Here is a 91,438-nt window from a genome sequence, read left to right on the forward strand (position 1 = left end):
CCAGATCCAACGCCAGATCCAGATCCAACGCCAGATCCAGATCCAACACCAGATCTAGACCAGACTACTCCTAAGGGTGAAGAAGTAACTGTCAATAAGTCAGGGATTTTACTGCCTAATACTGGTTCTGATGAAGGAGAATATGTAGCAATGGGTCTTACTTTGCTGGCAATGGGCTTAGGAATTTCTGTAGCAGAATTAAAAAAACGCCTAAGTGAGAATCAATAAACTGTAGGCTAAGACGCTAGTGTAAGATCTTTAAATAGGACTCTCTTCATTCTTAAATGGATGAAGAGAGTTTTTAAATGGGCGAGTTGTTTTTAAAGACAGAAAGATATATGATTATTTATATAAAAATGATTGAGCTTAATAGCTTTATAGTTTCTTGAGGAGGATAGAAGTTATGGAAAACATACTTTATGGAGAATCACCGATTATTCATAAAAAGCCAATCAAAGATGGAGAGGGCAATGATATAGGTAAGACCATTATTATTGAAGATAATGAAGGAAATATCATTTTAAGTCAGAACATTTTGAATGATAGCAATGGGAAATCAGTAAAAGTTAATGTGAATCAATCAGAAAGAGGGGGTGTGTATGGATACACGGTCAATATTTTAAAGCCGACCGGGGAAGAAGAGAAGATATTTTTAGAAAACAAGTCAAGTAATCTTGAAAATGAGCAACCAGTTGTTGAAACTAAAGATTTGAAGGATTTTCAAGAACAAATTATTGGCAAAACATTTGTCATCAAAGATAGCCAAGAAAAGTTGATCGCCACTCACCATATTTTAAATGATCCCGATGGCAAAGAACCTGAGCTTAAAATTATTGCTGAGGGAACGGGTCATAAAGTGATTATTTATAAACCAGATGGTGACTTTGAAGAAGTTTTTGTGGAAAACAAAAAAGTTCCAACCATCGAAAAAATCCCTTTTAAGGATAATCAAGGAAGTATTATAGGATACACTGTTTTAGTTAAAGATGATGCAGAGCGAGTTTTATTGAACGAACATATTTTGATTGGCAAACAAGAAATAGCCCCAGATGTTAAAATCACTTATGATAAAGACGAAAACGGGGATCGAGGTTATTTAATTATAATTACGAATGCAGAGGGGTTGAAAAAAGAAACCTTTATAAAAAATGAAAAAGTCCCTACTATTGAACAGTCAGCATTTAAAGATAAAGAAGGAAACACCATAGGAACAACTATGACTTTAAAAAATGGAGATGGAGAATTGGTTTCGATTGAATATATTTTACATGACAAAACCATTGAGAAAGTTGAATATTCTATTCAACCTAGCCAAAATGATAAGGGAGAAATAGGTCATTTAGTTATCATAGAAAATCCTGATGGTACAATTAGCAAAACTTTTGTAAAAAGTTAAAGAAAATATAAATACCATCGGATAAAGAGAGTTAAGGTATGATAAAGAGTCTTTGAATGGTGTTAATGAAAAAGAGACAAATTCTAAAGGTGGGAACAACTGAAGAAAAATATATTCTAACTATTGTTCAGAACACTTTTATATGGACCATCAGCCAGTGAAAAAGCCACCCAGCCTGTATGTAAAATGACGGAAAATTTAAGGTATAATTATGCTATTTAGCGGGTAACAAAGTCGAAAAATGGGTGTTGATGAGTAATTGTTGTGATGGGCAAGTTGAGACCTTGATTATATGAGTTTTAATCTTAATAAAACTCATCACTTTGACCCTCAAGCACAATAAAGTATTGGCTATCCTAAAAATAGTCAGAGCATGATAGGGATCAATAGAAAGCGCCAAAAAAGTTTTTTAATTCATTAATTCTTTATTATTATCAGTAAGTTAATAATTATTAAACTTTCGAAGGACAGAGCAAACTTTATTAAAAACTTCACAAAATTTTGAATCAGTATTTACGGTGTAAGGATAAACATGATATACTAGACCTATATGAACTAACAAAGAAATGGGGAAATTGTAAATGTCTAAAACAATGGCGATTAATGCGGGTTCTTCAAGTTTGAAATTCCAAATCATAGAGATGCCTGAAGAAACAGTGGTTTCTAAAGGATTAGTTGAACGTATTGGATTAAGCGATTCAAAATTAGAAATTAAATATACGGACGCTAATGGTGAAGATCAAAAGTTTCAAATAGTCGAAGATATTGCAGATCATGCTCGTGCAGTGGATTTATTACTAACTAAACTTCTAGACTTAGGAATTATCACAAACTTTGAAGAAATTACCGGTGTCGGACACCGTGTAGTAGCTGGTGGAGAACTCTTCAAGGAGTCTACTCTAGTAGATGAGCAAGTTATCAAAAACATTGAAGAATTGGGAGATTTCGCCCCCTTACATAACCCTGCGGAAGCAGTCGTAATTCGTGTATTCCAAGAAAAATTACCACATGCTACCATGGCAGCAGTCTTTGATACTTCTTTCCATACTTCAATGTCGGCTGAAAATTATTTATACAGCATTCCGTACGAATACTATGAAAATTACTCCGTTCGTAAATATGGAGCTCATGGGACAAGTCACCAATTTGTGGCCCACCGTGCAGCTGAAATCGTAGGTAAGCCCATTGAAGATCTTAAAATTATCACTTGTCATTTAGGGAACGGAGCTTCAATTACTGCTGTGGAGAAAGGGAAATCTGTTGATACTTCAATGGGCTTCACTCCACTAGCTGGCTTAACAATGGGAACACGTGTCGGTGATATCGATGCATCTGCAATTCCATTCATCATGCAAAAGGAAGGTATTGAAAGCATTGAAGAGATGGTAACTATCTTCAATAAAAAATCTGGTTTACTCGGTATTTCAGGTGTCTCATCCGATATGCGTGATGTGGAAGAAGCTGCAGAAGCAGGAAACGAACGTGCACAACTAGCTCTAGATATTTTCTTCAATCGTATTATTAAATACATTGGACAATATGTAGCAGTGATGAATGGTGTAGATGTGATTGTCTTTACTGCCGGTATCGGTGAAAACTCTAAAGAAACACGTGAAATCACTATGAGAAACTTTGGTTATATGGGTGTTAAGATTGACGAAGAGCGTAATAACACACGCCAAGAAGCCATCGTTTCTACAGATGATTCTACGGTAACAGTTATCAACATTCCTACTAACGAAGAAATTGCGATTGCTCGTGACGTTGAGCGTCTTAAAAATCAAAAATAATCATTAAGATAAGTTGGTTTGAACGTTATTCTCATTTGAGAATGACGTTCTTTTGGTATATTATTAAGGGAAGAAAATAAAGAAGTCTAGAGATACCAAACTGAAGGAGACACATGAATGGCTGAAAATATTATTATAGATGAGCAAGCGATCAATAGAACTCTAAAGAGAATGGCCCACGAAATTGTCGAACGGAATCCGAACGTCCAAGAATTAGTATTAGTAGGAATTAAAACAAGAGGCATATATTTAGCCCATCGTTTAGCTGAAAAAATTTCGCAAATTGAAGCTATTCAAGTAGAGCTAGAAGAGTTAGATATTTCTTTTTACCGTGATGATTTGACCCACAAGTTTAAAAATGAAGCACCTGTTGTTCAACCCCCTCACTTTTCTCACTCAATGCGTGATAAAGTTGTGATTATGGTGGATGATGTTTTATATACAGGTCGAACCATTCGAGCAGGACTGGATGCGATTCTATCGTCAGATCGTCCAGCCAAAATTCAATTGGCAATACTGGTGGATAGAGGTCACCGTGAACTCCCAATTCGCGCTGATTTCGTCGGTAAAAATATCCCGACATCCAGCGAAGAAAAAGTGGCAGTCAAATTAAATGAAGTAGACCAAGCAGAAGAAGTCGTTATCTTACGTAAATAAACGAAGCCCTTCAAAGTTATTAGCTTTGAAGGGCTTTTAATTTGAATGAGTTAATGCGACCTAAGAGTAAAGTAGATGAGCACAGAGACCATGGTAATCAAAATCAAAACAAGGACTAGCCAGACAAGACTCCAAATTTTTAATTGTAAATAGATTAAGATAAAGCCTAAAATAGCTAATAAAAAAAAGGTTAGTGCGATTAAATTGAAAATCCTAAGGTCTTGTAGCTTGAGCAATTTTAGTAAGGAATGTCGGAAGTAAAAAATATAGAGGGCCAAAATCACTAATATCGATGGGAAGGCATAGAGCAAAGCTTGTAGCATTATTAACCTCAATTCTATCTAAAGATTCATTAAAAAAGAGCTGGCAATTGCCAGCTCTCAAAATATATCCGAATCGTGCCGATTCAATAAAGCTAGGTTGAACCCGCTAGCAATCAGGTGGGGTTCTCACGAAATGCTTCTGACTTCCACATGCGATGGCTTGTCATAGGTATTCGATTGAAGAATCCCTAATGTAAAATGTTCGGTCAACACATTGACTATCTCTCGAACACATCAGATATATTTCCTATGTACCTAGTATAACACGATGAGATTGAATTGCAATAGTTTTGTTTGAAAAAATGAAAGCATTTACAATATTAGTCGTTAGTAGCTTATTGTATTGAGAAAGAAAAATCGAAACTCATAACTAAACCTTCATGTAAAGCTAATTCTGCTGTTTTTTTATTTCTTGATAGTATTGGTTAATAGCAGCTTCGTATTTTCCTGTTGGTTCGGCTTTGAAGTATTGCTTATTTTTAAGGGGATCGGGAAGATATTGTTGACGGATAAAATGATTGGGATAATCGTGAGGGTTTTGATAGCCGATGGAGCGACCTAATTTTTTTGCTCCCGCATAATGTCCATCTTTTAAGCTGTCTGGTACTGGGCCTGTGTGTCCAGCTTCAATATCCGCCAGGGCCGCATTAATGGCACGGTAGGAGGTGTTGGATTTAGGACTTAAGGCTAAATCTGCCACAGCGAAAGCCAAAGGTATGCGTGCTTCTGGTAGGCCCAACTTTTCAGCAGCTTCAACAGCCGCTACTGTTCGTTGAGTAGCTTGCGGATTGCCAAAACCAATATCTTCATAGGCAATAACTAACAAACGTCGGCAAGCGATGACTAATTCGCCAGCTTCTAAAAGAATAGCTAAGTAATACATAGCCGCATCCACATCTGATCCTCGGATTGACTTTTGAAAAGCAGAGATGACATCATAGTGATTGTCACCATCTTTGTCATGGCTTAATCGTTTACGCTGTAAACATTCTTCAGCAATTTCTGGCGTGATTACAATCTTACCCTGATCGTTTTCAGCTGTAGAAAGAACGGCCAACTCTAATGCGTTGAGGGCTGAACGAATGTCGCCATTTGTTACAGATGAAAAATGTTCAAGGGTGTCTTTGGTAATTTCAACTGGATACTTGCCCAAGCCATGATCAACATCCTTAATCGCTCTTTGTAACCCCTCTTGAATCTCTTGACTGGATAGAGGTTTGACTTCAAAAATTTGAGTACGTGAGCGAATGGCAGGATTAATCGAAATGTAAGGATTCTCAGTAGTCGCACCTATTAAAATAATTCGTCCGTTTTCTAAATGAGGCAACAAGTAGTCTTGCTTAAGCTTGTTCAAACGGTGAATTTCATCTAATAGTAATATCAAGGTACCTGACATTTTGGCTTCAGTGACGACAACTTCTAAATCTTTTTTTGCATCAGTTGCTGCATTTAAATGACGAAAAGCATATTCCGTAGTACCAGCAATAGCAGCAGCAATCGAAGTTTTTCCGGTACCTGGTGGACCATATAGAATCATAGAAGAAAGACGTTTGGCCTCAACCATTCGACGGATAATTTTGCCAGATCCTACAAGGTGAGTTTGTCCCAAGATTTGATCAATGTGCTGCGGCCGCATGCGATAAGCTAAAGGTTGTTGCATTAGGAAACCTCCTTATAATGTGTATAGTTTACCACAAAAGGCTCTTTTTGATTAATATACGCCTTTTATTTCTATAAGTAAACACTTTCAAAATCATTAAAATACGTTATAATAGTTGTATTAGGAATGAAAAGGTGAGGCAATGATATATTTTGATTATGCAGCGACAACCCCAGTCGACCTCCGTGTTCAAGCACGAATTTCTCATGCTTTAGCAGAATCTTTTGGAAACCCTTCTGCTACATATAAGCTAGGAAAGGCAAGTAAAAATAAGTTGACCTTAGCGCGTCGACGCTTAAAAGAGTTGTTAAAATTAGATGAAAACGCTGATTTGTACTTCACTTCCGGTGCAACAGAGGCCATCAATTGGGCACTGCGATCACAAGCTGTTCGAGCACGTGATTTAGGTCTAGGTAATCATATTGTTACCACAGCAATTGAACATTCAGCAGTGGATAAGGTTCTTCTTGATTTAGAAAACAGAGGGTTTGAAGTGAGCCGAATTCAGCCGGACTCTAACCATCAATTCACACTACAGCAATTTATTGAAGCCAGTAAAGAAACGACCATCGGTTGGACAGCTATGGCAGTAAATAATGAAGTGGGTTCTCAACTTCCTATCCAAGACCTAGGTCAATATGCTAAGCAAAAGGGCTATTGGTTCCATGTTGATGCCACTCAAGCTGTTGGTTATCAACCGATTAACCCACAAAATTTCCCTTGTAGCTCTTTCAACGGGTCAGGTCATAAATTTTATGCACCAAAAGGAATTGGTTTTCTGGTCTATCAGGCTTGGAACAAAGAAATGACCTTAGATCCTTTATTATTAGGTGGTGATCAAGAATATACTAAGCGTTCAGGAACTGAAAACCTTCCTTATATTTTAGGTATGGTGGAGGCCTTGGAGTTGATGTATCAGGGGTATGAAGAACTACAAGGAAATTTTAAAGAACTAACAGCATATTTTTTTCAACGATTAGATGAAGCGAGCATTAACTATCAAAGAAATGGTGATCTTAATCATCATAATAACCGCATACACAGTATTTGGTTTAAAGGAAAATTAGCTAGCCAGTTGATTATTCAAATGGACATGCAAGACATTTATCTTTCAGCAGGATCCGCTTGTTCAGCCGGTTCAGTAAAACCCAGTCGCATTCTAACTGCTTATTACCCAGATAACCCAGCGCGTTGGCAAGAGAGTGTTCGAATTTCATTTGGTCGTTATACGACTAAAAATGAGATTGATCAATTAATTGAAGCAATTATAAAAATAAATAAATAGTAAGGAGTAGAACAATGGCATTTACACCAGAAGCAAAATTATTAGGATTCAATCGAACTTTTGAAGTCAGTCCAGAATGTAGACCTTATACTTTAAGAGATAATGGCTTCAATGAAACACGTGGAGGTAACTACTTATACAAACGAGAATTAGATTCGACACATCGTACAGGTTTAGTTTTAAAGGTAACTGTTAATGCTGATTTAAATGGGTTAAAAATTTCAACCGTAAATTCTAACGGTTTGCAGGCGGTTAATGTGTTCAGCCTGGCCAACAACGAGATGGTAATTGAAAAAATAAATTTCATTTTCGACGGATTTGTTGACCGAAACGTTCTAGTTGAAGTAAAATAGAAAATAGTTTTGAATGTATCTAAACGGACTTTCCATTCAAGGTGAGTTCGTTTTTAATCTTTATATAAATATTATAAGAAAGGAAGACCCAATGACTCCAACAAAAGATAAAGCACAAACGCGAGTAGTGATAGGTATGTCAGGAGGTGTCGATTCTTCGGTAGCCGCCTTATTACTAAAGGAAGAAGGCTATGACGTGGTCGGTCTGTTCATGAAGAACTGGGATGATACGGATGAAAATGGTGTTTGTACGGCTACCAAAGATTATGAAGATGTTGCCTTAGTCGCTGAACAAATTGGTATTCCCTATTATTCAGTTAATTTTGAAAAAGAATATTGGGATCGCGTTTTTGAATATTTTTTAAGTGAATATCGCAAGGGACGAACACCCAATCCGGATGTTATGTGTAATAAAGAAGTCAAATTCAAGGCCTTCTTAGATTATGCCACCGAATTAGGGGCGGATTATATTGCCATGGGTCATTATGCCCAAGCAGCAAGAGATGACAAAGGACAGGTTCATTTGTTGCGTGCATCGGATCAAAGGAAAGACCAGACTTATTTCCTTAATCAATTATCTCAACAGCAATTACAAAAAGCTTTATTCCCACTTGGACACTTGGAAAAAACACAAGTGCGTGAAATTGCTGCCCAAGCAGGCTTAGCAACCGCTAAGAAGAAAGATTCTACTGGGGTATGTTTTATTGGAGAGAGAGATTTTAACCAATTTCTATCTAATTATTTACCCAACCAACCGGGTAAAATGAAAACTTTAGATGGTGAAGTGAAAGGCGACCATATGGGATTGATGTACTATACAATTGGGCAAAGACATGGTTTAGGTATAGGCGGATCTACTGGATCGAATGGCTCCAATGAGCCTTGGTTTGTGATTGGCAAGGACATGGCTACTCAAACACTTTATGTAGGCCAAGGCTTCCACCATCCGCATTTATATGCTGATTACTTAGAAGCTTCGGATCTTTCTTTTACAGATGGTGATAAGAGTGATCGGACTTTTAGATGCACTATTAAATTTCGTTACCGTCAAGAAGATGTTCCAGCAGAAGTGACGATTTATGACCAAGGGAAAAAAGCACGAGTGGTTTTTGATGAACCAGCACGAGCCATTACGCCTGGACAAGCGGTAGTTTTCTACCAAGACCAAGAGTGTCTAGGAGGTGGCATTATTGATGCGGCCTATAAAGATAATCAAATGCGGCAATATATTTAACTGTCAGTCACCCTGAGCATTTAGGGTGATTTTTTTATGGACATATTAAGAGTCTTAGGCAAGCTTTGAATGGCAAGCTCTAGTTCTTAATAAAAAAGATTGATATAATAAGACATACAAGTGAGGTGAGAGTGGATGGAAGAATTAATAGTAGGTAGCGTGGAAAGTACCATCTTCGAAAATGACCAAAATTTTTATAAGGTCTTGCGCATTAGTGTAGATTTAGATCAAACGAGTCTCTTGGTAGACGAAGAATTGGTTATTACGGGTCAATTTACTACGATCCATTACGATACGCCCTATCAATTTTTTGGAAAATTAGTCCACCACCCACGTTTTGGACAGCAATTTTCAGTCACTCGCTACCAGCAATTGATGCCGACTTCACGCAGGGGCTTAATTGATTATTTGTCCAGCAATCGTTTCAAAGGAGTAGGTCCTAAAACAGCCACAAAAATCGTAGAGTCATTAGGGGAAACGGCAATTGATCAAATCCTTGATGATCCCAATGCTTTAGACAAAGTGAGTGGTTTAACAGCTAAAGTTGCCAATCAATTAAGGGCCAGTCTTTTAAAATTTCAAGGAACAGAACGTATTTTTATGCAGTTAAGCGAATGGGGCTTTGGTCCTAATTTAGCAGATAGAATCTATAAGAAATTCCAATCGAATACACTGGAACAAATAAAAGAAAATCCCTATCAATTAGTAATAGAGATTGAAGGAATCGGATTCACTAAGGCCGATAAGTTAGCAGAACAATTAGGCATTCAACCCGACGCCGCTGAACGAATTGCTTCAGCTATTACCATGGCGGTGGCACAAATTTCTACCGATCAAGGAGATACCTATGTACCGATACCGGATTCGTTGAGAACTGCACGCGACCTCCTAGAAAAAAGTCGCCCCTTTTTGATTGAGGATGATTTATTGACCAAGGGGTTGGATCTTGCAATTATTCAAGACCAGCTGTTAGTGCTAGGAGAAGATCTTGTCATTCCCTCAATTTTCTACGCAGAGTACGGAAGTAGTAAAAAGATTCACGACTATCTGATGGCTGAACAAGTTAAGCGATTTGAAGCAGAAGAGATTGATCAAGCCATTGAGGATGTTATGGCCTTAATTAAAATTGACTATGATCAAGAGCAACAGCAGGCATTAAAATTAGCCATTCAATCCCCTCTCTCTATTATTACAGGAGGTCCAGGAACCGGAAAAACAACCTTGGTACAAGGACTCATTTATTTACATGCTATCTTACATGGCTATGATCTGGCCGATCTAAATGAGGATAATTTTGATTCTCCAATCCGTTTGGCGGCTCCGACAGGCAGGGCGGCTAAACGGATGCAAGAAACTTCTCATTTGCCAGCTTCTACCATTCACCGCTTAATTGGTTATAATCGTGAGTCGACGCTAAGAGACTTTGAACCGATGATAATTGATGGCAGCCTTTTAATTATCGACGAAATGTCAATGGTTGATGTGTGGTTAATGAATTGGTTGCTACAAGCCATTCCCTATGAAATGCAAGTAGTCTTTGTCGGGGATAAGGACCAACTGCCCTCAGTAGGACCAGGTAAAGTTTTTTCAGATATGATTGATTCGGGTCTGATTCCAACTGTTTCGCTATCCAAAATTTATCGTCAGTCCGATGATTCATCCATCGTTCATTTAGCTCACCATATACGTCAAGGCTATCTGCCAGAGGATTTTTTAGCCAAGCATAATGACCGTTCATTTATCCCTTGCTCTGCTCAGCAAGTCAGTGATGTGGTTGGACAGATTGTAGCAGCAGCAATTAAAAAAGGCTTTAATAGCCAAACGCTACAAGTCCTAGCCCCTATGTATAAGGGACCAGGCGGCATCAATCAGATCAATGACTTGATGCAAGAAATGTTGAATCCTGCTAGTTCAAAAAAACGTGAGATAAAACATTTTGACCAAGTCTACCGTATAGGAGACAAGGTTCTTCAACTGGTAAATAATACAGAAGAGGGTGTTTACAATGGGGATATTGGCAAGATAACTGCTATCTTAACGGCAAAAGAAAGTTCAAATAATGTGGAAGAAGTGATTGTTGATTTTGATGACAATGAAATCCATTATCGAAAAAATGAACTGGATCAGCTGACTCTGGCTTATTGTTGTTCCATTCATAAGGCACAAGGATCAGAATATGACTTAGTCATCTTACCATTGGTTGATCGCTATTCACGCATGTTAAGAAGGGACATCATCTATACTGCTGTGACAAGGGCGGTCAAATCCTTAGTCATGGTAGGGAACCCTCAAAGTTTTAATAAGGCGGTTTCACAAGTTCAAATAGAACGCAAAACCAAATTAGCTGAATACTTACAATTAAACTTGACTGAGCAAGCAAAGAAGCGAGAGCTGACAAAAAGCAAAAAGCAAGAGGATGATACAGCAAGTGTTACTCAAGTAGCAGAAAGCAAAATGTCAAAAGCAAGCTTTGTCTTAAATGACCAAACCATTTGGCAAGTCGATCCCATGATTGGCATGGAAGGACTCAAGCCGGAAGATTTTGTATAGTAATAAAGCTTTCTTTGTGTGATTTTAATAGTAACTAGCAAAACCTCCTAAAGAATGTTTCTTTAGGGGGTTTTGATAATTAAAACTTCAATCGCATTATCTATTGATTATAATTTCAAATAAAACAGAAAGGATGCCGACGATTATCAAGATGGCCATCAGAGAATATTGTTTTCTACTATAAGCTAAATTTATTTCCATCAGCCATGTGGCAATATACACTACTGTTGAAATAAAAAGTAAAGCTAACCCTAAGGACAATCCAATCGAAAAAAGTGGATTAGACTTAGGCAAGCCTGATAGCAAGACGGATATAATTATGATTACGCCAATCATGCCTATAATTGGAAAGATTTTCAAAATGTTTTCAATTTTTAAATCTTTCTTGTGATTATCTTTATTCATAAGTTTCACCACCTTTTATAAATATTATTTAGCTAATTTTAATTTAATAACTGGTCCTCAAGATTAATTATATAACTTGTTACAACTTCTATCTTTCTTCAATTCCTTGATTTTCTAAAGGTGTTATGGATGCCTAGGCTTTTACTAAAGAATTTATCGTACGATCACCTACTTTTCAATGAAAAACTTTCTATTAATGATTATATACTAACTGGCAAGATTTTTTTATTCAGGATTGACCTTTTTTATAAAAATTGCTATATTACTAAAGGTAGAGGACATGTCAGGTCATTCTAGAGAGATTACATTTGGTGCAAGTAATCAAGACATTGATGCTCCCTCATACGGACCATTCGAAAGATTGGCGTTTTGCTGGCGTTAACAGTCACTTAAGAAGATAACCAAGAGTTATTATAAGCAAGGTGGTACCGTGGTTAAGCGCCCTTGCATATAATGACTCTTTATTTTTATTGAAGGAGAATGCGGCATGAAACCATTAAAGAGTAAAGAAATACGTCAGATGTTTTTAGATTTTTTTGCAGAGAAAAATCATCAAATCGTTCCCTCAGCTAACCTCATTCCAATTAACGATCCAACGCTGTTATGGATTAACTCAGGGGTTGCTGCTTTGAAGAAATACATGGATGGAACTGAAGTTCCTGACAATCCCAAGATTGCCAATGTTCAAAAGTGTATTCGTACCAACGATATTGAAAACGTTGGTGTGACTGCACGACACCATACTTTATTTGAAATGCTAGGTAACTGGTCCATAGGGGATTACTTTAAAGAAGAAGCCATTCAATGGGCGTGGGAATTTTTAACTTCAGAAAAATGGTTGAATTTTGATCCCAACCGCCTATATGTTACCTATTATCCCGAAGATGAAGAAACTAAGCAGATTTGGATAGAAAAATGTGGTTTAGATGAAGATCATATTGTGGCTGTGGCTGATAATTTTTGGGATATTGGTGCCGGACCATGTGGTCCCGATTCAGAGATCTTCTACGACCGAGGGGAAAATTATCAAAACCTTTCAGCTGATGACCCTGAAATGTACCCAGGAGGAGAAAATGAACGTTACTTAGAAATTTGGAATCTAGTATTCTCACAATACAATCATATGCCAGATGGAAGCTACCAACCCTTGCCTAACAAGAACGTTGATACAGGTATGGGCTTAGAACGGATGGCCTCGGTCATGCAAGATGTTCCGACAAATTTCGAAACAGATTTATTTATGCCGATCATTGAAGCAATTGGTAGATTGACAACTGTCAATTATGGTGATGATGTAAAAACAGATACCTCTTTTAAAGTTATTGCTGATCATATCCGTGCGGTATCCTTTGCTATTGCTGATGGAGCTTTACCTTCTAATGAAGGACGCGGCTATATCTTAAGACGCTTAATCCGTCGTGCAGTTATGCATGGTCGTAAATTAGGAATTAATCATCTGTTTATTTCAGATTTAGTGCCAATTATTGTGGCTATGATGGGTGATCCTTATAAAGAGCTCATCGAAAAAGAAAACTTTGTTAAAGAAGTACTTTTAAAAGAAGAACAACGTTTCCATGAAACGATTGAAGAAGGCGAAGTCCAACTTCATCAAGTGATCAATGCGGTTCGTCAAGCAGGCCAAACGGTTATTAATGGAGACAGGGCTTTTCATTTATATGACACCTTCGGTTTCCCACTTGAATTGACGCAAGAAATGGCTGATGAAGAAGGGCTAACAGTAGACATTGAAGGTTTTGAGACAGCCATGGAAGAACAAAGAGAAAGAGCCCGTGCCGCACGTACAGATGAAGGATCGATGGCGATCCAATCGACAACTCTACAAGCTATTGACTATGAGTTTGATTTTGTGGGTTATGAACAATTAAGTTCAGATGCGACATTGAAATATATTGTCGTCGATGACCAAGAAGTGGACCAATTACCAGCTAATAGTGAAGGGATTGTATTCTTTAACCGCTCACCTTTTTATGCCGAAATGGGGGGACAAGTAGCCGATTTAGGAGGGATTTTTGATGGCGATCAAATGCTGGCAGAGGTCCTAGATGTTCAAAAGAGTCCTCATGGTCAATTTATGCATAAGGTGAAAACATTGGAAATGCCGTTAAATCGCGAACAGTCTTATACTTTGACAGTTGACCGTCAAGCCAGAATGAGGACCAATCAAAACCATACAGCTACTCACTTATTACATAAGGCCTTAAAAGAAGTTTTAGGGGACCACGCTAATCAAAAAGGATCGTATGTGGGGCCAGATCGCTTACGTTTTGACTTTTCACATTTTGGTAAAATGTCAGCCGAAGAACTTAAACAAGTGGAATCCTATGTAAACTTTATGGTTGAAAACGCTATTAATGTTGACATAAGTGAAATGCCAATTGATGAAGCAAAAGCAATGGGAGCCATGGCACTCTTTGGTGAAAAATATGGGTCAATTGTTCGCGTAGTTAATGTAGGCAATGAATCCATCGAATTGTGTGGAGGAACTCACGTTAACAATACTAATGAGATTGGAACCTTTAAATTAATGGCTGAAAGTGGTATAGGAGCAGGATTGCGTCGCATTGAAGCCTTAACAGGTCAAGCAGCTATCGCCAACTATCAAAAGAACGAATCGCTACTAAAAGAAGTTCAAAATCAATTGAAAGTTAGCCAAAGTGATCAACTGCTAAGCAAGATTGAACAGTTACAACAGGATCTTAAAGTACAGCAATCTGAAATCGACTCCTTGACTGCACGCTTAATGCAGGAAGCTTCAGATGAAATCTTTGATGATGTTCAAACAGTTAAAGACATTAGCTTTATTGCAGCCAGCGTAGACAATCAAAATATGGATTCTTTAAGATCTTTAGGCGATACATGGCGAGAAAAAGCTGCTTCTAATATCCTTGTTTTAGCCACTTCTCATGAGGGAAAAGCTAATCTGTTAGTTTTAGTCGATCAAGAAACAGTGGCTAAGGGCATTAATGCGGGAGATTTAATAAAACCATTAGCAAAACATATTAAAGGTGGTGGAGGAGGTCGTTTGACTATGGCGCAAGCAGGGGGTAAAAATCCAGCGGCTATTCCTCAGTTGTTAGAAGCAGTGCCGCAAGAGATTGAGAATAGACTGATCTAGCCTGAAACACAATTTTAATAGTGAAAAAGCTATAAATAAAGCACAATAAGAGCCTTTTTATAGGCATTTATGGTAAACTGGAGATAATAGCTAACAAATCAACTAGGGATGTATTAAGTTGATGAGATTAAGAAAGGTTCGGTGAATACATCTATGCAATCATTAGATGAAACAATACTCTTTAAGTTAGATGATTTAAACCAACATACAGTTCGCGAGAGCTTAGAGATTGTCTATCGCGCATTGGAGGAGAAGGGGTATGATCCAGTCAATCAAATTGTGGGCTATCTCTTATCAGGTGACCCGGCTTATATTCCACGTCACAATGATGCGCGTAACCTCATTCGTCGTCATGAACGCGATGAAATTGTCGAAAAATTAGTCAAGTATTATCTAACTAAGAAGGAGTCTTAGTTCATGCCAATTGGAAATCGCAGCATGGGCTTAGATGTGGGTTCTAAAACGGTAGGGGTTGCTATTAGTGACTTAATGGGTTGGACAGCCCAAGGAATCGAAACTATACCGATTGATGAAGAATCGGATAACTTTGGTTATCAACGTCTTCAAGAACTCATCGAAGAGTATAAAGTAGATAAAGTCATTATTGGCTTACCAAAAAATATGAACAATACATTAGGACCAAGAGCAGAGGCTTCCCAAAAATTTGGTGAAAAACTGCATAAAATTGTCCCAGACTGTCAAATTATTTATCAAGATGAGCGATTGACTACTTCTCAAGCAGAACGGATGCTGATTGAAGAAGGGAATGTCTCACGTAAAAAACGCAAAAAAGTAATTGATAAATTAGCGGCAGTGATGATTTTACAAAATTACTTAGATTATAAGAAATAGGGGTGTTAAGATGGTAGAAGAACATAATCATGAACACGCAGAAAAAGAAATTGACTACATTACTGTTGTCGATGAAGAAGGCAACGAATCGTTATATGAAATTCTATTCACCTTTGATTCACAAGACTATAATAAATCCTATGTCCTTATTTATCCAGCTGGAGCAAATGAAGAAGAAGAAGTAGAAATTCAAGCTTACTCCTATAAAGAAAATCCAGATGGGACTTCTGGTGATTTACAAGCGATCGAAACTGAAGAAGAATGGAACATGATTGACGAAGTATTAAATACATTTTTGGCAGATGAAGAAGAATAGTTAAGAAAGCTAAGCTCTTTCCGATTGATGAAATCGGCAAGAGCTTTTTCTCTTATAAAATCATGAAGCTTGAAACATTAATTTAATCATTCATTAATTAGGTCAGGATAGTTATTTACTGTGTTATTTGCTATAATGCTTACAACATTAGGCTATTAGGAGGAAGTATGAAGATAGATTGGAATAGAATACAAGAAGATGCAAAAGTAAATGAAACCATGCATGTTAAAGAATTACTTTGGACCAATCGAGTAATTAAAATCATTCTTTGGATATTTTTGATTATTATCGTAGTAGGCACCTTATTCATTTATTGGAAACTGGATAAAGATTTAGGGCCGGTGGATGCCAATAGTTCTGAGGCAATCGAAGTGACGATTCCCATCGGGTCGACTTCTAGTGATATTGCACAAATTTTAGAAGATGAAAAACTGGTTAACAATAGTCAAATTTTTAATTTGTTTATGAAATTTAAAGGAGCTAGTGACTTTCAAGCAGGCTATTATCAATTAAAGCCTAATATGAATGCAGAAGAGTTGATTGCAACTTTAAAGGAAGGTGGCGAACCAATCCAAGAAGATATTGATACCACACTGACTGTTGTGGAAGGCATGCAAATAACTGATATTGCACAAGTAGTGGCTGAACAAACACCAATTGAAGCTGATACTTTTATTGATCGCGTTCAAAGTGAAGAGCTGTTTGAAGACTTGTTAAGGCGTTTTCCAAGCTTGATTCAACCACTATCTGAGATTGAAGGATTAAAATATCGTTTAGAAGGTTATCTTTTCCCAGCTACTTATGATTATATTGCTGGCATGACGGTTGATGATTTAATCATTAATATGGTTGGAAAAGCTAATATTGAATTTCAGAAATTGCAAGAAGACCTTAGCAATACTTGGTTAAACTATCACCAGTTGTTGAGTCTGGCTTCGGTTGTTGAACGAGAAGCATCGACTGATGAAGATCGCGCCTTAGTTGCAGGAGTTTTCTTCAACCGTCTAAACATTGAAATGGCTCTACAAAGTGATATTACGGTTATTTATGCACTTGGCAAGCATAAAGAGCTGGTTACTTATGAAGATTTAGAAGTAGATTCGCCTTATAATACGTATCAACATAGCGGGTTGCCAGTAGGACCGATTAATAGTCCTTCTCTATCATCGATTATGGCGACTATATATCCAACTTATTCAGATAACTATTACTTTGTCGCAGATATGAATACAGGCAAAATCTATTATTCTGCAACAGAAGCTGAGCATAGTGCCTTAGTAGAACAATACGTTCAACCATTCTTTGATGAAGCAAAAAAAGAAGCGAGTCAAGAAAATGCAGAATTAGAAGAAGAATAGCAAGAACAACAAATGAAACTTTTAACAAGCATTTGAATACTAAAAAAGAAATAATATGAAATGGCTTGCATTCAGCTAATTTATATGTTATTTTCTTAAGTATAGTTTTGAGCAAGTTCAATAGAAAGCAAGTAATCACCTCTTATTGGGTGGTTGCTTTCTTTATGTATTTGTCAATTAAGGGAGTGAAGTAATGGGGGATAGACCCATCATCATCGGTGTCACTGGTGGATCAGGTTCTGGTAAATCAAGTGTTAGCAAGCGAATATTAGAACAGTTTACTGAGATGTCCGTTTTGGTCTTAGCACAAGATAATTATTATAAAGACCAAAGCCATCTGACATTTGAGGAAAGATTAAAGACGAATTACGACCATCCCTTTGCTTTTGACAATGATTTATTTTTTGAACATATCCAAGCTTTTATAAGAGGTGAAACAATTGAAGTCCCTATTTATGATTTTGTGAACTACACGCGTTCACTTGAAACACGTAGAGAAGCTTCACGTGACGTGCTAATCTTAGAAGGGATTTTAATTTTTGAAGATAAAATGATTCGTGACTTATGTGATATTAAAATATATGTCGATACGGAAGATGATATTCGCCTTTCTAGAAGAATTAAACGCGATGTCATTAAAAGAGGACGTTCTGTAGAATCTGTTCTTGAACAGTACGAAACAGTTGTCAAGCCGATGCATCATCAATTTACTGAGCCAACTAAACGCTATGCAGATATTATTGTCCCGGAAGGCGGCCATAATCATGTGGCCATAGATTTATTAGTTACTAAAATTAACACAATTATTAATTAATTTGAAGGAGTATTAACAGATGGCAGATAAAACATATCCAATGACCCTAGAAGGTAAGAAAAAAATTGAAGCTGAATTAGAAGATTTAAAAGTAAATAAACGAGCTGAAATTATTGAACGCATTAAAGTAGCCCGATCTTTTGGTGATCTTTCTGAAAACTCAGAATATGAATCAGCAAAAGATGAACAAGCTTTCGTTGAAGGACGTATTTCAACATTAGAAAATATGATGCGCTTTGCTGAAATTATTGATGATAAAAATGTTGCGGCTAATGAAGTAACATTGGGTCGTACCGTGACTTTTAACGAATTGCCTGATGGTCCTGAAGAAGCATATACCATTGTTGGCTCTGCTGAAGCAGACCCAATGGAATATAAGATTTCTAACGATTCGCCAATGGCCAAAGCTCTATTAGGCCATAAAGTGGGTGATAAAGTAACTATTGAAACACCGGGCGGCTCATTTGATGTGGAAATTACTAAGGTGGCTAAGGCATAATTTATCCAACAGTTAGACTCCTTTTGGGGGTCTTTTTTTATGCCTTTTTCTAGGATTTGTTTGCTATAATAGATGGAAGATAAGCAAAGTATTATCTTTTTTCAGTTTATCTTTTATGCAATAATAGCAATGACTTAACAGAAGGGAGGTATTCCAATGAAAGACTTCTTTCGCAAACGTATTTTTCTCACGATGATTCTTTGTATCTTTTTAATTATATTAGAATTACTTACAGATTGGCATTTTCTTGGAATGTTTGCAGGAGGATTTTTGCTCATCAGTTTGAGCCTTTATATAGAGCGCTATTGGTTGAACCGATTGATTTTAGGATTGGGTTTGATTTTGGTTATTATGACGATTGTTTTAACCAAATCATTCTGGCTATTTCTTTTAACCATCTTTTTCGCTTTAATTGTCTTTAAAAAAGAGCATATCCATGAAATGGGTAATCTTTCGGAGAGTGTTTTACATCCAGCCCCTAAAGAGTCTGAGAGTTATTACGGGATTAAACTGCTTCAACCACAAGACCAGCAGCGAACAATCTTAGAATATCGCTCTCTTTTTGATATGCGAGAAGAAGGAACCAAGACTTCATATGAGTGGGATGATATTAATCTTGTATATTTTGGTGGAAATTCTATTATTGATTTAGGGAATACCCTCATTCCAGCAGGTGAGCATACGGTAGTCATTCGAAAAATGTTTGGCCGTGTTCGTTTAATCATTCCGAGGGATATTGGCTTGAAAATGAATATATCTTTAATTAGTGGCAATGTTTTATTTGAATCTCAAGACTATGTATTAACATTGGAAAACTTTAAATGGCGTAGTCCCGATTATCAACAGGCTAACCGCAAATTAAATGTTATTATTTCAAGCTTTATAGGAGATGTTGAGGTGATTATTTTATGAATTTACGGTTATGGATTCGTATCTTACTCAATCAATTAATTATTACATTGCTGATCTGTTTTTTTGTGGTTGGTCTTTGTGCATGGCAACTACCAGCTTTTAATATTGAAGACCTTTTTATAATTAAGATCTGGGACGTTCGATTATTTATCTGGGTAGTAGCCATTATTATTGCCTTCTCAGTCATCTATAGTTTATATCTTACCTTTTCACTAAATGATTCTTATGAACTGATTCGAGCAAAAATCAATTGGTTATTGTTAGGCAAATATCACCATCCGATCTTCAATAAAACCAACCGTAAATCTAGTCTCTATACACAAGATTATAGCTTGGCCCAAGATATTAACCGCCTGCGCAATCGCTTGGTTGATTTGACTGAAGACTTACAAGAATTTACAGCTGCTCCGGTCTTTGTCGGTGAAGAGACTAAGGAAGAAATTATCGAACATGAGCGTAGTCGCATAGCACGTGAACTTCATGATTCGGTATCCCAACAATTATTTGCTGCTATGATGATGTTGTCAGCTATTACTGAATCCTATCCTGAAGAGGAAAACCCTAAATTAAGTGCTAAGCTTGAAAAAATTGAATCGGTCATTGGAAATGCTCAAACTGAAATGCGAGCCTTGCTCTTGCATTTACGACCGGTTGACTTACAAGGAAAATCACTGCAACAAGGAATTAATAATTTGCTATTAGAACTACAAGCCAAAATACCTCTAGAACTGACTTGGGAATTAGATGATCCTAGACTAGAAACGGGAATCGAAGACCATCTCTTTCGGATTATTCAAGAAGCGGTGTCGAATACTATGCGGCATGCTCGAGCAAATAAATTAGATGTTTATCTAAGAGAAACAATGGATATGATAAATATTCGCATTGTTGATGATGGACGTGGCTTTGATCCTGTTCAATCGAAAAAGTCAGGCTCTTATGGTTTAACCAATATCCAAGAAAGAGTGAAGGGGATGGGAGGGGCGGTTTCGATAATTTCTTCTCCAGGGCAGGGAACGGTTGTCGATATTAAGTTGCCTTATAAACTTAAAAAATAAAATTATAAAACAAAGGAGTCAGTGTATGATAAAAGTATTATTAGTTGATGACCACGAAATGGTCAGGCTAGGTGTTTCGTCTTATCTAAGTATTCAAGAAGATATGGAAGTGGTGGGAGAAGCTAATAATGGCTTAGTAGGTTATCATCGTGCCCTGGATTTACGACCGGATGTTATTTTGATGGACTTAGTCATGGATACCATGGACGGAATTGAAGCTACGCAAAAAATTATGCAAGAGTGGCCCGAAGCTAAAATTATTATCGTGACATCTTTCTTAGATGACGAAAAAGTATATCCAGCTATTGAAGCAGGAGCTCAATCATATATCCTAAAAACTTCATCAGCTAAAGAAATCGCTGAGGCTATTCGCTCAACCTACCAAGGTAAGAGTGTGATGCAGGATGAAGTTACGCAAAAGATGCTAAATCGCGAAACCGAAGAAAGGCAAGTCCATCTGCATGATGATTTGACCAATCGTGAGCGTGAAGTCTTAGGATTGATTGCTAGAGGGTATTCCAATCAAGCGATTGCAGAAGAGTTGTTTATCACTTTAAAGACGGTAAAAACCCACGTCTCTAATATCCTATCAAAATTAGAAGTGGATGATCGCACACAAGCGACGATATATGCTTTCCAACATAATTTGGTGGATTAAGCAAAAAACTCGCTCAGATAAAAAAATTGCTATATGATAGATTCAGTTTATAGAGGAGGGAGTTGTTGCATTTGATTGCAACAAAGCATATGAAACTAACAGTAACAAATAAAGCAGCAGATTGGTTTAAGGAAGAAATAGGATTTAGCCAAGGTGCTGGTGTTCGCTTTAAAACAAAAATTTATGGATCGAGCCCTTTTGACAATGGTTTTGGGATTGCCATTGATTCTGTTCAGCCAGAAGACCCTTTAGTCACTTATCAAGCGCCCAATGGGGTCCTCTTCTTTATTGAACAAGATGACGAATGGTTTTTTGATGAATATGATTTAGAGGTAACTCTTGATGAAAGACTCTGTGAACCCACTTACAATTACATTAAGAATGGTCATTCCATTCATTAAATGAGGAGGATGTTTGTGTCAGCATTACAAAATCAAAACGCTATGAAAACTAAACGCTTAGTTATTTTAAGTATCTTCATGGCTATTATCCTATTACAAACTTGGGTACCTTTTCTAGGCTATATAGCCATACCCCCATTAAATATTACTATTATTCATGTAACGGTAATTGTAGCGACCTTATGGTTAGGCACTAAAGATGGTTTTATTATCGGAGCATTTTGGGGCTTGAACTCCTTGATTCGTGCTTATGTTATGCCAACATCGCCCATGTATGTTTATGTCTTTTCTTCACCATTAGTCTCACTTTTACCACGGATGATTATGCCTTTGATTGTTGGATGGTTTGCCCACCAAGCTCAAGATAAAATTCAAGATCGCTTGCGCTATATGATAGCAGGGGCCTTAGGTTCAATCTTAAATACAGTTTTCGTCTTAGGGGCAATTGGCCTCTTTAAACAGGCAGAGTATTCACAAATTAGTGGAGCCAATCTCGATAGCTTATGGCAGGTGCTCGGAGGTATTGTGTTAGTGAATGGTGTACCTGAGATGATCTTTTCAATTTTAGTGACGCCAATTTTACTGAATGCCGTCAAAAAATTACCTCAAACTCTTTAAGTAGGAAGTCCAAGATAATTCGTCTAAAAGCTGACTAACCTTCTTTGACATTTCCTCATGGAGATGCTAGTATGTATTTATACCTTTAATTGGGGGTGTCATGGTTTCGACAGGTGTTGTTCGAACCTTGGATGCGTCAGGTAGGCAGCGACTACCTCACCAACGCTACAGTTAAATATAACTGCAAACAATAATAACAATTTAGCTTTAGCTGCCTAAAAACAGCTGGCTAAGATCAGCCTAGCATCGCCCATGTGTTAGTTCCTGGTCTCAAATTAGTGGGATACGCTAAGTCTTTCCGTCTGTAAGCCTTAGAAGAGATAAGCAGACTCGCAAACACAAATGCCTGTTGGTCGGCTATGTGGGAGCTAAATAATAATAGACGCAACTATTGACGTAGATTCTTTGGTGGCGAGACATTTGGACAGGGGTTCGACTCCCCTCATCTCCATTGTTTTTTAATAAGAATATAGATTTATCAGTATTTTAAGACATAAGTAGTTGAACTTAAATAAAGTTATGGTTCGAAATGCTTAATAGGTCTTATATTGAGATAAAATAAATCTATATTCTTTTTTGTATGGTAGTAAATATAGGGCAGTGTCAAATAAATTTTGTAAGCTAATGTAAGATTAAGTAAAAATCTTCTAACTAGATAATATTATAGGCATTATACGTCATCCCCTATAGGGGATGAATTTTTTTGCTTTGACCTTTTCCTTGTATTTCATCTAGCATTTTACTTAGTTCCTACTGTGCTTGACCAAATCCCTTATGGATTCTAGAAGAAAACTTCGTATTGAATTTTGAAACATAGGTATATAGATACTTTTCTAAAGATCTCTCATGGAGATTGTTCCTCAACCATTGCAGCCTTTGACTTCCGATTTTTCGTAATTAAGAAAGACTGTCCTTTCGCATACAGGTAATAAGTTAATCGCTTCTTCTAAGTTTTGACGAAATAGGTCCTGAACAGATTTATCTTCTGCTAGTGCTGTGAATAATTTTGTGCTAACGACTTCCATAAGGGACCTCCTGTGTGATTGCTTATTTGATTTTACAATCTTACATAAGAGAGGTCTCTTTTCTACAAAGATTCGGAGCTTACACAAAATATTTTACGCTCTGAAGAAAAGCGTAATTATCTATATTAGAAGGTTATTATATTGTGGGATCTCTCCCTTTTAATAACTTCTTTTTTCTTAATCATAGTAGCTTTAAAATAAGCATATTTGACACTAAAAGCTGGTTGAATTAAACTTAAACTAATTAATCGGTCAGTCGACCGAACGGGAAATGGGTGGATAAATGACAAAAATATCTATTAGTGATGGGAACTCTAATCAAGATATGCGATCTTATATACTTGAGATTGCATCAGTTTTAATTAGTGAATTAGGCATTGAAGAAACAACTTTGCGTAAAATTGCTGAAGCAGCGGGTATTAGTAAAGGAACGCTTTATTATTATTATCCTGCCAAACAAGCGATCATTTATGAATTGGCAGAAAAAAATTTAGAAATGATGACAGAAGACTTACTTTTATTCATTGAAGAGTCTGATGAGGAGATTGATGCAGAAGAAATATTGAAGACTTTATTTAATAAAATTATCTATGCGGATACTAGAGGCTCCTTACATCTTTATCTTTTAAGCGATGCGATTACTAATAATCAATCCTTGGCTAAAAAGTTTGAAACACGCTATCAGTCCTGGCGAGAGACCATTCGAAAAAGTTTAATAAAAGGATTAAAGCGACAGGGAAGAGATTATCACGCCCTCTCTTATCTTATTTTAGCTTTGTTAGATGGCTTAATTATTCAACAGAAATTTGCTACGGAAGAAATACCTGTGAATCAGATTGTTAAATTGCTTATTTAATTAAGTAAAATTTATAAAAGGCGGTTGCATGTTATGAAAAAATTAATGGTAGAAATTGGTTTAAAATTTTTAGTAAGAGGATTAATAGCTGCTGCTAAAGTAGAGCCTGCAATTCAGAAAGAGTTAGGACACTATGCGGATGGTTTCTTGTTTGAATTGACAGTTTTAAACACTAGTACAAAAGTATTCTTTGAAAAAAGAAATGATGGCTTTAATTATTTAGGAAAGCATGTGGATGCCCCAGCTGATCTGTCGATTATTTTTAAAAGTTATCGGACTGCACAAATGTTAATTCTTGGTCAAATAGGTCTGCACCAAGGCTATGCTCAACATCGTTTTATTGTTAAAGGTGATTTCCTAAAAGCTATGCCTCTCGTTCGAATTTTATATTATGTAGAAGCTTATCTTTTCCCAAATTATATTAGCAAAAATATTTTAAAAGAACAACCAGTGCTTTCAGCCAGCAAAGGCAAAGCCTACTTTCATTTAGTGTTTTAAGGAGGATTAGTATGAAAATACCAGAATATTATGAATTTATGAATTCAGTCAAGATTTTATCTGGCAAAGGCGCTTTAGAAAACATCCCATTTGAATTATTGAATTTAGAGGCCCAGAGGCCTTTGATTTTAACAGATGAGTCATTGATAAAGCATGGACAAGTGCAAATTATTACAGAGGCTTTAGAAGATGCCAACATTGAAATCGCTGCCATCTTCAAAGAGATTCCACAAGACTCATCATTAAATGTGGTCCACGAAATCAGTGACGTCTATCAAACACATCAATGTGATAGTATCATCGCTATTGGCGGTGGATCAGTCATTGATACTGCTAAAGGAGTAAATGTTTTAGTTTCTAAAAAAGTCAAAGACTTAAATGAACTCATGGGGTTAGAGCTAGTCGGTGGTAAGTTAAATCCTTTGATAGTCGTGCCAAGTACTGCAGGCACAGGCTCGGAGGCAACCTTAGTCTCAGTGATTGCGGACACGAGCCGTAAGGTAAAGTTGGAGTTTATTTCATACAGTCTTTTACCAGATGTGGCTGTTTTAGATTATCGAATGACAGCGTCACTTCCAGCGAAAATAACTGCATCAACTGGAATCGATGCCTTAACACACAGTATTGAGGCCTTAACGGGTTGTCAAAAAAATCCACTTAGCTCTGCTTATGCCTTAGCTGCCATAGAATTAATTGGGAAGCACCTTAAAGAAGCAGTCCAAAATGGTAAAAATAAAGAAGCTCGCATAGCCATGGCGAATGCGTCCTTAATGGCAGGTATATCTTTTTCTAACTCAATGGTAGGCATTGTTCATGCGATAGGTCACGCTTGTGGATCAATCAGTAAAATTGCCCATGGAGATGCGATGGCGATTTTGCTTCCATATGCTATGGAAATGAATTTAAAGCATTCACAATCTTGTAAAGAGGAGTATGCTAGAATTTTATTGGCTTTCTCTGGACCAGAAGTATACAGCCAGACACCCAAAGATCAAAGAGCCGCTCGTACAATAAATGCTATCAGAGATTTACTTAATGAATTGCATAAAATAGCGGGTTTACCGACCCGTTTGCGAGATGTCGATGTTAAAAAAGAGGATTTTAAACAGATTGCCAAGACAGCCATGAATGATGGGGCTACAATTGTGAACCCAGTGCAAGTTACTACTGAACGGATTATGGATATTTTAGAAGCAGCTTATTAAGAAGGAGCATGATAAAAATGGAAGAGACAAGTGGTGTATTAGAAAAACAAAAAGAATATTTTGCAAGTGGAGAGACCAAAGCAATTGATTTTCGAATTGCTAAGCTGAAAAAATTGTATCAAGCGATTGAAGACTATGAGCTTGAAATATTAGAAGCCTTAAGAAGTGATTTAAATAAAGCAGGATTTGAAGGCTATGTTAGTGAGATTGGATTGGTTTTAGAAGAGATCACTTATATGTTAAAAAACATGAAGAGATTACTCAAACCTAAGCGTGTACGAACACCAATCTCTCAGTTTCCATCAGTCAGTCGTGTCTATAAAGAGCCTTATGGGCAGGTGTTGATTATTGCCCCTTGGAATTATCCATTTTTGCTGACTTTATCGCCACTTGTTGGTGCCTTAGCGGCCGGAAATACTGCTGTTATCAAACCCTCTGAATTTGCACCGGCTACGTCTGCTATTATTAAAAAAATGATCGCAGATACCTTTGATCCGGCTTATGTGACGGTGGTGGAAGGGGCTGTTGAAGTTAATCAGTCTTTGTTAAGTAAAGATTTTGACTTAATTTTTTTCACAGGAAGCAAACAGGTGGGGAAAATTGTAATGGAAAAAGCAGCTCAGCATTTGACACCAGTCGTCTTAGAATTAGGTGGGAAAAGTCCAGCCATTGTTGACAAATCAGCCGATATAAAAATAGCTGCTAAGCGAATTGCTTGGGGCAAAGCTTTAAATGCAGGACAAACCTGTGTGGCTCCAGATTATTTACTTGTTCAAGAAGATGTGAAAGAAAAACTAACAGAGGAATTAATGAAGACTCTGGAAGGTTTTTTTGGCAAGCACGCAGAAACCAATCCTGAATATCCCAAAATAATCAGTGATAGGCATTATCAGCGATTACTTAATCTGCTAGAGACAGGCAAAGTGATTTACGGGGGTCAAAAAAATGATGAAACACACCAAATAAATATCACATTAATGGAGGATGTTTCTTGGAAAGATCCAATTATGCAAGAAGAGATATTTGGTCCGATATTACCCATAATCACCTATAAGACTATAGATGAAGCGATGGATCATATTAAGGCACGTCCAAAGCCTTTAGCTTTGTATTTATTTACAAAAGAGAAAGATATTGAGCGAAAGGTTTTAACGGAGGTTTCCTTCGGAGGGGGAGCAATAAATGAGACAGTAACCCACCTAGCGACTCCTTATATGGGCTTTGGTGGAGTGGGAGAAAGCGGAATGGGCAGCTATAATGGCAAAAACAGCATTGACACCTTTTCTCATAGTAAAAGCATCTTGAAAAAAAGTAATTGGCTTGATCTTCCTTTCCGTTATCCACCTTATAAGACAAGTATAAAATGGATCAAAAAGATTATGAAATGAGATGTTTTTTAGCTAGCAATAAGCAGTTGACTAGCAAGTAAATGTTCAGCATACTTTAAGTTTTATTTAAAGAGAAACTAGTATAAGAAATCGATAAAATTAATAATATAAAGATCTTTATAGGAGAGATGCCCCCAAAGTTAGAGCTATCAAACTCACTTTTGGGGGGTTATATTAGAGTAGCTGATTATTTTAATAGCAATAAATTAAATGCAAGTAGCCTTTTAAGGAAGTATAAAGACCTAGCATTGAATGGGCTCACTAAAAAAACTATAGCTCTTCATGAGTGGAACCTAAGACTAAAACAGCTCGATCAGGACAGTGTTTTTATTTGCTAACTTAAAATAGATGTTGACTAAGTAAAGTATAAACTAATAGCTATGACAAAGTTTTTTAACTTCTAGAAGATTGCCTAAAGATTTAGCTTATGGAAATCACTATTTTTATTTAAGGAAGAATTTGTTTTATGGTTTGATAGCCTATGAAAAGTTTTGTAAACTTTGCTATGCTTGTAATAATACGAAAAAAATAGTTACGAAATTGACGGAGGATTTATAGTGGAAAATTTTACTGCAATCTGGAATATCTATGAAAGCTCTTTTCCTGAAGATGAAAAAAGAAGTTTAAACTTACAATTAGAAATATTGAAAAATCCTAATTATCAAATGAAAGCCTTAAAAGATGACGGTAGAGTAGTAGGTTTTATATCTTTTTGGGACATTGGAGAATATGTATTTATTGAACATTTTGCCATAGATGACAGTTTCCGAGGTAGAAATTATGGCAGTAAATTTTTGAATACTTTCTTAAATGAAGCTGATAAAAAAATAGTCTTAGAGGTAGAAAAGCCTGAAGACAATATCACTAAACGAAGAATAAATTTTTATCAGCGTTTAGATTTTAAGTTGAATGCTTATGACTACACGCAACCTCCATTAGAAGAAGGGAAAAATGCGATTCCGCTTTTATTGATGACTTATCCAGAAGCAATGGATCAAGAGCAATTCAATAAGGTTAAAGAAGCTTTGTATCGGGTCGTTTATTCGAATGAGATTAAGTAATCCGGTAAGATGCTAGCAAAATCGAGAAAGTTTACTAATTACAAGGCTGCTTAAAGTGGATAAGAATTTTAGACCCTTACACTCCCTATGCTAAAATAGTATAAAATGTTAGGAGATTATTATGAATCAATCAATGGAAGAATGGATAAAAGCTTTGGATATGGAAGCTCATCCGGAAGGTGGCTATTATTGCGAAGTTGAAAGATCACAAGACAAACTAAAAATAAATGGGAAAGAACGTTCTCTGTTCACTAGTATCTATTTTCTATTGGAAAAAGAAAACCCCTCACATTTTCATCGTTTAACTGCTGATGAAATATGGTACTATCATTACGGACAGCCATTGACCGTGCATATGATTTCTCCAGACGGCGATTATACAAATGTTACTTTAGGATTAGATGTTGCGCAAGGTCAAGTACTACAATATCGTGTTCCTAAAGGAACAATCTTTGGCTCAACCGTTGAAGATGGGTTTTCGCTCGTATCGTGTATGGTTTCACCAGGATTTGAGTTTGAGGATTTTGAGTTGTTTCGTTACCATGAACTCATCGAACAGTACCCAGAGTATGAAGAAATGATCCAATTATTGAGTAAATAATGAAAGGGGGAGAAACTTAGCGTTTCTTCCCCTTTTTTAATACCATTCTTTTTTATTTGAATTAGCTTTTTGAAATAAAAATTAGGCTTTCTATCTTTTGAGTACTTTCAAAAATTAGAGTTACATGACGGATTCTTGGTATCATTTCACGGGTGGTAGTTTTATGTATAGAATAATTTTCGTATAATTATTTTTAAGAAAAGAGGAAAGGAGTTCGTATTTTATCACAGGCTCCTTCTTAGCTAAAAACAACTTCCAAGAAATGCTGATATACTGAAGAGTTATACTATATCTTAATAAGTATAAGGACTTGTTACTCAAAGTAACACTAAAGTTCTTGATAGTATATTTGATAATGCGAGTTTTTATGATTGACTATAACTATAAAAGATCAATAGGAGTGATAAGATGCAACTAGGCGATAAAATAAAGGAATTACGAAGAAAAAAAGAATACAGTCAGGAGGAATTGGCTGAAAAAATAAATGTTTCACGTTCAGCAGTAGCTAAGTGGGAAAGTAATAATGGCATACCGGATATTACAAATCTTAAAAAGCTTTCTGAACTTTTTGCAATGAGTGTGGATACATTAATAGACTATACAAACGAATTAGAAGATATTTCCCTTGATCAAAATAAACCAGAGCTTGATTCTTCTTATATAGGTGGTTTTTATGATATTGATTTAGTGGGTTGGAATGATGGTGTATTTAACGCTTATATTTTAAATGAAGATGAAAACTTTATTTTTTATTTGCTTAAAGACAAAACATTAAAACACACGGTCTAATAGGCAAGAAACATATAGTGGATATTAGCCAAACTTCAAAACAGTTTGAGCTAGAAAAGGAAGATCTCATTCAAAAGAGATTAGGAGATTTTTATAGAAAGCCCGTTTCAATTAAAGTCACCATGAAACGTAGTTTACTAGGTTTTGTTGATTTTAGAAATGAGGATTTTCTTAAAACCTCTATTGAGTCATCTGATCAAAAGAAGATCGTTCTAGAATTTGGAAGAGAAATATTGTTATCTGATATTTGTAAGATTGAAGAACGATTGAATCAAGAAGTACGTCGTAGAAAGAAAGTGGTACGAATCTTTCCAAATGTCGACTCAGCTAATCGATTAATTGGCTCTGTATTAATGCACATCCACGAAGAATGGATTACTTCTTCAAGGGCTTATATGAGGCTTTAATGGTGATGAACATTGTACTAAGTTATTTTACACAATATTATGGACTTGACTTTTGAAAAAAATTTATTAATTCCATTAAATCAAAAAAACCAAACGAATAAAGTTAAATTACTAAGAGAACGATGTTTTGATAGCTCTAACTTTTTAAGAGAAAACCTAAAAATTATATTTTTTTCTTAAAGTAAGGTGAAATCTATACTCAACTGGGCTTAATAAATTATATATAATGTTAGTAATGTTCTTAGTTTAAAGAGTTTGGCTAATAGAGGGGTATGATTAATTTATTGTCTCGCAATACCATGAGTATCTCCTTTCTTATCTACCCTATACGAAAGAGGTGGAGATTGGTATAGTAGAGACATTAAATAGGAGAGGAGATGAAAGAGTGAAAAATAGAAAAATTGAACTCTTTTTCAATCATGGTTCTAGTTTAACAGTCATGATGGAACTCGAATCAAGATCTGATGATGAACGTGCTCTTCGAAAAATAATGAAACTTATTATTTCTAAACAACCAGATATTATAAAAGATATCAATGGTAATCAAATTGTTGTTGATTTTTCAAAAGTTAATTATGCAAGATTCGTAAAGCAAACCCATAGGTAAACAATATTGAAATTTGAAGGCCTCATAACGGGGGCCTTTTAATTATTTAAAGAATCAAAGATATATCCACATGAATTAAACACTATTTATCTAAAAAAATTGCATAGGACAATTTTTTAATATCTTATCACTCTATACAGAGGCTTTGAGCTGCAGCTATGCGATTGAAGAAAATAACAATGAGTCTGAAGTGTCTAAGTCAGAGGGTAAGTATACGTCTGAAGGATGGTCCTTCATATCATCCAAGAGAGAGTTAATTCGATACTTGCATAATCTTTAGAGAACTTACTTAGTTTAAGTAATCCATGTATAACAAAGAAAATCCGAAATAATAATGTCGAATAAAATAGTATATAAATTACGATTATTAGTAGAACATCGGATTGATTTCAAATAAAATTAATTCGAAAAATTAGAAAGTGGAAAGGGGAATCATACTTCGAAAGAATACGAGAGTAAGAATGAGTATCCCCTAAAAAATTCAATTCTTATTACAGAATTTACTATTTTAAAAGTTTGTTAATTAGAGTAAAAATTATCAAATTCATTATTTTTAATTTTTCCTTAGTAAGACTACATTGGACAAAGAGATTTATTGTTTAAATTCAACTTAATTGCTTTAAAAGATATTATCTAAATAGTAAATCAGTCAAGCTACTGACTCAGCTCTTGATTGAATTAAATTTATAAATAACATTCATAGTTGATCTTTCACAATAAGTTGCAATCCAAATAGTGGGCGTCGCTCAAATAATACTTAAACGAACCTTCTCTTATAACAGTATTGAAATGATGATTACTATTCTGTAAGTGATTAAAGATTAATTATTCTTTAATTAATCATTCATGCTTATAGTTAGCTTTCTCAATTTTTTTTCTGATATTTTAATAAAAATAATTAAAATTAATCCAGAAAAGATAAATATTGTATATATATTAAAGTTGTCGAATAATAGTCCATATATACCCGCCCCTAAAGGAATACTCGACTCTATCATGACATCTAGCAAACTAAATAAGCGCCCCTGAATTTTTTGAGGAACTGTTTTTTGAAAATATCCTAATAAGGGTATTTTTCCTATTGATATACTGAAACCAGCGATAGTAATAAGAATGAAGGATATAATTGATAATGCCCAAAAATGGTTTGAAAAAATAAGTATGGTAAATCCTAGTAGAATAACAGATAGAGCTAATAGGAACCACGATTTTATAATTGGGTTATAGAAGGGTTTTTTAAAATTTAATTTAGGATAAATGATAGCTCCCAGCATCATTCCAACTGGTAATGTTATTTGAAAGATACCGATAAATATTGTTTTACTCTCAAAGTAAGACAATATTAAGTAGGGTAGGCCTATTGAAAGTGATCCTAAAAGTAAATTGATGCTTAACATACTTAAACTTAGTATTAGAATAAGTTTATTTTTCCAAGCATACTTTAGTACGTAGTTTAAACTATAATCGCTATCACGATCATCATAGTTTTCTTCAATTAAGGAATCATGCAGCGGTAAATTAAGTATTAGTAATACGGCAAATAGCTCAAAAAATATTTCTAAAAATATGAAGCTATCTATTTTTAGGAAAATAAAGATAGAGGATGCAATAAACGGTGCTATTAAGGCACAGATCCCATTTATTGATTCAACAATTGAATTGAATTCATCTAACTCTTCTTCCTTATTTACAATATTGACAGCACTTGTCATTAAAGTAGTGGTAAAAATTGAATCACTCACTTGAAGGATTATTGAAAGAGCGATCACCCAATATAAATTAATTTTGTCGCTAAATCCTGTTCCGAAAATAAAAAGGATTAATCCTACTATACTCAGAAATTGAGCAACGATCATCATGTTTTTTTTAGGGAAGCGATCAATATATTTACCAGATATTAAAGATGTTAAAATACTAAATATAGCACTAACCATAACTACTATTCCAAAGTCAGTTGCGCTTTTATTTTGCTGCAGTATCTTTAAGGATAGTATAAAAGATAAAGTTCCACTACCTAATTGGGTTAGTGTGAGTAGTATCGTTAGTTTAAATCTATTTTTTTTCAATATAGTACCTTCCGATCATTTATTAATATATACATTATTAAAAACTAATTTTCATTAAATCTATAATACTTTCAATTGAAAAAACATTTTCTATCCAATCATTGCTAATGATTACCCCATTAACTATATCTTTAAAAATTTTTTCTCCATACTTAATGGATACAATGGATACAATTAAATCACTGATTATAAATTCTATTGGTAAATACAAACTGTAATTAGCTAAATAGTTATAAACAAAATATTCTCTATTTTTCATTTCTACATACTCTGGATCCAAATTATCCAAAGAATCAAATACTTGTTTATATATATCAGTTGTTAGAGGTTTTTTTGAATTAGTTTCACAATCTAATCTTTCTTTAAATATGGCTAAATCTAAAATGTATAGTAAATCCCTTTCAAATTTATATCTAATTACTTCTTGCAATTTATTTAATTCAGTTGGGAATTTATCAATATTTTTAATTTTTAAAATATTAATAAATATAGATTCTGCTAAAATTTCATTTTTAATTATAGAAAGTTCTTCATAAAAATAAGATGTTTTCATTTCATCATTAGAAAAAAAATGTCCAATTTCATGAAGTAGTCTTATAACTGATTCATATGTCCCGTCAAATGTAGAATAAACTAGAGTTTTCTTTGTGTTTGTTAAATAAATACATTTTCCAACACTACCATCAGCATAATTATCAACTATAATGTCATTATTTTTATACGCATTAAGAAATTTGTCACCCAAATCATTTCTAATAGAATTTAATAAGAGATAAATAAAATCGATAGCCTTGTTCTTGCTACCAAAGTAATAACTATCTTGTCTCCTGAAATCAAAAAAATCTTTTTCTTTAATATTATTTTTATTTACTCTCTTATTATTTAATACTTGTGATTTTAGTAAAAAATACTCATCTTTAGATATATTTTTTATTTCTTTCTTCAGTTTGATAAATATTTTTTCGGATATACCTTGTATAAGATAGAAATCATTAGAAATTTTACTATCTCTTGTGTTATACACTTGAAAAAACTTATCTTTATTTTCTGAGATAAAGTTATGAATATTATGCTGAATTTTTTTTATTGAATATACACTTACTAAATCAATATCACTAAGTAAATTGTCGGAAATAGAACAATCAGATAATTGATACATATGATTTGTTATTGATTGGAAAACATCCATTTTTTTCATAAAATTCTTTGATGTATTTGAAACATTTAAAGTGTTTGAAATATTCTTATTAATATCAAATTCAAATTTTTGAGTATATTGAATTAATTCAACAAATTTAAGAAATTGAATCACATCATATTTCTTATATCCAATATTTTCATTTAGTTTAATTTTTTTTAGAGACAATTCTATTTCATTTTGAGATATTAAGTCATTTATTTTTTTTTCTAATAGTTCTAAAAAATTTTGATACTCTGACTTTATATATCTTCCATAATCTGTTAAAACATTATTTTTTTTATCAAAGCACAAAAATTTATTATCATTATCGTTATATATAATTCTGTTTAATATTTGATTAGTAATTAATCCAGAAATAATCTGTGAATCTACAATTACCCCTTTATTTAAAGAAAAAACTTTTCTTTTTTCAGATTCATAAGAATTTTCTAAAAAATAATTTTTAACTTTATTGAATTCACTTGCTATGTCCCAAACAAATAATAAATTTTGATAATAACCTGTTGTTATATAATTAATATTCATATTTTTAGAAAAATCTATCAAGTCCAATTGAAGATTTGTGCTTTTTTCATCAAAGCAATCTATAATAATATCAAACTTTTCTTCCATAAATAAATTTGATAAATTTCTAATATTTTCTATTTTACAATTCATATATTTAATTTTGGCTGTTTGTGAAATTTTTTCAAGATGATTTTTTAAAACTACACCTTTTAATTTTCCTTTATCTAATCCAGTATAAACAATTTGGGAGTCTAGGGAATGGAGCGTTATTACGTCGTCATCAATTAATATAATATTCTTAAAACCCATTTTAACTAAAGAAACTGCAACATTAGTTCCAATAGTTCCGCATCCTATAATAAGTATTCTTTTTCGGTTTACAAGATGTTTGATATCTAAGGTACTTGAATATGTTTCATAAAAGAACTCATTCCGTTTAGTCAGATTTTTTTTATCATTTATAATGATATTAGATTTAATTAACTCTTTTAAATAGTTTTCTATTCTTTCATTAGGTATATTTTTAATTATTGGAAGATCATTTTTATCACGTGGAAATTCAAACCATTTTAATATTTGAATTATTATGTCATTATTTTGAGAGTTAATAGATTTTTCAAAACCATCAAAATCTATATTTCTAACATTTTTTATAACAGATGCACCATGATGGTGTACTAGAATTTTGTTCAATCTTTTCAATCAAAATTTGTTCTTTTTCTGAATCTAATTGAATTTGTTCTTTTGAATTACTTTCATTCATCACAATTCTCCTTCCTTTTTTTGATTGTATGCTTAACTTATAAAATAACATAACAAGAAACTAACAAAATAAGAAAACGCATACAATCTATACGTTCATAATGATGTTCCCAAAGTCATTTGTCAAGTTTTTATTTAATTTTTATTTATTATGTGATTTACTCACTTAATAATATAGAATTCGCTGTCTTTACGTATTAGAACATATAGTCAAACTTGCGAATACATCTGGTCTTAAGGTTGGTTATGTGATAGCTAAACAATAATATACACAACTATCTCCGCAGATTCTGAAAACTTGTTTAAATTCTCTTGATGAAAGGTGTATTCTTAAAAATATGGTCTGAATTAAATGCTATTATAATTTCTATTGGGATGTATTCTTTAATAAAGGTATTTAAAGAAGCTGAAAAGCTCCCCTATTACCACTGAGATATATTTTCATAATTTTTTTTCAGCTATTTATTAAAGAATTTAGCATTTACTAAAGGAGCTCCGCAAGGGTAAAGATATTAAAATCTTTAGTTTATCAATATTTGAACTATTAATTGACCATAACGCTTCCTGTATTTCTGTTTCTATAACTCTAATTTAATACTTTTATTTTAATTAACATTAATTATAACTCAAATTCATTAAAGACATATTTAAAAGGGTTTCTAATTGAAAATGATATCAAGGTTCGTGCTTTTAAGTGCATTAAATCTTTTAAAATTTTTAAAAGAAAAAAATGTCATTTTTCTTCCTACGATAGAATACTTCAAGAAATAAAACTACCTAGAACTTTACATGACTAATTACATTTTCACCTAAGATATCACTTGGATAAAAAATACTCATTTGACTTTCTATCAAGCCTATTAGATAATTAGTTAAATAAAAAAAGAGAAAGGAAATCACACAAATGAAATTCAACATTCATTCATGGCAGGCTTGGCATAGTTGAGTGGTCTAACTTCTGAAGTAAGGAGGCTAGGCTCACTTTATTTTTCATGTATAAATGGAGCCTATGCCAGTGTGATTTTTAATAGATAGTTGTTTAAAAGACACTGCATAGATCAATTTAAAATTGATGACGCAGTGTCTTTTTGTGTCTTTATATTGATATGAGCTCCATTTCCGCTGAAAAATAGGGTTAAAGGATTAGCTAGTGGCATTTCTAATCAAAGGAAACGAGGAGTGAAAAAATTGAAAGACAAAAAAATAATAGGAGAAAGAGATGGTTTTCAAAGTAGGCTAGGTTTTATTCTAGCATCAGTGGGTTCAGCGGTAGGGATGGGAAATATATGGTTATTCCCTTATCGTGTCGGTCAATTTGGAGGAGCGGCTTTTTTAATCCCCTATATTCTTTTTGTGATTGTCATTGGTTTTACGGGAGTAATTGGTGAGATCGCGTTGGGAAGAGCGATGAAAGCAGGTCCTCTGGCTGCCTTTAAGAAGGCAATGGCTAAAAGAGGCAAGCCGTATGGCGAATGGCTTGGCTTAATTCCCACCATCGGGTCTTTAGGGATCGCGATTGGCTACTCGGTTGTCATTGGCTGGATTTTAAGGTTCACCTTTGGGGCAATCTCAGGTTCGATGATTCAAGCGGCAGATAGTTCCGCTTATTTTGAAAAGATTGCTGGGAATTTTGGAAGTATTGGCTGGCATCTAGCTGCACTCATCCTAACTTTTGGGATTATGCGAGTGGGCATTTCAAAGGGGATTGAAAGAATAAATAAAGTGCTCATGCCCGGATTTTTTATAATGTTCCTGCTTTTAAGTATTCGCGTGATCTTCTTACCGGGAGCAAGTCTAGGGTATGCCTATTTGTTTCAACCTGAATGGGAAGCGCTAAAAAATCCACAAACATGGGTCTATGCATTAGGCCAAGCCTTCTTCTCCTTGTCCTTAGCTGGTTCGGGAACATTGGTGTATGGGAGTTATTTAAGTGAAAAGGAAGATGTGGTTACTTCTGCGACCTATATTGCAGTAAGTGATTTAATAGCAGCTATATTGGCTGCTCTCGTTGTTATTCCATCTGTGTTTGCTTTTAATATGGACCCAACCGCGGGCCCTCCTTTGATCTTTATCACCATGCCAGCGATTTTTAAACAAATGCCAGCCGGTAACTTATTTGCCATTCTTTTCTTTATTGCAGTACTGTTTGCAGGGATTAGCTCCTTGATCAATTTATTTGAAGCTCCAATCGAAGCGCTTCAAGAAAAGTTCCATTTTTCAAGAGCAAAAGCGGTAGGAATCGTAGCGAGTATAGCGATAGCCATCGGAATATTTGTTGAAAATGGCGCTATTTTAGCAAGTTGGATGGATATTGTGAGTATCTATGTGATTCCATTAGGCGCTTTGTTGGCTGGAATTATGTTTTATTGGGTATGTGGACCGGACTTTGCTAGAAAGCAAGTACAATTGGGCTACAATAAGACTCTGGGGCCATGGTTTGAGCCAATGGGCAGATATGTCTTTGTAGGGTTGACGATTTTGATATATATTATGGGAATATTTTATGGTGGGATCGGTTAAATCGTTTAGTGCATTCAGATGGTTGCTAATATGGATAATCCTATAAATTTAAAAAAGACATAGAAGCATTAAATTTAAGCTAAACGACTATCCTTAGTCTAAGATTATTAATGTTGAGCTAACAAATTTGAGTCAATCTCTTAGTCATTTTAAGTTCAAACAAATAATCACTGTCAAAGTTTTGGGTAGCATTAAATTGTTTTGTATAAAGAAATATCAATGGATTATTTGGTATTTTGTTGAAGTAGAATAGGTAAAATAATTGCAGAATAATCAAATAGTGTTCTATTTATGAGCTGATGGCTAGGAGTCTTGTTATAATGATGATAATAGCCAATAATTAGGAGAGTGACCGGTTTTCAAGCATTCTATTTTAAAATTAAACGATTGGTTGGTGGGCTGTTAGAGTGAATATTGAATAAAATTGCTCTAATAAAGTAAAGAAGTAAAAAAATGTGAATTTGTGAAGGAGTTGGAAATGGAAAAAGTTAGAAAAATGCTGGTATATTTGATCGTAATAGCTTTTGCCTTTTATCTATTGCCATTTTTCATTAAAAATACAGGAAGTGGGATGTTGGTTTTACTATTGGCTGTCCCAATGACATGTTTTATATCATCGCTAATCTATGGAATGAAGCACTCATTTAACTGGATTTTTCCAATGCTTGTTGTCTTGCTATTTATTCCTACCCTATTTATTTTTTATAATGAGAGTGCAAGTATTTATTCTTTAATCTATGGCGTTATTTCAGTGCTTGGAAGTTTTTTGGGAAGTTTACTTTATAAGAAAAAGAAGTTTTAAAAGGAAATTCCAGTCTGTAGTTGTTAACACCCTTTTAAATCAAGTGTTCCTACACAAGTGGTAAACTCTCGCTCATAATTGCCGTTTCTTTGACTTTGACGACTTTTTAAACGTTCATACTCATCGGCTTGAATATATTCTGTTCGTTGGTTTTCCATTAACTGATTAAATACTGTCGTCAAACTATTTTTAGATACCTCCTCTTTTACCGAATAATCAATAATAATTTGAACCACTTTGCTGTGCAGTTTAAAATGTACTTGGGTCATGTAAGTCCTCGGTATGTTTTGGAGTAAAAACATTGTACCGTAAAAGGAGCTTTATATGGCTCTTTATCTTTTACACAATTATATGGACTTTATCCGAATAACTCTAATATCGATATAGGTTCTTTAAAACTCTTTGAGAATATAGCCTATGTCATGGCAAGACATGGGGATAAGACGGTAGAAGACAGTCCAGAGGAATGGTTAGATAATTTTTCTACTTTTTCTATTTATCAAATCCTACCCCAGCTAATAAAATTGTGGGGATTAAATATTAAGACGGAAAAAATACCTAAAAAAGTAAGACCAATGACCACCCCCTTATTTTTATTAAGAGCAGTGGAACGTGGTCTTTCTGTTTTTGATTTAGATTTACTCACCATTGGACTTATAACTGATATGGACACAGAAAAAACTAACGATGAGTGGAAAGATAAGCAAGTAGTTACACAGGAGGACTTTGATAAACTTTAAATGTATAGACATAGTGTTGACGTATTTGATATAATTAAGCAAAAGGAGGAGTCAATTATGGCTAAGTCAGCAAACCTAAATATAAGGATGAAACCGGAAATTAAAGAAAGGGCGGAGGAGATACTGAAATCCTTGGGCATACCTCCATCAAATGCAGTGGATATGTTTTATAGGCAGATTATTCTTAATAAAGGCTTACCTTTTGATGTAAAATTACCGGATGCAAAACTTGTTGATATTTTTGACATCTCAAGGGATGAATTAAACAAGATGCTAATGGAAGGGATAAATGATTTAAAAGATGGGAAATATGAAAATGTGGATGAGGCTTTTAAATCAATTTATGATCAATTATGAGCAAATATACTATTGTAGTATCATCTAGAGCCAAAAAAGACATCATTAAAATATATGAGTATATTTCTGCAAACTTGAATTCTGATTTATCCGCATTAAAGTTAATAAAGAAAATAGAAGAGTCTATAAGAGGGCTTGATGAAATGCCTGAAAGATTTAGAAGGTATAGAGATGAAGACTTAGATAAAGAGAATATAAGCATTTGTCCCGTAAAAAACTATCTTATTTTCTACCGAGTAAATAATGGAGAAAAGTTAGTAGAAATAATCCGTGTTCTGTATTCAAGAAGAAATTACGAAGATATTTTATAAAGCACCTATCAAAAAGGGAGGTGCTTTTTTGATGCCTAAAATTAAGGAGATGATATATTGGCAAATAGAATAAAGAAAATAACGGTAGAAATCGGTGGCGATACGACCAAATTACAGGCTGCATTAAAATAAGTAAATATCTTTAACGATATGAATCCATCAACGTTGGTAAGTGTTTAAATTAATAATAAATACTTGAATCAGCTTTTGAAAGGAGAGTAACTTTGTCACAACAATTGACTTTAATAGAGTGGGTTGGTAATCTTAGTTTGAAAAAAATAATGAGGGGCTTAATCAATGAATAAAAAATTTTTAATAGCATCAATGGCCGTTTTATCTGCATCCGTTTTTACTAGCACTGGACTTGCTAAAGGAATGGCACAAGACGAAAAGCGTACAGTAACGATTTATTCCAATACTTATTATGACGATGCGCGTACGGCTCGGCTTGTCGAATTAGCTGAAGCTGAAGGCTTTTACTTGGAAATGGTAACCGCTCCGGGGGGAGATACTTACAATCGGCTGCTGGCTGAGGCAAACGATCCACAAGCGGATGTGATTATTGGGATGGATGAAGCCAACTGGTTAAATGTACAAGAGCAAGTTGATTTACATGCTTTTGAACCAGTTTGGGCCGAAAACGTACCCGAAGAAATTATCATCGGCAAGGGTGAATTTTATCCTTTTGCTGAAGCGTATATTTTTGGGATGTACAATCCTGAATTTATAAACCAAGAAGATGCTGTAAAAACATTGGAAGCGTTAGGCCAAGAAGAGGCGTTGAAGAATAAGTACCGTATTCCGTCGGATTTAGCAGGTTCAACCAACCAAAAAATTATTCTTTCCATGCTAATGCAATACCGCGACGATGAAGGAGAACTTGGAATTTCTGAAGAAGGGTGGCAAAAAGTTGCGACTTATATCAATAATGGCTACCAAGCACGTGAAGGGGAAGACCAATGGGTGCTTTTCCAAGAAGGCACAACCCCTTATAACTACTATCATATTTCAGGGACTGCGCTTGCCTTAGAAGAGTACGATGGCTTAGCATTAGAGCCAATCGTTCCAACATACGGTATTTTTTCCATGACTGAACAAATCGGGATTTTAGATAAGGGAGAAGAGTATGATTATTCAGCGGCTGAAGATTTCGTAAACTGGTACGGCTCTGATGAAGTGCAAAAAGTTTTTGCTGAAGAATTTGGCTTCTTACCGGTGACGGAAGGTGGCCAAGAAGTGCTTTCCGAACCCCTAAAAGCATTATTAGATAAAATGGTCCGTATGGATGTTGACTGGGATTTCTACCGTCAGAATGTAGATAGTTGGGTAGAAAAATTAGAACTGGAATATATGCCATAAGATCATTCACGCCAAGTCCTCATCCTCATTTCGAGGCTGAGGCTTTTTGTTTTCTTATTCAATAAAGGAGTGGGCTTATGCTTAAATTAGAATCAATCGAAATTCGTTATGGAGACTTTGTCGCGGTCAAGGGTGTTAATTTATCAATAAATAAAGGAGAATTTTTTACTTTATTGGGTCCTTCCGGTTGTGGAAAAACAACCACCCTTCGCGCCATTGCAGGCTTAACATTACCGAGTCATGGTAAAATTTTATTAAATGAACAAGACATAAGCTATCAACCAGCTGAAAAAAGAAATATCGGCATGGTGTTTCAATCCTACGCTTTATTTCCGACGATGACTGTCTTTGATAACATTGCTTATGGTTTAAAAGTAGCGAAGGTGAATCGTGAAGAAATTAAACAAAGAGTAGCCGAACAAGCGCAATTAGTCGACCTCGACACCACCCTTTTAACTAAAAATGTTTCCCAGTTATCAGGTGGACAGCAACAGCGTGTGGCGATAGCAAGAACGTTAGTTACTGAACCGGATTTAATTTTATTTGATGAACCCTTATCCAATTTGGATGCAAAATTACGCGAACAGTTGAGAGGGGAGCTGAAAGCTATCCAAGCGCGTACAAATCTTACAGCTGTTTATGTTACGCACGATCAACGCGAAGCTTTAGAATTATCAGACCGAATAGCTGTTTTTAATAAGGGGGAAATTCAGCAAGTGGGAACGCCAAGTGAAATTTATAATCGGTCAGAAACAGAATTTGTCTGTAATTTTGTCGGAGATGTCAATTTTCTTTCAGAAAATTTAGTAGAATGGCTGAACCGTCAAAGCGATTTCAAATTCGATCGATCGAAGCGTCATTATATTCGTCCAGAGAACTTGCATGTGCACAGATATCCTTCTGATAGTTTAAGTTTTACGACGACCCTTACGAATAAAATCTTTCAAGGAGATGTTATTCTATACGAAGTTGAAGCGGGACCGTCAACACTTCGTTTTATGACGCTCAACCAAACATTGAACACCTTTCAGCCTGGCAATTCTGTGACCCTATCTTTAGATACAGCAAGCATTTTATCCTATGAAAAAGGTGAGAGCTAATGCCAAAAATATCTAATAAAAAGGTGACTCATTTATTCTTCTATACTTTTATCATTTGGCTAGTTATTACCTTTATTATCTATCCGATTAGTGTTGTTTTCACCAATAGTTTACTAGTGGGTGGCAACCTTGATTTTTCTTCAATTGAGAAAGTGTTAACGTCCAAACGCGCCATGCAATCGATAAAAAATTCCTTTGTTTTAGCTGTTTCTTTGGCTGTATCAGTGAATTTCTTAGGCGTGTTTTTAGTTCTAGTCACGGATTATTTTGAGATAAGCGGGGCAAGATTCTTGAAGATGGGCTACATGACCACCCTGTTAATGGGTGGAATTGTCATGAACTTTGGCTATCTACTTGTTTATGGAAAGAATGGGTTTTTGACCAAGTTATTAATGGAGGTCTTGCCCAATTTAGATCCTTATTGGTTTGAAGGATTTGGAGCTGTTTTCTTTGTAATGACTTTCGGCACCACTCATATTTATATGCTTTTCTTATCGTCCGCTATCCGATCGGTTGATTTTAACTTGATTGAAGCAGCCAAGTTGATGGGATCAAGCCCTAGTTATATTTTGAAAACGGTTGTTTTACCAACACTTAAGCCGGTAATTATAACGCTGACTATTATGACCTTCCAAACAGGCTTGGCAGCTTTTTCGGCGCCAGTTATGGTAGGAGGGAAGACGTTTCAGACGATTAGTCCATTAATTTTAACCTTTGCTAATCGGCCTGCTTCTAGGGACTTAGCGTCCATTCTATCGATCTTTCTAGGCTTCACCCAAATTTTTTTACTATATAGTATGACTCGTAACGAACACCGCCTGCGTTACTTATCTCTGTCAAAGACGCAAGCTCGTTTGCAAAAGCAAAAAATTCAGTCGTCTATCTGGAATGCAGTAATTCATGTGCTAGCTTATCTTATATTGATAATTTATTCCTTACCGCTCGTGGCTTTAATCATCGCTTCTTTTTCAAAGTCTCAAGCCCTACGATCTGCTAATCTTTCATTCAGTCAGTTAACTTTAGATAATTATGTCAAGGTTTTTTCACTGAGTGACAACCTTCAACCCATTGTGACCTCCATTTTTTATTCATTAATTGCTGCACTGGCAGCCGTTTTTCTAATGGCTATTGTTGCTCGCAAAGTTCACCGTGGGCAGCTAAAATTTTTCACGCCTCTTTTAGAATACGTCTTTTATATTCCTTGGTTGATTCCAGGGTTACTGTTGGTAGTGGGGTATCTGATGGCTTATGATCGGCCTTCCTTTTTATTAGGAGGACACTCAGTAATCGGATCTTGGTGGATTTTACCCATAACTTATATGGTAGTTTCCCTTCCTAATTCCTTGAGGTATTTGAAGGCAGCTTATTATGGATTGGATAATCAGTTAGAAGATGCTTCGGTCCTATTAGGAGCTTCATCAGGGTACACCTTTAGAAAGATTGTGTTACCAGTTATCCTACCGACTATCCTAGCACTTATAGCCATTCATTTTAATCGGCTAGTCGATGATTTTGATCTCTCAGTTTTTTTATATCAACCCTCCCAGCCTACTTTAGGTATTGTGATCCGTCGGAATGCGAACGCAGATACTAACAGTGACGCTCAAGCAATTAATGCGGTATATTCCGTCTTTTTAATGGGGATAAAGGGTCTCGCGCTGTATTTCATATATGGTCGGGGAAATCGCTTAGCTGAGGAAAGAAGAGGGAAATGAACCCTAAGGAATCGTCTGTTATTAAAATAAAAAAAATAAGTAAAATAAAAACGCCACCTTCAAAAGAAAGCCCCTTTACAAATAAAAATAACCATTCTTTCTTTGTGAAGAGAGTGGAGAAATAAACGCAGTACAACTTATTCCATAGTGGTATAAACTGCATCACTTGAACCGTTAAAAGTAAAACGGTTATAATTTCTCTAACCGATAAGTTTGTGATAGTCGGTGCATTAAATTTTAAAGGAGATGATTGTATGAATTGTCCTCAATGTGGTAACGAAATGTTAAAAGGGAGTTTATTAGGAGATCGCTATGCGATTAAGTGGCAGCCCGACGATAAAAAATTAGTCGGTGGTATATTTGCTAGCGGAGGATTCGCTTTAAAGAGTAATGGTTCTTTCTTAAGTCGCCCTAAAGCAGAGGCTTTTGTTTGTGAAAACTGTGAATTATTAACCGTCGATCTAAAAACGCAACGTAAAAAATAATAAGCTCTTAAAATAGCTGGAAAGGCTTGAATTTTCAAGTCTTTTTTTTTAATCAGGGGAAAAATGTTTTAAGACCTCTTGTTAAATTCGCTTGCTTTCTTATTAGTTATTTTATTCGTGTACTTTCGTGAATCGATTCTTATTCATCGCTGACAGGGTTCGCGAGTGAGCAATTGTTCAATGGAACGTTTCAAGAGGTGTTTTCTTTTACTAATTCATGTGGTAGATAGTTCTTGTTGCTGGCTAATCAGTGTCGGATAATAGCTGTTTTAATTAAAAGGATGAAGGGAAACCGAAGTGATTAATTTTTAAGTATGGTTGAAGATAAGCATAATAATTAACTATTGAGGAGGAACATGCTATGCTAAAGATATAAAGCAATGGTGAGAAAAACCTTGCTTTAAAAGCAAAAAATAGGAGGAAATCGTATGGAGAAAAAGGTGTTTGATCTATTAAATAAAGTGGTTGCTACACAAGGTGTTTTCTATACTCGGCTGCATCAATTTCATTGGTATGTAAGCGGAACACGTTTTTTCACACTGCATGAAAAGTTTGAAGAATTGTATGATCAGGTGACAGCTGATATGGATGAGGTTGCTGAACGTTTATTAGCTATTGGTGGTCAGCCATATGCCACTTTAACAGAATTTATTGAACATTCTGTTATTAAAGAAAGTACTAGTGATCAAGCATTATCACAAGATCAAATGGTAGAAGCGATTGTCAACGATTATAGAACATTAATTGCTTTGTATGATGAAGGTATTCACTTAACCGATGAAGCAGAAGACTTTCCATCAAATGATATGCTCATTGCTTTAAAATCCGAGGCTGAAAAAACAATTTGGATGTTAAATGCTTACTTAGATAAAAGTGCTAATGAAAAATAGTCATAACATCTCCCTCCGTTATAAGAGGGAGTTTTTTTGTTCAGTGAATTCTTTTTAAGAAGATTGTTTAAGTTTATTGGCGTATTTTTCTATTTAAAGCTTAATAAAAGATTTAAAAAAGAAGTATTATCCATTTGGACAATACTTCTTTTCAAATGTTAATGAAAGTGTTTTACTTATTTTTTAACGATGAATCGCTCTTCTACTGGTTGGAACTCTTTAGGGCCAGCTGGTGAACCGATTTCGCCAAATGGCATTTGAGCGACTAATTCCCAGTCTCTAGAAATGCCATAAGTTTCATAAACTTTTTCATCAATCACACCATTATAGTGTTGTAAGGAAGCACCTAAATGTTTCTCAGCAAAAGCAGTCCATACATTAAATTGATGCATAGCATTAGTATGTTGAGCCCAAGTAGGGAATCCATCAGCAAAGATAGGGAATTGTTCTTGCAAACCTTTAACGACTGTCTTATCTTCGAAGAAGAGAACGGTTCCGTATGCATTTTTGAACATATCCATTTTTTGTTGTGTTCCTGTGAAATCAGCATCTCCCATAATCTCTTTTAAAGATTCTGTAGTTAAATCCCAAAGTTGTTTGTGGTTATCGTTTAATAGTAAAACGATACGTGTACTTTGTGAGTTGAAAGCTGAAGGTGTAAATTTAATTACATCTGCAATGATACTTTCAATCTCTGAGTCACTGATTGGTGATGCAGCCTTCAAATCGTAAATTGAGCGTCTTTTCTCAATCATGTCTAAAAAGTTTTCTTTTGGTTCTTTACTAAATAATCCCATTTATTTCACTCCTAAATCTAATTTGTAATTGCTCTAATCAGATACACTCAAAGCTTAGTTTTCGTATATCTCTATTTTTAAGTATACACTATTCTTAACAAATAGCAAGTATAAGTTTCAAATTTTTTCTAAAGTTACTAAAAGTTTTGATCGATTGGAGTTATTTGTTGCTATCTAATTAAGAGATGGCAGACATCTGTCTCTTAGTTGCTTTTTAATCCTTTGCAACAAACATCTAGTTGTGACTCTTGTAAAACTGAATTAGTATGAAAGAATATAATCCTTTATAATGAAAGGGTATACATACTCAATAAGTATGCATTTAGACCACTTATAACTTGATGAGATACAAAAAAGGAGCTCATAAATCTATGTACCAAGTAATCAACCAACTGCAAGAGAGGAATTTTGCTAAGAAAATAAGTCAAAGTGAAAAAGTTGTACTGGATTATTTAGAGAATCATTTTGCATCAATTCCCAATCAAACCGTGTTAAAAATTGCCCAAGAGACTTATACCTCACAAGCGACAATAAACCGAACGTGTAAGTTGTTAGGCTTTAAAGGGTTCAGTGAACTTAAATATGCGGTAAAAGCAGACATCAATTTACAAAAACGTAAAGCACATTCAGGATTGACCACTACTGAAAGTGCTGTGGATCTGATTGACTTTGCAAGTTTGGCTGATTTAGCAGGGGCTATCTATACCCATCGCCACCACTTAATGCTCTTTGGTCTAGGGGCTTCCGGGGTCACCGCACGCTACATGGCAAGGCAGTTGATTTATTTAGGCATTCCGGTGGTGATTATTTCTGAAATCAAAATGTTGGAGCATTTTCACAATTATAGCCTATTAGTACTTTCATCTTCAGGTGAAACACAGCGCTGCTTGCAAGTTATTGAGAAAGCCAAAGCAAAAAAAATGACGGTCTTTGCGATAACCAAAAAGGATTCTTCAGTCATGAAGGCCAGTAAATTAAGCTTTTATCATGACGTTCAAGTGAATTTATTAGACGGTTTGTCAAGGGAACAGCAAGTGCATATGATTTTAATGGTCAATGAAACAATTAACTACCTCAAATCAAACTATTTGAAGTTAGTTAAATAAGCTTTTTAACAAAGTGGCCATTTGTGGATAATTATCCGTCCACTTGGAGCCATCCGTCTTATGTAAGCGCTATAATACAAAAGAAGTAAATTAAGAATATAAGAGAGGAGGAAGAATGAATCATTAGGTAGAAAAGAGACAGGGTTTCTACTGCAAGACACGACCGGTAACACTAGAAACTATAAAAGAGAGGATGTTGTCAATTGAAAAATTTTAGAAAGAATTTTCAAAGTTTTGGCAAATCTCTGTTATTCCCAATTAGTTTGCTTTCATTCATGGCAATCTTTCTGGGGCTATCAGCTGCTTTACAAAACGAAAATATAATCCGCTATGTGCCTTTTTTAGGGAACGAGATTTTACAAAACATTTTTGGCATGATTCGTAAGTTATCCGCGTTACCATTTGGGTACTTACCTATTTTATTTGCTATGTCGATTCCATTAGGAATGGTTAGAAGAGATAAGGAAGTAGCCGTTTATTCAGGGGCAGTAGGATATATTGCCATGCTGATTGGGATGACGTATGTATTACAACTTCAAGGCTTAACTCCGGACACAACGTCAATTAATTATTTAATGGAAACAGAGGGCTTGTCTCAAGTCGATGCCACTTTACAGAATTCCTTATTTACTCGTACGCTAGGCCTCTTTGTATATAATACCAATGTTATCGGTGGTATTATTGCCGGTTTGATGGGTGTCTTCTTACATAATAAATACCGTAACACTGAATTACATCAATCCCTTACTTTCTATAGTGGGAAACGTTTTGTACCAATTGTCGTAGCCATCGTGATGGCGATAGTCGGTGCCTTGTTAACCATCGTATGGCCTTTGGTAAATCAACTTATTATTGCTTTAGGTGGACTTATCAGCGAAACGGGCTCTTTGGGAATCTTTTTATATGGAATGATCGAAAAACTGATGATTCCAACGGGGTTGCACCATGTACTCAACCAGACTTTCCGTTTCACCGCCTTGGGTGGGATTGAAAATATCAATGGTGAATCACTGGTCGGAGCCCTTCAAATTTATCTCTATCAATTAGACAACGGTCTTCCTTTTTCAACGGATGCAACAGCCTTCCTCGCTCAAGGTAAGATCTTGCAGATGGTATTCGGTATGCCGGCAGCTGTTTTAGCGATGTATCATATGGCTCTACCAGAAAAAAGAGACCGTTTATTGAAATTCTTTATTCCAGGTGTCACTGCGGTGATTTTAACTGGGATTACCGAACCGATTGAATTCTCATTTATCTTTATTTCACCAATCTTGTGGGTAGTGAATTCAATATTTGCAGGAATTGCCTTCTTAATTCCAGCCTTATTAGATGTGGCTATCGGAAATGTTCAAGGGGGAATCATCGATTGGTTCGTCTTTGGGGTACTGCAAGGTGCTGAAACGAAATGGTATATTTATCTCATTGCCGGACCCATCTTCTTCGCCGTTTATTATTTCACTTTCAAATATATTATCACCCGACTTAATATCATGACCTTAGGTCGTCAAGCCAGTGATTTTGTTGAAGAAGAAGTTGACGGTAATGCGGAGGTAGATATTACGGAAGCGAATCGTTTAACCGCGCAAAATATTGTCAATGGCTTAGGAGGCGTTGATAATATTACTGATGTTGATAATTGCATCAGTCGTTTACGTGTGGAAGTCAAAGACAGTTCGTTAATTGATGAAAGTTTACTTAACCGGACCCAACCCAATGGTATTATCAAACCAGATGACCATACCATCCATGTGGTTTACGGCGGAAGAATTACACAAATGCGTAACATCGTTGACGATTACATTTATAATCGTAAAGATCAAAAAATACAAAAGGAGACCGCAGAAAATGAAAAAAAATAATATAGTGGTTGTCGGTGGCGGATCTACTTGGACACCGGGTATTTTAAAAGCAATGACTAAACATCTGGATAAGTTTCCGATTAACAAATTGGTGCTTTATGATATTGATGAGAAACGGCAAGCAGTGATTGGGGAATTTGGCAAAATACTCTTTAGAGAAGAAGCACCAGAGGTAGACTTTAGCTATACGACAGATAAAAAAGAAGCGTATTCAAATGTGGATTTTGTCTTCTGTCAAATGCGGACAGGTGGCTACGATATGCGTGATCGCGATGAAAAAATTCCACTTCAACTCGGTGTCATTGGTCAAGAAACGTGTGGGCCGGGTGGATTTGCCTATGGTATGCGATCAATTAGAGATATGGAAGAAATGGTAAATGATGTGCGCCATTACAGTCCGAATGCATGGATCCTTAACTATACAAACCCAGCGGCAATTGTAGCTCTAGCACTAGATAAAATCTTCCCAGAAGAGGATAAAATTCTAAATATTTGTGATCAACCCGTCAACCTCTTACGTTCTTTCGGTAAGCTCTTAGACTACGATGCAGATAAATTTGAACCGGTTTATTTTGGTCTTAATCACTTTGGTTGGTTTACCCATCTTTACGATGAATTTGGTAAGGATCGCGCACCAGAACTAAAAGAAATGATTCTTAATGGGGGCTTTCGACCAGTGGATGCTGAACAGCGTGACCAATCATGGTTGGATACCTATGCAATGGTGGAAGATATGTTGCGAGACTTCCCAGATTATCTACCCAACACCTATTTACAATATTACCTCTATCCAGATGCTAAATTAGCTAAACTAGATCCAAATTGGACTCGTAGTGATGAGGTGCGAAATGGGCGCGAGAAAAAAGTCTTTACTGAATGTCGTCGTATTATTAAGAATGGCACAGCAAAAGATTCAGATATCGTGCATAATGATGCGCACGGAGACATGATTGTTGAAGTCGCTGCTTCGATTGCCAACAATTTAAGGAAGACTTTTGTAGTTATAGTCCGTAACGAAGGAATTGTTGCGAACTTACCGAATGATTGCATGATTGAGGTCGCTGCTTCACTAGGAGTCAATGGTCCACGACCTTACGCGGTAGGAAAAGTAGGAACATTCTATAAAGGCATGATCGAAGGGCAACACGCCTTTGAACAATTAACGGTCGAAGCCTACCTTGAAGAATCTTATGATAAGGCCTTACAAGCACTTACTTTAAATCGTACGGTTGTCGATGCCAAAAAGGCGCGTCAAGTCTTGGATGCTTTGATTGAAGCCAACAAAGAATATTGGCCGACTTTAAAATAAAGAGGGATACGACGTAAGAGTTATGCTTACGTCGTTTTTCTAAATAAGGAGAAGGTGTTTAATGAAGATATTAGCAGCAATCGATTCCTTTAAAGGATCAATGACTAGTGAACAAGCCAATTTATGCGTTAAAGATGCTTTACCTAATCATTCAGTCACCTGCTTTCCAATCGCAGACGGCGGTGAGGGAACAGTGGATGCCTTTGTATCGGTATTAAAAGGGGAATATATTACACAAACCATCAAGGGTGTTGATGGTAAGGCATTTAATGGAAAATGGGGATGGATTGAGCAGGAAAAATTAGCCATTATAGAAGTAGCACAAGGAGCAGGTATTATTCATGCCGACCCTAAAAACTTAGACCCTAGGCGCCATACTAGCTATGGGGTAGGACAACAACTGATACAAGCTCTTGATTTTGGTGCTGAAAGGATTATTCTTGGTTTAGGTGGTAGTGCGACCGTTGACGGAGGAATGGGCTTACTTCAAGCGCTAGGCTTAAAATTTTTTGATAGCCACCAGCAAGAGTTGCCCATTTTACCTGTAGAGTTGAATCGAGTAGCAAGTATGGATCCGTCAGGTATCGATCGACGGATGAAGCAGGTTGATTTAATACTTGCCTCTGATGTAAATAATCCCTTAATAGGTCCTAAAGGAGCAAGCTATGTCTTTGGGCCACAAAAAGGCTTAGCTACTAAAGACCTTCCTACTTATGATGCTTCGATGAAAAATTACGCCGACCTATTGTTAGAGGCCACAAAAAAAGACTATCGACATTTAGAAGGGGCCGGAGCAGCAGGAGGGATCGGTTTTGCCTTATCGACCTTTTTTGGAGCCAAATATAGAAATGGGCTTTTCTTATTAGCTGAAAAAGGGAACCTTGACGCATTGATTAAAGAAGCCGATCTGATTATAACTGGTGAAGGTAGATTCGATGATCAGTCCCTCAGTGGCAAAGTACCTATTGGTATCAGTCGCTTGGCTAAAAAGTATCAGGTACCCGTCTTGTTATTTGCTGGACAGATTGATAGTCAACAAGTTGCCCTTCCTGAAGAAAACTTATTCGCCTTAATACCTATTGTTGATCGCCCCATGGAATTGGAGCGAGCAATGGAATTGAGTCAACAACTGTTAACTAAAGCTGTGGAGAGGACGATCAACCTGATTGAGTTCGCTCAAAAAAAATAAGCCAGTTTGCTCAAAAAAGCTGGTTTGCTTATAAAATGAAATGCTTTAATAGAAAAAAGACTGTCAAAAAGGATGTTCCTTTAAGGTTATTTTAAAAAAGTTGAAAGCGTTCTTACAATTTTATATAGTTAATTAGCGTTAGAAATTTAGTATGATTGTGTATTGCATGCGAATAATTCAGTTGAAAATATTTTCTGGGGGAATGGGATGCTTTCTACAAAATTGTTTGTTGTTTTCTTAATATTTCTTTTAGTTTTAATGATGGTTGCGATTTATCAATGGTATAAAGAAAAAGATCCTTACAAGAGAACAATTAATAAGCGTATCAGTATTATTTTAATAATAATTAATTTACTCGCTTTTCTTCCTTTTATTGCATATTTGTTTCATTAATTCTAAAAGGAGACCTTATTAAAAAAATAAAGGTCGTCTTATTAGGGCAATTGAATGTTAAATAATCTTAAAACAGATTTTTAATCTATGTTTGACCGTTGGGGGGCTCAAGAATTTGAGTCTTCTTAATAGGACGCAGGTATTGTCTAATATAAAGATTTCAACTCAAATCATAAGTAATAGGTTAACCAACTCCATTGTTAGTGTTCGGTCAATAATAAAGAGTGTCATTCAATATCAAGGATCAGTTAGGGCACAAAATAATTAAAATTTAAACCATTAACTATACGTTTTGTTTGCACTCTGTGATATACTATCTTAAAAAGGAGGTTGTTCAAATGATTCATTATACGTCAACAGATTTAGGGACCAATGTTTCAGAAGAAGAAGTGATTAATCAAATCAAACAAGCCACTAAACCTATTCGTTTCACCCATTGGGAAGGGATGGGTACTCCCATACATAATCAAGAAATTTCGAAAGAAGAAGCCATTGAAATTATAAGAAATGAACACACAACATTGATTACTGAAAATGATAAAATCATTAATGTGCAGACCTTTGAGGCATATAATAGACCCTAATTCTTCAAATCAATGCAGTCGTTAATTGGAACGATTGATGCGACGGTTTAAACAATAAAAGTCTGGTGGTTTAAAAGTTAAATAAATAGGGCTGAGGATAAGACAACTTTATCTTCAGCCCTATTTATTTATCTTACATTAAGTTTTATATAATTCTAAGATTGTTTTCATTATTTTACACAAAATTCTGGACTGGATTAAACGCTAGATGCTCAATTTTTATGGTCTGTAAGCATCCCTTTAGGGGGTTCAAACAGTCCTGTGCTAAACTATTACTAAAGAGAGATGGAATCTTTCCAGTACTAGAAAATAGAAGGAGTGTTTGATATGAAAGCCATTGTTATCAATCAATACGGCGATACCGATCAATTTGTAGAAGCCAATCTACCTCAACCGCAGCTTAAAGACAATCAAGTTTTGATTGAATTGCATGCCACATCCATCAACCGCTTTGATACCAAGGTGCGAAGAGGTGAGATGGCTGAAGTAATTTCTTTTGACTTTCCCATTATTTTGGGACTGGATGCTGCCGGAGTAGTGGTGGAGATAGGTAAAGATGTTACTCAATTCAAAGTGGGGGATGAAGTCTTTGCCAATTCCTCTTTAAAAAGTGGAACCTACACTGAGTATGTGGCGGTTAAGGAGAGTTTAGTTGCCCATAAGCCGAAAAATATAACATTTAAAGAAGCGGCCGCTGTTCCAATGGTGGGTCTAACTGCTTGGCAAGCCATGGTGGAGTTTGGTCGAGTTAAAGAAGGTGACCACGTGCTGATTCATGCCGGTTCGGGTGGTGTAGGCAGCTTTGCTATTCAAATCGCTAAAAGTTTTGGTGCATATGTTTATTCAACAGCCAGTGGTAAGAATGAAGACATGCTTAAAAAGCTGGGCGTTGATCGCTTCATTAATTATAAAACCACTGATTTTGCTGAGGTGGCTAAAGACTTAGACTTAGTCTTAGATACCTTGGGTGGCGAAACACTAGCTAAAAGTTTGGCTCTCGTAAAGGACGGCGGACGAATTGTTTCTACCGTGGGTCAAGCCGACCAGGAAAAAGCTAAAGCAAGAAACATTACGGTTGAAGCTCTTGCGGCCAAATCGAATGGAAACCACTTAGCCAAACTAGCTGAGTTAATTGAAAAGGGCCAAGTTAAACCTTATATCGGGCATGAATTCCCATTGACGGCTCATGGCTTAAGTGAGGCTCATAAAATCAGTGAAAGCCACCATGCTAAGGGTAAAATAGTGATTGTCATCAAATAAGGCCAATAGCTTTCTTCAAATGGGAGAAGTACAGCTGACGTAGGCATCTCACTGCTTTTTGAGCAATGCTGATGGCAAATAAATATTTTATGAGCGTTGAAATAAAAAATAGCAATTTTGATTCAAAACACCTTAGCAAACTATCAAAAACAAACGCTATCAATCAGAGTTTTGTTGATTCTGCACAACTATCCGGACTTCGTTTCATGTAATTTATTGTTGTTTTATAAAAGTGTAAATGTTATACTTTATTTACTTTATAAAGCGCTTTAAAGTTAAAATTTTATTAGAAACGGAGAATACACATGAATGAAACAATGCAAATTGCCAATAGTTTGGTGATGTGGATTTTAGCGATTATTATTGTATCAACTGTAATCATTCAATCCTTTATTTTTTATCGTCTTGCAAAGAATCACGTTAAAAACACTAATTTATTAAGTAATGAAGAGGTAAAGAAATCATTTAAAATTGGAATTATAGGAACGATTGGTCCAGCTTTTGCTGTTTTTGCGGTAGCCATCGCCTTAATTTCTCGGATTGGAGGACCAATTACCTTCGCAAGAATAGGAATTATCGGATCGGCTGCTTTTGAAATTATTTCAGCTCAGATAGGTAGTGGGGGAACTGCTGGTACAGCAGAGTTTATGCCTAAGATGTTATCTGCTGCTGCTTGGGTTATGACTTTAGGAGGAGCAGGATGGCTGGTTGTGGTCTTCTTTGCTACTAAAAGAATAGATGGTATCCAAGAAAAAATGAAAAAAGCCAACCCTTTAACCATCGCTTACATGTCTGTCTTTGCACCTTTTATTATCTTTTTCACCCTAGGTTATAAAGAAGTCATCAATAAGGGAATTTTACAAGAAAACTCTTCGATTGCTCCTATGGCGGCATTAATTGCCGGAGGTTTAGCCACTGTTGCTATTAATAAAATCGTTGAAAAAGATCGTTCTAAAAAGTGGTTGAAGGAATGGTCTATGGGTTTTTCAGTTATTGCTGCAATGATTGTTGGAAGCATATTAAGTTAAGGAGAGAAAAATGGAAAATAATAAAAATTTATCAAGTAATTTTCAAAAGTCCATACATTTTTGGGGAAGGGTAACAATCGCAATTGCATTAATTTCAACTTTAATGATTCCCTCCTACTTAACCTTTGTATTAGGTCATTATCCTGACATTGCAGATATCATTTCTGGATTAATTTCGATTGTTGGGTTCGTGGGAGTTATTTGGTTCGTAGAGCCGATATCCTATTTCCCCACTCTTGGTCCAGCGGGTACTTATATGTCATTTTTATCTGGTAATATTGGGAATATGCGTATGCCAGTCATCGCAGCTACACAAGACGCTCTTGATTTAAAACCAGGATCTGAACAGGCTGAAGTAGCTGGGATATTTGCTATTATTTCTTCAACACTTACAAATCTTTTCATCTTGGGCATTGTCATGGTAGCTGGTCAAACGATTATCAATAGCTTACCACCTACCATCTTAGCTTCTTTTGATTTTGCCTTACCAGGAGTATTAGGAGCAATGATGATAACGTTAGGTTCCAAGGTTAAGAAAAATAATTTAATGGTTTTAGTCTTAATTGCTGTAGCAACTATGATTTTCATTAAATTCTCACCAAATTTTTTACCAGAAAGTATATATAAATTAATTTCATCAGCTGATGTAGGTATAGTCGCTTTATTAGGAATTGCTTATTCCTTGTATAGGGCCAAAAATGATGTAGAGTCAAACAATAAGGAATAAAAGATTTTAATTGACATTTTAATAATTAGTTAGATTTTAAGGAGGATAAATAATGAACTTTATTGAGAAAGCCAAAGAATTAGAAACTCAAATAATCGAAACGAGAAGATACTTACATCAGTATCCAGAATTAAGTGAACATGAGTTTGAGACTCAAAAGTATCTTATGAAGCGTTTGGAGGAGTTAGGGATACCTTATGAAAAGGTTGGTATAACTTCTTTGGTTGCCCATATTAAAGGTGGGAAGCCCGGTAAGACGGTTGCATTGCGTTCGGATATTGATGCCTTGCCTATTCTAGAACAATCGGGAGCTGAATACTCTTCTAAAGAAGATGGAAAAATGCACGCTTGTGGGCATGACGGTCATATGTCGATGCTATTAGGTGCTGCAAAAATGTTGACAGATATTAAAGAAGAATTACCAGGAGAAGTTCGCTTATTATTTCAAGAAGCGGAAGAAACCTTTACAGGAGCAAGAAGGGTTGTAGCTGATGGAGGAATGGAGGGTGTCGATGCGGTCTTTGGAATGCATGGTATGCCTATCGAAGTAGGAACATATGACATAACATCTGGTTATCGGATGGCAGGGTGCGATACAATCTACGTGAGCTTTGAAGGGGTTTCTGGACATGGATCCATGCCTCATAAAGCAAAAGATACGATTTTACCTGCTGCAGAGTTTGTGACTCAACTCAATGCAATGATCACTAAATTTGTGAATTCACAGTCTCCGATTGTGCTAACGGTAGGTAAATTTAACGGAGGAACTAAAGCAAACGTTATTTCTAAATATACTAAACTAGATATCTCTATGCGTTATTTACATGAAGAGACAAGAAAAATTATTCATAATAAGATTAAAGATTTGGCTGCTGGCTTAGAAAAAATCTATGATATTTCAATCAATGTTGAAATTGAAGAAAGTACAATTAGTTTGTATAATGATGAAAGAATCACTGAAATTGCTGCTAAAGCAGCTGAAAAAGTTTTTGGACCTGGAAAGAACGTTCACGGCCCAATCATGATGGGATCAGAAGACATGCCATATTACTTCCAAGAAGCACCTGGAGCTTATGCAATGATGGGTTATAGCAATGAAGAGAAAGATACAATTTATTTCCCTCACCATGAAAAATTCAATATTGATGAAGACTATTTGAAGTTTGGTGCAGCCCTACATGCGCAATTCGCATGGGATTTCTTACATATAAGCGAATAGTCTTTTGACTACTACTGAAAGTATGTTTTTAATTTAAGGATACTTATCTTTTTTGGCTCTATGTCAAATAGGGTGGATGGAAGAAAAAACACTTCCTTCCATCCTATTTATTATAGAGCCTCTTTTTTCTAATAAGCCTAATGGTTAGTAGACTTACTGACGATTAGGTTTTTTATTAATTAATTAGGCTATACATATATGTTACAAAACAATGATTATAAGCTAACAGATTTTTATTATAAGGGACTTCCAATTGATACTGAATATAAACGCATAATTGATAAACGCAATGACTATCATCAAATAATTAACTCTCTTCACTTGATAGATGCTTATCGAACCGGCTTTCTTCAACCTAATGATAAAGAGCTAGCTGAAGCTTATTGTAATTCGGTATAATTACAGGTGGAGCTGACTTGTTCGCATATAAAATTTATGTTCCACAAGTTTACGTGCGATAGAAAGATTTTGTTGAACAGATAATAAAGCGTGAAGAAAAATGTTACACTTCTCTTCTAAAATTACGCTGCTTCAAATTTTTTGATTGTTTTATTAAAGGAGCTATTTCTATGAGAAACACTCAAACTTCAAAAAATTAAGCCGGCTGTTGGCAATGCTTTTAGGGCTAGTTATCCTTTTAAGCATTTGTTCTTCATCTCTTTGTCTATATTTACGAACATGATAACTATACAAGATAGGACTATTAATCAGAAAACACAGGCATTTTCTTCGCTAGAAAAGTTGGAAACCACGCTAATCACTAGTGCAGAGAGCGAACAACATCTAAGTAATTTGCTGAAGGAGCAGACGGCCTTACTCGTTTTAAGAGATAATTATGAAGGTTTTCTAAGGGCTGATTTTGAGGAAGGAGATAAAAATTTTACTATTACTCTTACAGATGAAGATTTCAAAGCTTCAATTAATTTATTAGGGGCAGGCCATCCAGAAGTTTTGCCAGCATGGCAGAAGATGAAGAAAGAACTAAAAGCTGCTTATAATGAAATTGCCAAAGGGTTGGAAGGCGATTACCGCTTCAACTTGGTAAATCCAGCTGCTACAGACGAACAGGTCTGATCAATTTTAATTGTGTATGATATACCGATGAGACATACGAGTAGATAAACTTAAAAGATAAGTAACTTATGCCTTCAATTATTGAAGTTTTTTAAATACTTAAAATAACTATCAATAAAAAGCGAATTTGATTGGGGTCTTGCTAAAACACAGACAAGATACAATAAGAGGGAATTTCTTAATAAAGATTATAAAAATATTGTGGAGCAGGATGGTTTTGGATCCTTCTTCAAAGCATCCTGACCATCATGCAGTTGGAATCTAGCTTTCTATCGACTTCAGCTTATCAGCTGCTGTAGGGGCTGTCTTGAACTATCATTGTCACTATCAATACTATCACTTTGAATTTAGACGACAAGTGAGCCAATAGCTAAAAAGCTCGCCTGCTAGGGCGAGCTTTTGTGTGAGTAAACCTAGATTAGGCAGCTTCAAACTGACTATTATAGAGGTCGGCGTAGAATCCTTGTGCTTGAATTAATTGGTCATGGTTACCTTGTTCTATGATATTACCATCTTTTAGGACTAAGATTAAATCAGCATTACGAATAGTTGATAAGCGGTGGGCAATGATAAAGGAAGTTCGACCCTCAGTTAATTTATCCATGGCTTCTTGGATAAGCACTTCTGTTCGTGTATCTACTGAAGATGTTGCCTCATCTAGAATTAATAATGGCGCGTCCTTAATGAGCGCACGGGCAATGGTTAGTAATTGTTTTTGCCCAACTGATAGGGTAACTTTTTCATCTAAGATAGTGTCATAAGTATGGGGGAGGGTATTAATAAAATGGTCAATGCCGACAGCTTGACAAGCCGCAATCATTTCAGCTTCTCCCACATCTTTTTTATTAAAGAGTAAGTTTTCACGAATGCTTCCTTCAAATAGCCAAGTATCTTGTAAAACCATAGAGAAGTAATCATGAATTTCACTACGTTTCATTTTTTGGATATTTTTACCGTCTAGACGAATCTCACCCCTATCAATTTCATAAAAGCGCATTAATAAGTTCACAATTGTGGTTTTCCCCGCACCGGTTGGCCCAACAATGGCAATCTTTTTGCCTGGCTTGGCATAGGCAGAGAAGTCGTGAATAATCATTTCTTCAGGATCGTAGCCAAAATGAACATGGTCGAATTCAATTAAACCCTTAACGTCTTCTAATTGACGCGTCTTATGGTTTTCATCTTCTAATTCTGCTTCATTAAGAAAATCAAACACACGAGCCATAGCAGCGCGAGCCTGAGCTAAAGCTTGGCTGGATTGAGCCAACTGTTGAATCGGCCGAGAGAACATCCGAATATACATCATAAAGGCGACAATGACTCCAATCGTTATCTGACCTTCGATTACTAAGGCTGCACCGAAGATACACACCAATACATAACCAAAGTTACCAATAAAAATCATTAAAGGCATGGCAATACCTGAGAGAAATTGGGCTTTCCAAATGCTACTTTCTAAATCTTCATTAATCGTCCGAAAGGTTTCCTTGGCGAATTCGATGGCATTATATGAACGTACAATAGCATGGCCAGTATACATTTCTTCTATATGGCCGTTAATGTCGGCTAAGTGGTTTTGTTGTTGCTTAAAAAAGCTTCTGGATTTTATCATTAGAAAAATAGTGATTCCAAAACCAACTACAACGGTTGCGATAGAAACAAAGGTCAAAGTAACATCTGTGCGAAACATCATAATAAGTGTTCCGATTAACATAGTGGTAGCAGAAACAAGGGTAGACATACTTTGGTTGAGTGTTTGTCCTAAAGTGTCTAAGTCATTGGTCACTCGTGACAGGGTATCGCCTTGCGAATGTTGGTCAAAATAATTAAGAGGCATGCGGTTGACCTTGTGACCAATCCCTTCACGCAAATTTTGCGTTAAACGTTGTGAGATAGTTGCCATGATAAAGGAAGCACCGTAGTTGGCAACAGCCCCCAAAGCAAACAACATAGCTAAATAAGTGGCTTGTTGACTGATCTTTTCTAAATTCATTTCATTCATCATGCCTTGAGCAATTAAGTCGGTAATTTGGCGAATTCGATCCGGTCCGATAACTGAAATATAAGAACCAGCTATTGAGAAAAGAAGAGCCAATGCAAAGATTAGACGGAAGCCCTTGCTATAGGTTCTTAAAGTAACAGTTTTATCTTTATTTTCCATTGTCAAGTTCCTCCTTGTTTAATTGTGAATAAGCGATTTCTTGATAGATTTTGTTGGATGTTAATAATTCTTGGTGGGTTCCTTTACCAACAATTCGTCCCTTTTCTATGACCATAATCAAATCAGCATCCATGATGGTTGAAATTCTTTGACCGACAATGACTTTAGTCATTTCTTTGGTTTTTTCAGCTAGAATGTGGCGCAATTTACGATCGGTTTGATAGTCAAGGGCTGAGAAGGAATCATCAAAGATAAGAATTTGCGGTTTTCGACCGATAGCTCGGGCGATGGCTAAACGTTGCTTTTGCCCACCTGAGAAGTTGGTACCGTCTTGAGCCACATAACTTTGTAATTGTTCTTCTTTTTCAGTGACGAAATCTTTTGCTTGGGCGATATCGATGGCCTCCCATATTTCTGCTTCACTGAGTGGGCTTTGGCTGGAATCGCCAAAAGCAATATTAGATTCAATGCTTCCTGAAAATAAGACAGACCTTTGGGGGACATAGCCAATAATTTCGTTTAGGCGTTCACGAGGATAGTCTTTGATCGAATTGCCATTAATCAAAATTTCTCCTTCAGTGGTATCGAATAAACGTGGAATCAAGTTGATCAAGGTGGATTTACCAGATCCAGTTGACCCGATAAAGGCGAGGGTTTGACCAGCTTTTGCTTCAAAGGATATATCCTTAAGTACAGGCTTAGAAGCACCTGGATAAGTAAAGCTAACATCTTGGAATACCAGCGACCCTTTATCTTTTTCTTGTGGGGCCTTTTCTGGATAGATGAGACTCGATTTAGTATCTAGTACTTCACCGACTCTTTTAGCAGAAACCATGGTACGAGGCGTTATAATGAAGATCATAGTCATCATCATAAAACCAATCACTACTTGCATGGCATAAGATGAAAAGACAATCATATCTGAAAAAAGAACGATTTTTTCTTGAAAGGCAGCAGCTGCAATCAAATAGGCGCCTACCCAATAAACTCCTAAAGTCAAACCGTTAGAAACAAGCATCATTAGAGGGTTCATAAAACTCATTGTTCGGTAAATGACTAAGTTTAAACCGGTTAGTTCTTGGTTAGCGTCTGAGAATTTTTCGGTTTGATAGTCTTCCGCATTATAAGCACGAATTACGCGCATACCGGATAGGGTTTCTCGCATGATACGGTTCAAGCGGTCGGTTAAGCTTTGGACTAACTTTTGTCTAGGTAAAACGATGGATAAGAGGATAATAATGGTTGTTAACATTAAGCCAACAGCAGTAAAGGTTACCCACATCCATTCCACATTTTTTGTAGAAATTTTACCAACAGCTAAAATAGCCATCATCGGTCCTCTAACAATAATTTGTAGGCCCATAGCCAAGAAGACTTGAATTTGAACGATGTCATTGGTTGTTCGCGTTAATAAGCTAGGAATGGAGAAATCTTGCAATTCTTTTGTTGAGTAATCCATAACAGAATCAAAAACGTCACGTCTCAATCCCGAGGCAAAACTAGCTGCCACTCGTGCTGATAGGAAGACAACTATCAGCGATAAGACGAGACCAATAATCGATAGACCAACCATCTTAGATCCTGGATGATAGAGATCTGAAACAGCTACTCCCGGATTTTGCAGTCTTTGTGTAATTTCTGACATATAGCCAGGTACTTGCAATTCAATCCAAACGCTAGCAATGATTAAGATAATAGCAGTTATCATCGTGGCTACTTGTTTAGCGGTTAGTCTTTTAAATATTTTAAGCATGAGTATCCTCCTTTTGATCCAATAATTTATTGGCCCTCATAATATTTTGGTCTATTCGTAGAAAAATTTTATGCAAGCAATTAATTTCTTCTTGTGAGATTCCATTCAGAAGGGTTTGTTTGATCATGATAATAAACGCTTCAATTTTACTCGATTTTTCAAGACCTAATTTTGTTAATTGTATGACTTTATGACGTTTATCTTCCGCATAGGGAAAAGTTTCAATAAAACCATTACGTTTCATCCGTTGAATTAAATGGCTGGCCACAGATTTAGAAATGTTTAAGTGGTCTTCAATATCCTTTTGAAAAACGTCTGAGTCTTGATGGCAGTATAGGTACATAATAGTGTGTCCTTGTGGACCGTCTAAATGTTGTATATCATAATCATTTGCATAACGCATTTTAAGTTGTTCGGCCTGGTGGATTGTATGTTTTAAATGATAGAGCATGGAAGTCTCCTTTCATATTAGTTACCATGAGAACTATTTTAAAGCAATCCTTTCCAATGTCAATCATTATGATCTGAAAGCTCTCTCTTTTTAAGATTTAATATTTCCTCCAAAAGCTTCATTCCGGCTTCTAATTCATTAAAATCAGCTCTAGCATATCCAACTACTAAACTAGCGGGTCTTCTTTTTTTATTTAATTCATAGTCTGCTAAAGGGGATAGAGCCATGCTGCTTTTTTTTGCTATCTCAACAATTTTACTTTCACTAAGAGTAGTAGCGTGAATTTCCAATAATAGGTGGAGCCCCGCGTTTGTACCAACAATTTTGAGATTATCGAAGTTTTTAGCCCATTCTTCTAATAATTGTCTTTTCTTAGCATATTTTCGTCGCATGCGGTTAACATGACGCGTAAAATGTCCACCAGCCATGAATTGTGCTAAGACATTTTGGGTCAATCGTGGAACGGGACAAGAAAAATAATAAGGGTATTCTTTAAATTTTTGTAAGAGCGAGTCTGGTAAAAGTATAAAAGATATTCTTAAAGCGGGACTAATTAATGATGAAAAAGACTGTAAGTAGATAACATGGTCATGTGAGTCGATCGCCTTTAAAGGGGGAATAGGCTTACCTTGATAGCGAAATTCACCATTGTATTCATCTTCAATTATCCATTTATCGTCTTGATTGGCCCACTCTAATAATTCTTGTTTGCGTCCGATTGTCATAATCGAGCCCGTCGGAAACTGGTAAGAGGGGGTAACATAGAGTAAGTCCATTTCTTTTTTATCAGTGGGACTAGGATTTGCACCTTCTTGATCTAATTCAATCGGTATCTGTTCAATTTGATTGGCTTTTAAAAAATCACCCCAACGATGAAAACCAGGATCTTCAACACCGATTTTAGCCTTACCAATCAATTTAACTAAGAGTAAAAGTAAGTTTTCAGTTGAGGAGCCAATAATAATGTGACTAGGAGAAGCCTTAATTCCTTTGGCATTCCATAAGTAGGTAGCGATCGTTTCACGTAAATGATGTTCACCGAGTTTAGAGCCTTTTTCAGTCAAATATCTTGCATCTTGATTGAGACACTCCATAGTAATTTTTTTCCAAGTGGCTACTGGAAATTCAGGATCCACTCCCTTGTAACGCCAATCAATAGCTGGCTGACTTTCTGCTTCTATTTCACTTAGCTGCCATTGATTGGGTTCTTTTAAACTTAACTTTTGGCTGAGAACGAAATATCCCTTTCGCTGAATAGCTTCAATATAGCCTTCTGCGGCTAACTGATCCAAACTAGCTGTTATAGTATTAAGGCTGACCCCACGGTCTTTAGCCATTTGTCTTTTACTAGCTAGCTTTTCACCGGGATTTAATTGACCTTGTAGGATTCTTTGTTTGATTTCATTATATAATTGTAAGTATAACAATCTGGTACCCTCACATTCTTTTGTTTTGGTACTTTATATAGTACCAAAATCTTTTATCATATAGCTATAGAAGGGAATGATTTTATGTCTAAAGAAATTATTGATCCAAAAACTTTTGTCGGTGGCGTGATTATGGATGTTATGAATCCAGAGCAAGCTAAAATTGCTGAAGCGGCGGGTGCAGTGGCTGTTATGGCTCTAGAACGTATTCCAGCAGATATTCGCCAAGCAGGTGGCGTTAGCCGGATGTCCGATCCAGCCTTAATCAAGTCGATTCAAGAAGCTGTTTCTATCCCGGTTATGGCTAAAGTGCGTATTGGTCATTTTGTCGAAGCGCAAATCTTACAAGCTATTGACGTTGATTTTATTGATGAATCTGAAGTTTTATCACCAGCTGATAATGACCATCATATAAATAAGACAAATTTCCAAATACCTTTTGTATGTGGAGCTAGAAATATTGGCGAAGCTCTCCGTCGTATTCAAGAAGGAGCTTCCATGATTCGGACCAAAGGAGAAGCGGGAACAGGAGATGTGGTTCAAGCTGTGACCCATATGCGGTCGATCCAAGCGGGCATTAAACGTATTCAAGCCATGGATGAAGATGAACTATATGTCGAAGCCCGTGACTTAAAGGTACCTTATGATTTACTTAAAAAAGTGCATGAAACGGGTGAATTACCAGTAGTTAACTTTTCTGCTGGTGGGGTAGCGACTCCTGCCGATGCAGCTTTAATGATGCAATTAGGTGCTCAAGGGGTCTTTGTTGGGTCTGGTATTTTCAAATCAGGTAACCCTGAAAAAAGAGCCAAAGCAATTGTTCGAGCTGTTGAAAATTATCAAGATCCTAAAGTCATCGCCGAAGTGTCAGAAGATTTGGGTGAAGCCATGGTCGGCTTGAACCCAGATGAAGTCGAAGTGATTATGGCTAATCGCGGTAACTAATCGAAAAGATACATGCTTCAAAAAAGACAAGGTCTGCCATGGCAAACCTTGTCTTTTTGTTTTTAAAATGGAACTAGATTCTATTGTGTTTAATATCTTCGTTCTGATTGAAAGTAGAGAAGAGGCTAATAACGATTGACAGTAAAGCTGCGTACCAGAAGTTTTCAACTTGAATACCATCCAACATACTGTCTACTAATTGAATCATAAAAGCATTAATAGCAAGGTTGAAGAAACCAAAGGTCAGTAAATTAATGGCACAGCCTGCAAACTTTAATAAACGTCCTAGAGTTCCACTTACTAATCCCAATAAAATAGAAAAAATAATGACAGACAATAAACTAGTGACAACAATCCCAGGGATTATGTAACTTAAAACAAGAACCACTAAAGTTGTTGTTAAAATATTTTTCATTCAATCACTCCTTTTATAATATTATAGCAGAAATTATCGCTTCGAAATACTTCTAAATTCTTTTAAAGGGCTTACAATTATGCCATAATGAGAAAGTAAACAAATAATTAGGAGGTCATATAATGACATTTAACAAAATAGAAAGTCAAAACATTCCAGATATTCACTCGGTGGGACATTTATATGTCCATGAAGAAACGGGGGCTCAAGTTCTATATCTCGAAAATGAAGATAAGAATAAATCTTTCACCATTGGCTTTAAAACACCGCCATATAGTGACAATGGAATTACGCATATTATCGAACATTCAGTTCTCAATGGGTCTAAAAAATATCCGTCTAAAGAACCTTTCGTAGAGATTATCAAAGGATCGATGAATACCTTTGTAAACGCTATGACTTTTGCCGATAAAACCATTTATCCTGTCGCTTCAACGAATGACCAAGACTTTAGCAACTTGATGAGCGTTTATTTAGATGCCGTTTTCGAACCGAATTTCCGTCAAAATCCTCAAATTTTAGCGCAAGAGGGTTGGCATTATCATTTAGAAAAGGCTGAGGATGAGCTGATTTATAAAGGGGTCGTCTATAATGAAATGAAAGGGGCAATGGCTTCACCGGATGATCAAATGTATCATGCCATGAGTCAATCCTTATATTCAGACTCTATTTATCAATATGAATCAGGTGGTCTACCATCAGCTATTACAGATTTAACCCAAAAAGAATTTGTGGACTACCATCAAGAATATTACCATCCAAGCAATTCATTAACCGTTCTTTATGGTGACCTAGATATTAACCATGCTTTTGAGAGGTTAGAAGAATACTTTTCAGGAAAAGGCAAAACACCAGCTGTAGATTTAAAATTTAATATCCAAGAGCCAAGTCAAAAAGAAATTAATAAACACTATTCGATCACTGAAGGAGATGACCCAGCTGATAAAGACTATCTATGTTTAGCTTGGCATGTTTCGACTGCTGACAGATTACTAGAGGCCATGGCCTTTGAAATTTTGGAAGAAATTTTATTCGGTAATAACCAGTCTCCCTTGAAGAAAGCACTCCTTGATGCGGAAATAGGTGGCGACATCAGTGGAGGTCATGATTTACCTGGTTATACTGAAGTTTTTATGATTCTAGCTAAGTACTCGTCTGCTAATAAGATGGAGGACTTTAAAAAGGTTGTTAAAGAAACCTTAGCTAAATTGGTTGATGAAGGAATTGATCCAGCAATTATTCAAGCTTCCATTAATAAAATTAGCTTCCGTTTGAAAGAAAGAGTCATTTCAGAATCACGTCCTCGCGGCCTTTTTTATACCTTATCGGCTTACCAAACCTGGTTGTACGACTTTTCACCTTTTGACATTCTTTCCTTCTCTGAGAGGTTAACAGAATTGCGAAAGCTTGCCAAAGAGGGCTACTTTGAAAAATTAATTGAAGAAAAATTGTTAAACAATAACCACCGTGTGGCAATCACGCTTGAGGCAAGTCCAGGACTAAGTGATCAAAAAGAAGCCAAGCAAGATCAAGAACTACAAGCATACAAGTCTCAACTCTCTCAACAAGAGGTAGAAGATTTGGTAGCTTCCACTCAAGCCTTAATTGAACGTCAAGTATCGGTCGATAAACCAGAAGATTTAGCTAAAATCCCTATGTTAACTAAGGAAGACTTAACAACAGAAACAGAAGAATTACCTTTGACAATTAATCCGCTTGAAAAGAGTCAAGGTAAGTTTTATCATGCAGACCAATTCACCTCAGGCATTGATTACTTATCGCTTTATTGGGATATTCGTGATCTTGAAGTCGAAGAATACTCACGCCTTTCATTATTAGCCAAGTTGATGTCAGGCCTTGCTACAAAAAACTATTCTTCTGATCAATTACAACAGCAAATGGATACCCACACCGGTGGCATCTTAGCCTCAGTAGATATCGTTCCCAAATTAGACGGTAGTATTCAAACCTATTTTGCCTTAAATGGAAAAGCACTGGAAGCTTCATCCGATCATTTGATCGACTTAATGCAAGAAATTATGACTTCGACCTTGATTGAAGATCAGCAAGAAATCTTACGCATCATCCAAGAATTAATTGCCGGTTTTGAAAACCGTATAAACTTTGGGGCTCATGTTTTAGCCCTTAAACGCGCACTGAGCCAGTATAAGCCAGCTCTTAAATTAGAACAAATGACTTCAGGCATTGATTTCTTTAATTATTTAAAAGAATGCCGTGACTTACTCAAAGAAGGAAAAGGCGATCGATTATTAGACCAATTAAAGACTAGCTATCAAAAAATTCTTAACTTTAACCGTCTAAACATTTTATATACCGGTAATCAAGAGCGAGCAAGTTTGGTTAAAAATAAGGTGCTTAAAGCGTTTAATCAGCTTCCATCAAAAGATTTAGGACCTTTGCAAACTTATCCAAGTGGCAAGAAACAAAATGAAGCCTTTGTCACCGCTCAAGATGTCAACTATGTTGGTCTTGCGGCTGATGCTAGTGACCACCTACAGTATTCAGGTGCTTCTAAGGTCCTGAGCAATGAATTGAATTTAGGCTATCTTTGGAATACCATTCGTGTACAAGGTGGAGCCTACGGTTCTGGTTATGGTCATGATCGGTTAGGTTCTTTATATATGATGTCCTATCGTGATCCTAATATCCGCCAATCAGTAGAAAGTTATCTAGCGATTCCTGCTTATGTGCGCCAATTAGAGCTTTCAGAAAGCGAGCTACTTAAGAATATCATTGGCAGTCTTTCACCATTAGAACGTCCTAAATCAGCACACGAAAAAGGAGTAGAAGCCTTCACCTTGCATTTAACTGGCTTAGATTATCGAATGATTAGTCAGTTAAAAGAAGAGATGATTGCAGTAACGAATGAGCAACTAAATGATTTAGCAGATGGATTAGAAAACGCACTTCAAGATTACACTTTAGCAGTTATTGGTAATAAGGCGAAAATTGAAAAAGATAAAGACTTATTCGATGTAATCTATGAATTATACTAAGCTATTTAACTGGTTCAAATTGAAAGAGAAAAAGCATCCTATTTTTTAGGGTGCTTTTTTATAAGGAGTATTAAACTAAGTTTTGTGGTTGATTTTCAAGATAACGATAGATGTTTTCAAAAGCGATTTGAGCTCTTAAATCCATCGCTTCATGGGTAAAGTAACCAACATGAGGAGACAGTAGGATGTTTGGTGCGGTTAGCAACGGGTGGTCTTCACGAAGAGGTGCCTCGCTATCAAAGACATCAATTCCGGCTCCAGCAATCTCTCCATCCTTTAAGGCTTGGGCTAGGGCATCACTATCAATGATTGGACCGCGAGCGCAATTAATCAAAACGGCTGATTTTTTCATAGCTTGTAATTGATCTTTTCCAAAGAATTGCTGGGTTTCGCGGTTAAGTGGAAGGTGGATAGTGATGATATCACTCTTAGCTAGTAATTCTTCTAAGGAGGAGTAATCCATTCCCATATTGATTAATTCCTGATCACGACTGCGATTGAATCCCATTAAGTTAGCGCCAAAGGCCTTGAATAATTTAGCCGTTTCTTTACCAATTTTTCCAGTTCCAATAATTCCTACCGTCTTGCCTTTAATTTCAGAGCCTTGCCGAATACCAGGAAAGTCTTCGGTCATTCTTACTTCTTGGTCGCTAGCCTTGAGTTGACGGAATAAATTAAGCGTCATCCCTAGGACTAATTCAGCGACGGCTGTATTGGCATAGCCAGCGGCATTCGAAACTAAAATGTCGCGATCTTTGGCTTTGATTAAAGGAATATGGTCGACGCCAGTAAAAGCCACATTGATATATTTCACCTGATCTAGCTGGTCTAAAACTTCTTCAGGCAAAGGATTGTTAGCTAAGGTAAGAATATCTGCCCCTTGACTGCGTTCAATCAATTCTTCTGGATGGGTCGTTTTTTCAGGGTAATATTTAAATTCATGGCCTGCTTCTATTAAAGGTTTTGCCAGTTCTTCAATCCGTTCTTGGGGGACTTTTAAGTTTTCTAGAACAACAATTTTCATAAAAAAACCTCCTAATTAAATAATAACTCTAATTATACGATACGCTATTGACAATTAATTGCAAATAAAATGAAATCAGTGTTTACAGATTATATGAAAAGGTATACAATAGATTCATTAAATTTAGAAAGGAGTTAAAACAATGAACACTATGAACTTATTTGTCTTTCATTTAATTATCACAAAAACTCCTTTCATAATAAATAGGAAGACTCACTAGCTAATTGATCTAGGAGTCTGTCATTATGCAAAAAGACACCTATTTAAGGAGCACCTTAAATAGGTGTCTTTTATGCTTACTTATTATGAAAGGATCTAGGAAGAAGGAGAGAGATGTTAGCAGCATTATATCAATTTATTAAGGAACATAAAATGGCTTATTTCATTGGCGGCCTACTAGCCATTTTATCAGGCTTATTAGCTATCGTTCCCAATTATATTATTCAATTATTCATTGATGCCATTGTCAAAAAATCTTTAGATTCAAAGACTTTAATTTTTTATTTAGCCGTTTTCTCAGTAGCGGCTGTATCAAATTATATCGTAGAGGCTTCTTGGTTGGTGATTCTTTTTGGTCGTTCATCACTTTTCACCAAGCAAGTCCGTCAAAAATTATTTCGCCGACTCACTTATTTAAAATTACCTTTTTATGAAAATTACCGCTCGGGTGATTTAATGACGCGGATGACTTCAGATATAGATCGTTTGGGGGAAACATTAGCTTATGGTTTTCTAATTATCATTTCAGATGGATCTTGGCTGATTTCAATTCTTTTAGTCATGTTTATTACTATTTCCTGGAAATTGACCTTAATATCAATTATTCCTTTAATTCTTTTTGGGGTGATCATTCATTTCCTAGGACAAGAAGCCGATAAACGCTATGAAGCCAGCCGCGATGCGGTAGCTAAATTGTCTAACGAAGTGCTTGAAACAGTTGATGGGGTACGCGTAATCCGTGCCTATGGAAAGAAAGACTTAGAGCAGGTGCGTTTTCAAGAAAGAACCAAAGATGTTGTCAAACAAACCAATGTGATGAACTTCTTATTTGGTTTTTTTGGACCTTCTGCTCGTATCTTTTCTGGCCTTTCCACAGGGATTGGTCTGGCCTTAGGGGCATACTACGTCAACCAAGGCCAATTATCAATTGGTCAATTGATTACCTTCCAAATTTATCTCGGTATGTTTAATGAAGTGATTTGGGGGATGTCTGATTTGATTGCGATCTATCAACAGGGTCAAGTTTCACACCGTAAGATTCAAGAAATCGAAGAGGCTGATGATCTCTTTGGCAAAGAAGGCGACCGATCGATTAGTCAGATTGAACAAATTGATTTCAAAGATTTTCAGTTTGCCTATCCTGATGATCAAGAGCCAGTTATTCAAGCCATTAATTTTTCTTTAAAGGCGGGTCAAACTTTAGGAATTGTTGGCAAAACCGGTTCAGGTAAGTCGACCTTAGTGCGACAACTCTTACGCCAGTATCCTGTTGAAGATCCTGAATCCTTAAAGATTAACGGCCATCCGATTGCTGATTATCATTTTGAACAATTAGCTAGTTTGATTGGTTATGTTCCTCAAGACCATGTGCTTTTCTCTCGCTCAGTCAAAGACAATATTCTTTTTGGAAAGTCTGATGCGACAGAAGCGGAGCTGAACGAGGCCATTGAAGCAGCTGATTTTACTAAGGATATGGCCCATATGAATAAGGGCTTAGAAACCTTAATCGGTGAAAAAGGGGTAGCCATTTCAGGTGGACAAAAACAAAGAATTGCGATTGCCCGTGCTTTAATTCGTAAGCCGGAGCTTTTAATTATGGATGACTCCTTGTCTGCAGTAGATGCTAAAACCGAAACGGCTATCATTAAAAATATTCAAGCAGCACGTCAAGATAAAACCAATATTATCATTACCCATCGTCTTTCAGCTGTTTCGCATGCAGACTTAGTTTTAGTCTTAGAAGATGGGCGCATCATTGAAAGAGGAAAACCTGAAGAACTATTAAAAACTAAAGGTTGGTATTACCAACAGTATCGTAATCAACTAATGGAGGAGGGCGAAAATGGAAACTTTTAAACGTTTATTGTCCTATTTGAAGTATGCTAAATGGAAATTTTTATTAGGTGTTTTCTTCCTAATTGCTTCGGTCGGCCTTTCTGTTTATGCTCCTTTATTAGCTAAAGATTTAATTGATTATGCAGCCAATCAAGTCAGTAATAATCAAATCATTGAACAAGGCAAGGTAATTAGCTTCTTCATTCGCTATGTCTTGATTTTGGTTTCTTCGGCAGTCCTTTCTTACTCTGCATATATTTTAATGGCTTTTGTGGCCAATCAGTTGAGTAAAAAGGTGAGGGATCAAGCCCATCAGCATATGCAAACCCTACCAGTTTCATACTTTGATGATAAACCGGCTGGAAAAATTGCGGCTCGAATTGTCAATGACACGGAAGTTTTGCGTCAGTCCTTTTATCAAAACTTTTGTAACCGTATGTTGATTAACTTAATGACGGTCATTGGTATTTATGCCGCCTTACTCTACGTCAATTTAAAAATTGGTTTAGCCTTTCTTTTATTCATCCCACTTTTTATCGTTTGGCAAGTTATTTATATGCGTAAAATTGCGCCAGTCAATACTAAATGGCGTGAAAGTATCTCTGAATTAAACAGCAAAACGGCTGAGATTATTCAAGGGGTAACAATTGTTCAAGCCTTTGGACAAGAAGAAATGCTCAATGATGAATTTGAAGCAACCAATGAAGAATGGTATCAATCAAGACTCCAATCCCAAAAGATTGATTCTAGACTCTCTTGGTCCTTGGCTGATTTATTAAAAAATATGGGTATCTTATTGGTAGTGACCTATTTAGGAACTCAATACTTAGAGGGCATCTTAGGTATTTCTGTCGGTAAATTATATGTGTTAATTAATTATGTATCGCGCCTTTTTGATCCGATTACACAAATTGTGCGTTTAATGACTATGTTGCAACAATCTTTAGTTTCAGGCTCTAGGGTCTTTTCCTTGATGGATCACCCCAGTGAAAAAGATCAAGCAGCAGTCTTTGAAATGGGTGAGGGGCGTGTTAGCTTTCAAAATGTGAACTTTGCCTATAAAGGCGATCAAAAAGTCTTAAAAAATATTAATTTTGAAGTTGAGCCTGGTCAGACAATTGGTTTAGTCGGTCATACCGGTTCAGGAAAATCTTCGATAATTAATTTAATTTTCCGTTTCTATGATCCACAAGATGGAACGATTTTGATTGACGGCCAGGATATTCAAGACTTTTCGCGTGAGAGTGTTCGAGCCGATATGGGTATCGTCCTACAAGAGCCCTACCTTTTCTCAGGAACCATTGCTAGTAATATCTCTATGAATGATCCGGAGATCAGCCAAGAAAAGATCATGCAGGCTATCGAACAAGTTGGGGCCAAAGAAATGATGGCTAAATTAGAAAAGGGGATCGATGAAGTAGTGGTTGAAAAAGGTCAATCCCTTTCTTCAGGGGAACGGCAGTTAATTTCCTTTGCGCGTACCCTGGCTGCTGATCCTAAGATTTTAATTTTAGACGAAGCAACTTCACATATTGACACTGAGACTGAAACGATCATTCAAGCAGCCATGAAAGTGCTACAAAAAGGTCGGACAACTTTTATCATTGCGCACCGCCTATCGACTATTCAGCATGCCGATCAAATTATTTTGATGGATAATGGCGAAATCAAAGAAAAAGGCAACCATCATGAATTGATGGCTTTAAATGGACAGTATGCCGAAATGTATCGGATGCAGGCTAAGGTTTCCTAGTTTCTAAATTCTCAAGCAAAAAACACCGGGTAAATGCCCCGGTGTTTTTATTGTTTAGGATTAATTTATAAAATGGCTGACTTATTTATCGTAGATAAAATGCTCAGTTTGATTAAAGGCGTTTAAACGAAATTGTCCGTCACGATATTCAACAATGGATAGGGAACAATTAGATAGGGGTTGTCCACTCTCGAAATCTGCCACTAAACCGTGAATTAGATTGCTAATGGCCATGCCATGGCTCATAATCAATATTTTTTGATTAGTTCCCGCATGCTTATTTAATAGAATTAAAAGTCCTGATTCAATCCGATCCCAAAATTCAACATAATTTTCAGCCCAATGTTCAGGGTCTAAATGTTTTACTAGCTTTAGAAATTTAGGCATTTCAATTGGTTTATCCATTTTTTTTACGTCAATACCACCGGCCAATAAATGCTCATCCACTGCATCATACAGATTGGAAGCTGGTTGACCTTCAAATGAACCAAAGAAGACTTCCCGTAATTCCTTCATTAATTGGATTTCGTAGTGGTTTTTGTGATGGTTTTCATCCAGAACATAGCGGAGAGTTTCTTGCGTTCTGTGTAAATCGCTGGAATAAACCGCATCAAAATGGATATCTGCAATGCCGCGACCAGAAGCTCTTGCTTGCTCAATTCCTTTAGCAGTTAGGGGGGCATCGGACCAACCTTGCACTTGACCATTGTGATTAAATATCGTTTCACCGTGCCGCATAAAGTAAAAAGTAACACCGTTAGACATAAATTCCCTCCGTTCTTTATTCTCTTTAATTATAACCTTATTGCCAATTATTGTCTAAGCAATCCGATTGAATTTATCGATTTTGCTTAGACATTCAAGTGCAATTACTCAATGATTATGGTAATCTATAGAAGTTATAAGAAGGGAGAGTAGCCTAAATGGGGTTGTTAAATACCAAGTCTAAAGACCAAATCAAAAGCTTAGTTGTCAAAATAAAAAAGCAGCTTGATGGGCTTTCTTTTGGCTCATACGCGGCGGAAGTTTCTTACTTTATTCTCTTAGCCGTTGTTCCTATTCTCTTAGCCTTTTCCAACTTGATTGTGCTCTTACCTTATTCTTATGAAGAAGTCATTGTCTTTTTGAGAACTACTTTGCCTGGACAAGTGGCTAAGTCCTTAATCCCAATGATTCAACAGTACTATCAAACAGCTTCTACTAGCTGGGTGCCAATTGGTTTAGTCTTAGCTTTATGGCCTGCTTCCAATGTGTTTAATGCCTTGCAAAGAGTGCTCAATCAAATATATAGGGTAAAGAGCAAGAGACACTTTTTGATTCAACGCTTATTTGCCTATCTTTTTACCTTAGTCAGCGTCTTAGTTATTTTAGTTTCAACCTTTATTTTTACTTTCGGTGAGTATTTACTGACTTGGATTGACCAGTATTTAAGAAGTGATTTGAGCTTTTTGTTTACTTGGTTAAGAGGGGGAAGTTGGGGGTCTTTATTTTTCCTCTTTATTTTTCTAGTGATTGTTTATACCTATTTACCGCATCATCAATTAAAATATACTAAAGCTATTCCAGGATCCTTATTCTCTGTATTAACGTTTACTCTTTTAGGTAAATTATTTGGAACCATTATTCAATTTAATCAATCACTTAATAGTAACACTGCCTTGGGTGCAATTTTAGTCATCATGTTTTGGATTTATCTAAATTGTCTCATATTTTTTATCGGCGCTTTTATAAATGTTTTAACTTTAGATTTTAAGGCAGTTAATAAGAGACTTTAATGAAATGATTCGATCTATCAAATCCATCGATTAAGTCTTATCCTTAAGGAGGAAGAAATATTAATGCAAATAAATAGAAGAATTGCTAGTTATCAAGAAAATCGAATTGATTATGGCATTGTTTTAACTGTTTTGTTGTTATGTTTAGTGGGCTTAGCCGTTGTATATGCAACTACCGCAATGATTTCCAACCAAGGAATCGGGCCGACCTTACAACAAGCCTTGTGGTACGCCTTAGGTTCTCTGGTCGTTATTATCGTTATGCAGTTTGATAGTGAACAGTATTGGAAATTATCTATTTACTTTTACGGTATTGGTCTGTTTTTACTGGTGCTCGTCCTTTTTTTCCATGATCGCCAAACAGCAATCATGACGGGAGCTAAATCTTGGTTCAAATTAGGTTCTTTATCTTTTCAACCTTCAGAGTTGATGAAACCAGCCTTGATAGTTTATCTGTCACGATTGGTAACCGAACACAATAATCAAAATACTAATCGAACGATTCAAAGCGACTTTATCTTGATTGGTAAACTCTTATTGGCTTCCGCACCTGTATTAATATTAGTGCAAATGCAAAATGACTTGGGAACTAACTTGGTCATGCTGTCTATTATCGCTGGATTGATTCTTTTATCCGGTGTTTCATGGAAAATTTTATTTCCAGCTTTTTCAGTTGTTTTCATTGTTGGTGGGGGATTAATCTTACTGGCCGTCTTATTCCCAGATGCCTTACTGAAAATCGGCTTCCAACCTTATCAGTTAGGCCGGATCACTACTTGGTTAGAACCCTTCTCAGACACCAGAGGTGAATCTTACCAACTGGTTCAATCGATCTTAGCGATTGGATCTGGTCAACTCTATGGTAAGGGCTTTGGCATTTCCGAAGTGCCAGTTCCGGTTCGTGAATCAGACTTTATTTTTACGACTATTGGTGAAAATTTTGGTTTTTTTGGTGCGGCGATTATTCTGGTGATTTATTTTGTTTTGATTTATCAAATGGTTCAAACTTGTTTTGAGACTCAAAATGAGTATTATACTTATATTTCTGCAGGAGTTATTACCATGATTCTTTTCCACGTTCTAGAGAATGTGGGCATGACTATCGGTTTACTGCCAATTACGGGAGTACCATTACCCTTTATCTCTCAAGGGGGATCGGCCATACTGTCCAATATGGTCGGAGTGGGTCTGATACTCTCTATGCGTTACCATCACCGATCCTATATGTTCTCAGAAGCTGACCCTTATATGTACGGTGATCGTAAGCAATACTAAAACAAAAACGAATCCTATGCAGGATTCGTTTTTGTTTGATTAATTAAAAATTACTGCTTATTTTTAGCCCGTTCTACCAAATCTTTAAAGATAGCTCGACTGCTTTCTTGATGTTTGTAAGTGAGTTCAGGGTGCCATTGGACAGCTAAAATATCCACATTTGGATCAGTGGATTCAATGGCTTCAACCAGATGGTCACCTGACCAGGCAATGGCTTTTAAGTCTTTACCCAGCTCTTTAATGGCTTGATGGTGAAGACTGTTGACGTAATCACCAGTTCCCATCCAATTACTTAAACGTGAATTGGGATCAATTTTAACCCGGTGGGTCATACGGTTTAATTCTGATTTTTGCACGTGTTGAATAGCCCATTCTGGATACAAGCTGAGGTCTTGATAGAGGTTCCCACCTTGAAGAACATTAATTAATTGCATACCACGACAGATACCAAGGATTGGCTTGCCAGCTTGCATAAAATGTTTAATTAATTTTAATTCATGGTGGTCACGGTCGATATTTAAAGATCCTAATTTTAAATGAGGTTCTTCTTGATAAAAACGTGGATCCACATCTTGTCCACCAGTTAGGATCAGACCGTCTATACGGTCAATAATGGCTTCAATTGGATATTGGTTATTGATGGGTAGAACGAGTGGAATCCCTCCCGCTTCAATAATAGCTTCTACAAAAAAGTGAGGGGTGTAAGTAGCATCGAAGGCTGCATATCGAGGGTCGTTTTGAATGGGTGTAATACTACCAGTAATTGCGATGATTGGTTGCATAATAAATTCCTTTCTGCGACTATAATGATATTCCTATTATACAAGAAAGTGCCTGCAAGTTAAAAGGCTTTATAGCATACAAAGCATAAAATATTTGGTACACTAATGAGAGAGGATGAGGAGGGGCATTATGGACTTTCAAAAGGCAAAACAGGCTTTGGTTCAGGGTAAGATTGATAATGTTTACTGTCTTCAAGGCAGTGAAGTCTATCTTCAACAAAATTTTCGACAAGCTCTGGCTCAAAAAATTGAAAATTTGGCCGGCGAACTAGACCTTTCTAGCTTTGACGCTAATGAAGTATCCATTGACACTGTTTTAGATGAAGCAGAAAGTTATTCGTTTTTTGTCGACCAACGCCTCATTATAGTGGACCAAGTAGATTTTCTAAACAGCCAAGCTCAACAAAAAATGACTGATGGTCAAACAAAGCGCTTGTTGGATTATTTGAAGGATCCTAATCCCGCTACTTGTATTCTTTTTATCGTCCCTCATGATCAAGTGGATAAAAGGCGAAAATTAACCAAGGCATTCCTGAAAGAGACGACTTATATTAATATTTCTCCTCTAGGAGAAGCGGCTGTTCAGTCCTTTATTCAAAGTTATATTCAAAGTGCTGATTTTGAGATGACTACAGAAGCCCAAAAGGCTTTGTTACAACGTGTAGATTATCAATTGAGTCAAGCAGTGGCTGAATTGGAGAAGTTGAAACAATTTGCTCAAAGTGGTCAAAAGGTTACCCTGGAAGTGGTAAATTCTTTAGTCACACGCAGCCTAGCTTCAGATGTCTTTGAATTGACCAATGCTATACTAGCCCGCAAGCTTGATCGCTCGATTCAAATTTATCAAGACTTAATATTAATGAAGCACGATCCCATTCAACTACATGCCTTAATCGTTTCGCAGTTTCGCTTATTTTTACAAGTTAAACTCTTACAAATGCAAGGAATAAAGCAAGATGAAATAGCTCAAACACTCTCTGTCCATCCTTATCGAGTGAAATTAGCCCTTCAAGCCAGTCGACCCATGCAAATAGGAGAACTTAGTCAGCTTTATTTACAACTCATTCAAGCCGATTACCAAATGAAAACCGGTTTGGGCAATAAGGATACGTCTTTCTATCTGATCCTGACCAAAATCATGCAACTTTAATTAAAGGAGGATCCTATGCAAAAAATTCGCTTAGCCATCGCAGGTTTCGATCAAGTGGGTCAAGCTATTATGGAAGTTATGGATCAACACCAAGACTTAATTATCCAACATATCTTTAGCCGGCAAAGTAAGCAGGACTTCCCACAAGCCTTGCAGTCTTTGCCTATTCATCCCATGGAACAAGTACTTAACTTTAAAGAGTCTATTGATGTCTTGCTAGTCTGTAGGGGTACTACTGAGGATAATCCTGATAATCTAACGGAATATGCGGCTCATTTTAATTTAGTGGATACATATAATTTTTATGCTAAGCCAGCTCTTTTATTAAAATCGATCGATTCTATCAGTCAGGTTCACCATAAATTAGCCGTGATAGGTGTAGGGTGGAATCCTGGTATTTATACAATCAATCAATTATTGGCAGAAGCTGTGATGCCTCAAGCAACTAATTATCGTTTTATCGAAAATGAATGGAGTCAAAAAATGAGTGAAACACTGGCTGGCATAGAAGGAGTAGCCCAAGCAAGTGTATATATCAAAGCCTCTCCTCAAAGTATACAAGCCATTTTAAAAGGGGAAGGTGCTGATTTGCGTTTTTCTGACTATCAAGAAAGAGTGGCTTACCTAGTTTTGGAAGAGGGAGTGAATCCTGACAGGATTCATGATCAAGTACAGGCCTTACCTAATTATCTTTCTCAAGTTGAAAGGAATATAAATTTTGTTTCGAGTGATCAGATGACCAAGCTTTCAAAGGAAGCCAAAGCGGGTCGGCTGATTCGGACCCTTTCAGACAATCAAGAGCTTACTACTTATGATTTGAGCTTAAGTTTTAATCACCCTCGATTTAATCAAGCCCATTTACTGCTGGCCTATGCCAGAGCGGTTTACCGTTTAGCTAGTGAAGGAAAATCAGGAGCCTTAACACAATTAGATGTTCCAGTGTCTTATTTAAGCAAGCACAGTCGACAAGAACTACTTAATCAGTATCTATAAAATGAAGTTCAACATAAAAAGCATCCTTCTTAAAACCTTTCGATTAGGGTCTGTAACAAGATTTATCGGCTTGTTGTTAGGCCCCTAATCAAACAAGGATTAACGAGGATGCTTGGTCTGATTAATCAGTAAAACAAAAAAAGCTCCCAATGGAAGCTCAATTATTATTTAGCAGATGCAATTAATTTAGCTAAACGAGATTTATCACGTGCTGCTTTGTTGTGATGAATTAAGCCTTTAGTTGCGGCAGAGTCAATAGCTTTAACTGCGGCTTGGTATAATGCTTGAACATCACCTTCGCCCGTTTCAACTGCTACGCGAACTTTTTTCATTGCAGTTCTTAAAGCAGAAACTTGAGTGCGTTTACGGCTAGAAACTTTTTCAGTTTGACGTGTACGTTTTTTTGCTGATGCTGTATTGGCCATGAATGGTCACCTCTTTTCAATAAATCTAGTCTAAGTCTGAAAACTTAGTCAACAAGAAATATTATACAGAAGACAATGTCAACTTGCAATAAAAATAAGTCAGATTATTTAATAAGCATTGAACTTGTGAGACAAGCAAAAGTTGTGTAATTTATTAAGAGCAAAAGCATAAATGGAGGCGAGTTTTTGAAGAGTAATAAATTTAGGGTGGTATCACCTTATGAACCAGCTGGTGACCAACCCCAGGCAATTAAAGAGTTAGCGGCTGGTTTAAGAGCAGGGAAAAAAGAGCAGATTTTACTTGGGGCTACTGGTACGGGTAAAACATATACAGTGGCTAAGGTAATTGAAGAAGTCAATAAACCAACATTGGTCCTAGCTCATAATAAAACACTAGCGGGTCAATTATATTCCGAATTATTAGAATTTTTCCCTGATAATGCGGTCGAATATTTTGTCTCCTACTATGATTATTATCAGCCAGAAGCCTATGTGCCATCTTCTGATACCTATATCGAAAAGGAATCCAGTGTCAATGACGAAATTGATAAGTTGCGTCATTCAGCTTCTTCTTCTTTATTAGAAAGAGACGATGTGATAGTAGTCGCCTCAGTGTCGTGTATTTATGGTTTGGTTGATCCGGACATGTATCGTGAGCATGTACTTTCTTTACGTCAAGGTCAAGAAATTGCCCGTGACCAAGTGATGGCTCGTTTAGTCGACATGCAATTTGTTCGCAATGATATTGATTTTCAACGTGGAACCTTTAGAGCCCGTGGCGATGTCCTAGAAATCTTTTTAGCTTCAAGAGATAAAGAAGTCATTCGGATTGAGTTTTTCGGTGATGAAATCGACCGTATCCGTGAAGTAGATGTTTTAACAGGTGAAATCAAAAAGGATGTCGAACACTATCCCATTTATCCGGCTACCCACTTCGTAGCTAATCAAAAACAAACGCAAAGAGCAGTTGAAAGTATTCGTCAAGAATTAGAGGAAAGATTAGAAGTCTTACGCTCTGAGAATAAACTATTAGAAGCTCAGCGACTAGAGCAAAGAACTAACTATGATATTGAAATGTTATTGGAAATGGGCTATTGTTCAGGCATTGAAAACTATTCGCGCCATCTGGATGGGCGTGCACCAGGAGAGCCACCTTATACGCTATTAGATTTCTTTCCTGATGATTTTCTAATCGTTGCTGACGAATCCCACATTACCATGCCGCAGATTCGTGGGATGTATAATGGTGACCGGGCGCGTAAGGAGCAGTTGGTTGAATACGGCTTTCGTCTACCTTCAGCTGTGGATAATCGTCCACTTAAACTCAATGAGTTTGAAGACCATATTAATCAGATTATTTATATCTCAGCCACACCAGGCCCTTATGAATTAGAACATACCAACCATGAATATGTCGAACAAATTATTCGTCCAACAGGTCTTTTGGATCCTGTTATAGAGGTTCGACCGATTAAGGGACAAATTGATGATTTAGTTTCCGAAATTAGTTTAAGAGTGGAAAGAAATGAACGTGTCTTTGTAACGACTTTAACCAAAAAAATGTCTGAAGACTTAACCGATTATCTAAGGGAATTGGATATTAAGGTCAAATATCTGCATTCAGATATTGTGACTTTGGAGCGAACGGAAATCATCCGTGATCTCAGATTAGGTGTTTTTGACGTCTTAATCGGGATTAACTTATTAAGAGAGGGACTAGATGTCCCTGAGGTATCACTGGTGACGATTTTAGATGCGGACAAGGAAGGCTTTTTAAGGTCAGAACGTGCCTTGGTACAAACAATTGGTCGAGCCGCTCGAAACCAAAACGGTCGCGTAATTATGTATGCAGATCGCATCACTAATTCTATGCAAAAAGCGATTGATGAGACAGAAAGACGACGCCAAATTCAAACAGCTTATAATAAAGAGCATGGTATCACACCGACGACTATCAAAAAAGATATTCGCGACTTAATTCGTATCACTCACGATGTGGAAGCAGAAGATCGTCAAGAAAATGTCTTACTAGATTTCAAACAACTATCTCGGATGCAAAGAGAGGAAGAGCTGGAGCGTTTAACCATGTTGATGAAAGCTTATGCTAAAGAAATGAATTTTGAAAAAGCAGCCGAGACGCGTGATTTAATGATGGAGTTGAAAGCGCATTTCAAGATAAAATAAGTAATAAAAATCTAACATTGTAATTTTTAATGTATTCCCTTACAATATAAGGGAATTCAAAAACAGAGTAGGTTATTTACGTAAAGTGCTTCTAGATGGGATGTCGCTAGAAGACGAAGTGATTCTCACGCGATAGATAATCGCCTCCGCTGTTTTCATCTTGTGGAGGGCACTCTTTTGAAGAGTGCTCTTTTTTTGAGTCAAACTATCTAAGTGGGGAGAGTAAAACATGCAAGTAAATCCAAAAAAACAGCCAGTCTTTCGCTTTAACCATCGTGAGATTAAGCATGGCGACCCGACCATTCTCTGTGGAATCGTCAATGTGACCCCAGATTCTTTTTCAGATGGAGGAAAATGGTTTGGTCTAGAAGTGGCCTGTAAGCGAGCGATGGAATTGATTAAGCAAGGTTGTCAAATGATTGATATCGGAGGAGAATCTACCCGTCCGGGGTCGACTTATGTGGCCGTAGAAGAAGAAATCCAACGTGTCGTCCCAGTTATCAAGGCCCTAAGAGCGCAATCTGATGTAATAATCTCAGTTGATACTTGGAAAGCTGAGGTTGCTCAAGCAGCGCTTGCAGCCGGAGCCGATATTATCAACGATATTACTGGACTTTTAGGTGACCCGCGCATGGCCTCAGTGATTGCACCAACTCAAGCTGGTGTCATTGTGATGGCTAATCCAGTAATTGTCCGTCCAGACCATCCTTCCGCCAAGGTCTTTCCGCAGTTTGGAGCAGAAGGCGTCTTTAGCAAAGCAGAATTGGACGCTTTTGCCAAAATGGACGCTGTTGAATTGATGGATAAGTATTTTGATAAGTCTTTAAAGTATGCGGCTGAAGCGGGTATCAAAAAAGACCGCATCGCACTTGACCCAGGAATCGGCTTTGGTTTAACTAAACGTGAGAACTACCAATTAATCCATCAAGCCAATCGGATTCACCAAAAAGGCTTTACCTGCTTCTTAGGGGTTTCTCGTAAACGCTTTATTCAAAACACCCTGCAAGAAGCTGGCTTTAATGTAGATGTTGAAACCGAAGAAGGATTCAAACAAAGAGACGAAGGCTCTGCTGCCTTATCCGCTATCGCTGCTTTTATGGGTATCGAAATGCTTAGGGTTCATGTGGGAAGCTCTCACCGGATTGCTTCGTTAATTGGTAACCACTTGCGCTTATCTGATGGCTTAGAGGATACAAATTTTGCTGCTTATCCACTTAAATAGGAGGAGTTATGTTTAAGATAAAATTAAATAACATGCGTTTTTATTCGCATATTGGCTATTTTCCTGAAGAGAAGAAATTAGGTCAAAATATCGCTGTTGATCTGACGGTGACCATGAAGGCCAGTCTCACGCGAGATGATTTAAATGAAACAGTCTCTTATGCGCATTTTTATGATCTAGTTGCTGAATATATAAAAAAAACACGGGTCGACTTGATTGAAACAGTTGCTTTTGACCTTTTAGATTTAATAAAACAATCCAATCCACAACTAATTAGTCAGGTCAAAGTCAATGTTCGCAAATTACAATTACCCATCGATGGTATTTTAGATTCTGCCGAAATTGAATTGGAGGGATAGAGGATGGCAACTGTTTATCTGAGTGTCGGATCTAACTTAGGAGATCGGATGGCTAATCTGCGAAAGGGGCAAGAGCTGTTAGCGACTCATCCACAAATTGAAGTCTTAAAAGCCTCGGCCTATTATCAGACTTCTCCAGTAGGAGGAGTCGTGCAAGATGACTTCATTAATCAAGCTCTCGCCATTGAAACAGACTTAGATCCTTATGACTTATTGGACTACCTTCATGAAATAGAAGCCGAGTTACTAAGAAAGCGATTGATCGTTTGGGGACCTAGAACTTTAGATATGGATATCTTATATTTTGGCCATCTAGAAAGTGAAGACCCTCAGCTAACTTTACCGCATCCCGAAATAATGAACCGTTTGTTTGTGTTAATTCCTTTAAAAGAAATTATTGACACCAATTTTTATGCTTATTGTCAAATTAATCAAGCCATTGAACATTTAGAAAAGACACAAGACCAAAGAATAGAAAGAGTGGTAGAAAATGAAAGAAATTAATTTGAATCGTATAGAAGAATTAGTTCGTGAGCTTTTAATCGAAATCGGAGAAGACCCAGATCGTGAGGGGCTCATTGAAACACCTAAACGTGTTGCCAAGTCGCTAAAGGAAATTACAGCTTCTACTCGCTTAGAAGAATTTACGGAAGGAAAAATGTTCCCAACCGATGCCAGTCCTAATCAACAAATGGTGGCAGTCAATAATATCCCTTTTTATTCTATGTGTGAACATCATATGTTACCCTTTTTTGGGAATGTTCATGTAGGCTATCTTCCACAAGATGGACAAATTATTGGCCTGTCAAAAATACCAAGATTGGTAAACTATGCTGCAAGAAAGTTAAATGTGCAAGAAAATATTACGCGTGAAGTCGCTGAGGTTTTGATGGAGATTACCCATGCTAAGGGAGTAGCTGTGGTGGTTGATGCCCGTCATATGTGTGTGGAAATGCGCGGGGTCCAAAAAGTCAACTCCATTACCCGTACCAATTATTATTTAGGCGCCTTTAATGAAGATGTTCAGTTGCGGAATGAATTTCTGCAGTCTTTACCTAAGGTGAACGCCTTATGATTAACAGTTTGACCGATGATTTACCAACTATTCTTTATGGTGAAGGAGACCGTCTAAGTGTTTTAAAAGCCATGTTGAAACAATTGGGCCAACCGGACCAAACCGTTAAAATCATCCATATTGCGGGAACTAATGGTAAGGGGTCAACTGCTAATATGATTTCTCATTTATTACTTGCTCATGGATATCGCACAGGACTATTTACCAGTCCTCATTTATATTCAGAATGTGAAAGTATTAAAGTCAATGACCAAATGATTAGTCAGTCAGATTTCAGCTGTATCATGGCGGAAGTTCACCGAGCGGCGATTGTGTTAGGCTTAGACCCACAAAAAGATTTGTCACAATTTGAGACCATCTTTTTGATTGGGATCCTTTATTATGCCCATTTAGCCTGTGATTATCTAGTTTTAGAATGTGGTGTAGGTGGGGGCCTTGATGCGACCAATGCAATTAGCCACTCTGAATATGCCATCTTTACTAAAATTGGTATGGATCATTTAAATTTACTGGGGGATTCTTTGCAAGCTATCGTAGAGACTAAAGCTGGTATTATCCGTTCAAATCAACAAGTCATTGTGGCGCCGAACCAAAAGAACGGAGTGGTTGAGCGTCTTAAACAAATAAGCTCGGAGCAAAAAAGTTCTTTCCATGATAGCTCTGACCAAAAGATTGTTTACAAGCGTCCACATTATTTTCAAGTGGAACTAAATCAAAAAAGTTTTGAACTCTACTTGCCCTTATTAGGGACTTTCCAAAATGAAAATTTAAAGACCGTCTTTAAATGGTATCAAGTATGGTTGGAAAGTGAACAACCTTCTCCTATAGAGACTGACATGACAAAAGCTTTTAAAGACTTAAGAATGGTAGGACGTTTTGAAAAAGTGCAAAGCACTCCCGACATTATCCTAGATGCTGCTCATAATTTAGATGCCATTCAAGAATTAATCTCTAGCATCCAATCATTATATGCTGGTCAAAAGTTGAGCATTTTGTGTGGTTTTCTCAAAGACAAAGATGTACCGGCTATTCTAGATGAATTATTAAAATTAACTGCTGATTTTTATGTGACCCAGCCCGATTTTCCAGATCGAGCGATGGATACCAAAGAGCTAGCAAAACTTTTTGAACAAAAAGGAAGCTCAGTGATTTCTTATCCGGATAGTCGTGCAGGCTTAAAACAACTGATGGAAGACCAAGACGATCCTATTATTGTTGTGGGCTCTTTCCATCTGATAAAAAAAGTGAGGGATTTGTTTGCAACAAATTAATGCAGCAGAGCTTTTGAATAATGCGCAAGAATTGATTAAAGTCTCACCCTTCTTTAATCAGAAGAAGTTTTTAAGGCTCCAAGAAATAATGGATCAATATCCTGCAAGCAATCTCTTGGACCGCAAAAGTCCATTGCACTTATCAGCTTCAGCCTTGGTTTTTCAAGATCAGTCTTTAGTTTTTATTCATCATCCTTATTTACATAAAACTTTATTACCCGCAGGACACGTGGAAATAGGGGAGACCCCTCAAACAACAGCCTTGCGTGAGCTATACGAAGAAACGGGTTTAAAATTCACCTCCCTTACTCAGTCCGAATTAGTAGACCTTAATCTATTTGCCATCCCCGCTAACCCACAAAAAGGCGAAGGGGCTCATTATCATCTAGATTTTAGGTACTACTTCCAAGGGACCACTAAACAAAGCGCTCAATCAGAATTGGCTGTTCACTTATTAGCAGAAGATCAAGCTCCAGACGAATTTCAGCCCTATTTCCAATTAATTAAGAAAACCCCTTGATTATGAGACTGCTTTAAACTATAATTAATCATTGTTCTGTATGAAAATTCAGAACAATGCCCTCGCTCGGTTTAGCGCATCACCAACGCTTTACTTAGCTAGTGGAAATAAAATAGAAAGAGGTGAATAATATGGCATTAACACAAGAACGTAAAACTGAAATCATGAAAGAATACGCACGTCACGAAGGTGATACCGGTTCTGTTGAGGTTCAAGTTGCTGTCTTAACAGAAGACATCAACAATTTAAACGACCATATTAAAACACATAAGAAAGATTTTCACTCTTATCGTGGATTAATGAAGAAAATTGGTCACCGTCGTAACCTTCTTGCTTACCTACGTAACAAGGACGTTACTCGTTACCGTGATTTAATTAAAAGATTAGGATTACGTCGTTAATCCTGCGACTAAAGGATGGCAATTAGCCATCCTTTTTGTTATATTACTAGTAGATTTGTTCGGAGTTTCACACTATACAAAAATGAGTCGTTTAAACTTTAAACGGTTGATTTTTGTTTAGTGCTACTCCGAATGATTAAAAATTTAAAAGGAGTTATGTTATGACAACTAAACAAGTATTTGAAACAAATTGGGGAGGCCGTCCCTTAATTGTTGAAGTAGGACAAATGGCAAAACAAGCCAATGGAGCAGTTTTAGTACGTTATGGCGATACAGTCGTTTTGACTGCTGCTGTCGCTTCCAAATCCCCTTCACCGATGAATTTCTTCCCCTTAACGGTTCACTACATTGAAAAAATGTATGCGGTTGGTAAGGTGCCAGGTGGTTTCTTAAAACGTGAGGGTAGACCTTCTGATAACGCGACCCTGACTGCCCGCTTAATTGACCGTCCAATCCGCCCAATGTTTCCTGAAGGCGTGCGGAATGAAATTCAAATTACTAATACAGTCCTTTCAGTTCAACAAGATTGCTCACCAGAGATGGCAGCTATGTTTGGTTCTTCGCTAGCATTGGCTATTTCAGATATACCATTTGATGGACCGATTGCCGGAGTGGATGTGGGACGTGTCGATGGTGAATTTGTTATCAACCCTACACCCGACCAAAAAGAAGTTTCTGAGATTGATTTAACCGTAGCAGGGACTGCGACCGCGATCAACATGGTAGAATCTTCTGCTAAGGAAGCATCAGAAGAGGATATGCTGGAAGCCTTATTGTTTGGACACGCTAATATTCAAGAATTAGTGGCCTTTCAAAAAGAGATTGTCCAAGCAGTTGGAAAAGAAAAATTTGAATTTGAATTAGTTCAAATCGATCAAGAAATCACTGAGCAAGTCAAGAGCTTATACAATGAAAAAATGGTTACAGCTGTTAAAACACAGGAAAAACAAGCCCGCGATGAAGCGGTTAATCAATTGAGTGAAGAAGCTGAAGTTTTCTTTAGTGAAAAGTATGCCGAAGCAGAAGATTTAGAAGAGAAACTGAAAGATGTTTCTTCGGCTATGCAGGACTTAGAAAAAGAAGTCGTTCGTCGGTTGATTACCCATGACCGTATTCGTCCAGATGGTCGTCAAATAGATGAAATTCGTCCTTTGGAATCTTTGGCTGGCATTTTACCACGTACCCATGGTTCAGGACTCTTCACCCGTGGACAAACGCAAGCTTTATCAGTAGCTACCTTGGCTCCTTTATCCGAACATCAAATTATTGATGGTCTTGGATTAGAAGAAGGCAAACGCTTCATGCATCATTATAACTTCCCTAACTTCTCAGTAGGAGAAACCGGACGAGTGGGTTCACCAGGTCGTCGTGAAATTGGTCACGGTGCGCTAGGTGAGAAAGCTTTAACCCAAGTGATTCCTTCAGAAGAAGAATTTCCATACGTTATTCGTTTAGTGGCTGAAGTATTAGAATCCAATGGTTCTTCTTCACAAGCATCCATTTGTGCCGGTACGCTGGCATTAATGGATGCCGGTGTTCCGATTAAAGCACCGGTGGCAGGAATTGCTATGGGCTTAGTGATGGACGGTGATAACTACACTGTCCTAACCGATATCCAAGGCTTAGAAGACCACTTAGGCGATATGGACTTTAAAGTGGCGGGGACTGCCGAAGGCATTACGGCCTTACAAATGGATATTAAGATAAAAGGAATTACTAAGGCCATTTTAGAAGAAGCTTTAGCCCAAGCTAAAAAAGCCCGTCTCGAAATCCTAGATAATATCACTCGTGAATTAGCTCAACCACGACCAGAATTAAGTCCTTATGCACCGAAGATTGAAATGGTTCAAATTGATCCTGAAAAAATTAAGGTGGTTATTGGTAAGGGTGGTGACACCATTAACTCCATTATTGACCAAACTGGCGTTAAGATGGATATTTCTCAAGAAGGACAAGTTAGCATTGCTTCTTCAGACTTAGCTATGATTAAAAAGGCAAAAGAGATTGTGCTTAGCTTAGTTGAAGATGTGGAAGTCAATAAAATATACGAAGGTAAAGTTATTAGAATTGAGAAGTATGGTTGCTTTGTGGAAGTCCTACCTGGTAAATCAGGTTTGCTTCACATCTCTCAAATTGATCATCGTCGCATTGAAAAGGTCGAAGATGTCTTTGATATTGGGGATACTGTAACAGTCAAAGTAACCAGTATCGATGAAAAAGGTCGGATTGATTTATCACGTAAAGTGTTAATGCAAAAGCCAGAATAATTATTAACGATAAATTTAATAAGTCTTAGCCCCCTCCTATAAATGAAGGGGGCTTATTCTAATTCATTAGTCTTTAATCAGTAGTCGTTGAGGTGGAAAGAGGCTCAAATTTTAATTTAAGGTGGTCTATGTTATAATAACTGAGATAAGCCAGAATTTGACCCCTTAACGGAGATCAAGCTGCTAAGCGTTTAATAAAATATGAAAAAATAATAATAGAGGTGTATTATGAGTGAGATTAAAGTTATTCCCTTAGGTGGTGTTCGCGAAGAAGGCAAGAATATGTATTTGGTCGAAGTCGATCAAGCCATATTTGTGCTAGATTGTGGGCTATTGTATCCACAAGATGATTTATTAGGAATTGATATGGTGATTCCAGACTTCACCTATTTAGAAGAAAATGCTGAGCGTGTAGTGGGGATTTTCTTGTCACATGGGCATGCCGATGCAGTAGGTGCCTTACCTTATTTATTAGATAAGATTGATGCCCCGGTTTTTGGAACCCAGTTAACGATTGAATTGGCTTCTATTTCTGCTCGTAGACAAGGACACGATGACCGCCTTGAAAATTTCCATGTGATTGATTCAGAAACTGAAATTGAATTTGGTGATGTCAATGTTTCTTTCTTCCCTACCACTCACACCATTCCAGATTCAGTCGGAATCGTGATAGATACTAAAGATGGGGCGATTGTCTTCACAGGCGATTTCCGCTTTGATCCTTCAGCTTCTCAAGCTTACCGCACTGATTTTGGTCGGTTGACAGACTTAGGTAAGAAAAAGGTTCTTGCCTTATTGAGTGACTCTGCTGAGGCAGAATCACCAGTGGAAAATGTGAATGATCGTGTTATTACAGAAGAAATAACAGAAGTCTTCCGCAATGCGCGAGGAAGAGTGATAGTAGGGACGATTGGCTCGAACATTATGCGTATTCAGCAAGTCTTAGAAGCAGCTCACCATTCAAGACGAACCATTTTCTTCCCAACCAAAGACCTTTACGAAATTGTCGATGTCGCTTTAAAGTTAGATAAAATTTCTATTCCAAGTCGTGATGTCTTTGGTAATTTTAAAAATATCGATAAATATCAAGAGGATCAAATTGTTATTCTGGCTACTGGCGATGTGGGCGAACCGATTCAAACTATCCAAGCCATGGCTCAAGGTAAGCATAAAACAGTCACCATAAAGGAAGATGATACGGTTTATATTGCAACCACTCCATCTGTTTCAATGGAAAAGAGTGTGACTCGTACCAAAGATATGATTTATAGAGCCGGTGCTCGGGTTATGAGTGTGACAGACCACTTTAAGACATCGGGTCATGCTACACCCAATGATTTAAAATTAATGTTAAACTTTATTCAACCGGACTTTTTACTTCCAGTCAGTGGGGAATACCGTATGTTAAGAGCCCACGGTGATCTAGCCTTGCAAGTGGGAATGTCTGAAGATCAAATTATTATCCCATCTATTGGAGATGTATTAAGCTTTGAAAACGGAAAAGTTATCCAAGCAGGTCAGGTGACAGCAGGGGATGTCTTAGTCGATGGAAGTGGCGTAGGCGATATTGGGAATGTGGTTTTAAGAGACCGTCGTATTTTAAGTGAAGACGGAATTTTCGTTGTAGTCGCGACTATTTCACGTCGTTTGAAGAAAATTCTAGTTGGCCCACAAATTACCTCGCGTGGTTTCGTCTTTATGAAAACTTCCATTGATTTAATTGAAGCTTGTTCAGATATTACGCTAGATGTTTTAGAAAAACACATTGTTTCAGATGATTTTGATTGGAATAATCTTAAGGGCGATCTGCGTGAAAAAATTGGTAAGTATCTATATAAGGAGACTAAACGTCGTCCGGTTATCCTACCGATTATTATGGAAGCTTCAAATTATCAAGTAAAAAAAGGTGATAAATAATTATGAATAAACGCAGTATTAGACAATTTTGGGACATGGTGATTGCTCTTGTCCTATCCCTAATCTTGTTTTTTGTGTCTGATGAAGTAGCCATTAATTTTTTTGGGCTTGAGCTAATTATTGCCTTAATTCCTTTAATGTGGTTGGCATTGCGCCATGGCGCCCCATCAGCTATTATTAGCGGACTTTTGGTAGGAATTATCCAAGGAGTGCTTAACGGGGGATTAGATGATGGGTTAGTCTTAATCGTTCAATGGATTGCTCCCATCTTAGCAGTAGGAGTAACCGGTTTATTTGCGAAATATACACAAAAGACCTTGAACAATAAACGTTACTCTTCTACTTATTTGAATATCTTCACTGGCAGTCTTTTAGCTTTAATATTATTTATTGCTATTCGCCAACTGATTGTGCCATTTGCCTTGGGTGAAGAAGTCTTATTTGAGTTCAATAATCTTAACCATTGGCTAGGTCTTTTATTATCCTGGCTGCTATCAGCAAGTGTCCTAGTGCTGCTTGCGCGATTTATGCCACAAACAATTATTCCCAAACGCAGTAAATATCTTTCACGCAAAGAAACTTCTAGTTTATTAAATGATTAACAAAATTAATTAAAGGGGCTGTATCATAAGTCCATTTTTGCTATAACTTTTAAAATAAGACCCGAGATAAAATGTCCACGCATTTTGTCTCAGGTCTTTATTTTTTCTTGTTCTTGGATATATAACACCAGTTTATTGATATTGTAT

The 91,438-nt window shown here is 36.5% G+C and carries 81 protein-coding genes, 2 other RNA genes, 3 pseudogenes and 1 riboswitch; of the genes and pseudogenes, 69 read left to right on the plus strand and 17 right to left on the minus strand.

Going from position 1 to position 91,438, the window contains the following annotated elements; all coding sequences use genetic code 11:
• The 4 genes from ACQV2R_RS03210 to pyrR all read left to right on the plus strand — a co-directional run.
• On the plus strand, nucleotides 1–228 hold a 228-nt coding region (locus tag ACQV2R_RS03210), incomplete at its 5' end, for an LPXTG cell wall anchor domain-containing protein (RefSeq protein WP_428891816.1).
• Between the two features lie 175 nt (nucleotides 229–403).
• Nucleotides 404–1,396 carry a hypothetical protein gene (locus ACQV2R_RS03215; RefSeq protein WP_428876306.1) on the plus strand — a complete coding sequence of 331 codons (993 nt, stop codon included), beginning with the start codon at nucleotides 404–406 and terminating at the stop codon, nucleotides 1,394–1,396.
• Nucleotides 1,397–1,977: 581 nt separating this feature from the next.
• Entirely contained in the window at nucleotides 1,978–3,186 is a 1,209-nt protein-coding gene (locus ACQV2R_RS03220; protein ID WP_428891817.1) for an acetate kinase, read from the plus strand.
• Nucleotides 3,187–3,303: 117 nt separating this feature from the next.
• Nucleotides 3,304–3,843 (plus strand): bifunctional pyr operon transcriptional regulator/uracil phosphoribosyltransferase PyrR, encoded by a 540-nt coding sequence (pyrR, locus tag ACQV2R_RS03225; protein ID WP_428874395.1) that lies wholly within the window; start codon nucleotides 3,304–3,306, stop codon nucleotides 3,841–3,843.
• Nucleotides 3,844–4,227: 384 nt separating this feature from the next.
• On the opposite strand, the gene ssrS is transcribed toward pyrR, so the two are convergent.
• A non-coding RNA gene (gene ssrS, locus ACQV2R_RS03230) (6S RNA) lies at nucleotides 4,228–4,410 on the minus strand.
• 144 nt (nucleotides 4,411–4,554) lie between these two features.
• Nucleotides 4,555–5,826, minus strand: a complete 1,272-nt coding sequence (locus ACQV2R_RS03235; protein WP_428882475.1) for a replication-associated recombination protein A — start codon at nucleotides 5,824–5,826, stop codon at nucleotides 4,555–4,557.
• 142 nt (nucleotides 5,827–5,968) lie between these two features.
• On the opposite strand from ACQV2R_RS03235, the gene ACQV2R_RS03240 reads away from it, so the two are divergent.
• The 4 genes from ACQV2R_RS03240 to recD2 all read left to right on the plus strand — a co-directional run bounded on the left by ACQV2R_RS03240 (nucleotide 5,969) and on the right by recD2 (nucleotide 11,248).
• Nucleotides 5,969–7,111, plus strand: coding sequence for a cysteine desulfurase family protein (locus ACQV2R_RS03240; RefSeq protein ID WP_428891818.1), 1,143 nt, complete (start codon nucleotides 5,969–5,971; stop codon nucleotides 7,109–7,111).
• Nucleotides 7,112–7,125: 14 nt separating this feature from the next.
• Nucleotides 7,126–7,464: a cysteine desulfurase gene (locus ACQV2R_RS03245; protein WP_428874259.1), complete on the plus strand. Its 339-nt coding sequence runs from the start codon at nucleotides 7,126–7,128 to the stop codon at nucleotides 7,462–7,464.
• A gap of 91 nt (nucleotides 7,465–7,555) precedes the next feature.
• Nucleotides 7,556–8,698: a tRNA 2-thiouridine(34) synthase MnmA gene (gene mnmA, locus ACQV2R_RS03250; protein WP_428874258.1), complete on the plus strand. Its 1,143-nt coding sequence runs from the start codon at nucleotides 7,556–7,558 to the stop codon at nucleotides 8,696–8,698.
• Between the two features lie 135 nt (nucleotides 8,699–8,833).
• Nucleotides 8,834–11,248, plus strand: coding sequence for an SF1B family DNA helicase RecD2 (recD2, locus tag ACQV2R_RS03255; protein WP_428874257.1), 2,415 nt, complete (start codon nucleotides 8,834–8,836; stop codon nucleotides 11,246–11,248).
• A gap of 96 nt (nucleotides 11,249–11,344) precedes the next feature.
• Here the strand turns inward: recD2 and ACQV2R_RS03260 are convergent, their stop codons facing one another.
• Nucleotides 11,345–11,653: a hypothetical protein gene (locus ACQV2R_RS03260; protein WP_428874256.1), complete on the minus strand. Its 309-nt coding sequence runs from the start codon at nucleotides 11,651–11,653 to the stop codon at nucleotides 11,345–11,347.
• A gap of 487 nt (nucleotides 11,654–12,140) precedes the next feature.
• On the opposite strand from ACQV2R_RS03260, the gene alaS reads away from it, so the two are divergent.
• From alaS to ssrA, 13 genes are all read left to right on the plus strand, one after another.
• Complete coding sequence (alaS, locus tag ACQV2R_RS03265) at nucleotides 12,141–14,789, plus strand: alanine--tRNA ligase (protein ID WP_428876310.1); 2,649 nt, start codon at nucleotides 12,141–12,143, stop codon at nucleotides 14,787–14,789.
• A gap of 153 nt (nucleotides 14,790–14,942) precedes the next feature.
• Nucleotides 14,943–15,203, plus strand: coding sequence for an IreB family regulatory phosphoprotein (locus tag ACQV2R_RS03270; protein WP_428874262.1), 261 nt, complete (start codon nucleotides 14,943–14,945; stop codon nucleotides 15,201–15,203).
• Between the two features lie 3 nt (nucleotides 15,204–15,206).
• Complete coding sequence (ruvX, locus tag ACQV2R_RS03275) at nucleotides 15,207–15,641, plus strand: Holliday junction resolvase RuvX (protein ID WP_428874254.1); 435 nt, start codon at nucleotides 15,207–15,209, stop codon at nucleotides 15,639–15,641.
• Nucleotides 15,642–15,651: 10 nt separating this feature from the next.
• On the plus strand, nucleotides 15,652–15,957 hold the full coding sequence (locus tag ACQV2R_RS03280) for a DUF1292 domain-containing protein (protein WP_428874253.1): 306 nt from the start codon (nucleotides 15,652–15,654) through the stop codon (nucleotides 15,955–15,957).
• Nucleotides 15,958–16,124: 167 nt separating this feature from the next.
• Nucleotides 16,125–17,315 carry an endolytic transglycosylase MltG gene (mltG, locus tag ACQV2R_RS03285; RefSeq protein WP_428891819.1) on the plus strand — a complete coding sequence of 397 codons (1,191 nt, stop codon included), beginning with the start codon at nucleotides 16,125–16,127 and terminating at the stop codon, nucleotides 17,313–17,315.
• Nucleotides 17,316–17,508: 193 nt separating this feature from the next.
• Nucleotides 17,509–18,129, plus strand: a complete 621-nt coding sequence (udk, locus tag ACQV2R_RS03290; RefSeq protein ID WP_428876311.1) for a uridine kinase — start codon at nucleotides 17,509–17,511, stop codon at nucleotides 18,127–18,129.
• A 19-nt stretch (nucleotides 18,130–18,148) separates the two neighbouring features.
• Nucleotides 18,149–18,628: a transcription elongation factor GreA gene (gene greA / locus ACQV2R_RS03295; RefSeq protein ID WP_428874250.1), complete on the plus strand. Its 480-nt coding sequence runs from the start codon at nucleotides 18,149–18,151 to the stop codon at nucleotides 18,626–18,628.
• 156 nt (nucleotides 18,629–18,784) lie between these two features.
• Nucleotides 18,785–19,540: a cell wall-active antibiotics response protein LiaF gene (liaF, locus tag ACQV2R_RS03300; protein ID WP_428875419.1), complete on the plus strand. Its 756-nt coding sequence runs from the start codon at nucleotides 18,785–18,787 to the stop codon at nucleotides 19,538–19,540.
• A complete protein-coding gene (locus ACQV2R_RS03305) occupies nucleotides 19,537–20,598 on the plus strand; it encodes a sensor histidine kinase (protein ID WP_428874247.1) in 1,062 nt (353 codons plus the stop codon). The genes liaF and ACQV2R_RS03305 overlap by 4 nt, the downstream gene beginning before the upstream one ends.
• Before the next feature lie 25 nt (nucleotides 20,599–20,623).
• Nucleotides 20,624–21,256, plus strand: a complete 633-nt coding sequence (locus ACQV2R_RS03310; RefSeq protein WP_428874246.1) for a response regulator — start codon at nucleotides 20,624–20,626, stop codon at nucleotides 21,254–21,256.
• Nucleotides 21,257–21,321: 65 nt separating this feature from the next.
• Nucleotides 21,322–21,657 (plus strand): HesB/YadR/YfhF family protein, encoded by a 336-nt coding sequence (locus ACQV2R_RS03315; RefSeq protein WP_428874245.1) that lies wholly within the window; start codon nucleotides 21,322–21,324, stop codon nucleotides 21,655–21,657.
• A 15-nt stretch (nucleotides 21,658–21,672) separates the two neighbouring features.
• Nucleotides 21,673–22,275: an ECF transporter S component gene (locus ACQV2R_RS03320; protein WP_428874244.1), complete on the plus strand. Its 603-nt coding sequence runs from the start codon at nucleotides 21,673–21,675 to the stop codon at nucleotides 22,273–22,275.
• A 91-nt stretch (nucleotides 22,276–22,366) separates the two neighbouring features.
• Nucleotides 22,367–22,729: a transfer-messenger RNA gene (gene ssrA, locus ACQV2R_RS03325) on the plus strand.
• 406 nt (nucleotides 22,730–23,135) lie between these two features.
• Here ssrA and ACQV2R_RS03330 read toward each other — a convergent pair.
• Nucleotides 23,136–23,300, minus strand: coding sequence for a hypothetical protein (locus tag ACQV2R_RS03330; protein WP_428874243.1), 165 nt, complete (start codon nucleotides 23,298–23,300; stop codon nucleotides 23,136–23,138).
• A gap of 283 nt (nucleotides 23,301–23,583) precedes the next feature.
• On the opposite strand from ACQV2R_RS03330, the gene ACQV2R_RS03335 reads away from it, so the two are divergent.
• The 9 genes and pseudogenes from ACQV2R_RS03335 (at nucleotide 23,584) to ACQV2R_RS03375 (ending at nucleotide 30,712) form a co-directional block, all read left to right on the plus strand.
• Nucleotides 23,584–24,156 (plus strand): TetR/AcrR family transcriptional regulator, encoded by a 573-nt coding sequence (locus ACQV2R_RS03335; RefSeq protein ID WP_428876312.1) that lies wholly within the window; start codon nucleotides 23,584–23,586, stop codon nucleotides 24,154–24,156.
• 33 nt (nucleotides 24,157–24,189) lie between these two features.
• Nucleotides 24,190–24,654: a hypothetical protein gene (locus tag ACQV2R_RS03340; RefSeq protein WP_428891820.1), complete on the plus strand. Its 465-nt coding sequence runs from the start codon at nucleotides 24,190–24,192 to the stop codon at nucleotides 24,652–24,654.
• Nucleotides 24,655–24,665: 11 nt separating this feature from the next.
• Complete coding sequence (locus tag ACQV2R_RS03345) at nucleotides 24,666–25,859, plus strand: iron-containing alcohol dehydrogenase (protein ID WP_428884855.1); 1,194 nt, start codon at nucleotides 24,666–24,668, stop codon at nucleotides 25,857–25,859.
• Nucleotides 25,860–25,876: 17 nt separating this feature from the next.
• Entirely contained in the window at nucleotides 25,877–27,247 is a 1,371-nt protein-coding gene (locus ACQV2R_RS03350; RefSeq protein ID WP_428874239.1) for an aldehyde dehydrogenase, read from the plus strand.
• A gap of 557 nt (nucleotides 27,248–27,804) precedes the next feature.
• Entirely contained in the window at nucleotides 27,805–28,308 is a 504-nt protein-coding gene (locus ACQV2R_RS03355) for a GNAT family N-acetyltransferase (protein WP_428876315.1), read from the plus strand.
• Between the two features lie 121 nt (nucleotides 28,309–28,429).
• Nucleotides 28,430–28,909 (plus strand): cupin domain-containing protein, encoded by a 480-nt coding sequence (locus tag ACQV2R_RS03360; RefSeq protein ID WP_428884853.1) that lies wholly within the window; start codon nucleotides 28,430–28,432, stop codon nucleotides 28,907–28,909.
• A gap of 408 nt (nucleotides 28,910–29,317) precedes the next feature.
• Entirely contained in the window at nucleotides 29,318–29,698 is a 381-nt protein-coding gene (locus ACQV2R_RS03365) for a helix-turn-helix domain-containing protein (RefSeq protein WP_428874236.1), read from the plus strand.
• A 260-nt stretch (nucleotides 29,699–29,958) separates the two neighbouring features.
• Nucleotides 29,959–30,105 (plus strand): annotated as a pseudogene (locus ACQV2R_RS03370) (transposase); the annotation flags it as partial.
• A gap of 385 nt (nucleotides 30,106–30,490) precedes the next feature.
• On the plus strand, nucleotides 30,491–30,712 hold the full coding sequence (locus ACQV2R_RS03375) for a hypothetical protein (protein WP_428891821.1): 222 nt from the start codon (nucleotides 30,491–30,493) through the stop codon (nucleotides 30,710–30,712).
• 836 nt (nucleotides 30,713–31,548) lie between these two features.
• On the opposite strand, the gene ACQV2R_RS03380 is transcribed toward ACQV2R_RS03375, so the two are convergent.
• Together ACQV2R_RS03380 and ACQV2R_RS03385 are read right to left on the minus strand one after the other, a co-directional pair.
• Nucleotides 31,549–32,778, minus strand: a complete 1,230-nt coding sequence (locus ACQV2R_RS03380; RefSeq protein WP_428874234.1) for an MFS transporter — start codon at nucleotides 32,776–32,778, stop codon at nucleotides 31,549–31,551.
• Nucleotides 32,779–32,815: 37 nt separating this feature from the next.
• On the minus strand, nucleotides 32,816–35,188 hold the full coding sequence (locus ACQV2R_RS03385; protein WP_428891822.1) for a ThiF family adenylyltransferase: 2,373 nt from the start codon (nucleotides 35,186–35,188) through the stop codon (nucleotides 32,816–32,818).
• 1,248 nt (nucleotides 35,189–36,436) lie between these two features.
• Here ACQV2R_RS03385 and ACQV2R_RS03390 point away from each other — a divergent pair.
• Nucleotides 36,437–37,768 (plus strand): sodium-dependent transporter, encoded by a 1,332-nt coding sequence (locus ACQV2R_RS03390; RefSeq protein ID WP_428891823.1) that lies wholly within the window; start codon nucleotides 36,437–36,439, stop codon nucleotides 37,766–37,768.
• A 478-nt stretch (nucleotides 37,769–38,246) separates the two neighbouring features.
• Nucleotides 38,247–38,570: a hypothetical protein gene (locus ACQV2R_RS03395; protein ID WP_428875511.1), complete on the plus strand. Its 324-nt coding sequence runs from the start codon at nucleotides 38,247–38,249 to the stop codon at nucleotides 38,568–38,570.
• Between the two features lie 32 nt (nucleotides 38,571–38,602).
• Here the strand turns inward: ACQV2R_RS03395 and ACQV2R_RS03400 are convergent.
• Nucleotides 38,603–38,839, minus strand: a pseudogene (locus tag ACQV2R_RS03400) (transposase); the annotation flags it as partial.
• A 153-nt stretch (nucleotides 38,840–38,992) separates the two neighbouring features.
• On the opposite strand from ACQV2R_RS03400, the gene ACQV2R_RS03405 reads away from it, so the two are divergent.
• The 8 genes from ACQV2R_RS03405 to ACQV2R_RS03440 all read left to right on the plus strand — a co-directional run bounded on the left by ACQV2R_RS03405 (nucleotide 38,993) and on the right by ACQV2R_RS03440 (nucleotide 45,527).
• Nucleotides 38,993–39,310 carry a hypothetical protein gene (locus tag ACQV2R_RS03405; RefSeq protein WP_428876320.1) on the plus strand — a complete coding sequence of 106 codons (318 nt, stop codon included), beginning with the start codon at nucleotides 38,993–38,995 and terminating at the stop codon, nucleotides 39,308–39,310.
• 57 nt (nucleotides 39,311–39,367) lie between these two features.
• Entirely contained in the window at nucleotides 39,368–39,667 is a 300-nt protein-coding gene (locus ACQV2R_RS03410; RefSeq protein ID WP_428876321.1) for a type II toxin-antitoxin system RelB/DinJ family antitoxin, read from the plus strand.
• Nucleotides 39,664–39,978: a type II toxin-antitoxin system RelE/ParE family toxin gene (locus ACQV2R_RS03415; protein WP_428891824.1), complete on the plus strand. Its 315-nt coding sequence runs from the start codon at nucleotides 39,664–39,666 to the stop codon at nucleotides 39,976–39,978. Before ACQV2R_RS03410 ends, ACQV2R_RS03415 begins: the two co-directional genes overlap by 4 nt.
• A 297-nt stretch (nucleotides 39,979–40,275) precedes the next feature.
• A complete protein-coding gene (locus ACQV2R_RS03420) occupies nucleotides 40,276–41,337 on the plus strand; it encodes an extracellular solute-binding protein (RefSeq protein ID WP_428876323.1) in 1,062 nt (353 codons plus the stop codon).
• 77 nt (nucleotides 41,338–41,414) lie between these two features.
• Nucleotides 41,415–42,437: an ABC transporter ATP-binding protein gene (locus ACQV2R_RS03425; protein WP_428891825.1), complete on the plus strand. Its 1,023-nt coding sequence runs from the start codon at nucleotides 41,415–41,417 to the stop codon at nucleotides 42,435–42,437.
• On the plus strand, nucleotides 42,437–44,152 hold the full coding sequence (locus ACQV2R_RS03430; RefSeq protein WP_428891826.1) for an ABC transporter permease: 1,716 nt from the start codon (nucleotides 42,437–42,439) through the stop codon (nucleotides 44,150–44,152). The genes ACQV2R_RS03425 and ACQV2R_RS03430 overlap by 1 nt, the downstream gene beginning before the upstream one ends.
• Nucleotides 44,153–44,406: 254 nt before the next feature.
• A complete protein-coding gene (locus ACQV2R_RS03435) occupies nucleotides 44,407–44,637 on the plus strand; it encodes a PF20097 family protein (protein WP_428874374.1) in 231 nt (76 codons plus the stop codon).
• 428 nt (nucleotides 44,638–45,065) lie between these two features.
• Nucleotides 45,066–45,527, plus strand: a complete 462-nt coding sequence (locus tag ACQV2R_RS03440) for a Dps family protein (protein ID WP_428874373.1) — start codon at nucleotides 45,066–45,068, stop codon at nucleotides 45,525–45,527.
• 176 nt (nucleotides 45,528–45,703) lie between these two features.
• Here the strand turns inward: ACQV2R_RS03440 and ACQV2R_RS03445 are convergent, their stop codons facing one another.
• Entirely contained in the window at nucleotides 45,704–46,324 is a 621-nt protein-coding gene (locus tag ACQV2R_RS03445) for a nitroreductase family protein (protein WP_428891827.1), read from the minus strand.
• A gap of 371 nt (nucleotides 46,325–46,695) precedes the next feature.
• On the opposite strand from ACQV2R_RS03445, the gene ACQV2R_RS03450 reads away from it, so the two are divergent.
• The 11 genes from ACQV2R_RS03450 (at nucleotide 46,696) to ACQV2R_RS03500 (ending at nucleotide 58,072) form a co-directional block, all read left to right on the plus strand.
• Entirely contained in the window at nucleotides 46,696–47,430 is a 735-nt protein-coding gene (locus ACQV2R_RS03450) for a MurR/RpiR family transcriptional regulator (RefSeq protein ID WP_428891828.1), read from the plus strand.
• Nucleotides 47,431–47,633: 203 nt separating this feature from the next.
• Nucleotides 47,634–49,289, plus strand: a complete 1,656-nt coding sequence (locus ACQV2R_RS03455; protein WP_428891829.1) for a PTS transporter subunit EIIC — start codon at nucleotides 47,634–47,636, stop codon at nucleotides 49,287–49,289.
• Complete coding sequence (locus ACQV2R_RS03460; RefSeq protein WP_428891830.1) at nucleotides 49,276–50,598, plus strand: 6-phospho-alpha-glucosidase; 1,323 nt, start codon at nucleotides 49,276–49,278, stop codon at nucleotides 50,596–50,598. The genes ACQV2R_RS03455 and ACQV2R_RS03460 overlap by 14 nt, the downstream gene beginning before the upstream one ends.
• A 61-nt stretch (nucleotides 50,599–50,659) precedes the next feature.
• Nucleotides 50,660–51,787, plus strand: a complete 1,128-nt coding sequence (locus ACQV2R_RS03465; RefSeq protein ID WP_428891831.1) for a glycerate kinase family protein — start codon at nucleotides 50,660–50,662, stop codon at nucleotides 51,785–51,787.
• Between the two features lie 731 nt (nucleotides 51,788–52,518).
• Nucleotides 52,519–52,764: a hypothetical protein gene (locus ACQV2R_RS03470; RefSeq protein ID WP_428881916.1), complete on the plus strand. Its 246-nt coding sequence runs from the start codon at nucleotides 52,519–52,521 to the stop codon at nucleotides 52,762–52,764.
• A 327-nt stretch (nucleotides 52,765–53,091) separates the two neighbouring features.
• Complete coding sequence (locus ACQV2R_RS03475) at nucleotides 53,092–54,024, plus strand: NADP-dependent oxidoreductase (protein WP_428891832.1); 933 nt, start codon at nucleotides 53,092–53,094, stop codon at nucleotides 54,022–54,024.
• Nucleotides 54,025–54,329: 305 nt separating this feature from the next.
• Nucleotides 54,330–55,052: a DUF5058 family protein gene (locus tag ACQV2R_RS03480; RefSeq protein WP_428874153.1), complete on the plus strand. Its 723-nt coding sequence runs from the start codon at nucleotides 54,330–54,332 to the stop codon at nucleotides 55,050–55,052.
• A gap of 10 nt (nucleotides 55,053–55,062) precedes the next feature.
• Nucleotides 55,063–55,779 carry a hypothetical protein gene (locus ACQV2R_RS03485; protein ID WP_428874151.1) on the plus strand — a complete coding sequence of 239 codons (717 nt, stop codon included), beginning with the start codon at nucleotides 55,063–55,065 and terminating at the stop codon, nucleotides 55,777–55,779.
• Between the two features lie 52 nt (nucleotides 55,780–55,831).
• A complete protein-coding gene (locus tag ACQV2R_RS03490; protein WP_428874150.1) occupies nucleotides 55,832–56,998 on the plus strand; it encodes an amidohydrolase in 1,167 nt (388 codons plus the stop codon).
• Between the two features lie 198 nt (nucleotides 56,999–57,196).
• Nucleotides 57,197–57,397 (plus strand): hypothetical protein, encoded by a 201-nt coding sequence (locus ACQV2R_RS03495; protein ID WP_428891833.1) that lies wholly within the window; start codon nucleotides 57,197–57,199, stop codon nucleotides 57,395–57,397.
• 342 nt (nucleotides 57,398–57,739) lie between these two features.
• Nucleotides 57,740–58,072 carry a hypothetical protein gene (locus tag ACQV2R_RS03500; protein WP_428891834.1) on the plus strand — a complete coding sequence of 111 codons (333 nt, stop codon included), beginning with the start codon at nucleotides 57,740–57,742 and terminating at the stop codon, nucleotides 58,070–58,072.
• 418 nt (nucleotides 58,073–58,490) lie between these two features.
• On the opposite strand, the gene ACQV2R_RS03505 is transcribed toward ACQV2R_RS03500, so the two are convergent.
• From ACQV2R_RS03505 to ACQV2R_RS03520, 4 genes are read right to left on the minus strand one after another with little or no spacing between them, the layout of a single operon-like run.
• Entirely contained in the window at nucleotides 58,491–60,233 is a 1,743-nt protein-coding gene (locus ACQV2R_RS03505; protein WP_428874146.1) for an ABC transporter ATP-binding protein, read from the minus strand.
• On the minus strand, nucleotides 60,223–61,986 hold the full coding sequence (locus ACQV2R_RS03510; protein ID WP_428891835.1) for an ABC transporter ATP-binding protein: 1,764 nt from the start codon (nucleotides 61,984–61,986) through the stop codon (nucleotides 60,223–60,225). Before ACQV2R_RS03510 ends, ACQV2R_RS03505 begins: the two co-directional genes overlap by 11 nt.
• Entirely contained in the window at nucleotides 61,979–62,437 is a 459-nt protein-coding gene (locus ACQV2R_RS03515; protein WP_428891836.1) for a MarR family winged helix-turn-helix transcriptional regulator, read from the minus strand. Before ACQV2R_RS03515 ends, ACQV2R_RS03510 begins: the two co-directional genes overlap by 8 nt.
• Before the next feature lie 59 nt (nucleotides 62,438–62,496).
• On the minus strand, nucleotides 62,497–63,864 hold the full coding sequence (locus ACQV2R_RS03520) for a PLP-dependent aminotransferase family protein (protein WP_428875373.1): 1,368 nt from the start codon (nucleotides 63,862–63,864) through the stop codon (nucleotides 62,497–62,499).
• A gap of 84 nt (nucleotides 63,865–63,948) precedes the next feature.
• Here ACQV2R_RS03520 and pdxS point away from each other — a divergent pair, with 84 nt between their 5' ends.
• The gene (pdxS, locus tag ACQV2R_RS03525; protein WP_428874142.1) at nucleotides 63,949–64,809 is read left to right on the plus strand and encodes a pyridoxal 5'-phosphate synthase lyase subunit PdxS; all 861 of its coding nucleotides are present in this window, start codon (nucleotides 63,949–63,951) and stop codon (nucleotides 64,807–64,809) included.
• 73 nt (nucleotides 64,810–64,882) lie between these two features.
• Here pdxS and ACQV2R_RS03530 read toward each other — a convergent pair whose 3' ends face one another.
• A complete protein-coding gene (locus tag ACQV2R_RS03530; protein ID WP_428874141.1) occupies nucleotides 64,883–65,224 on the minus strand; it encodes a phage holin family protein in 342 nt (113 codons plus the stop codon).
• 122 nt (nucleotides 65,225–65,346) lie between these two features.
• On the opposite strand from ACQV2R_RS03530, the gene ACQV2R_RS03535 reads away from it, so the two are divergent.
• Complete coding sequence (locus ACQV2R_RS03535; RefSeq protein ID WP_428891837.1) at nucleotides 65,347–68,241, plus strand: insulinase family protein; 2,895 nt, start codon at nucleotides 65,347–65,349, stop codon at nucleotides 68,239–68,241.
• 70 nt (nucleotides 68,242–68,311) lie between these two features.
• On the opposite strand, the gene ACQV2R_RS03540 is transcribed toward ACQV2R_RS03535, so the two are convergent.
• Entirely contained in the window at nucleotides 68,312–69,265 is a 954-nt protein-coding gene (locus ACQV2R_RS03540; RefSeq protein ID WP_428874139.1) for an NAD(P)-dependent oxidoreductase, read from the minus strand.
• Between the two features lie 333 nt (nucleotides 69,266–69,598).
• On the opposite strand from ACQV2R_RS03540, the gene ACQV2R_RS03545 reads away from it, so the two are divergent.
• The gene (locus tag ACQV2R_RS03545) at nucleotides 69,599–71,341 is read left to right on the plus strand and encodes an ABC transporter ATP-binding protein (protein WP_428881909.1); all 1,743 of its coding nucleotides are present in this window, start codon (nucleotides 69,599–69,601) and stop codon (nucleotides 71,339–71,341) included.
• Nucleotides 71,328–73,073 (plus strand): ABC transporter ATP-binding protein, encoded by a 1,746-nt coding sequence (locus tag ACQV2R_RS03550; protein WP_428874137.1) that lies wholly within the window; start codon nucleotides 71,328–71,330, stop codon nucleotides 73,071–73,073. Before ACQV2R_RS03545 ends, ACQV2R_RS03550 begins: the two co-directional genes overlap by 14 nt.
• 81 nt (nucleotides 73,074–73,154) lie before the next feature.
• On the opposite strand, the gene ACQV2R_RS03555 is transcribed toward ACQV2R_RS03550, so the two are convergent.
• Complete coding sequence (locus ACQV2R_RS03555) at nucleotides 73,155–73,838, minus strand: histidine phosphatase family protein (protein ID WP_428891838.1); 684 nt, start codon at nucleotides 73,836–73,838, stop codon at nucleotides 73,155–73,157.
• Nucleotides 73,839–73,996: 158 nt separating this feature from the next.
• On the opposite strand from ACQV2R_RS03555, the gene ACQV2R_RS03560 reads away from it, so the two are divergent.
• Nucleotides 73,997–74,848: a YihY/virulence factor BrkB family protein gene (locus ACQV2R_RS03560; RefSeq protein ID WP_428881906.1), complete on the plus strand. Its 852-nt coding sequence runs from the start codon at nucleotides 73,997–73,999 to the stop codon at nucleotides 74,846–74,848.
• A gap of 63 nt (nucleotides 74,849–74,911) precedes the next feature.
• A complete protein-coding gene (locus tag ACQV2R_RS03565; protein WP_428874133.1) occupies nucleotides 74,912–76,123 on the plus strand; it encodes an FtsW/RodA/SpoVE family cell cycle protein in 1,212 nt (403 codons plus the stop codon).
• Nucleotides 76,124–76,173: 50 nt separating this feature from the next.
• On the opposite strand, the gene ACQV2R_RS03570 is transcribed toward ACQV2R_RS03565, so the two are convergent.
• Nucleotides 76,174–76,905, minus strand: a complete 732-nt coding sequence (locus ACQV2R_RS03570; protein ID WP_428874132.1) for a gamma-glutamyl-gamma-aminobutyrate hydrolase family protein — start codon at nucleotides 76,903–76,905, stop codon at nucleotides 76,174–76,176.
• 130 nt (nucleotides 76,906–77,035) lie between these two features.
• Between ACQV2R_RS03570 and holA the strand changes: the two genes are divergently transcribed.
• Both holA and ACQV2R_RS03580 read left to right on the plus strand, forming a co-directional pair.
• Complete coding sequence (holA, locus tag ACQV2R_RS03575; protein ID WP_428874130.1) at nucleotides 77,036–78,055, plus strand: DNA polymerase III subunit delta; 1,020 nt, start codon at nucleotides 77,036–77,038, stop codon at nucleotides 78,053–78,055.
• A 15-nt stretch (nucleotides 78,056–78,070) separates the two neighbouring features.
• Nucleotides 78,071–79,048 (plus strand): diaminopimelate dehydrogenase, encoded by a 978-nt coding sequence (locus ACQV2R_RS03580; protein ID WP_428891839.1) that lies wholly within the window; start codon nucleotides 78,071–78,073, stop codon nucleotides 79,046–79,048.
• Between the two features lie 164 nt (nucleotides 79,049–79,212).
• On the opposite strand, the gene rpsT is transcribed toward ACQV2R_RS03580, so the two are convergent.
• Nucleotides 79,213–79,473 (minus strand): 30S ribosomal protein S20, encoded by a 261-nt coding sequence (gene rpsT / locus ACQV2R_RS03585; protein ID WP_428874128.1) that lies wholly within the window; start codon nucleotides 79,471–79,473, stop codon nucleotides 79,213–79,215.
• 186 nt (nucleotides 79,474–79,659) lie between these two features.
• Here rpsT and uvrB point away from each other — a divergent pair, with 186 nt between their 5' ends.
• From uvrB to ACQV2R_RS03635, 10 genes and pseudogenes are all read left to right on the plus strand, one after another.
• The gene (uvrB, locus tag ACQV2R_RS03590; RefSeq protein ID WP_428874127.1) at nucleotides 79,660–81,657 is read left to right on the plus strand and encodes an excinuclease ABC subunit UvrB; all 1,998 of its coding nucleotides are present in this window, start codon (nucleotides 79,660–79,662) and stop codon (nucleotides 81,655–81,657) included.
• A gap of 61 nt (nucleotides 81,658–81,718) precedes the next feature.
• Nucleotides 81,719–81,811, plus strand: a riboswitch (THF riboswitch).
• Between the two features lie 75 nt (nucleotides 81,812–81,886).
• On the plus strand, nucleotides 81,887–82,879 hold the full coding sequence (folP, locus tag ACQV2R_RS03595; RefSeq protein ID WP_428891840.1) for a dihydropteroate synthase: 993 nt from the start codon (nucleotides 81,887–81,889) through the stop codon (nucleotides 82,877–82,879).
• A gap of 8 nt (nucleotides 82,880–82,887) precedes the next feature.
• Nucleotides 82,888–83,238, plus strand: coding sequence for a dihydroneopterin aldolase (gene folB / locus ACQV2R_RS03600; protein ID WP_428874125.1), 351 nt, complete (start codon nucleotides 82,888–82,890; stop codon nucleotides 83,236–83,238).
• Nucleotides 83,239–83,241: 3 nt separating this feature from the next.
• A pseudogene (folE, locus tag ACQV2R_RS03605) lies at nucleotides 83,242–84,313 on the plus strand (GTP cyclohydrolase I FolE).
• Entirely contained in the window at nucleotides 84,310–85,584 is a 1,275-nt protein-coding gene (locus ACQV2R_RS03610) for a bifunctional folylpolyglutamate synthase/dihydrofolate synthase (RefSeq protein ID WP_428891841.1), read from the plus strand. The pseudogene folE and the gene ACQV2R_RS03610 overlap by 4 nt, the downstream one beginning before the upstream one ends.
• Nucleotides 85,571–86,104 (plus strand): NUDIX hydrolase, encoded by a 534-nt coding sequence (locus ACQV2R_RS03615; protein WP_428874123.1) that lies wholly within the window; start codon nucleotides 85,571–85,573, stop codon nucleotides 86,102–86,104. The genes ACQV2R_RS03610 and ACQV2R_RS03615 overlap by 14 nt, the downstream gene beginning before the upstream one ends.
• A gap of 131 nt (nucleotides 86,105–86,235) precedes the next feature.
• Nucleotides 86,236–86,505: a 30S ribosomal protein S15 gene (rpsO, locus tag ACQV2R_RS03620; protein ID WP_428874122.1), complete on the plus strand. Its 270-nt coding sequence runs from the start codon at nucleotides 86,236–86,238 to the stop codon at nucleotides 86,503–86,505.
• A 161-nt stretch (nucleotides 86,506–86,666) separates the two neighbouring features.
• The gene (gene pnp, locus ACQV2R_RS03625) at nucleotides 86,667–88,772 is read left to right on the plus strand and encodes a polyribonucleotide nucleotidyltransferase (RefSeq protein WP_428874121.1); all 2,106 of its coding nucleotides are present in this window, start codon (nucleotides 86,667–86,669) and stop codon (nucleotides 88,770–88,772) included.
• Between the two features lie 228 nt (nucleotides 88,773–89,000).
• Nucleotides 89,001–90,689 carry a ribonuclease J gene (locus tag ACQV2R_RS03630; RefSeq protein WP_428873766.1) on the plus strand — a complete coding sequence of 563 codons (1,689 nt, stop codon included), beginning with the start codon at nucleotides 89,001–89,003 and terminating at the stop codon, nucleotides 90,687–90,689.
• 2 nt (nucleotides 90,690–90,691) lie between these two features.
• Nucleotides 90,692–91,291 carry an energy-coupled thiamine transporter ThiT gene (locus ACQV2R_RS03635; RefSeq protein WP_428874825.1) on the plus strand — a complete coding sequence of 200 codons (600 nt, stop codon included), beginning with the start codon at nucleotides 90,692–90,694 and terminating at the stop codon, nucleotides 91,289–91,291.
• Nucleotides 91,292–91,438: the final 147 nt, after the last annotated feature.

The sequence above is a fragment of the Facklamia sp. P12937 genome, assembly GCF_050409505.1.
GTDB lineage: Bacteria > Bacillota > Bacilli > Lactobacillales > Aerococcaceae > Facklamia.

Excerpts from the sequence above, each read along its gene's own strand:
- ACQV2R_RS03440 (WP_428874373.1), top strand. The coding sequence starts at position 45,066 with ATGGAGAAAAAGGTGTTTGATCTATTAAATAAAGTGGTTGCTACACAA.
- ACQV2R_RS03535 (WP_428891837.1), top strand. The coding sequence starts at position 65,347 with ATGACATTTAACAAAATAGAAAGTCAAAACATTCCAGATATTCACTCG.
- ACQV2R_RS03340 (WP_428891820.1), top strand. The coding sequence starts at position 24,190 with ATGAAAAAATTAATGGTAGAAATTGGTTTAAAATTTTTAGTAAGAGGA.
- ACQV2R_RS03510 (WP_428891835.1), bottom strand. The coding sequence starts at position 61,986 with ATGCTTAAAATATTTAAAAGACTAACCGCTAAACAAGTAGCCACGATG.
- ACQV2R_RS03330 (WP_428874243.1), bottom strand. The coding sequence starts at position 23,300 with ATGGAAGTCGTTAGCACAAAATTATTCACAGCACTAGCAGAAGATAAA.
- ACQV2R_RS03360 (WP_428884853.1), top strand. The coding sequence starts at position 28,430 with ATGAATCAATCAATGGAAGAATGGATAAAAGCTTTGGATATGGAAGCT.
- folP (WP_428891840.1), top strand. The coding sequence starts at position 81,887 with ATGCAAGTAAATCCAAAAAAACAGCCAGTCTTTCGCTTTAACCATCGT.
- ACQV2R_RS03450 (WP_428891828.1), top strand. The coding sequence starts at position 46,696 with ATGTACCAAGTAATCAACCAACTGCAAGAGAGGAATTTTGCTAAGAAA.
- ACQV2R_RS03580 (WP_428891839.1), top strand. The coding sequence starts at position 78,071 with ATGCAAAAAATTCGCTTAGCCATCGCAGGTTTCGATCAAGTGGGTCAA.
- mltG (WP_428891819.1), top strand. The coding sequence starts at position 16,125 with ATGAAGATAGATTGGAATAGAATACAAGAAGATGCAAAAGTAAATGAA.
- ACQV2R_RS03310 (WP_428874246.1), top strand. The coding sequence starts at position 20,624 with ATGATAAAAGTATTATTAGTTGATGACCACGAAATGGTCAGGCTAGGT.
- ACQV2R_RS03550 (WP_428874137.1), top strand. The coding sequence starts at position 71,328 with ATGGAAACTTTTAAACGTTTATTGTCCTATTTGAAGTATGCTAAATGG.
- recD2 (WP_428874257.1), top strand. The coding sequence starts at position 8,834 with ATGGAAGAATTAATAGTAGGTAGCGTGGAAAGTACCATCTTCGAAAAT.
- ACQV2R_RS03270 (WP_428874262.1), top strand. The coding sequence starts at position 14,943 with ATGCAATCATTAGATGAAACAATACTCTTTAAGTTAGATGATTTAAAC.
- ACQV2R_RS03490 (WP_428874150.1), top strand. The coding sequence starts at position 55,832 with ATGAACTTTATTGAGAAAGCCAAAGAATTAGAAACTCAAATAATCGAA.
- ACQV2R_RS03435 (WP_428874374.1), top strand. The coding sequence starts at position 44,407 with ATGAATTGTCCTCAATGTGGTAACGAAATGTTAAAAGGGAGTTTATTA.
- ACQV2R_RS03565 (WP_428874133.1), top strand. The coding sequence starts at position 74,912 with ATGCAAATAAATAGAAGAATTGCTAGTTATCAAGAAAATCGAATTGAT.
- ACQV2R_RS03280 (WP_428874253.1), top strand. The coding sequence starts at position 15,652 with ATGGTAGAAGAACATAATCATGAACACGCAGAAAAAGAAATTGACTAC.
- ACQV2R_RS03345 (WP_428884855.1), top strand. The coding sequence starts at position 24,666 with ATGAAAATACCAGAATATTATGAATTTATGAATTCAGTCAAGATTTTA.
- holA (WP_428874130.1), top strand. The coding sequence starts at position 77,036 with ATGGACTTTCAAAAGGCAAAACAGGCTTTGGTTCAGGGTAAGATTGAT.
- ACQV2R_RS03610 (WP_428891841.1), top strand. The coding sequence starts at position 84,310 with ATGATTAACAGTTTGACCGATGATTTACCAACTATTCTTTATGGTGAA.
- ACQV2R_RS03460 (WP_428891830.1), top strand. The coding sequence starts at position 49,276 with ATGAAAAAAAATAATATAGTGGTTGTCGGTGGCGGATCTACTTGGACA.
- ACQV2R_RS03545 (WP_428881909.1), top strand. The coding sequence starts at position 69,599 with ATGTTAGCAGCATTATATCAATTTATTAAGGAACATAAAATGGCTTAT.
- ruvX (WP_428874254.1), top strand. The coding sequence starts at position 15,207 with ATGCCAATTGGAAATCGCAGCATGGGCTTAGATGTGGGTTCTAAAACG.
- ACQV2R_RS03350 (WP_428874239.1), top strand. The coding sequence starts at position 25,877 with ATGGAAGAGACAAGTGGTGTATTAGAAAAACAAAAAGAATATTTTGCA.
- greA (WP_428874250.1), top strand. The coding sequence starts at position 18,149 with ATGGCAGATAAAACATATCCAATGACCCTAGAAGGTAAGAAAAAAATT.
- ACQV2R_RS03260 (WP_428874256.1), bottom strand. The coding sequence starts at position 11,653 with ATGAATAAAGATAATCACAAGAAAGATTTAAAAATTGAAAACATTTTG.
- ACQV2R_RS03365 (WP_428874236.1), top strand. The coding sequence starts at position 29,318 with ATGCAACTAGGCGATAAAATAAAGGAATTACGAAGAAAAAAAGAATAC.
- ACQV2R_RS03555 (WP_428891838.1), bottom strand. The coding sequence starts at position 73,838 with ATGTCTAACGGTGTTACTTTTTACTTTATGCGGCACGGTGAAACGATA.
- ACQV2R_RS03485 (WP_428874151.1), top strand. The coding sequence starts at position 55,063 with ATGGAAAATAATAAAAATTTATCAAGTAATTTTCAAAAGTCCATACAT.
- ACQV2R_RS03405 (WP_428876320.1), top strand. The coding sequence starts at position 38,993 with ATGGCAAGACATGGGGATAAGACGGTAGAAGACAGTCCAGAGGAATGG.
- ACQV2R_RS03480 (WP_428874153.1), top strand. The coding sequence starts at position 54,330 with ATGAATGAAACAATGCAAATTGCCAATAGTTTGGTGATGTGGATTTTA.
- ACQV2R_RS03415 (WP_428891824.1), top strand. The coding sequence starts at position 39,664 with ATGAGCAAATATACTATTGTAGTATCATCTAGAGCCAAAAAAGACATC.
- ACQV2R_RS03425 (WP_428891825.1), top strand. The coding sequence starts at position 41,415 with ATGCTTAAATTAGAATCAATCGAAATTCGTTATGGAGACTTTGTCGCG.
- ACQV2R_RS03220 (WP_428891817.1), top strand. The coding sequence starts at position 1,978 with ATGTCTAAAACAATGGCGATTAATGCGGGTTCTTCAAGTTTGAAATTC.
- ACQV2R_RS03635 (WP_428874825.1), top strand. The coding sequence starts at position 90,692 with ATGAATAAACGCAGTATTAGACAATTTTGGGACATGGTGATTGCTCTT.
- pyrR (WP_428874395.1), top strand. The coding sequence starts at position 3,304 with ATGGCTGAAAATATTATTATAGATGAGCAAGCGATCAATAGAACTCTA.
- pnp (WP_428874121.1), top strand. The coding sequence starts at position 86,667 with ATGACAACTAAACAAGTATTTGAAACAAATTGGGGAGGCCGTCCCTTA.
- folB (WP_428874125.1), top strand. The coding sequence starts at position 82,888 with ATGTTTAAGATAAAATTAAATAACATGCGTTTTTATTCGCATATTGGC.
- rpsO (WP_428874122.1), top strand. The coding sequence starts at position 86,236 with ATGGCATTAACACAAGAACGTAAAACTGAAATCATGAAAGAATACGCA.
- udk (WP_428876311.1), top strand. The coding sequence starts at position 17,509 with ATGGGGGATAGACCCATCATCATCGGTGTCACTGGTGGATCAGGTTCT.
- ACQV2R_RS03540 (WP_428874139.1), bottom strand. The coding sequence starts at position 69,265 with ATGAAAATTGTTGTTCTAGAAAACTTAAAAGTCCCCCAAGAACGGATT.
- ACQV2R_RS03505 (WP_428874146.1), bottom strand. The coding sequence starts at position 60,233 with ATGGAAAATAAAGATAAAACTGTTACTTTAAGAACCTATAGCAAGGGC.
- ACQV2R_RS03475 (WP_428891832.1), top strand. The coding sequence starts at position 53,092 with ATGAAAGCCATTGTTATCAATCAATACGGCGATACCGATCAATTTGTA.
- ACQV2R_RS03215 (WP_428876306.1), top strand. The coding sequence starts at position 404 with ATGGAAAACATACTTTATGGAGAATCACCGATTATTCATAAAAAGCCA.
- ACQV2R_RS03560 (WP_428881906.1), top strand. The coding sequence starts at position 73,997 with ATGGGGTTGTTAAATACCAAGTCTAAAGACCAAATCAAAAGCTTAGTT.
- ACQV2R_RS03515 (WP_428891836.1), bottom strand. The coding sequence starts at position 62,437 with ATGCTCTATCATTTAAAACATACAATCCACCAGGCCGAACAACTTAAA.
- mnmA (WP_428874258.1), top strand. The coding sequence starts at position 7,556 with ATGACTCCAACAAAAGATAAAGCACAAACGCGAGTAGTGATAGGTATG.
- rpsT (WP_428874128.1), bottom strand. The coding sequence starts at position 79,473 with ATGGCCAATACAGCATCAGCAAAAAAACGTACACGTCAAACTGAAAAA.
- pdxS (WP_428874142.1), top strand. The coding sequence starts at position 63,949 with ATGTCTAAAGAAATTATTGATCCAAAAACTTTTGTCGGTGGCGTGATT.
- ACQV2R_RS03465 (WP_428891831.1), top strand. The coding sequence starts at position 50,660 with ATGAAGATATTAGCAGCAATCGATTCCTTTAAAGGATCAATGACTAGT.
- ACQV2R_RS03305 (WP_428874247.1), top strand. The coding sequence starts at position 19,537 with ATGAATTTACGGTTATGGATTCGTATCTTACTCAATCAATTAATTATT.
- ACQV2R_RS03630 (WP_428873766.1), top strand. The coding sequence starts at position 89,001 with ATGAGTGAGATTAAAGTTATTCCCTTAGGTGGTGTTCGCGAAGAAGGC.
- ACQV2R_RS03570 (WP_428874132.1), bottom strand. The coding sequence starts at position 76,905 with ATGCAACCAATCATCGCAATTACTGGTAGTATTACACCCATTCAAAAC.
- alaS (WP_428876310.1), top strand. The coding sequence starts at position 12,141 with ATGAAACCATTAAAGAGTAAAGAAATACGTCAGATGTTTTTAGATTTT.
- ACQV2R_RS03470 (WP_428881916.1), top strand. The coding sequence starts at position 52,519 with ATGATTCATTATACGTCAACAGATTTAGGGACCAATGTTTCAGAAGAA.
- ACQV2R_RS03395 (WP_428875511.1), top strand. The coding sequence starts at position 38,247 with ATGGAAAAAGTTAGAAAAATGCTGGTATATTTGATCGTAATAGCTTTT.
- ACQV2R_RS03235 (WP_428882475.1), bottom strand. The coding sequence starts at position 5,826 with ATGCAACAACCTTTAGCTTATCGCATGCGGCCGCAGCACATTGATCAA.
- liaF (WP_428875419.1), top strand. The coding sequence starts at position 18,785 with ATGAAAGACTTCTTTCGCAAACGTATTTTTCTCACGATGATTCTTTGT.
- ACQV2R_RS03410 (WP_428876321.1), top strand. The coding sequence starts at position 39,368 with ATGGCTAAGTCAGCAAACCTAAATATAAGGATGAAACCGGAAATTAAA.
- ACQV2R_RS03420 (WP_428876323.1), top strand. The coding sequence starts at position 40,276 with ATGAATAAAAAATTTTTAATAGCATCAATGGCCGTTTTATCTGCATCC.
- ACQV2R_RS03335 (WP_428876312.1), top strand. The coding sequence starts at position 23,584 with ATGACAAAAATATCTATTAGTGATGGGAACTCTAATCAAGATATGCGA.
- ACQV2R_RS03445 (WP_428891827.1), bottom strand. The coding sequence starts at position 46,324 with ATGGGATTATTTAGTAAAGAACCAAAAGAAAACTTTTTAGACATGATT.
- ACQV2R_RS03240 (WP_428891818.1), top strand. The coding sequence starts at position 5,969 with ATGATATATTTTGATTATGCAGCGACAACCCCAGTCGACCTCCGTGTT.
- ACQV2R_RS03430 (WP_428891826.1), top strand. The coding sequence starts at position 42,437 with ATGCCAAAAATATCTAATAAAAAGGTGACTCATTTATTCTTCTATACT.
- ACQV2R_RS03245 (WP_428874259.1), top strand. The coding sequence starts at position 7,126 with ATGGCATTTACACCAGAAGCAAAATTATTAGGATTCAATCGAACTTTT.
- ACQV2R_RS03530 (WP_428874141.1), bottom strand. The coding sequence starts at position 65,224 with ATGAAAAATATTTTAACAACAACTTTAGTGGTTCTTGTTTTAAGTTAC.
- ACQV2R_RS03495 (WP_428891833.1), top strand. The coding sequence starts at position 57,197 with ATGTTACAAAACAATGATTATAAGCTAACAGATTTTTATTATAAGGGA.